The organism is Rhodococcus sp. G6(2025), from assembly GCF_058628105.1.
Genome location: NZ_CP179750.1, coordinates 1,526,383 through 1,641,725, shown reverse-complemented (window position 1 = coordinate 1,641,725; position 115,343 = coordinate 1,526,383). Strand labels below are relative to the sequence as shown.

The following is a 115,343-nucleotide window of genomic DNA, read 5'->3' as shown; positions in this document are numbered from 1 at the left end:
CTCGGCATTCCGGGCGGGGCGGTCCACGACGCGTCGAGAGGTGTTCCCGTCACCACGTTCTCGGCGGCGCTGCCGAGGTCGTTCATCTGAACCCGGTCGAACGGCTCCGCCCCGAAGGCCGTGCCCACCGTGGGGTAGGCGTCGAACACCAGGTTGATCTGCGTCGCGGACGCGAGAATCACGGCGAGAACCGCGAGGACCGAGACGACGGCGGCTTTCACCGTCCGGCCGGCGCGAATCCTCGGCACGAGCAGGACGATCGCGAAGAGCCCCAGACCGATCCACACGTAGATGGAGATCTCGATGGGGTCGGGGAACGGCCGGAGAACCTTCTCGACCATCACGTAGAGGACCACGGTGACGACCACCGACACGGCCAGGCAGATCGGAATCGCCTTCCTGCGGTACCAGGGGGCGCGGGCGGCGAGCAGCCACACGCCGCCGAGCGCACCGATCACCGTGAGGATCCAGGGCAGAGGCCCTGAGATCACGCTGAGGTCGCTGAGCCATTCCACGTCACGAAGCCTAGAGCGCGAACCCGCACTGCGTCGGCGACTCGGAGCGACCGGTAAAATTGCCGGGGTGACATTCATCAAGGTGTGCGGTCTGCGAGACGAGGCCTCCGTAGATCTGGCCGTGCGCCTCGGCGTCGACGCCGTGGGTTTCGTGTTCGCCGACAGCGTCCGCCGGATCTCCCCCGAGGACGCCGCGCCGCTGGTCCGCCGGGTCACCGGTCACACCGTCGCGGTGGGTGTGTTCAAGGGGAGTCCCGTGTCGGAGGTGATCGAGGTCGCCGCCGCGGCGGGTCTCGGGACCGTCCAGGTGCACGACCTGAAGTCCGCCGACGACGTCGCCCGGTTGCGGGAGGCGGGGCTCGGCGTGATCCGTGCCGTGGTCGCCGGTTACACGTCGGGCGATTTCGGCGCCGACCGAATCCTCGTCGACGGGGCGACCGCCGGGGCGGGCGTGCCCTGGGACTGGGCGAACCAGAGCCGGCCCGACGGCGAGTGGATCCTCGCCGGCGGACTTCATCCCGGCAACGTGCGGGCCGCCGTCGACGCGACCGGCGCGTGGGGCGTCGACGTGTCGAGCGGCGTCGAATCGTCGCGTGGAGTGAAGGATGCGGCGCTGATCGAGCAGTTCGTCGCCGCCGTCCGGTCCGGCGACTGAGTCAGCCCGGCATCCCGGCCACGGAATCTTCGACGTCCCACGACGCGAGCACCGTCCGGATGCCCACGACGAGCGCGAGCGGCTGGTCGATCATCACGTGATGTCCGGCGTCGGGGATTTCCACGACCACCGCGGTGGGCCCGAATCGACGGCGCATGTCGTCCATCATGGCGTCGGTGACGATGCCGTTCTCGGCGCGGAAGTACGCGATGCGGCAGCGTGGGTCGGATCCGCCGAGGTGGTTGCTGCCGTGGCGCGCGAAGAACGTGGAATCGAACTTCCACGACCAGCCGCCGTCCACCTCCTCCATCGAGTTCTCGGCGACGTGACGCAGGACCGCGGGCACCGCGGTGTCCTGCGGCGGGACGAACCGGAACCGCTCGAGCGCCTCGGCCCTGGACGGATAGACCTTCTTCGGACCGAAGGCACGCTGCTTGCGCGCTTCCTCCTCCTCCGGTGTGCGGGCGAGGACGGGCGAATCGATCAGCTGGACACCGGCCAGATCCTCGCCGAACAGCTGCGCTGCCACGTAGGACACCATGCCGCCCATGCTGTGCCCGACGAACACCGGCGCCCCCGAGATGCCCGCAGGCTTCGCCACCGCCAGGGCTTCCTCCGCCCACTGCTCCAGGCCGTACTCCGCGCGCCGGTCGCTGTCACCGTGCCCGGTCAGGTCGAGTGCGACGACGCGACGGCCCGTGGCCAGCATGGGTGCCACATGGTCCCACCACCGGCTGTGGGCGGCGCCGCCGTGCACGAGCACGATTCCCGGTGAGCCCGACGGCCCCCACGCACGGTAGTGGACCTGCGCCCCGGCGACGTCGACCCGGCCGGTGTCGACCGGCGACGCCAACGCCGTGGTGAACCAGTGGGGCGCGTTCGTCTGCACGTTGCTCATTCACCGAACATACCGACGACGCGCGGCCGTCCTCGCCCGCCCTACAGAAGGTCGAGCATAGCCGTGACCGCGCGTTCGACCACCGGGAACTTGTCCGGGGCCAGATCGTGGCGGGCTCCCTCGAGTTCGACGAGCGTCGTCGGTGCGGGGATCAGTTCGAGTGCCGACCGCATTTCGCCAGTGGTCGCGAACGGGTCCTTCGAACCGTGCACCACCACGGTTGGGGTGCGGAGACCGGGCAGGTGCTCGGTGCGGAGCTTCTCCGGCTTGGCCGGCGGATGCAGCGGGTACGACAGCAACAACAGGGCGTCGACGAGACCCCGTCGCTCCGAAGCGAGCATGGACGCCTGCCGCCCGCCGTACGAGTGCCCGCCTGCCCACACCGGCGCCGACACCAGCTCCCGCATCACGGCCACCGCGGCCGCGACGCCGTCCCGATCCTCCGCCGCCTTCGACGGATGCGGCGGACCCGACGCGCGGCGCTGACGGAACGGCAGATCGAACCGCAGGACGACGACGCCCCGCTCCACGAACCCGTCGGTCATGGCACGCAACAGCTTTGTGTCGCAGTCACTTCCCGCTCCATGCGTCAGAACCAGCCCCGCCACTGCGTCACCCGCGGGGCGGTGGAGATGTCCGCGCACACCGTCACGTTCCAGCAACTCGCTCATGCGGTTCACGGTAGTGGAATGTCGAGCTACTCCGGGGCGAGCAACTCCGCGAGTTCTTCGCACAGCTGGTTCGCGAGGTCGTTGGCGCGTGGCACGACGCCCATGCTCCAGTACCCGTGCAGCATGCCCGGCGAGATCCGGAGTCGCACCGGCACGCCGGCGGCCTCCAGCGCAGCGGCGTACGCGGGGGCGTGATCTCGGAGCGGATCGCATTCGGCCCCGCACACGATGGCGGGTGCCACCCCCGCCAGATCGCCCTCGATCGGCGAGACGCGGGGGTCCGACGACAGTCTGCGGTCGTCGAGGTAGCCGGCCCCCATGTCCTCGTTCGCCGGCATCCTGAGGAAATACCCGTCGGCGAGTTCGTCCATCGACGGGTAACGCTTCGCGAGATGCACCGGCACGTACAGCAGCAGTTGTGCCCGCAGAGGAAGTTCCGCGTCGCGGGCCGCCAAGGCCACCGACGCCGCGAGATTTGCACCCGCGCTGTCTCCGGCGACGGCAACTCGGGACGCGTCGCCGCCCAGCCGATCGATGGTGTCGTGGATCCAGTGGAGCGATGCCAGGCAGTCGTCGTAGCCCGCCGGGAACGGGTGTTCCGGTGCCAGCCGGTAGTCGACGGCCACGACGACGGAGCCGGTTCGGGCGCAGACGCGTCGAGCATGTGACTCGTGGGAGTCGAGGCCGCCCATCACCCAGCCGCCGCCGTGCAGGTACAGGACGGTCGGCAGAGTCGACTCCTCCGTGTCCGGCCGGTAGATCCGGGCGGGGATGCCGCCGGCAGGACCCGGGACGGTGACGTTCTCGACTTCTCGTACCTCGAGCAGTTCGGGTTCGAAGTAGAGGGCACGCATCTCCTCGATGCGCTTGCGGGCGCCTTCGATCGTCGTCTGCGGACCTGCGGCGGCGTCCCAGTCGTTCAGCTTGTCCAGCAGTACTGCCATGTCGGGGTCGAGCGTCATGAGTTCTCCTCGTGATGGGGAACCGCACCGAGGCGGTTCGGGGATCGATTACTTCTTGCCCAGGTCGGTGATCGCGACGCTGCCCGTCTCCGGGGCGGTCACCGCCGAGAGGCCGGCAACCAGCAGGCAGACGGAGCCGAACGCCGCCACCGGTATCCACCCGTGCGTGCCGGTTCCGAGCAGCGCATAGCCGATGCTCGGGGCGAAGCCCGCGAAAGCGAACCCGATCTGCGTCGAGATGGCGATGCCGGAGAACCGCACTCGGGTATCGAACATTTCCGCGAAGAAGGTCGGACCGACACCGCTGACACCGGATGCGGCGGCACCGAACAAGGCCGACACCGCGAAGATCAGGGGAACGGAACCGATGCTCATCGCCTCGAAGTAGAAGAAGAACGCGGCGATGGCGCCGACGATTCCGGCGAGATACACGGGCCGGCGGCCGATCCTGTCTCCCAGCATCGCCCAGAGTGGAATGGCGAACAGCTGCATGATGTTTGCGATGACGCCCGCCCACAGCAGGGTCTGCCGTTCGAGCCCGGCCTCACCGGTACCGTAGGCGAGCGCGAAGACCGTCATGATCGTGCCCGACACGGCGAAGAGCGAGCACGCGATCACCCGGAGCATCTGCAGCCGATAATTCTTGAACAGTTCGACGACGGGGATCTCGACCAGCTCGTTGTCGCGTTCCGCCTCCCGGAACACCGGTGTCTCCTCCATCGTCCGGCGGACGAACAGCGCGACGATCGTCAGGATTCCGCTGACGAGGAACGGGATTCGCCACCCCCACGTCATCAGCATGCCCTCGGGCAGCGCGGCGACGGGGATGAACACCAGGGTCGCGATGAGCTGCCCCGCCTGGGTGCCGCTCATCGTGAAGCTGGTGTAGAACGCCCTCGAACCCTCCGGCGAATGCTCGAGGGTCAGCGAATTGGCGCCACTCTGTTCGCCCGCCGCCGACGCACCCTGCATGAGCCGCAGGACCACCAGCAGGATCGGCGCCGCGACCCCGATGCTCCCGAACCCCGGCAGGCATCCGATGAGGAACGTCGAGACACCCATCAGGACCAGCGTGAAGACGAGCACACGCTTGCGTCCGATGCGGTCGCCGTAGTGGCCGAGCGCCACGGCCCCGATCGGGCGGGCGATGTATCCGACGCCGAATGTCGCCAGTGCCGCCAACGTGCCGGTCGCCGGACTCTCCGACGGAAAGAAGACCGTCGGGAAGATCAGGGCGGCCGCCGATCCGTAGATGAAGAAGTCGTAGTACTCGACGAGGCTGCCGAGGAAACTTGCGAAAGCCGCCTTACGCGGCTGCCGCACGGGCACACTCGCCGGGGTACCGACAGGCTGCTGCGGGTTCGGGCGCGCAGCAGAACCAGCTCGTACGCTCATGGGAGGACCTTTCGGACCGGAGTAGAGGTGATGACGTGCCGCGGATCACACCACCGCTGCGCCGACGACTCTGCCAAACCCCTTCATCACAGTCCAAGATCAACTTGGCATACTTTCGATAAGAACTACTTATCGACACCGTCGATCGTCGGCATGAGCTCCGCCGCGAGGGCGAGGACCGTCTCGAGCAGCGGTGTCAGGGGCCTGTCCGCCCACGCCAGCGCACCGCGGATTCGGTGGCGTCCGCCGTCCGTGGGCACGACGACGGCGTCGACGGCTCCGGTGCGATGGGAACTGACAGGAATGAGCGAGACCCCCACACCCGCCGCCACCAGCGCGGTCAGCGTCGTTCCGTCGGACGTTTCCTGCGCGATCTCCGGCGTGAACCCCGCGTCGTGGCATGCAGCCAGCACGTCCAGACGCAGAGTCGATCCCGACGCCGCGGGGTTGGTGACGAACGGATCGTCGCGCAGTTCGGACAGCGAGATCTCCGAGCGTTTCGCCAATCGGTGGTCGGCGTAGAGCAGCGCCCCCAGAGGCTCGACCGAGATCACTCTCGTCCGGATCTCGGGATGCGACAGGGCCGCCGAGACGAAACCGAGATCGAGCTTGCCGGAATAGATGTCGTCGAGGATCAGCCCGCTCGGTCTCGCCCCGTCGAGAACCAGCTCGAGCTTTGGATATCTCTTGCGCACGGTCCGGGCGAACAGGGGCAGCTTCGACTGTCCGTAGGCACCGCTGAATCCGACCCGCACACGGCCCTCCTCCGCGGGATTGCCCGCCGACGCCGACTGCTCGGCCCAGGCAACGGCTTTCATCGCGGATCGGCAGGGTTCGAGAAATTGCTCGCCCGCGGCGGTCAGCCGAATCGGTCTCGTACCGCGGTCGAACAGCTTCACTCCGAGATGCCTCTCCAGCTGCTGGATCTGCTGGCTGACCGCGGGCTGGGCTATGCGCAACGACTCGGCGGCCCGGCCGTAGTTCGACACCTCGGCTACGGCGAGGAACGCGCGCATCCAGCGGATCTCCATGCCCGCACCCTATGTGGTGTCGAAATACGACGGTTGATTGCGATTGGCTCTCGGTCTGTTTGCCGGGTTTCAGCGCGGGGTACCTTAACAACACAACCGCTGGGAGTAGCCAATGGACACCATGACTGTCATCTGGATCATCGTCGCGATCGTCGTCGTTCTCGCCCTGATCGCGCTGGCCGTTGCGGCATCGCGCAAGCGGAACCAGCGCCACCGTCAACAGGCCGACAGCATCCGCGCAAACGCGCAGGAGCAGACGTCCGTCGTCGAGAAGCGCGAGGCGATCGCGGAGGAAACTGCAGCCAACGCCAGAAGGGCTCAAGCAGAAGCCGAGGCCAAGGCGGCAGAGGCCAAGAGACTGCAGGTCGATGCGCAGACGCACCAGAATACGGCGACCACGTCGCGTGATGACCTGAAGCACGAGTGGCAGCGCGCCGACGAGCTCGATCCCGACGTCAAGAAGACGGACACGGCGACGAACGACGCCAGGGCCACCGACGCTCGAACCACGGGAGCGGGGCCCACGAACACTCGGGCCACCGACGCTCGCACCACGGGCGCAGGGCCTGCCAACGGTCGCCCCAGCGGCACGGACTCCACGAATACCCACGGAGCACACGCGAAGCCGACCGACACGTCGTCGACATAGCGTTCGAGTACGACACGTGCACCGGCCGGGCGCCGGTGCCCACACGGGAGGTCGGAAATGCGTATCGGACGGCTCGTGACGCTCATCGTGATCATCTGGCTGATCATCGGCGCCGTTGCCGTGTGGCAGCGCGGTTACTTCAAGGACACGACGGCCGATTGCGCCAGCGCCGGAACGATCGCGGTGACTGTGATCGCCGGCCCACTCAACTATGCGGGTGTGAACCCGAAGATCGATTGTGAAGTGCCGCAACCGAGTCAGTAGCTCCAGACCGTCAACCGAAAGAGGGAAGACCGTGATCGTTCTCGGGATCATCCTGCTCGTCATCGGCCTCGTCGCGGGGATTTCCATCCTCACGACGATCGGAATCATCCTTCTCGTCATCGGCCTCGTGCTACTACTGCTGGGCACGACGGGCCGCGCGGTCGGCGGGCGGAAGTATTGGTATTGACGCCGGAGCCCTTCTGTTGGACATGATCAATCATTGACATTATCAATGATTGATAGATAGGTTCCTTTCGAGTATGCACGCGTGCGCCGCACGCGTGCCGTCGAAAGGAACCTCGCATGTCTTCGGTTGCACTGGAACGGACCATCTTCGACGCCGATCACGATGCGTTCCGGGAAACGGTGCGCCGGTTCGCCGAACGTGACGTGGCCCCGCATCTTCGCGACTGGGCCGAGGCGGGACAGGTGGACCGGGACCTCTACCGTCAGGCCGGCAAGCTCGGGCTCCTCGGGATCAATGTCGAGGAACGATTCGCCGGCGGCGGAATCGACGACTTCCGTTTCAACGCCATCGCCATCGAGGAGCTCTGCCGCGTCGGGGCCCCCGCCGTGGTGATGGGCCTGGCCGGCATCAACGACCTCGTGACGCCGTACCTCGTCTCGCTGGCGAACGAGGAGCAGAAGCATCGGTTCCTGACCCCCTTGTGCACCGGCGAGAAGATCGGCGCCATCGCCATGACCGAGCCGGGCGCGGGTAGCGACCTGGCCGCGATCTCCACGACCGCCCTCCCCGACGGCGACGATCTGGTCCTCAACGGCACCAAAATCTTCATCAGCAACGGAATGCTCGCCGACTTCGTGATCGTCGTGGCCAAGACGGATCCGGTGGCGGGCAAGAAGGGCGTGAGCCTGCTGGTGGTCGAAGAGGGGATGGCCGGCTTCACCCGCAACGGGCCGCTGCACAAGGTCGGCCTGACCGCACAGGACACCGCCGAGTTGGTGTTCGACGACGTCCGCGTCCCCCGCGAGAACGTCCTGGGCGAGCTGAACGACGGCTTCGGCTACTTGCGCCACAACCTGCCCCAGGAACGCCTCAGCGTGGCCGTCACGTCCATGGCGTCGATGCGACGCACGTTCGACCAGGCCCTGACGTACAGCTGCGACCGCACGGCGTTCGGCCGGCGGGTGGCCGACTTCCAGGCCAACCGCTTCTACCTCGCGGAGCTCGCGACCGAGATCGAGATCGCGCAGTGCTTCACGGACCGCTGCATCCTCGACGCCGCCCACGGCACGCTCGACGAGGTGACCGCGGCCATGGCCAAATGGTGGATCACCGAGCTGCAGCAACGGGTGGTCCAGCGCGCGGTCCAACTCTACGGCGGGTACGGATACATGCGCGAGTACGACGTCGCCCAGGACTATCTCGACTGCCGCGGCGGGTCGATCTACGCCGGGACCACCGAGATCATGAAGGAAATCATCGGGCGCACGCTCACGCGTGCCTGATGGGTGCGGTTACCACAGAAGCGTTGGCGATCTCTTCCATTGACAAGTTCAATGATTAATGTTTAATTGTGATCCGCGCTACACACGCGATCCGCTCTGTTGTCCCACGCTTCGGCCAAGGAGTTTCGATGACGGTCACCGCCACTGCCGGCACCATGTCGGCCACCCAACGCAAGAAGGAAGTTCGCAGGGTGATCCTGTCGAGCTACCTGGGCAGCACCATCGAGTTCTACGACTTCCTGCTCTACGCCACGGCAGCGTCCCTCGTCTTCGGTCCGGTCTTCTTCGCCGATCTGGACCCCCTGGCCGCGAGCATCGCGTCGATGGGAACGTTCGCCGCCGGCTATGTCGCGCGCCCCCTGGGCGGAATCGTCTTCGGTCACTTCGGGGACACCGTCGGCCGCAAGGCCATGCTGCTGATTTCGATGACCGTCATGGGCATCGCCTCGTTCGCGATCGGACTCATTCCCCCACCGGAAATGATCGGCTCCTGGGCCGCGGTGATCCTCGTCCTTCTCCGGGTCTGCCAAGGACTCGCCGTCGGCGGCGAATGGGGTGGCGCAGCGCTGATGTCGCTCGAGCACGCCGAATCCGGCAAGCGCGGTTTCGCCGCGGCGTTCACCAACGCGGGCGCCCCCACCGGCGCACTGCTCGGCACGCTCGCGCTGGCGGCCGTGTCACTTCTCCCCGACGAGCAGTTCCTGACCTGGGGCTGGCGTATCCCGTTCCTGATCTCGGCGTTCATGCTGGCCCTCGGCCTGTTCATCCGGTCCAAGGTGTCGGAGAGCCCGCTGTTCACGGCGGCGCTGAAGGAATCCGCGAAGAAGGAAACCACCCCGCCCATCGTCACCATCCTGAAGCGGCCCCGCGCGGTCGTCGTGGCGTCGATGAGCTGCATCGCGAGCTTCGGAATGCAAACCGCGTTCACCACGTTCGCCATCACGTACGCCGTGTCGAGCGGCGCCGCGCGGTCCGACGCGCTGCTGGCGTTCTCCTTCTGCCAGTTCTGCGCGATCTTCCTGGTCCTCGGATCGGCGCGACTGTCCGACCGGATCGGCCGCCGCCCGGTCATGCTCGCGGGACTCGGCGCGATGATCCTCAGCGTCTACCCCCTCTTCTTGCTGCTCAGCACGGGACAGTTCCTGTTCATCGCGCTCGCCTTCGTCGGCTACACCATCTGCCACTCGGCCACCTACGGTCCGATGGCCGCGTTCATCTCCGAGCAGTTCGGCACCCGGGCGCGCTACACCGGTGCGTCGCTCGGATATCAGCTGGCCACCCTCATCGGTGCGGGATTCACCCCCGTCATCCTGGCGTCGCTGTTCGCGTCGTCCGGTAAATCGATCCTCCCGGTCGGGCTGTTCATCATCGCACTGTGCGTGGTCAGCGCCGTCTTCCTCGTCGCGACGAAGGAGAGCAAGGACAACGACCTGACCGCCGACACCCCGTCGGCGTGACACACCACCCCGCCACAAGCTCGAGAGTAGTTTCGAAGAGAACGAGGAGTCACCATGGACAACGAAGGCATCGGCTCGTGGCTCGAGCGCCGCATCACCATGACGCCGAAGAGCGAGGCGCTCGTCTTCGACGGTCAGGCCGTCACGTACGAGGAGATGGCACTGCGGACACGCCGACTCGCCCACGGCCTGCGCGCCCTCGGCGTCGAGAAGGGTGACTGTGTCGGCTTCTTCGGGTTCAACGACCCGGCGGCGCTCGAGGTGATGTTCGCTGCCGGGCTGCTCGGCGCCACGTATCTCCCGCTCAATGCACGCCTCACCGCGGAGGAAGCACGCTACGTGCTCGGCGATTCACGCTGCACCACAGTGATCTTCGGCGATCAGCAGGCCGACGTCGCGCAGGAGCTGGCGCAGTCGGACACCCCGGTCACCACCTGGATCGGCCTGGGCACCTCGTGGTCCACCCACACGTACGAGGGCTTGCGCGCCGGCCAGCCGGACACCTGCATCGACGAACAGGTGGGCCTCGACGACCTGTCCGTGCTGATGTACTCGTCGGGCACCACCGGCGCACCGAAAGGCGTCATGCTCAGCCACGGCAACATGCTGTGGAACGCACTGAACCAGCTTCTCGCCCAGGACATGACGTCGAAGGAACGCACACTGTCGGTGGCGCCGCTGTTCCACATCGGTGGGATCGGCGGCGCTGTCACGCCGACACTGCTCAACGGCGGCACCGTGGTGCTGCTGCGCAAGTTCGATGCCGGCGTCGTCCTCGACACGATCGAGAAGGAACGCATCACCACGTTCTTCGCCGTCCCCACGATGATCCAGGAACTCTGGCACCACCCCCGGTTCGCGGACGCCGACCTGTCCAGCCTGCGGGCCATCTGCGTCGCCGGGGCTCCGCTGCCCGAAGCATTGATCTCCCCGTGGCAGGACCGGAACGTCGCGATCACGCAGGCGTACGGCCTGACGGAGACCGCGCCGTCGGTGACCATGCTGTCGAGTGCGGACGTGCGCACCAAGATCGGTTCCGCCGGCAAGCGGACGTTCTTCACCGACGTCGACGTCGTACGCCCGGACGGGTCGAGCGCCGAACCGCACGAGATCGGCGAGATCGTCGCCAAGGGCCCGAACGTGATGCTCGGCTACCTGAATCAGCCCGAGGCGACCGCCCGCACCATCGTCGACGGCTGGCTGCACACCGGCGACGCCGGCTACTTCGACGACGAAGGCTTCCTCTTCATCTGCGACCGCTACAAGGACATGTACATCTCGGGCGGCGAGAACGTCTACCCCGCCGAGGTCGAGGCGGCGCTCCTGAAACTGGACGGCATCCGGGAGGCGGCGGTCATCGGCGTCCCCCACGAAAAGTGGGGTGAGACCGGCATGGCCTTCGTCGTCGCCGACGACGGCACGACACTCGACGAGGAGACGGTGCGCGCCCGGCTGCGAGAAAAGCTCGCAGGGTTCAAGATTCCCACGTTCATCCAGATCGCGGAGGCACTCCCCCGCACCGCCACCGGCAAGATCCGCAAACCCGACCTGCGCAAGCTTGCCGCTTCGCAGCCTGTGAGTACTTCTTAACGTCGGGCGGTTAACAAGTACTCACGAGCGTGCTTGCATTATGGAATGAAGCACATCGGGATCGTGTTGTTCGACGGCGTCGAGGAGTTGGACGCCGTCGGGCCGTGGGAGGTGCTGTCCGCGTGGACGCGCATGTACCCGGACGACGGATACGCCGCGTCCTGCCTCTCCGCGTCGGGCGGGAGTGTGCAGTGCGCCAAGGGCCTCGTCCTGGGCGCTCATCATTCCCATGCCGACGCGCCGCCCCTCGACGTGCTGCTCCATCCCGGCGGTCAGGGCACGCGGCCACAACTGCTCGACGACGCCCATCTCGACTGGGTGCGCCGCCAGCGCGCCGTCGTTCCGTTGATGACCAGCGTGTGCACGGGGTCCCTGGTCTACGCGAAAGCCGGCCTGCTGAAAGACAGGCCGGCTACGACGCATTGGGCCGCTTCGCCCCCTGTGAGTACTTGTTAACCACCCGCGGTTAATAAGTACTCACGGGCGCGTCAGCGCACCACGGACAGCGACACGCGGCTGGGGTAGCGCTCCCCTGTGTGCACGATCTGGTGGGCGACCACGAATTCGGATGATTCGTAGGCGGATTCGCCGGTGTTGAGGTTGCGGTCCCAACGGGGATGGTTGCTGGACGTCACGTGGACCCGGATCCGCTCGCCCGGCTGGAAGGTGACGGCCGTGGACCACAGGTCGATCGCGTACTCGTACACCTCCCCGGGCACGAGCAGGCTCGGTTCGGTGGACGTGTACGTCCCGGGGGTTCGGTAGGAGTCGCGGTAGCGGGCCCGCACCATGCCGTCGGTGAGTGTGATCGACGTGCCGTCCGCGGTCACCCGGCACAGTCGCACGACGAAATCGGTGTCGACCGCGCTGGACGACGCGAACAGTGTCGCGGACACCCGGCCGATCACCGTCAACGGCTCGGTGAGTGTCTCACCGGTGAAGACGAGGACGTCGTCGCGGGATTCGACGCGGCTCTGTTCCAGTGCGCCGGGCGCGAACGTTCCCGGCATCATCGTCGCCCCACCGACCGTCGGCACCGGATCCGCCGGGTCGTAGTCGTAGTCGACGCGCCCGTCGCTTTCCTCCGCTTGCGCGACGAGGGTTCCGCCGGGAGCGAGGAAGAGTTCGGCCGTCCGCGTGGGTTCCGGGAAGCGGTCGTACCTCCGCCACCGGTTCTCACCCATCACGAAGATCCGGACGCGGGGCATGGCGGGTTCCTCGTCGCCGAGCACCGACGCGTACCACTGCGCGTGAACCGACGACAGGTCCTGACCCGAGTCGAGCACCGCCTGGTTCGCGGGACTGCCGAACACGACCGAGCCACCGAGCCCGGAGAAGTTGGTGTGACTCCACGGGCCCACGATCAGGTACGGCGCGGGGGCCGCACCGGAATCACTGTGCGCCAGTTGGCCGAAGTACTGGTCGAGGGTGCTGTTCACGAAGATGTCGTACCACCCCCCGATGTGCAGCGAGGGGAGGTCGACGGCCCGGTCGCTCGCGCTGTCCCACAGGTCGCGGGTGGGGTGATCGATCGGGAATCCCAGCGATTCGACGATCGGCGACGCGAAGAACACCGGTGCGTCCACGGCCATGTCGCGGACGGGCAGGATGTCGAGGAACGTGTCCTCGGACATCGCCCGATCGATCCGCGCCCACGACTCCCATTCGCGTTCCGCGCGGGCGGGATCGGTCCGGGACAGTTTCGCGATCTCGGCCGGTCCGGCCGAATAGTGCCCCCACCCGAGCCGGGCACCGAGTTCCACCGCGCCGCCGCGCACGAGCCCACCGGACCGCGCATTGCCGCCAGCGGAGATGCCCGGGGCGATGCCGCGCAGGGCCGGCGGCTTCTCCTGGGCTGCACGCCACTGGGTTTCGGCGAAGTAGGACCGTCCCCACATGCCCACGGCGCCGGTCGAATACGACAGTTCGGCGGCCCACTGCACCGTGTCGTAACCGTCCGGACCTTCGTTCTCCGACGGCACGAACTCGCCGTCCGAGCCGAACCTGCCGCGGACGTCCTGCATGATCACGACGAATGCGGCGGCCGCGACGGTGGTGGGGTTGAGGTATCCCGAGTTCACGGACAGGTCGCGGCCGTACGGGGTGCGGGTGAGCAGAACCGGGAAGCGTCCGGATCCGTTCGGGCGGTACACGGTCGAGCGCAGAACCACCCCGTCCCGCATCGTTGCCTCGACGTCGTTCTCGATCAGTACATCGTGTTTCACAGGTTCGGTCACTTTCGACGGGAGTGCGGTCATTTGCCGAGGTCGGTGGTGCTGGTCCGGTAGGTTTCCCGGACCGTGAGCGTGGTGAGCGCGCTGACCAGGCAGCAGCACGCGGTGAACACGGCCACCGGGATCCAGCCGTTCGGTCCGGGCCGGACGAGAGCCGCGGCGATGGTGGGGGCGAATCCGGTGGCCACCAGCGCCAGCTGCCCGGAGATCGCCATGCCCGAATACCGGATGCGCGTCTCGAACATCTCGGCGTACAGCGCGGGACCGACGGCGTTGACGAGCGAGTAGCCGGCCACCATCACGATGCACGCCGTGATCAGGATCAGCGCCGTCGAACGCTGGCTGACCGCCCAGAAGAATCCGGAGATGGCGACGGCGCAGACGAGGTTGCCGGTGATGAAGATCGGCTTGCGTCCGATCCGATCGGCGAGGATCCCCGCCGCGGGCTGGGCCACGAGCGCGAGTGCGGCGGTGAGCACGGTCGCGCCGACCATGACGGTCCGGGACACGCCGGCCTCGTGGGTGCCCCACGACAGGGCGAAGGCACTGAAGATGGTGGAGACCACCGCGAACAGCCCACACCCCACGACCCGCAGCACACTCGGCCAGTGGTCGCGGAAGATCACCTTCGCCGGCATCTCCTTCGGCTCGTCGGTCGACACGGCCTCCTCGAACACCTCGCTCTCGGGCAGCATCCGGCGGATGACGAGCCCGGCGAGAGCGACGAAGATGCTGAGCAGGAACGGGATACGCCATCCCCAGCTGAGGAAGGCGTCCTCGGGCAGTCCGGAGAACACGAGGACGACCAGCGACGCCAGCAGCATTCCCGCGGCGGCACCGGTGTTCACCCAGCTCGCCGCAAGTGCCCGGCGATGGGCGGGTGCGTGTTCGAGCGCCAGGGACGCGGCTCCCGCCGACTCGCCTGCCGCCGACGCACCCTGGACGGCCCGCAGCAGCACCAGCAGGATCGGCGCCGCGACGCCGATCGCCCCGTACGTCGGCAGGCAGCCGATGAGCGAGGTGGCCACACCCATCATCACGAGCGTCACCACCAGCATCCGCTTACGCCCGAGCGTGTCTCCGAAGTGCCCGAAGACGAGGGCCGCGAGAGGCCGGACGACGTAACCGATCCCGATGGTCGCCATCGACACGATGGTCCCCCAGAACGAACCGAGATCCGGGAAGAACAGGGTGTTGAACGCGAGCGCGGAGAAGGACGCGTAGATGAAGAAGTCGTAGTACTCGAGGGTGCTGCCCACGAAGGAGGCCAGGGCTGCCCGGCGCGCGTGGGGCGACCGGACGCTCGTGTCGGCGCGTACGGCGCGGCCGTCGAATGTGGAAGTCATGTGGTTCCTACCTGAATGTGAAGGGCATCCGGGAGTTCGGAGGGGCCTCGAGGCGGGTGCGGCACCGGGGATCGGAGTCGTCCAGGTCACATCCGCGCCGCCGAGGGAGACTCTGCCAAAGAAACCGATCACCGTCCAAGAGCAGTATCGGCACCGATTGATAAGCGATCGTTATTGCTCGTCGGCGACGGTGTCCGGCGACGGCAGCACCTCGTCGGCGAGGTCGAGGACCGTCCGCACCACCGGCGATACGGGACGGTCCGACCAGGCCAGCGCGGCCCGGACTTCGTATCGGCCGGCATCGAGGGGAACGAGGACCACCCGATTGGGATACGTCTGGACGTCACCCGGCACGAGCGCCACACCGACCCCCGCCGCGACGAGGGCGGTCAGGACGATCCCGTCGGTGGTCTCCTGCACGATGTTCGGCGTGAACCCGACATCCCGGCACGCGGCGAGCAGATCGCGGCGGAGCGTGGATCCGGTGGCGGCGGGATTCGCGACGAACGTTTCGTCGCGTAGTTCCGCGAGGTCGATCGACTTCCGTTCGGCGAGTGGGTGATCGCTGGGGAGCAGTGCACTGAGGTACTCCACCGAGATCTGCCGCGTGAGCACATGGGGGTGGGACACCGCGTCCGAGACGATCCCGAGGTCGAGTTGCCCCTCCCAGATTTCGTCGAGGATCTGCCCACTGACCGTCGCCCCTTCGAGAACGAGATCGATCAGGGGATACCGACGGCGCACCGACCGTGCCAGAGAGGACAATTCGGTCTGCCCGTAGGCGCCGCTGAAACCGACGCGGACGCGACCCTCGACCGCCGGATCCGCGATCACCGCGGCATCGACGGCGCGGTCGATTCCGGCGAGCGCGTCCCTGCACGGCTGCAGGAAGCGCTCCCCCGCCGCGGTGAGCCGGACCGATCGCGTCGTGCGGTCGAACAATTTGACGCCGAGGCGTTTCTCGAGTTGCTGCACCTGCTGACTCACTGCGGGTTGCGCGATGTGCAGCACCTCGGCCGCCCGGCCGTAGTTGAGTTCTTCGGCGACCGCGACGAACGACTTCATCCAGCGGATCTCCACGACCGGTCAGTCCACCACGAACACCGTGAGACGCACCTCGCCGGGAAGGCGCTCGCCGGTGCCGACGAGGATCCGTGAGCGCAGCCACGACCACCGGCCCTCGGCGGCGGTGAGCCGCGGCGTGCAGCGGAAGTAGATGCGCTCGGGTGGCACGGCCTCGCCGTCGACCAGTCGGGCGATGTCTTCGGCGGTACCCGAGCGCAGCCCGAAGTTGGTGACGTAGATGCGGTCGCCGTCGTCGGTCTCGATGGCGTACTTGGCCTCGAGCTCGGTGAGCGTGGACGAGCTGAGCAGCTGGAAGTCCGCCCCGACCGGCAGCACGGTGCCCCGCAGCTCGGGGCCCTCGACCCGGCCACCGACGATGGGGATGATGCGACGTGTCCCTTCGGGCGTGGACCCGATCTCCACCGGCTCGGCCACCTCCACGACGAACGTGGCGAGGAACGACATGCCGGGCGGGGCCGGGGCGAGGAGCTCGGTCATCGCGCCCTACTCCACGAAGGTGGGAAAGGCGATGCTCTGCAACGTGTCCCGCATCTGATTGACGACCGTGTCGGGGATGCCCTCGAAGTAGCGTCCGTGCGCGGCGTCGACACGCGCCTTGGCGTCGTCGCGGAGCCGGCGCCCTTCCTCGGTGGCGGCGATCAGTTTGTTGCGGCGATCCGAGGGGTCGAGGGTACGCACGACGAGTCCGCGTTCCTCGAGTTCGTCGACCAGCCCCACGATCTGACTGGGGTCGAGACCCATGGTGGCGGCCACCCCGCGCTGGTTGACGCCCTCGGCCTGCTCACAGGCGAGAACCAGGACCGAGTAGGAGCGCACCCGCAGACCCGTGGGGACGAGGGCCTTGTTCACCGCGCCCAGCACCATTCCGCCGACGCGCGAGAGCAGGAACCCGATGTCGTCCGATAACGCCTGCGACTCTGCCATGCGACGACCCCCTTCTGATGATTGTCGGTAGAGTAGCAGACCTTAATCATTGACATTCTCAATCATCAATGATTACGTGTGATCCAGCGAACACGACCTTAGGAGAATCACGACATGGACCTCAGCAACAAAGTCGCCGTAGTCACCGGCAGCGGACAGGGCCTCGGACTGGCATACGCCAAGGACCTGGTGCGCCACGGCGCCGCGGTCGTGATCAACGACGTCAACCAGGCCACCGCCGACGCCGCCGTCGCCGAGATCACCGCCGCGGGCGGCCGGGCAGTCGCCGTCGTCGCCCCGGTCGGCAGCACCGAAACCGCCCAGAAGCTGGTCGCCGGCGCGATCGACGCATTCGGACGCCTCGACGTCATGGTCACCAATGCCGGCATCCTCCGCGACAAGGTGCTGTGGAAGATGACCGACGACGACTTCGACGCCGTGATCAACGTGCATCTGCGCGGCACCTTCACCTGCGTACGCGAAGCCGTCCTGAAGTTCCGCGAACAGGGCGACGGTGGTCGCATCATCTGCATCGGCTCCCCCGCCGGCCAGCGCGGCAACTTCGGGCAGACCAACTACTCGGGCGCCAAGTCCGGCATCGTCGGCATGGTCCGCACCTGGGCGATGGAACTGCAGCGCGCGGGCATCACCGCCAACGCCGTCTGCCCTGTCGCAGCGACGGCGATGACGGAGACCGTCCCGTTCCTGGCCCCCTACATCGAGGGCATGAAGAACGGCGAGCCGCTCCCCGACATCATCCGCCGCGAGGTGGGCCTGGGCACCCCCGAGGACGCCGCAGGCATCATCTCGTTCCTCGCGTCCGACGCGGCCGCCGAGATCACCGGCCAGGCGTTCGCCGTCGGCGGCGACCGCCTCGCGCTGTGGTCGCACCCCGACCTGACCGCGGTCGAGTACCACGACGGTGGCTGGTCGGCCGACGACATCGCGGCTCAGTGGAACGGCACGTTCGGCGACGCCGTCCAGTCCGTCGGCGAGGAATTCCCCGAGGAGCTGATGGCGAAGTGAGCCGCTACGAGTACGGCATCGACTTCGACAAGATCGACGCCATCGACATCCACACTCACGTCGAGATCGACGGCTGCGGGCACCGGTCGCTCGACGACGAACTGATGGCCGCCTCGGAGAAGTACTTCAAGTCCGGGGAGGAACGCACCCCGTCCATCGACGCGATCGCCGATCACTACCGCTCGCGCAACATGGCCGCGGTCGTGTTCACCGTCGACGCGGCCTCAGCCAGCGGACACGCCGCCAACTCGGTCGAGGAGATCGCCGAGGGCGCGGCCCGCCACAACGACGTCCTGATCCCGTTCGGATCCGTCGACCCCTGGCAGGGCAAGGCCGCCGTGCGGCGCGTGCACCGGCTCGTCGACGACTACGGCGTGAAGGGATTCAAGTTCCACCCGAGCATGCAGGGCTTCGAACCGAACGACCGGCAGTTCTACCCGCTCTACGAGGCGATCACCGAGGCCGGGGTCCCCGCCCTGTTCCACACCGGTCAGACCGGGATCGGCGCCGGGCTGCCCGGCGGCCACGGCATCAAACTGCGCTACTCCGACCCGATGCTGCTCGACGACGTCGCCGCCGACTTCCCCGACCTCACCGTGATCATGGCCCACCCGTCGGTGCCGTGGGTCGACTCGCAGATCTCCATCGCCACCCACAAGGCCAACGTCTTCATCGACCTGTCCGGGTGGTCGCCGAAGTACTTCCCGCCGCAGCTGGTCAAGGCCGCCAACAGCATGCTCCGCGGCAAGGTGCTGTTCGGCTCCGACTTCCCCGTCATCCAGGTCGACCGCTGGATGAAGGACTTCGAGAACCTCGACATCAAACCCGAGGTCGCGCCGCTGATCTTCAAGCAGAACGCGCTGCGCGTTCTCGGCATCAAGCACTGACCCGGCCCCACCGAACCACCAGGAGACTTATCATGACCACCGCAACCACCACCCGCGTCGCCACCCTCGCCGACCTCGCCGCACTCGAGGGCCAGCCGCTGGGCACCAGCTCGTGGATCGACATCCCCCAGCAGCGAATCAACACGTTCGCCGACGCCACCGACGACCACCAGTGGATCCACGTCGACCCCGAGCGCGCCAAGGCGGAGAGCCCGTTCGGCGGGCCCATCGCCCACGGCTACCTCACGTTGTCGCTGATCATCCCCATGTGGGACGAGGTACTGACCGTCGACAGCGTCACCATGGCCGTCAATTACGGTCTCAACAAGGTCCGATTCACCAACCCCGTACCCGCCGAGGGACGCGTCCGGCTGAACGCGACGCTGCAGTCCGTCGAGGAGCTGCCCAAGGGCGGCGTCCAGGTGACCGTCGCCGGGCAGATCGAACTCGAGGGCAGCGAGCGTCCCGCGGTAGTCGTCGAGGCCGTGTACCGCTTCTTCGAGTGACCCACCTGTGAGTACTTATTAACCGCCCGGGGTTAATAAGTACTCACGGGTGGCGAAGCCGCACTACTCGGGAGCCTGGTCGTCGGGCTCGACCTGTTCCGCCTGCTTCCGCTCGGACGCGTTGCCCGCGATTCCCTTCGCCTCGCGCTCGGCCACCAGCCGGTCTTCCATGTCGTCGACGAGGTCTGCGATCCGCTGGTGCTCGGGGAGGTGCTGATCGTGTCGATCCGAATTCGCCTTCATCACGCTCCTTCCGCTGTGTGCGACGGGCCGCAAATCCTGCGACTTCCGGACGCACAATTCGAACTGTACGCCGCGGGCCCGGCCGAAGCGGGCATTCACGGCGGCACGAACTGGACGCCCGTCTTTCGGGCATTTCGCACCGTCGGTGAAACCTGTTGCCGAACACCACCTTACGGACGTCAGGTTCGCCAATGTCGCACTGCGCAACCTCATTTCGCCTTCGACGCGGGTCCTCCACCGCTGCCGGCAGGCGATGAATTCGATGCACAATCGACACCGTCTTGCGAGTACCTGCAGCCGGCACCTCGTACTCTGGACCGGGTACCACCCGAAGGAGGACCGATATGCCAGCAGTCACCACACCTCATGTCTATGTTCATCGTGCCGGCGATCGGCTGAAAACCAAGATTTCCTGGTTGGATTCGAAGCACTCGTTCTCCTTCGGCCAGCACTACGACCCCGACAACACACACCACGGGCTGCTCCTCGTGAACAACGACGACACCGTGCTCCCCGGTCAGGGATTCGACACGCACCCGCACAAAGACATGGAGATCGTCACGTGGGTGCTGCGCGGCTCGCTCGTCCATCAGGATTCGATCGGCCACTCCGGCATCATCTATCCCGGCCTTGCGCAACGCATGAGCGCAGGCAAGGGCATCATGCATTCCGAGAAGAACGACAGCTGGCGCCTCGAGGGTGAGCAGCACCACGAGCCGGTGCATTTCGTCCAGATGTGGGTGGTACCCGACGAAGCCGGCCTCACTCCGAGCTACGAACAACTCGAGATCGAGGACGAGATCCTCAAGGGCGCGCTGATGCCCGTTGCGTCCGGAATGCCGGAATACAAAGATAATTCGGCGATCCGGATCCACAACAAGCACGCGGCCCTGCATGTCGCGCGACTCTTCCCCGGCGCATCGGTGACGCTTCCCGAAGCGCCGTTCCTCCACGTCTTCGTCGCCCGGGGCACCGCGGAGATGGAGGGTGTCGGCACCCTGTACGAGGGGGACGCCGTCCGGCTGAGCGCCTCCGGTGGCCAGCAGGTCACCTCGCACTCCGGCGCCGAGGTCCTCGTCTGGGAGATGCACGCCCGCCTCGGCGGGTGAGTTCCCAGCAAGTTCACAGCCGGACGGCACGCTGCGCGCAGGTTCGTGCGCCACGATCAGGTCACAGCCCGATCATGGAGAGGTACGCATAGTGAACAAGGACGTCGAGAAGAGCCGTCTGCGCATCAGCCGCCGCCGCGCACTGGCGGTCGGTGGAACGGTGAGCCTGGGTGGGCTCATCGCCGCCTGCACCGGGAACGGGAGCAGCAGCACGTCGGCGTCGGCCACGTCGACCGCAGCCGCATCCAGTGCCGCGACGAGCGCCGACACCGTGAGCGCCCTGCTCGACCAGGCACCGCGGTGCGTCCTGGCCGTCGAGGAGACGCAGGGACCGTACTGGTTCGACGTCGACTCCATCCGCAGCGACATCCGCGAGGACCGGCCGGGCACGAACCTGCAGCTCGCACTGCGGGTGCAGGACCTGACGAATTGTTCCGCGGACGGCTCCGCCGCGGTGGTGAGCAATGCCGTCGTCGAGATCTGGCACTGCGACGCGGGTGGGGTGTACTCCGGCTTCGAGTCGGGTTCCGAGGCCGCGGACCTCAGCGGCAACGGCGCCCCCGCAGGCGCGCCTCCGGCGGGCGGACCCGGTGGCGGCCAACCCCCGGCCGGTGCTCCCGGTGGCGCAGGTGGTCCCGGTGCGGGTGGTCCCGGCGGCGACATGTCCGGCGGTTCGGGTGAGACGTCCGACGGGTCCTACAGCGTCGGCGACAGCGAGGCCGCCACCACGGACGACGGCACCTACCTGCGCGGCGCCCAGACCACGGACGCGAACGGTGTCGCCCAGTTCACCACCATCTTCCCCGGTTGGTACATCAGCCGGACCACCCACATCCACCTGAAGGTGCACATCGACAAGAAGACGGTGCTCACCACCCAGCTGTTCTTCGACGAGGCCCTGCTCGACGAGGTGTACGCGACCGCGCCGTACTCCGATCACACCGGACGCGAGAACAACGTGAACAACTCCACCGACAGCATCTACGACGCCGCCGGCCTGCTGACCGTCGCCAAGCAGTCGGACGGCTACCTCGCGGCGATCAACCTCGGCATCGACGTCTGATCGATCCCCGGTCGTCTGTTTCGCCCTGAGCGCAGTGGTGGACCTCCCGGCGCGGAACGGTGTAAGGATGGAACGCATGACCACGGCTCAGCGCTCCGGCATCGACCTCACTCACCTCGACAACGACACCCGCGCCCAGGACGACCTCTTCGTCCACGTGAACGGCAAGTGGATCGACGACTACGAGATTCCCGCGGACCGGGCGATCGACGGCGCGTTCCGCACGCTGTACGACAAGGCCGAGGTAGACGTCCAGACCATCATCGAGGAGGCGGCGGACTCCGGCGCGGCGCCGGGGACCGACGCGCAGCGCATCGGTGACCTGTACGGCAGCTTCATGGACGCGGATGTCGTCGAGGCCGCGGGGCTCGCACCGATCGCGGGCGAGCTCGCCGACGTGGCCTCGGCCGCCGACCTCTCCGCGCTCGCCGCCGTCATCGGCCGCCAGCAGCGCACGGGGGTCGGCGGAGCCGTCGGCCACTACGTCGACACGGACGCCAAGAACTCCGAGCGTTACCTCGTCCACTTCAGCCAGTCGGGCATCGGCCTGCCCGACGAGTCGTACTACCGCCAGGACGACCACGCGGAGATCCGCGCGGCGTACGTGAAGCACATCGCGAAGATGTTCGCCCTCGCAGGCGTCGACTACGACGCGCAGCGCGTGTTCGACCTGGAAACCAAGATCGCGGCCGGTCATTGGGACGTCGTGAAGCGTCGCGACGCCGAGCTGAGCTACAACCTGCTCACCCTCGACCAGCTCCCCGCCGGGTTGGACTGGTCGTCGTGGATCGGCGCGCTCGGCGGCACGTCCGAGCAGTTCGCCGAGATCGTGGTCCGCCAGCCCGACTTCCTCACCACGCTGACCGAGCTGTGGACGTCCGAGGACATCGACGACTGGAAGGCGTGGGCGACGTGGAACGTCATCCGCTCCCGCGCCCCGTACCTCACGCAGGCCCTGGTCGACGAGAACTTCGCGTTCTACGGGAAGACGCTGACCGGTGCCGAAGAGATCCGTGAGCGCTGGAAGCGCGGCGTGTCCCTGGTGCAGGATCTGCTGGGCGAGGCCGTCGGCAAGCTGTACGTCGAACGCCACTTCCCGGCCGACGCGAAGGCCCGCATGCAGGAACTCGTCGCCAACCTGCAGGAGGCCTACCGGCGCAACATTTCCGACCTGGACTGGATGAGCCCCGAGACGCGGCAGGCGGCGCTCCGCAAGCTGGAGAAATTCACGCCCAAGATCGGCTACCCCGACAAGTGGCGCGACTACTCGGCCGTCACCATCTCCCGCGACGACCTGGTGGGCAACTACCGCAGCGGCTACGCGGCGGAGTACGACCGCGACCTCGCGAAGCTCGGCGGCCCCGTCGACCGGGACGAGTGGTTCATGACACCGCAGACGGTCAACGCCTACTACAACCCGGGCATGAACGAAATCGTTTTTCCCGCAGCCATTCTGCAGCCTCCGTTCTTCGACGCCGCCGCAGACGACGCCGCCAACTACGGCGGAATCGGTGCCGTCATCGGTCACGAGATCGGCCACGGCTTCGACGATCAGGGCGCCAAGTACGACGGCGACGGCAACATGGTCGACTGGTGGACCGACGACGACCGGACCGAGTTCGGCAAGCGCACGAAGGCGCTGATCGAGCAGTACAACGAATTCGAGCCGAAGGCGCTGCCCGGACACAGCGTGAACGGCGAGTTCACCATCGGTGAGAACATCGGCGACCTCGGTGGCCTGTCCATCGCCATCGCGGCGTACCGGATCGCCACGGAAGGGTCCGAGCCCGAGGTTCTCGACGGCCTCACCGGTATCCAGCGGGTGTTCTTCGGCTGGGCACAGGTGTGGCGCACCAAGGCCCGGGACGCCGAGGCGCTCCGCAGGCTGGCCGTCGATCCGCACTCGCCGCCGGAGTTCCGCTGCAACGGCGTGGTCCGCAACCTCGACACGTTCCACGACGCGTTCGACGTCCAGCCGGGTGACGCCCTGTATCTGGATCCGGAGGAGCGCGTCAAGATCTGGTAGCGACTACCGCAGACGGTTCCCCGTCGCCGCGGAGAAGAAGTACACCTCGCCGGGCTTCGGCTGCAGGTGCACCCTCTCCCCCGCGGCGACGGTGCGGGTGCGGTCCACCCGCACCACCACCTTCCCGGACGTCCCGGACGCGTACACGAAGGACTCCGCCCCGAGTTCCTCGAGCAGGTCGGCGTCGACGGTGTACGAGTCCTTGCGCCACGACCCCACCAGCACCCACGACTCCGGGCGCACCCCGACGATCACGGAGCCGTCCCCGATAGCCGAGTGCGGCACGGGAATTCGCAGGTCGCCCAGTTCGGCGACGCCGTCGCGGATCGGGGTGTCCATGAGATTCATCCCGGGCGAGCCGATGAAGCCGGCGACGAACGTGTTGACCGGGTCGTCGTAGAGATCGCGGGGCCGGGCCACCTGCTGGAGGCGCCCACCCTGCATGACCGCCACCCGGTCGCCCATCGTCATGGCCTCCACCTGGTCGTGGGTCACGTACACGGTGGTCGTGCCGAGCCGGCGCTGCAGGCCCGCGATCTGCGAGCGGGTGCTCACCCGCAGCTTGGCGTCGAGGTTGCTCAGCGGTTCGTCCATGCAGAACACCTTGGGGTGCCGCACGATGGCCCGGCCCATCGCGACCCGTTGACGTTGCCCGCCGGACAGTTTCGCCGGTTTGCGATCCAGCAGCGGTTCGAGTTCGAGCATCCGCGCCGCTTCCAGCACCCGTTCGGTGCGTTCCACCTTCCCGACGCCGGCGTTGCGGAGCGCGAAACCCATGTTGTCGGCGACGGTCATGTTCGGGTACAGCGCGTAACTCTGGAACACCATGGCCACGTCCCGCGCCCGGGGCGGCAGCGCGGTGACATCGGCGCCGCCGATCTCGATGCGGCCCGCCTCGACGGCTTCGAGGCCGGCCAGCATTCGCAGACTGGTCGACTTACCGCACCCGGACGGACCCACCAGGACGAGGAACTCGCCGTCCGCGATGTCGAGGTCCAGCCGATCGACCGCCGGTCGATCGGCTCCGGAATAACGGTGGGTGACACCTGCGAACTGCACGTGGGCCATGGATGTTCCTTCTCCTCCTACTGGGGCAGCTTGGGTGTGATCTGGCGGTCGATGATCTGCTGCAGTTGCGTCCCGACGCCGGCGAACGTCGCCGCCACGTCCGCATTCTGCAGCGCGATCTGCTCGAGTCCGGTGCCGATGATTTGGTCGCCGCCGGGCACGAACACCCGGGCGTAGTCCTGCGACCGGGTCTTCGCGAGCTGGTCGACGGCGGTGCGCGCGTTGGGGTTCGCGTCGAGGTACGCCTTCATGCTCGGGTCCTCGACAGCGGACTTGCGGACGGGCATGTATCCGACGTTCTGGGAGAAGTACGCGGTGTTCTCGCCGTTGGTCACGAAGTCGATGAACGTCAGCGCGTTCTTCTTCCGCTCGTCGGAGATCCGCGCCGGAATCGCGAGGCCCGCGCCACCGGTCGGGCAGCCCGACGCGCCCGACGCGGGGAGGAAGGCGGTGCCGAAGTCGAACGCGGCCGACTTGGTGATCCCCGACAGGTCGCCGGTCGAGGCGATGGTCGACGCGAGGATGCCGGCGCCGAACTCGTTGGCGATGTCGCTCGACACGGCCGCGTATTTCTTCGTGTGGATCATGTCCTTCAGGAACGTCCCCGCGGCGACTGTCTTCTCGTCGCCGAACTTCAGGTCCCACTGGTCCGAGTACGCCCCGCCGAACGTCCAGACCGGCCCCTCGAACGTCCAGCCCAGGTAGTTCTTGGCGTCGCCCCAGCCGTGGGCCAGCTTGCCGCCGCCCATCACCCGCTGCAGTTCGGGACCCCACTCGTCGAACTCCTGCCAGGTGGCGGGCCCCCGGTCGGGCAGTCCGGCCTGCGCCCACACCTGCTTGTTGTAGTAGAACAGCGGCGTCGACCGCGCATACGGAAGGGCGTAGTGCCTGCCCTCGAACAGGTAGTCGGCGAGCAGCGAGTCGACATAGTCGGAGGAGTCGACACCGACCTCGCCGAACAGTCCGTCGAGCGGCTCGATGGCCCCGGTCAGGGCGTAGTTGAACCACCAGACGTCCGACAGGACCACCACGTCGGGCAGTTCGCCGCCCGACAGGGCCGCGTTGAACTTCTGCGAGACCTCCTCGTAGTTCTTTCCGCCGTCGACGAGGTTCACGGTGAGGTCGGGGTATTTCGCCTGGAACCGGTTGATCAGTTCCCGTTCGACGTCCTGCGACTTGCCCGGGTGGTTGGACCAGAACGTGATGGTGTTCGCGTCGCCCGCCGCGCCGGACGTCGCCGACGAGCCCGACCCCGACCCGGCGCACGCGGACAGCGCGGCGCCGGCGGCCACCGCGCCCGCCAGCCCGAGGAATCCCCGACGGTTCATCCGATTCATGTCTCTCCTCGTTCTCCGCTATCCCTTGACCGCACCCGATGTGAGGCCCTTGATCATGCGCCGTTGCAGCACAAGGAAAACCACGAGAATCGGCAGCATCGTGAGTACCGTTCCCGCCATGACCGGACCCCAGTTGGTGAGCCCGTCGTTGTTCTGGAGTTGGGTCAACCCGATCGGCAGCGGCGCGACGGACGCGTCGTCGGCCATCAGGAACGGCCACAGGTATTCGTTCCACTCGGTGACGACGGTGATGATCGCGAACGCCACCATGGTGGGCCCGGACACCGGCAGGATCACCCGCCACAGCAGGCGGAAGTGGCCTGCGCCGTCCATCCGGGCGGCCTCGATGATCTCGGTGGGGATCGACAGGAAGTGGTTGCGCATCAGGAACGTTCCGAACGCGACCCCGGCGAGCGGAACGATGATGCCGTGAAAGCTGTTCCGCCAGCCCCATTCGGCGACGAGTGCGTAGTTGGAGATGACCGTGATCTGGTTGGGCACCATCAAGGCGGCGATGATGCCGAGGAACACGACGTTCTTACCCGGGAACCGCAGGAACACCAGTCCGTAGGCGCTGAACACGCCGAGTGCGAACTTCACGACGGCCAGCACCCCGGTGATGATCACGGAGTTGCGCAGGAACGTCCAGAACGGCACCGACGTGGTGGCCTCCGAGTAGTTCTCGGGATGGAAGGTGCCGGGCCACCAGGTGACCGGCAGGGTGTAGACGTCCGGGCGATCCTTGAAGGACGTCATCACGATCCAGTACAGCGGCAGGGCCACCATGACCAGCACCGCCACCATCGCGGCGTATCCCAGGGCCGTCACGAGCGCTTCCCGGCGGCGATGGTCACGGGCCGGGTCTGTCGCCACCGGCACCTCCGTGCTGCGCTGTTCGCGCAGTGTCTCCGCGGTCACCGGACCTCACCGCGATCCATGATCCGCACCTGGTAGACGGTGATCCCTAGCAGGACAAGGAACATGATCGTGGCCACGGTGGCGCCGTAGCCGGCACGGAAGTTGCGGAACGACTCGTTGTAGACCTGGTAGACCATCGTGGTGGTTCCGGTGCCGAGCGGACCGCCCCGGGTCATCACGTTGACGATGTCGAACACCTGAAGGGAGCCCAGCATCACCGTGATCGAGAGGAAGTAGGTGGTCGGACGCAACTGCGGCAGGATGACCCGGCGGAACGTCGTCCACCGGCCCGCCCCGTCGATCTCCGCGGCCTCGGTCAGCTCACGCCGCGTGCCCTGCAGTGCCGCAAGGTAGATCACGAACGTGTAGCCGAGGTTCTTCCACATGTAGGTGACCGTCACCATGAACAGCGCCCAGTGCGGGTCCTGATAGAAGTCGGGGACGGAGTCGATCCCGACACGGTGCAGCAGATCCTGGATCAACCCGAAACGGGGATCGAACACGAACTGGAACGCCACGCCGATCGCGGCTCCCGAGATGACGAACGGCGCGAAGATCGCCGAGCGGACGAGGTTGCGGCCGTGCAGGTTACGGTCCAGCAGCACGGCGAGCGCGAGACCGGCGATCATCGATCCCACCACGGTCGCGACGGTGAACACGACGGTGTTGCCGACGATCTGCCAGGTGTCGGTCCGGCTCCACCACTCGCGGTAGTTGTCCCATCCGACGAACGTGGCGACGGGGTCGGCGATGTTCCAGTCGAAGAACGACAGCCGGATGTTGTCGACCAGGGGCCGGTAGGTGAACAGTACGAGCAGAACCAGATTGGGACCCACCAGCGCCGCGAACAACGCATAGTCCCGCCACGGACGCCCGAGCAGTCCCTGCTTTCCCGGCGACGGCAGGGAACGTTGCGGACTCGATCTCACTGCGGCAGTCTGACGACCGATGACGAATAGCCGGTGAATTGCCGTAGCCCGCACATTGAACTGTGCGGGCTACGGGAAGAACGCGGTGGGAATCGGGGTCAGCGGTTCCAGTCGCCGAGACCGTCGGAGCCGCTCAGCACGCCGCCCGCGGTGTTCTGCACGACCACGGCGTCACCCTTCTTCGAGTTCTCGTAGAACCACTTGGCGTCCTCGGTACTCACGTTGAGGCAGCCGTGACTGACGTTGGTGTTGCCCTGGGCGTCCACCGACCACGGTGCGGCGTGGACGAAGATGCCGCTGTACGACATGCGGGTGGCGTACTCGACGTACGTGCGGTACCCCTCGGCCGAGTCGACCGGGACTCCGTACGTGGACGAGTCCATGTACATGTCGCGGAACTTGTCGCCGATGATGTACGTGCCGTTCGGCGTCTCGTGATCGGTCTTACCCATCGACGTCGGCATGGTCTTGACCACTTCGCCGTTCCGGGTGACGGTGATCTGCTTGGTGTTGTCGTCCGCGGTCGCCACCAGCGCGTCGCCGATGGTGAACGTGGAGTGCGCATCGCCGGCATCCACGGTGACCTCGGTGTTCGCGGGCCAGAACTCGGTGGGCTTCCAGCGCACCTGGCTGTCGTTGATCCAGTAGAAACCACCCTCGACGGGCTGGCTGGTGGTGACCTTGATGGCCCGCTCGGCGGCGGCGCGGTCGCCGATCGCCTCGTTGAAGCGGATGATCACCGGCTGCGCGACACCCACGACCTCGCCGGCGCCCGGGTTGAGGGACGGAGCCGAGAAGTTCGCGGGCGCGGGTGCCGGTTCGGGAAGCGGCAGCTGCGGCGCGCCGGGCAGCCCGGGAAGGGTGGGAAGACTCGGAATCTCCGGTCCACCGGGAAAGAGCGGTGCGGCCTGTGCGGCCCCGACCAGCGCAGTTCCCGAGACGACGGCCCCGGTCAGTGCGACGGCGACGCGCGAAGACCAGTGCTTGTTCCTGGAAAAACCGATTCCTGACTTGCCCATATGACCACTCTCGTTCGACGACGTGTGCAACGCGCGTCCCCGACGGACCTACCAATCGCGCACTGCCATTAACACACATCATCCGGCCGCGAGCAATTTGCCCGCAATCGTTGCCGCTCCGCGGCCTGCGGGGAGGTGGTGTCACCGAGTGGTCAAGAAGTGTTCACGATCAGGTCTCGGCGCGGGCGGCGGCGAGCATGCTTTCGATGGTGATCAGCTTGGTGCGCGTCCGGCCGGCCGCCTTGCCCCCGGCGCGTTCGGTCTTGTCGATCCGCTGCCAGCCCTGGTAGTCGACAGCGTCGGGCGCACGCTCGGCGATCAGGCGGTCGAGAGCCTCACGTTCGGCGGGCGCGTCGAGCCGACCGGCGGAGAAATCGTCGATCAGCATCTTGACCGTCTCCGCGGAGCAGTACTTGTTGGTGCCGATCACGCCCGTCGGCCCGCGCTTGATCCAGCCCGCCACGTACACGCCGGGCACCGGCGCGCCGGTCTCGGGATCGATCACCCGGCCGTTCTCGTTGGGGATGACGCCGCGCCGGTCGTCGAAGGGGATGCCGGGCACGGGTTGACCGCGGTAGCCGATCGAGCGCAACACCAGGCCGGTGTCCAGCGTGGAGGTGACGTCGGAGGGTTTGGCGCTGAGCCGTCCCGACGCGTCCGCGACCATCTCGTTCTTCGCGATGCGCACCGATTCGACGGTGTCGGTGCCGAGAATCTCCACGGGTGACGTCAGGAAACGCAGCACGATCCGCTTCTTCGCCGGATCGGCGGTGCGCCGGGCGAATTCCTCGACCTGCCGCACCTTGTGGCGCTGCGACGGCTCGGCCTCGTCGCCGTCGACGAACGCGCGGCTTGCCGGGTCGAGCACCGCTTCTTCCGGGTCGACCACGATGTCCACGTTCGGCATCAGCCCGAGCGCGAGGAGTTCGGGGTTGGTGTAGGCGGCCTGAGCGGGGCCGCGGCGGCCGAGAATGACGACCTCGCGGATGTTGCTCGCCCGCAGCGCCTCGAGGGCGTGGTCGGCGAGGTCCGTCTTCGCCAGGATCTCCGGATCGGTGACGAGGATGCGGGCCACGTCGAGTGCCACGTTGCCGTTGCCCACGATGACGGCCCGCTCCCCCGACAGGTCGAACGTGTGGTCGGCGTAGTCGGGGTGGCCGTTGTACCAGGCCACGAACTCGGTGGCGGCGTGGCTGCCGACCAGATCCTCGCCGGGAATGCCCAGCGTGCGGTCGCCTGCCGCGCCGACCGCGTAGATGACGGCGTGGTGGTGCGCGAGCAGTTCCTCGTGGCTCACGTCCCGGCCCACTTCCACGTTGAAGTGGCAGTGCACCGTGCGCTTGCCGACGACGGAGCGGAACTGGTCCGTGACGCCCTTGGTGCCCGGATGGTCCGGCGCGACACCGGCGCGCACCAGCCCGTACGGGGTCGGCAGGCGGTCGAAGATGTCGACCTCGACGCGCGGCTTCGCGGTCAGTTCCATCGCGGCGTAGCAGGCGGCCGGACCCGACCCGACGATCGCGACGTGGAGCGTGCCGAGGGCTGCGTCGATCTGCGGCAGCTTGAGCGGCTCGGGCCAGTCGGGGCCGATGGGGTGCTTGGTGTAGTACTGCGCGTTGATGTCGAGGTACGGCTCGTCGACCTCGTCGAGGTCGTTCTCCGCGTAGATCGCCTCCACCGGGCACTCCTCGACGCAGGCCCCGCAGTCGATGCAGGTGTCCGGGTCGATGTACAGCATTTCCGTGGTGGCGAACGGCTTCTCGTCCGGTGTGGGATGGATGCAGTTGACCGGACAGACATCGACGCACGATGCGTCGTTGCAGCACGGCTGCGTGATCACATAAGTCACGGTTCTCCCCTACCTGAGTACGCGCAGTCCGACGTCGGGATGTGACACCAGACTATAACGTGTTCCAATTTTGCGCGAGAACCGTGCGCGATGTCAGACCGCGTCGCCAGGCTCCACACGGAATCCGACCTTCACCGTGACCTGGTAGTGCGCGATGGCGCCGTTCTCGACGTGACCCCGGGTCTCGACGACCTCGAACCACTCGACGTTGCGCACGGTCTCGTTGGTCCGCGCGATGGCGTTCTCGACGGCCGCGTCGGTACTGTCGCTCGACGAACCGACGACCTCGACAACTCGGTACACGTGATCACTCATCGGGATTCCTTTCGTGGTTACTTGCCGTTCCGGACGATCGCCTGCGCCTCGACACCGAGCCGGGCCAGACGAAGATCACCGAGAGCCGTGAGGGAACTCCCGAGTCGGTTGGTGACGAAGCCCAGGGACAGTCCGCTGTCGAGGTCCGCGTAGGCACCGGACCCGCCGACGCCGTAGTGCCCGATCGCGTTCCGCGGTTGTTCCCGGGACGCGAGGATCGGCCGGTGGTAGCCGAGGGACCACTGCGGGCGGATCCCCAGGACGTAGTCGCGGTCGTGGGTCTGCACCTGCGACATCTGCGCGATGGTGGCCTTGCGCAGGAACCGGTGTCCGTCCAGCCTGCCCCCGTTGGCGATGGCGCCGTACATGCGCGCGAGCGCCCGCGCGCTGAACACGCCGTTCCAGCCGGGCATCACCGCGTCGTGCACAGCGGGGTTCCGGACCAGCACGTCGAATCCCTGGGGCATCGCCGCCTCGGCGAGGCCGCGGGTGGGGCCGACGAGCGAGAGCACGTTCGACGTGAGCTCCCAGTTGAGGCCGGCCGGGTTGATGTGCGGAAACAGCTTCGCGATCCGTGGACGGTGCTGTCCGGGAACCTGATACCAGAAGTCGTCGACGCCGAGCGGGCCCGCGATTTCGTCCTGCACGGCCTGGACGAACGGCTTCCCGGTGACGCGTGCGATCAGTTCGGCCACCAGCCACCCGTAGGTGACGGCGTGATACCCGGGACCGCGCAGCCTGCGCGGATCCGCCGGGGTGGCCGCGAGGGCCTGGACGACGGCGTCGTAGTCGAGGAGATCGAGCGGGCTTCGCATCAGGCCCCGGACCTTGTGCAGTCCGGCCCGGTGGGTGAGGAGTTCGCGAACCGTGATGTCGTCCTTGCCTGCCGCGCCGAACTCGGGCCAGTAGCGCGCGACGGGCGCGTCGTAGTCGATCAGCCTGCGCTCGGCGAGGCGGTGGACGACCGTGCTGGCCACACCCTTTCCCGTCGAGAACGACAGGGCGACGGTGTCGCGGTCCCATCGGCGGTCGCGGTCTGCCCAGCCCGCCCAGATGTCGAGGACTTTCTCACCCCGGAAGTACGCGGTGAGCGCCCCGCCGCCGTGCTGTGGTTGCCGGTACATCGCGAAAAACCGGTCGGCGAGCGGCAGGAACCGCGGATCGACGTGCAGCTCCGTCCGTGGCACGGACGCGGGCCGGGGAACTCGAACGCTGGTCGTCATCGACCACCTCCGATCTCGCTGCCGTATCTCCTACGGCAGTTGCGTCAACCCATTGTGACTACCGTCACCATACGACGCGGACCGGGGTGCCGTTCAGGGAAGCCGCCACACTGTTATGCCGTCGCTCAGACACGCTTGACCTGCAAGGAAATTGATCGCAAGCGACGGTCCAGCGGCGCACACCACGCCCTTGGCCGGATCCGCGACCAGCGCCTGCCCTCCCGGACCGCTCAGCACCAGCGCGGGACCGGCACTGTCGACCGTCCCGATGGCGACGCTCTGGGGCCCGACCGCCACCGCGGCGACTGCGCCACGACGTGCCTCGGCGGCACCGACACCCCCTCCCAGGCCGGCGCCGAGCGCCGCTCCCGCGTGGGCTGCGTCGGCGAACCCGACACCGTCCGTGCCGAACGCCGCCGAATTGCTGCTCGTATCGGCGTTGGCCCCGCACGCGGTGCGGTCGACGACCGTGGTGTCACCCCGGCCCGGTGGGGACACGCAGGACAGGGACACGGCCGACGCGGTCGCCGGCGCGATCATCAGGGTCCCGAGTGCCGTCGCGACGACACCGAGGACGAGTCCGGCAGTACCGACTGTCGTACGTTCCATGGCGACCTCACATTGTTCCCGACCCGACCGTCCCGAGCCTACGTGAGCGCCGGCTATTTGCGGTCTCGGTCCCGACTCGGTTGTACCCGCTTGGGTTCCCCCGGCATTTTGGGGTAATTGGGTGGGTACGGCAGATCGCCGAGACCGTTCGCGGCGTCCCGTTCGGCCATCTCCAGCAGCACGTCGAGCGATTGCGCCACGTCACCCATGGTCGCCATGGGATCGCCGCGCTTCGCGAGCAGCGCGGGCACGGTCGCGATGGTGAAGTCGTCGGGGTCGACGTCCACCAGTTCCTCCCAGGTGACCGGCGTCGACACGGTCGCGATCGGCGTCTTGCGGGCCGAGTAGGCGGACGCGATGGTCTTGTCCCTGGCGTTCTGGTTGAAGTCGAGGAAGATGCGTTCGCCGCGTTCCTCCTTCCACCAGGACGTGGTGGCCCGGTCGCCGCTGCGCCGCTCGATCTCCCGGGCGAGGGCGATGCCCGCGCGCCGCACCTCGATGAAATCCCAGCGCGGTTCGATGCGGAGATACACGTGCAGCCCGCGGCCGCCCGACGTCTTGGGGAAGCCGACGAGACCGAGTTCGTCCAGCAGCGGCCGGAGCACGTCCAGCGCGACCGCCCGGGCGTCGTCGAATCCGGTTCCCGGCTGCGGGTCCAGGTCGATGCGCAGTTCGTCGGGGTGATCGACGTCGGGGCACCGGACCGCCCACGGGTGGAACGTGATGTTGCCGAGGTTCGCCGCCCACACGATGTTCGCGGCACTGCGCACGCGGAGCACGTCCGCCTTGCGGCCGGACGGGAACGTGACCTCGCACGATTCCACGTGATCGGGCCGCTTCGCGGGAACCCGCTTCTGGTAGATCTCCTCGCCCTCGATCCCGTCGGGGAACCGTTGCAGATGCGTCGGCCGATCGACCAGGGCGGTCAGCAGCGCACCGTCGAGTGCCACGGTCCGGTAGTACTCCACCAGGTGCCGTTTCGTGCCGCCCTCGGCACCGAGTTTCGGGTAGTAGATCTTGTCGGGGTTCGACAGCCGCACGGCGACGCCGTCGACGTCGAGTTCTTCGGCAGGACTCGCCATCTAGGAACCTCCGGCCAGGACGTCGGCAAGGTCGTATCGCACCGGGACCTCCAATTGTTGGAACGTGCACTCGTCGGGCGTCCGGTCCGGGCGCCAGCGCAGGAACCGCGCGGCGTGCCGGAACCGGGCACCCTCCATCTGGTCGTACGCCACCTCGACGACGCGTTCGGGGCGCAGCGGCACCCAGGTTCGGTCGTTGCCGGACTGCCACCGCGTCGGCGCCCCGTCCGCGACGACGTCGTCGCCGACGCGCAGCTCGTCGAGTTCGGCGAGCAGTTCGATCCGCCGCGCCGCCGTGAACGCCGACGCACCGCCGACCATCGCCATCTGGTCGCCGTCATACAGTCCGAGCAGCATCGACCCGATCCCCGGCTGACTCTTGTGCGGCCGGTATCCGATGACGACGCAGTCGGCGGTGCGGGCGTGCTTCACCTTCACCATTTCCCGCTTGTTCGGCAGGTACGGGCCCACCAGCTTCTTCGCCACCACCCCGTCGAGGCCGGCCCCCTCGAACGCCTCGAACCACTCGGTGGCCGTCGCACTGGATTCGGTGGCGGCGGTGACGTGGCAGCTGGGTCCGCCGCCGACGGTGTCGACGAGCTGCGCGCGGCGTACCGAGAAGTCCTCGCGGGTGAGGTCGCGGTCGCCCAGGGCGAGCAGATCGAACGCGACGAACTGCGCCGGGGTCTTCTCGGACAGCATCGTCACCCGGCTCTCGGCCGGATGAATGCGCTCCGACAACGACTCCCAGTCGAGCCGGGTGCGGCCGTCGATGTTGCGCGGGACGACGAGTTCGCCGTCCACCACGCACCGCTGCGGCAGTTCGTCCTTCACCGCCCGGACGAGTTCGGGAAAGTACCTGGCCAGATCCTTTCCGCCGCGGGACCCGAGCACCACCTCGTCGCCGTCGCGGAAGACGAGGGTGCGGAAACCGTCCCATTTCGGTTCGTAGGACCAGGCGAGCCCGGACTCCGGTTGCGCCGGAACGGACGACGCAGCCTTCGCGAGCATCGGCTGTAACGGAGGCATCACGGGGAGATCCACCCGTCCATACTGTCACCACAATTGGCAAATCGGACGGCGATGTAATCAAATAATGCGCGACACGGCAATCGCGGTGGACACGATCGAGGTGGCACGGTCATCTCGGAGGAACGGGTGGCGGACGGTCACCTGACGGAGGGGTCAGACATGACAGGGTTAGTTCGGCGGGTGTGTACCGCAGTCGTCGCGTTGTCGGCGACGGCAGTTCTGGTGGCCGGGTGCGGTTCGGACACGACGCCCACCGCGGTGCCGGAGTCGGGTGCGTCCGCGGCCACCACGTCCAGCGAATCGACCACCGTGATCGACGGGCAGGAAGGCGAGGACGCCGGCGGCGACGTCGACTTCGAGGTCGCGATCGGTGAGTGCGTGAAGCTCGGCGGCACCGTCTCCGACGCCGAGATCGACAAGGCGGTGTGCGGCAGCGCCGATTCGAACTACAAGGTGATCGCCAAGGCCGCGAAGAACAGCCAGTGCATCAGCGACGCCGACTCGTACTACTACGAAACCCTCGGCGGCATCGAGCAGGGCGCGATCTGCCTCGACGTGGACTGGGTTATCGGCGGGTGCATGGATGTCGGCGGCGAGGATCCCGCGCGCATCGATTGCGGCGACACCACGGCCGTCGACGGTGTGAAGGTGACGGAGATCGTGCAGGGCGCCACGTCCGTGGACTCGTGCAGCACGTCGTCCAACGGATACGAATACTCCGAGCGCAAGTTCGTCGTCTGCGTCGACGAACTCTGACAGCAGGCGCCGGCCGGCTGCGGGCACTGCCCGCAGCCGGCCTCGCTCACAACCAGCCGCGGCGTTTGAAGATCGTGTACAGCCCGGCGCAGGTGAGCATCATCAGCGACAGGGCGAACGGATACCCACCGACCCAGTGCAGTTCGGGCATGTGGTCGAAGTTCATGCCGTAGACCGTCCCGATCAGGGTGGGCGCGAACAGGATCGCCGCCCATGCCGAAACCTTCTTGATCTCCTCGTTCTGCGCGTAGCTGGCCTGGGTCAGGTTGCGCATCTCCTCGTTCTGCTCCTGCGACACCAGGGTGGCGTTGACGGTGAGGATGTTCCCGAGCAGCTGACGGAAGCCGTCGGCCCGCTCCACGACGACCGTCGCGTGGTCGGTGACGTCACGCAGGTAACGCTGCAGTTCCCCGTCGGTGTTGTACTTCTCGAATCCCGCCGACAATCCGCGCAGCATACCGAGCAGCGGCCTTGTGGCCCTCTGGAATTCGATGACCTCGCGGGTGAGTTCGTAGATGCGCCGCGACACGCCCGGCGCTCCGCTGAACACCTCGGTCTCGATCTCGTCGATGTCGTTCTGCAGTCCGGCGACGACGGGCGCATACCCGTCGACCACGGCGTCGAGGATCGCGTAGAGGACGGCTTCGGGTCCGAGCCGGAGCAGGTCCGGGTTGCTCTCCATCCGCCGGCGGACCGCCGACAGGTCGGGGGATTCGCTGTGCCGGACCGTGAGCACGAACGTCGGACCGCAGAAGACGTGCAGCTCACCGAATTCGACGCGCTCGGTCTCGTCGCAGTAGCGCGCGGCGCGCAGGACCACGAACAGCGTCTTGCCGTAACGCTCCAGCTTGGGCCGCTGGTGGGCGACGATCGCGTCTTCGACGGCCAGCTCGTGCAGGTCGAATTGCTTTGCTGCCGCATACAACTGGGCGTCGTTCGGCCGGTACATCCCGATCCACGCCATCGACGACGCGTCCGGCAGGCTCGCGAGCGCCTCGGACAGGGTGGCCGGGGTGGCCGTCTTCCGGCCGTCGCGGTAGACGGCGCTGTTGACCACCGTTTCCTCGGCGGGCGTCGGTTCGACGGGCCGGCGGGTCACCGCGTGACCGGCGTCGGCGTCGGACAGACCGGCGGAACGGCTGGGGAGGAGGGAACGGATCGGGCGCAGCTGAGGCATGACACGGGGCCTTCGAGGGAAAGGGGGCAGCGCGGAACAGCGCTGAGGAACACGGACCGTGAAACCGCGCACCTACCGGTGGAACGGTTTCAGTTGGTACTCGGAGGTTGGCTTCTCATCGGATGCCACACCTCCTTGCTCTCTCGAAAAGGCAGTTCACGACCTCGGCGAACTGCAGACCGGAGGACACGATACCCCCGGCGACCGGCCACGACAACCTGGGATCCCCGCCGTGTCGGTCCCGGATCCGGCGCCCGCCGCGGCCGATACTGGGCGGGCAACGAATCACCACCGAGAGGCCCCCATGACCAGCTGGTCGGACAGACCGATCTGCGCGTTCGATCTGGAGACGACGGGGCCTGACCCCACCGACGCCCGCATCGTCTCCGCGTGCATCGCCGTCGTCGACGCTCACCACTTCGAGTCGCGAACGTGGCTGCTCGACCCGGAGGTTCCCATCCCGCAGGGCGCCTCGGACGTGCACGGAATCTCCACGGAGTACGCCCGGGCCAACGGGCAGGACTACGCCACCGGGTACGGCGAGATCCGCGAGGCTCTGCACGACGCGTGGACCCGCGACCATGCCGTCGTCGCGTTCAACGCCTCCTACGACCTGACCGTCATGCACACCGAGGGCCTGCGCCTCGGGCTGACCGAACTCGTCACCGGCATCGTGGTCGACCCGTACGTCATCGACCGCGAGATGGACCGGTACCGGAAGGGCAGGCGCACACTGGGCGCGGTGTGCGAGCACTACGGCATCGCCCTCGAGGACGCCCACGAGGCCGAGGCCGACGCGATCGCCGCCGCACACCTCGCCCGGACCCTCGCGCAGGAGTACCCGAATCTGCGGGCCCTCGACATCATGACGCATCAGGCCGGCTGGCACGCCGAACGGCAACGCGACTTCGCCGACTACCTCGTCCGGCAGGGCCGGGACGCATCGGACGTCAACGGCGAGTGGCCGATTCGCGGTCTCGCCGGGTTCCGCATCGCCTGATCCGATTCACGGCCGTTCGGAGAGCACGCGCGAGAGGATCGGCCCGATGACGGCGAGCGACTGCGGCTCGATCATCTCGTTGTGCCCGCAGTCCACGGGTTGCTCGTCGATCCGGCCGGTCACGAGCGGCCGCCACTCGTCCGCCGACCGGGCCCGGGTCGTGCCGTTCCCGTCGCGTGTGGCGGGGAAGATGAGCAGATCCCCGTCGTACACCCGGGGCACGAAGTGGTGGGCGAGCCACCTCGAACTCTCGTACCCGGCGGCGATGCGTTCGAGGTCGTGCCCTCGCACTCCGGTCTCGGTCCCGAACGATTCGTCGATCAACCGCGCGGCGTGCTCGTAGGTCATCTCACCGTCCCCCTCGGTCTGGAGTCCCAACCCGCGCAGGAGGTCCCGGATCTCGAGCCGGCCGACCAGCGGGTCCTCGCCGCCCACGGGGTAGCTGTCCATGACGGCGAGTGTGGCGACCTCTTCGCCGGCTGCCTGCAGTTCGACGGCCATGGCGTGCGCGATGACCCCGCCGAGCGACCAGCCGAGCAGGTCGTACGGGCCGGTGGGCTGGATGGCCTGCATTTCCTCGATGTAGCGGTGGGCCAGTTGCTCGATCGTCCGGTAGTCGCCGTCATCGCTGATCGTGGGCAGCTGCAGTCCGTACGCCGGCCGGTCGGGAGGGAGATACCGCACCAGACCGGCGTACCCCCAGGACAGGCCGATGCCCGGATGGACGCAGAACAACGGTCGCCCGATTCCGTGCGCACGCAGCGGAATCACCACGGCGAGTGCCTCTTCCATACCGGCGCTCCGATGCGGCAGGTCGAGGCGGCGGGCGATCCCCGCCGGTGTCGGGTCGAGGAACATCCACTGCAGCGGAACCCTCCGGTCCAGCGCGGCCTGCAGTGCGCTGACGATCCTGGTGGCGAGGAGCGAATTTCCACCGAGATCGAAGAAGCTGTCCGCGGTGCCCACCCGGTCCACCCCGAGAACCTCCGCGAAGGCGTCCACGACGATGCGCTCGTTTTCCGTGGCCGGTGCCCGGAACGCCGCACCGGTCGAACCGAACTCCGGGGCGGGCAACGCCTTCCGGTCGAGCTTGCCCACCGGGGTCATCGGAATCCGATCGAGTACCACCACCGCGGACGGCACCATGTGGGCGGGCAGTCGCTCGGACGCGTAGGTGCGCAGTCCCGCGGGCTCCACCTCCTGCCCGTCCTGAGCCCGCACGTACGAGGCGAGCACGGTGTCACCGGACGGGCCGGTGTGACCGACGCTGGCAGCGAAGGCAACCGCCGGGTGACGGGCGAGCACGGCGTCGATCTCGCCGAGTTCGATGCGGAATCCACGGACCTTGACCTGGAAGTCGCTGCGCCCGATGTACTCGAGTGCGCTCGCCGACTCACGCCAGCGCACCACGTCACCGGTCCGATACATCCGGCACCCCGGTTCCCCGAAGTTACAGGCCACGAAGCGTTCCGAGGTGAGCGCCGCCCGGTTGTGGTACCCCCGTGCCATACCCGGTCCGGCGATATACAACTCGCCGGGCACACCGACCGGGACCGGCTGCAGCCGCTCGTCGAGGACCAGGAACGCGAATCCCCGGGCGGGTGCCCCGATGTTCACGCTCTCGCCGGGACGCATCGGGGCGCTGACGCTCGCCTGGATCGTGGTCTCCGTGGGCCCGTACCCGCTGTGCAGGCTCCGCCCCGGCGCCCACCGCGCCACCACCTCCGGCGGGCACGCCTCGCCCACCAGGTCCAGGACCCGGAGCGAATCGAGTCCGTCGTTGTCGAGGGCCGCCAGTGCGGTCGGCGTGATGGTCGCATGAGTCACCTGCTCGCGACGGAACAGATCCGCCAGTTCGCTGCCCCCGACGATGGCAGGCGGCACGATCACGACGCGCGCCGACGCGCCGAACGCCATCATCAGCTCGAACACCGAGGCATCGAAACTCGGGGACGCCAACTGCGAGACCCGGGACTCGCGGGTGACCTCGAACCGTTGGTGCGTCTCCGCGGTGAAATCGGCCATACCCCGGTGGGTGACGGTGACGCCCTTCGGCCTTCCGGTCGACCCCGACGTGTAGATGAGATAGGCCGGGTGAGCGAGGTGCAACGGACTCGTCCGATCCGCGTCGGTGATCGGTGCCGACGACACGGCCGACGCCTGCGCGGCGAAGTCCTCGTCGTCGAGGATCAGCCACGGAACGGTGTCGGGCAGGGTGCTCCGGCGACTTCTCACGGTGACGCCGAGCACAGCCCGGCAATCGGTGAGCATGTAGTCGATGCGGTCGCGCGGGTAGGTGGGGTCGACGGGCACGAACGCCGCGCCTGCCTTGGTGATCGACCAGATCGAGACCACCGACTCGATCGACCGGGGCATTCCGACTGCCACGAACGTCTCCGGTCCCACCCCGCGTCCGCGGAGAACCCGGGCCACCCGGTTGGACCACTCGTCGAGTTGGAGGTAGCTGACCCGGCGGTCCCCGAGGGACAGGGCCACCGAGTCCGGGGTGAGTGCGGCGGCGGCCGTCAGCAGATCGGGCCACAGCTCGGGGCGCACCTGCGGCTCGCCGCGGGCAGGCACCATCGCCCGCAACTCCACCGCGTCGAGGAGGGGGAGGTCGCCGATCGGCCGGTCCGGATTCTCGGTGACGGCGTCGAGGATGCGCACGAAGCGGCCGGCGAAGCCGCGGACCGTGTCGGGGTCGAAGAGATCGGTCGCGAAGTCGACGGCGCCGTTCATCCCGGCCGGCGCACCGTTCGCGTCGAACTCCTCCGCCAGGAGGAATTCGAGATCCACCTTGACCACGGCGAGCCCGGGATCGATTCCACGGACTTCCAGTCCCGGCAGCGTCAGCACCGGTCGCTCGTTGTTCTGGAATTCCAGCGAGACCTGGACGAGCGGCGCATACGCCGTCGATCGGGTCGGGCCGACCGCGTCCACCACCCGCTCGAACGGAACGTCGGCATGGGCGAAGGCTTCGAGGTCGACGTCGCGACAGTGCGCGGCCAGGGCCGTGAACGACTCGGCGGCGTCCACCTGTGTGCGCAGGGCGAGCGTGCCCACGAACATGCCCACCAGGTCGTCGAGTGCGGGGTCTCCCCGGCCGGCGATCGGGGTGCCGACCGCGACGTCGGGGGTTCCCCCGAGACGGCTGAGCAACACCGCCAGGGCGGCGTGCACGGTCATGAATTCGGTGGAGCCGAGACGTCGCGACAGTTCGCTGATGCGACGGTGCAGGTCGCTGTCGACGGAGAAGTGGATGCGCGCGCCGCGGAAGGACTGCTGGGACGGCCGATCCCGATCCGTGGGGAGTTCCAGAAGGTCGGGGGCGCCGGCGAGGGTGGTCGTCCAGTAGTCGAGTTGCCGCGAGATCAGCGACCGGGGGTCGTCGTCCGAACCCAGCGACTCCCGTTGCCACAGGGCGTAATCGGCGTACTGCACCGGCAGGGGTGGCCAGTGGGGTGCGCCGCCGACGACGCGGGCGCCGTACGCGGTCATCACGTCGCGCACCAGCGGGACCATCGAGAACCCGTCCGCCGAGATGTGATGCACCACCACGGCGAGTACGTGCTCGGTGTCGCTCAGCGAATACAGTCCGGCCCGCAGCGGGATCCGCACGGTGACATCGAAACCCGCCGAAACCAGCCGGGTCAGCTCCTCCCGCAGGCCGTGCTCGTCCGCGACGGGAACGGGGGTCAGAGTGGGCACCGCACCCTCGGCGGGCAGGATCTGCTGAACCGGCCAGTCCCCACGGACCGGGAACATCGTGCGCAGCGACTCGTGCCGGGCGACGACGTCGGTGAGTGCCGAGTTCAGCGATCCCACATCGAGGTCTCCGCTCAGTGACACCACGATCGGGATGTTGTAGGCAGCCGAGGTGGTGTCGAGCTGATTGACGAACCACATCCGCTGCTGCGCGTACGACAGCGGGATGTCCTCGGGACGGGTGCGGGCCGCGAGCACCGGACGTCCGGACGGCCCGGCGCCGGCGTGCTCGATCCGTGCCGCCAACGCGGCGACCGTGGGCGCCTCGAACAGATCTCGCACCCCACAGTCGGTGCCGAGCAGCGCGCGCAGCCGTGCCATCACCCGGGTGGCGCTCAGGGAGTTGCCACCGATGTCGAAGAAACCGGCGTCGGCGCCGACGCGCGCCAGTCCGAGTACCTCTGCGAAGACGACGGCCACCGCGTCCTCGATCGGACCGACCGGAACCCGGTCGTGCCCTGTCCCGGAGAGCAGGTCGGGTTCGGGCAGTGCCGTGCGGTCCAGCTTGCCGACGGCAGTCAGCGGAATGCGCTCCAGCACCGTGATGGAGGTGGGCACCATGTGGGACGGCAGGCGGTCCGCCAGGTGCCGGGTGAGTACGGCCGGGTCGAGGGAGCGACCCGACGCCGGAACGACGTACGACACCAGCAAGGTGTCTCCCGCGGGGCCGCGGTGCGCGAGAGTGGCGGCGAATCCGACGTCCGGCTCCGACATGAGGGTGGAGTCGATCTCGCCGAGTTCGATGCGGAAGCCGCGCACCTTCACCTGGAAGTCGGTGCGGCCCACGTACTCGATGCTGTGGTCTGCCGTCCACCGCACGATGTCGCCGGTGCGGTACATCCTCTCGCCGGGGCGGACGGGGTCGGCGACGAACCGTTCGGCGGTGAGTGCCGGTCGGCGGTGGTAGCCGCGGGCCAGGCCGGCGCCGGCAAGGTACAACTCGCCGGGAACTCCCACGGGGACCGGTTGCAGCCGGGAGTCGAGCACCAGTTCCGTCACCCCGCGGATCGGGCCGCCGATGGTGATCGGGTGCCCGGGGACCATCGGCTCGCTGATGTTGGACATGATCGTCGTCTCGGTCGGTCCATACGCGTTGTACAGCCGGCGGCCCGGCGCCCAGCGGGCGACCAGTTCGGGTGGGCAGGCCTCGCCGCCGAACACCAGGTCCGTGAGCTGCGCCAGCCCGGCCGGATCGAGTGACGCCAGCGCAGCGGTAGTGATGAATGCGTGGGTGACGCTCCGGTCGGCCAGCAGCCGCGCGAGTTCCTCGCCGCCGAACACGCTGGGCGGCGCGATCACCATCGTCGCGCCGGCACCGAAGGCCTGCAGGTACTCGAACAGCGACCCGTCGAAACTCGGTGTGGAGAAGTGCAGAGTCCGGGACTGCGGTGTCGCACCGAAACGTTCGAGCTGGTCGAGAGCGAAGTTGTCGAGTCCGCGATGGGTGACCACCACGCCCTTGGGCACACCCGTGGACCCCGACGTGTAGACGGCGTACACGGCGGTGTCCAGCGTGACCGGACCGCTCCGGTCGGCGTCGGTCACGGGTGCCCCCGCGCGCTCGGCGCACTCGGTCGCGAAGCCGGGTTCGTCCAGGGCCAGCCAGTGCGCGGTGCCCGGGAGCCGGCCTCGGTGTTCGGATGTGGTCACGCCGAGAGTGACTCCGGAATCGACGAGCATGTGAGTGATGCGCTCGTCGGGGTAGTTCGGATCGATCGGCACGAACGCCGCACCGGTCTTCGCCACCGCCCACACCGACAGAATGGAGTCGAGGGACCGCGGTATCCCGATGGCCACGAACGTCTCCGGGCCCGCCCCACGGGCGATGAGTGCGCGCGCCAGGCGATTCGACCGCTCGTCCAAATCGCCGTAGCTCACGTCGCCGTCCTCGGAGGACAGTGCGATCGCGCCCGGATCGACCGCGGCCCCCTCGTCGAGGATCTGCGGCAGCGTGAGGGTCGACCCGCCCGGACGGCCGCGGACCGGCACCAGGTCGGCGCGCTCCCGGTCGGTCAGCAGCGACAGCGCGGCCAGCGGCTGGTCCGGACGAGCGCACGCGTCGAGTACATGCAGCACGCGTCCGGCGATGTCGTCGATGGTGTCCGTGTCGAAGACGTCCGGGAGGTACTCGAATTTCAGGCGCAGACGAGCGTCGACGGATGCCACGAGACTCAGCGGATAATGGGCCGCATCGCGCGCATCCACTCCGGTGACGCGCATTCCGGCGATGTCGGTCTCGGTGGAGAGCCCGGCGCGGTCGACGGGGTACGACTCGAACACCGTCAGCGTGTCGAATCCGACCTCCGGCCCGGCTGCACTCTGAATCTCGGCCAACCCGAGGTAGTGGTGATCCAGCAATGCCGCCTGCTCGGCCTGCACGCGCTCGAGCAGAGCACCCACCGTGTCGTCGGGGCGCAGCCTGACCCGGACGGGCAGGGTGTTGATGAACAGTCCGACCATCGTCTCGATGCCGGCCAGTTCGGGAGGCCGCCCCGAAACGGTGGCACCGAACAGCACGTCGTCGCGGGCGGTCAACGTACCCAGCACAATCCCCCACGCGACCTGCACGAGCGTGTTGACCGTCAGGCCACGCGACCGCGCGACATCACGCAGGCGTGTGGTGTGGTCCTCGTCCAGGTCGAAGACGAACTCGTCGGACATCGTGGACAGCCGCCGTCCCGGATCCGAGCGGGCCAGCAACGTCGGTCCGTCCACCCCGGCGAGGGCCCGAGCCCACACCTCCCGGGAGGCGCCGTGATCTCGGCGGCTCATCCACGCCAGGTAGTCGCGGTACCCGCGGACGCGGGGCAGCGGCGACGGGTCCCCGTCGGTGGCGTAGAGCGTCAGCAATTCCCGGACCAGCAACGGCATCGACCAGCCGTCGAGGAGGATGTGGTGGTTGGTCGACACCAGCCGGTAGCGGTTCGGCGCGGTCGCGATCAGCATGAACCGGATCAGCGGGGCACGTGTCAGGTCGAACGGGCGGACCCTGTCCTCGGCCAGCAGTCGCGCAACCTCGGCAGCCGCGGCGTCCTCGTCCAGAGCCGTGAGTGGGACGTCGCGCCAGGGCGCCTCCACCCGTCGCCGGATCACGTGGACGGCGTTGCCCTCGGCGTCGTGCCGGAAGCAGGCGCGCAGATTCGCGTGCCGGTTCAGCAGGGCATCGGCCGCGCGGCGCAGTCGATGCGGATCCACGGTGCCCTCGAGTTCGAGGCTCACCTGCACCAGGTAGACATCGAGGGAGTCGTCGGCGAGTTCGGAGTGAAAGAGCATGCCGGACTGCAGGGGCGACAGCGGCCACACGTCCGTCAGGTCCGGACAGACGTGTTCGAGGTCCTCGATCGCATCCTGCCGCAGTTCGACGAGATCGAGATCCGACGGTGTGAACCCGCCGCCACCCGACTCCGCATGCGCGCCGAGAGCAGCGAGTGCCTGCACCCACAGCTGCGCGAGTTCCTCGACCTCCTCTCGGGTGAGGACGCCCGGCGGGTACGTCCACGTGGAGTTCAGCTGGGGGCCGTCGCCCGAGTCGACGGTCATCGCGTTGACGTCGACGACGGCCGCGACGGGCACCGCCGACTTCTCGCGCAGTCCGGGTTCCTCGACCGGCACCCACCCCTCGTCGGTCGCCGTGGCGGTCGGGCCCATCCTGCCGAGATAGTTGAAGCTGACCTGAGGCATCGGCAGCGGCGAAAGAACCTGCGCCGTCTCGTCGTTCAGATACCGGAGAAGTCCGAAACCGATGCCGTGGTCGGGAACGGCGAGGAGTTGCTCCTTCACGGTCTTCACCGCGGCCCCCGCGGACGGGCCTGCGGCGAACGCGTCGTCGAGGTCGACCCCGCTCAGATCGAGTCGCACCGGGAAGATCGTCGTGAACCAGCCGATCGTGCGCGCGAGATCAGCGCCCGGCGCCAACTGCTCCTCGCGACCGTGTCCCTCGAGACTGACCAGCGCGCCGGACAGTTCGATCCCGCGTCGTCGCCGCCAACTCGTCAGCGCCATGGTCAGCGCCGTCAGCAGCGCATCTCCCACACTGCCGTGGAAGGCCCGCGGCACGGTCGTCAGGAGCGTCTCGGTCAACGGGGCAGGAACCCGGACCACGATGTCCGCGGCCGTCTCGGCGGTGTCCGACGCGGTCACCGGGCGCGACCCCAGCAGCGGGTCGGGCGCGTGCAGCATTCCCCGCCACAGTTCGACCTCGGCGGTGCGCTGGGGTTCACGCGCGGCGTCGGCGAGTGCGTGCGCCCACCGGCGCATCGACGTCCCCGGTGGCTCCAGCGCCGGTGCCGCGCCGGACTGCAGTTGCGCGCACGCCGCCGCGAGGTCGGGGATCAGGATCCGCCAGGACACACCGTCCGTCGCCAGATGATGGACGACGAGCAGCACGCGACCCGGGTGTTCGGCCCCGTCCAGCCAGACCGCCTGCATCATGACGCCCGATTCCGGGTCGAGCCGGTCGAGGGCACCGTCCAGTTCGGCGCCGACATCGTCCATCCGCCCCCGGCGGAGAACGGTCGCCGCCCGCACCGACCCTTCGGCCTGCACCTCCATCGACCAGCCCTCTTCGGTGCGGGACGTGCGGTACAGCCGGGCCCGCAACAGGTCGTGCCGATCCAGCACGGCCTGCAGAGCTTCCGTCAGGGTGCGTTCGTCCACCGTGGCGGGCAGCGTGAACAGTGCGGACTGCGAGAAGCGGCGGAAATCCCCACCCCGGGCGAGCATCCACCGCACGATCGGGGTCAGCGGAATCTCGCCGATCCCGCCTCCCGGCAATTCGTCGAGAACAGCGGTCTCGTCGTCCGTCCCGGCCGCCGCGGCCAGCCCGGCAACGGTTTTCCGTTCGAACACCTCGCGCGGCGAGATCAGTATCCCGGCGCCCTTGGCGCGAGTGACCAGTTGGATGGACATGATCGAATCCCCGCCGAGGGTGAAGAACGAGTCGTCGACCCCCACCGAGTCGAGGCCGAGGACCTCCGCGAACAGGTCGGCGAGGATCCGTTCGGTCTCGGTGACCGGGCTGCGGCCCGCGGTCACCCGCTGCCCGAAGTCCGGTTCGGGCAGGGCTTTCCGATCGAGTTTGCCGTTCACCGTCCGCGGCAACTCGTCGAGAACCACCACCGCGGCCGGCACCATGTGCGACGCCAATCGCACCGCGGCCGCATCGATGATCGCGGCCGGGTCGATCGCCGCGCCGGTCTCCGGCACCACGTACCCCACCAACCGGTCCCCGCGGGCCGTCACGACCGACTGCGACACCCCCTCGCACGCGAGCAGCGCCGCTTCCACCTCACCGAGTTCGATCCGGTAGCCCTTCACCTGCACCTGGAGGTCGTTGCGGCCGAGGTACTCCAACTGGCCGTTCCCGTTCCACCTGCCCAGGTCGCCGGACCGGTACATCCGGGCGCCGGGAGTGAAGGGGTCGGCGACGAATCGGCCGGACGTGAGGGCGGCCCGGCCCAGGTAGCCGCGCGAAACCTGCGCACCCGAGACGTACATCTCGCCGACCACGCCCGGCGGCACCGGATAGAGTCGACCGTCGAGCACGTACACGCGCAGCCCGGGCAGTCCCCGGCCGATCACCGATGCGGACTCCTCCTCGACGAGGTCCCGGTCGATCGGCAGGTGGCTGACGTGCACGGACGTTTCCGTGATGCCGTACATGTTGACGAGGACGGGCGCGGCGTCGCCCCGGCGTGCGTACCAGCGCCGCAACTGGCCGAATTCGAGGGCCTCCCCGCCGAAGATCACGTATCGCAACGACAGGCCGGGACCACCGGCGAGGCGATCGGCCTCCGCCAATTGGTAGAAGGCGGTGGGGGTCTGATTCACGACCGTGACGGTTTCGCCGCGCAGGAGTTCGAGGAACTTCTCGGGTGAGCGCGCCGTGAAATAGTCCACCAGCACCAGCCGGCCACCGTGTGCGAGCGCTCCCCACATTTCCCACACCGAGAAGTCGAACGCGGCGGAATGGAACATGGTCCACACGTCGGCCGGTCCGAATCCGAACAGCGTCTGGGTGTTCGCCAGTAACGTGATCACGTTGCGGTGCGAGACCTGCACGCCCTTCGGCTGCCCGGTGGAACCGGACGTGTAGATCACGTACGCCACCGAGTCCAGGTGCAGTGGAGTACGACGGTCGTCGTCGGTCACCGGTAGCGCCGAGAACTGCTGCAGCGCAGTCACGCTTTCGGGGTCGTCCAGCACCACCACCGGGACCCCGGCGCCGCGGAAGGTCGCGGCGTCCGCAGTCGTGGTGAGCACACACTCCGGCCGGGCGTCGCCGAGCAGGAACACCAACCGCTCGGCAGGAGAGGCCACATCCACCGGAAGGTAACCGGCGCCCGACTTCACCACCGCGAGCAGCGCCACGACGAGGTCGACCGACCGCGTCATCGCCACCGCCACCAGCGTTTCCGCACCTACCCCCTGCGCCACGAGCAGTCGCGCGAGCCGGTTGGCCCGGTCGTCGAGTTCGCGGTATGTCATCGACGCGCCGTCGCAGCGCACCGCGACGGCATCGCCCGCGGATGCCACCATGCGATCGAACGCGTCCACGAGCGACAGCGGTGGGACGTCGGTCCCCGGCCGATGCGCGGCGGTGAGCACGAGTTCGCGTTCGGGCGCGTGCAGGATGTCGATGTCCCCGACGGGTGTGGCCGGGTCGGTGGTCACGGCCTCGATCACGCGCACGAAGCGCTCCGCGAAACTCTGTACCGACGCACGATCGAACACGTCGGTCGCGTAGCGGAGGCCGGCGCCGATCCCGGCCGGAACCCCCTGCTCGTCGACTCGCTCCACCAGGCTCAGCTGCAGATCGAACTTCGCGACGTTCAGATCGACGTCGAGCGACCGGGCGGTCAACCCGGGCAGTTCCAGGTGGGTGCGGGTGGCGTTCTGGAATTCGATCAACACCTGGAACAGGGGTGAGTGCGCGGTGGACCGCTCGGGTGCGAGTTCGTCCACCAGACGCTCGAAGGGAAGGTCTGCGTGCTCGAACGCGCCGAGGTCCGCCGACCGCACGTCGGTGAGCACGTCGGCGAACGACGATCCTGGTGCCACCGCTGTGCGGAGCACCAGCGTGTTGACGAACATTCCCACCACGTTGTCGAGTGCCGCGTGGCCCCGGCCCGCGATCGGGGTTCCCACCACCACGTCGTCCGATCCCGACACTCTCTCGAGCAGCACGGCCAGCGCGGCGTGCACCACCATGAACAGCGTCGAATTGTGCTGGCGTGCCAGCTCGGTCAGAGCTTTGTGGACGGAGGGCGGGATGTCGAACGGGACGACGTCTCCGAGGAGCGACCGCTGGAGGGGTCGTGGCCGATCCAGAGGCAGTGGCAGCACGTCCGGGATGCCCGACAACGTCCGCGCCCAATAGCCGAGTTGCCCGGACATCATCGAATCGGGCTGGTCTTCGGTGCCCAGAGCCGCTCGCTGCCACAGGCTGTAGTCGGCGTACTGCACGGGCAGCGGCGCCCAGCCGGGTGCCTGCTGCTGCGCGCGGGCGGTGTAGGCGAGCATCACGTCCCGCGCAAGAGGTGCCATCGAGAAGCCGTCGGCCGCGATGTGGTGCGCGACGAGGGCGAGAACGTGCCGTTCGGGAGTGAGTTCCCACAGTCGCACCCGGATCGGAAGGTCCTCGGTGACATCGAATCCCACGCCGAAGAATGCGGTGAGCGAGTCGTGAAGGGCCCCTTCGGCAACCGGGACCGGTTCGAGGTCAGGGGTCGCGAGCGCGGAATCGACGATCACCTGCCGGGGTCCGTCGGCGGAACCGGGAAACACGGTCCGCAGCGACTCGTGGCGGTCCATGACGTCGCCGAGTGCCGCTCGTAGCGCAGACAGGTCCACCGCGCCGTCCAAGTCGAGGGCGACCGGAATGTTGTAGGCCGGTGAGGAGGTGTCGAATTGGTTGATGAACCACATGCGCTGCTGCGCGAGGGAAAGGGGAATCCGCTCGGGCCGCGCCGTCGCGGTGAGTGGCGGGGAGGCGGAACTCGTCCTCACGTCCGAGTCGATCCGGACGGCCAGATCGGACACCACGGGTGCGTCGAACAGCGCCGCGACACCCAGAGTCGTGTCCAGTGCGCTGTTGATGCGTCCCACCGCCCGGGTGGCACTGAGCGAGTCTCCCCCGAGGTCGAAGAAGCTGTCGTCGGCCCCGACGCGATCGACATCGAGGACGGCGGCGAAGGCCGTGGCGATCGCTTCCTCCGCGGGTGTGGTGGGGGCGCGATATCCGATCGTGCGCGTGCCGAAGTCAGGTTTGGGCAGGGCTTTTCGATCGAGTTTGCCGTTCACCGTCACCGGCAACTCCGCCAGCACCACCACCACCGACGGCACCATGAACCCCGGCAACGCCACCGCAGCCGACTCCCGCACCACCCGCTCGTCCACCACCGCACCGGCCACCGGCACCACATACCCCGCCAGATAATCCCCCGACGACCCATCACCGCGCAGCACCACCACCGCCTGCGCCACATCCTCCCGGCGCAACAACACCGCCTCGATCTCCCCCAACTCGACCCGCTGACCCCGCAACTTCACCTGAAAATCCGTACGCCCCAAATACTCCAACACCCCACCCGGCAACCACCGAACCCGATCCCCCGTCCGATACAACCGCGAACCCTCCACCCCAGCACCGAACGGATTCGCCACGAACCGATCCGCCGTCAAATCCGGCCGCCCCTGATACCCCCGCGCCAACTGCACACCCCCGAGATACAACTCCCCCGCCACCCCCACCGGCACCACCCGCAACCGCCCGTCCAACACGTAGACCTGCGTATTCCACACCGGCACCCCGATCGGCACCACCGTCCGATCCGCCCCCGTGACCTCGTGGAACGTCACATCCACCGACGCCTCCGTCGGACCGTACAGATTGTGCAGCTCCGCCCCGCTCACCCCGCGCAGACGTGCCGCCGTTGCCGACGGCAACGCCTCACCGCTGGTGAACACCCGGCGCAACGCACCGCACCCCTCCACGTTCGCCCCCGCCAGGAACACCTCGAGCATCGACGGCACGAAATGCACGGTGGTGACCGACTCCTCGCGGATCACCCGTTCGAGATAACCCGGGTCACGGTGCCCATCCGGCTCCGCGATCACCAACCGCGCACCGACAATCAACGGCCAGAACAACTCCCACACCGACACATCGAACGTCACCGGCGTCTTCTGCAACACCACATCATCCGAGCCGAGCCCATACTCCCCCTGCATCCACAACAACCGATTCACCACACCCTCGTGCGGAACCGCCACCCCCTTCGGCCGACCCGTCGACCCCGACGTGAAGATCACATACGCCGGATCAGCAGGACGCAACGGCGCACGCCGCTCCCCATCCCCCACCGGAGAATCTGAGAACCCCGACACATCCAGGGTGTCGAGTTCCACCACCCGCACACCCGCAGGCACCACCACCCGATCCGAAGACGTCGCCAACACCAACACCGGATCCGCAATCCCCACCACAAAACCCACCCGCTCGGCAGGCTGATCCGGATCTATCGGCACATACGCCCCACCCGCCTTCACCACCGCGTAAATCCCCACCAGCAAATCCACCGAACGACGCACCGCCACACCCACCGACGACTCCGGACCCACCCCCGCCGCGATCAGGAACCGCGCCAGCCGATTCACCCGCGCATCGAACTCCCCATACGACAACACCACATCCCCACACACCACCGCCGGCACATCAGGCGTACGCGCCACCTGCGCGTCGAGCAGGTCGGCAAGGGTGGTGCGCGGCACCGGGTGACCCGTCGCATTCCACGAACCCACCACCAACGCCCGCTCACCCGGCCCCAGAACCTCCACATCACCGGCCGCGGTGTCCACGTCGCCGGCGATCGTCACCAGAATCCGGACGAGGCGGTCGGCGAGCGCTGCGGCATCGTCCCGGTCGACGGCTCCCGGCTGGTAGCGCAGACTCAATCGCAGCCGTGGTTCGAGGATCGACAGCAGAGTGAGCGGATAGTGCGTGGCGTCGCGGGCATCGAGACCGGTCACCCGCATGCCCCCGATGTCGGTGTTCTCGTCCAGTCCGGACGTGTCGATCGGGAACGACTCGAACACCGACAGCGTGTCGAACAGATTGCCCACACCCACCCGCGACTGAATCTCGCCGAGGCCGAGGTGATGGTGGTCGAGTAGGGACGTCTGCTCGTCCTGCAGGCGGACGAGTAGCCGCCCGACGCTCTCGTCCGGGTCCACCCGCACTCGCACGGGCACCGTGTTGATGAACAGTCCCAGCATGTTCTCGACACCGGACAGCTGCGGTGGACGACCGGACACGGTGGCACCGAAGACCACGTCGTCGCGGGAAAGTAACCGGGACAACAGCATCCCCCACGCCGCCTGGATCACCGTGTTCATAGTGACGCCGGCGCGCTCCGCCGCCGCCGCAAGTCCATCGAGCACCGGGGCGGGCAGTTCGACGTCGAGTTCGTGGGGCACACCGTAGAGCTCCGCGGACGCGTGGGGCGCCACCAGAGTCGGCTCCTCGACACCGTCGAGCGCTCGTTCCCAGGCCCGCGCCGACGCCTCCGCGTCCCGGGTCGCTACCCAGTCCAGATACGTGCGATACGAGGGCGGCTCCGCCAGCCCGACCGGGTTGCCTTCGGCGGCATAGCGAACCAGCAGTTCCCGCACCAGCAGCGGCATCGACCAGCCGTCCAGGATGATGTGATGATTCGTGACCGCCAGCACGAAGCGCTCCGGTGCGGTGTGGAACAGGGTCAGCCGGAGCAGCGGCGGCCGGGTGAGATCGAATCGGGCACTGCGGTCGTCGTCGAGCAGGCGCGCGAGTTCCGTGTCGGGGACCGACCCCTCGACGGTGAGATCCACCTCCCGCCACGGCACGTCCACCGCGTCGACCACCAGTTGCGCGGGCACCCCGTCGTCGTAGACGAACGCGGTCCGCAGGCTGGGGTGACGGGCCAGCAGTCCCGCCGCGGCGGCGCGCAGACGTCCGGCGTCGACCGCGCCCGCGAGGTCGATGCGCAGTTGCGCCGTGTAGACGTCCATCGACTCCGCGGCCAGGGACGCGTGGAACAGCAATCCCGATTGCAGCGGAGACAGCGACCACACGTCCCGCAGTCGCGGGAACCGCGCCTCCCAGCGCTCGATCTGCTGCTGGCCGGCCGATACCAGCGGAAGGTCGGACGGTGTCAGCCCGCCCGCATCCGGTCGTGACAAGTCCGCGGCAAGCCCGTCGAGGGCGCGGCACCACAGATCCGCGAACGCCGCGACCTCGGCCTCGTCGAGGACCCCGGCCGGAAAGGCGAACGACGCCCTCAACCGGGGTCCCTCGGGACCGTCGGCGACGACGGCGTCGATGTCGATCACGGACGCGACCGGCAGGTCGGGGTTGCGCGTGCCGCCGAGCGTGCTTTCCACCGGCAGCCAGTCCTCGGCCCCGTCCGTGGTGGTCACTCGACCGAGATAGTTGAAACTCACCTGCGGAGCGCGGAATCGGCGGAGGGCCTCCGACGTCTCGTCGCCCAGGTAGCGCAGCAGTCCGTAACCGATCCCGTGATCCGGGATCGCCAGCAACTGCTCCTTGACGGCCTTGACCGCTCGCCCTGCCGCGACACCGCCTGCCATCGCGTCGTCGACATCGATTCCGGTGAGGTTCAACCGCGCCGGATACACGGTGGTGAACCAGCCGACGGTGCGGGACAGGTCCGCGCCGGCGACGACCTGCTCCTCGCGGCCGTGGCCCTCGAGGGTGATCAGAGCGTCCGAGACGGACACGCCCCGATCCCGTCGCCAGGCGATCAGTGCCAGCGCGACGGCGGCGAGCAGTCCATCGCCCACACTCCCGTGGAACGCGGCCGGAAGCGTGGTGAGCAGTGCATCGGTCACCGCCGACGGCACGTCGACCGTGACGGTGCCGACGGTCGCGTCGACGTCGATCGCGGGATCCAGTGGCCGCGAACCGATCAGCGGGTCCGCGCCGTCCAGGATCTTCTCCCACGAGGCCAGTTCGCCGGCCCGGTGCCGCGCAGCGTCGGACAGGCCGTGCGACCAGCGCCGCATCGACGTTCCGACCGGCGGCAGTGCCGGTGTGAGATCGGCCTGGAGTTGGCTGCACGCCGACGCGAGATCCGCGACGAGGATGCGCCACGAGACACCGTCGACCACGAGGTGGTGCACCACCACGAGCAGTCGCCCGGCGCCGTCGGGGACGTCGAACCAGACCACCCGCACCATGCGGGCCGCGGCGGGGTCCAGGTGGTCGGCCGCAGCATCGAGTTCCATGGTCGCGAGTGCGGTGAAGCCGTCTCCCGCCACCGTGTCGACCGGAACCCGGCGGACCAGTGCGTCCGCCGGCACCGCGCCCGCAGGCAACACGTCCATGCCTTCTCGGGACACACCCGCGCGGAGCATGTCGTGCCGGTCCAGTAACGCGTCGACGGCGCGGACGAGGATCTCACGGGTGAGACCGGCGGGGGCCGCCAGCAGCAGTGCCTGCGTGAACCTGTCGAGCCGTCCGCCGCTGCGCTCGAACGTCCAGCGCGCGACGGGTGTCAGCGGCAGGGGGCCGATTCCGCCGCCCGGCAGCTCGTCGAGCGCCACCGCGCCGTCGCTGTCGAATCGCGCCGACGCGGCGAGACCGGCGACCGTCCGGTGGTCGAACACGTCTCGGGGAGCAAGGATCACACCGGCGGCTCGTGCGCGGGCCACCAACTGGATCGACATGATGCTGTCGCCGCCGAGGGCGAAGAACGAGTCGTCCACGCCCACCGAGTCCAGGCCGAGCACCTCCTCGAACAGTCCGGCGAGAAGCGCCTCGGTCTCGGTTTGCGGCGGCCGACTCTCGGAACCCGCGAAGTCGGGAGCCGGAAGCGCTGTGCGGTCGAGCTTTCCGTGCACCGTCAGCGGAAGCGATTCGAGCATCACGAGCGCCGCCGGCACCATGAACGACGCCAACCGGCCCCCGACGAAGTCGAGGACAGCCCTCGCATCGATCGTCGCACCCGGTTCAGGCACCAGGTAACCGATCAGCCGATCGCCGCCGTCCCCCTTCCATACGCCGGCGACCGCGTGGGCCACGGAGTCGTGGGCGAGCAACGCCGACTCGACCTCGCCGAGTTCGATCCGGAAGCCCCGGATCTTCACCTGGGAATCGGTGCGCCCGAGGTACTCCAACTGACCGTCGGGCAGCCAGCGCGCGCGGTCGCCGGTGCGATACATCCGGCTTCCCGGCGGGCCGAAGGGGTCGGCGACGAATCGTTCGGCGGTCAACGGGAACCGCCGGCGGTACCCGCGTGCGAGGGCGGGGCCTGCGAGATACAACTCCCCTGCGACACCGGCAGGCACCGGGTGCAGTCGCGCGTCCAGCACGACCTCGGCGAAACCGAGCGTGGGCGCGCCGATGGTGATCGGAGCGCCCGGTACCAGTTCGTCACTGATGCTCGACACGACGGTCGACTCGGTCGGCCCGTACGCGTCGAACATGCGACGGCCCGGCGCCCACCGTTCGACCAGTTCGGGCGGGCACGCCTCGCCGCCCGTCACCACACACTCGAGCGCGGTGATACCGTCGGGGTCGACCGACGCCAGCGCCGCCGGAGTGACGAAGCAGTGCGTGACCCGCTCGGATTCCAGCAACTGCGCCAATTCGGCACCGCCGTAGACGGCCGGCGGTGCGAGCACCATCGTGGCTGCCGCGCCGACCGCCAGCAGCAGTTCGAGAACGGACGCGTCGAAGCTCGGCGATGCGAAGTGCAGAGTCCTGGATTCGGGCGTGGTGCCGAACGTCGCCCTCTCCTGTGCAGCGAAGGAGGCGAGACCACGGTGCGTGGTGACCACACCCTTGGGCGTGCCGGTCGACCCCGAGGTGTAGATGAGGTAGGCGGGATTGTCGATCCGAATCGTCGCTGTCCGTTCGCCATCGGTGATCGCCGACGACGGATAGTGCGACAGTCGATCCTCCAAGCCCGGTTCATCCAGCACCAGCCACGGCACCGTGTTCGGAAGTGCGCCGCGCTGCGCCGACCCCGTCACACCCCACACGGCACCGGAGTCGGTGAGCATGAATTCGATCCGTGCTGCCGGATGGTCCGGATCCACCGGGAGGAACGCGGCCCCCGACTTGGCCACCGCCCAGACGGCCAGGACGGATTCGACGGACCGCGGCACACACACTGCGACGACGGATTCCGGGCCGACACCGTGCCCGATCAACATGCGGGCCAGCTGGTTCGATCGCCTGTCGAGGTCCCGGTAGCGCACGACGCGCCCGTCGAAGATCAGCGCAGTGGCCTCCGGATCGTTCGCGGCCGCCTCAGCCATCAGATCCGGCAGCGTCCGTGCTTCGACTGCCGCACCGCCCGTCACCGGGGTCAGTACGGCACGCTCCAGTGGTCCGAGAATGTCGATGTCTCCGACCCGGGCGCCGGGGTCGGCCGTGACTTCTTCGAGAATGCGCACGAGCCGTTCCGCGAGGCCGAGCACCGTGTCCTCGTCGAACAGATCGGTCGCGTAGCCCAGCGCCGCGGCGATGCCGGTCGGGTTGCCGTCGGCGTCGGCGTTCTCGGCCAGTGTCAACTGCAGATCGAAGTTGACGGTGTCGATCTCGAGGTCGATGTTCCGGACCTGCAGATCCGGCAACTCCAGCGTGGGGCGCTCGATGTCCTGGAACTCCAGCATCACCTGGAAGAGCGGCGCGTACGCCGTCACCCGGGAAGGACTCAGGACTTCCACCACCCGTTCGAACGGGACCTCCGCGTGGGTGAAGGCGCCCAGATCGGTTTCTCGAACGCCGGCCAGGAACTCGGAGAAGGTGGCGCCGCCGTCGACGTGGGTGCGCAGGACGAGGGTGTTGACGAACATGCCCACCACGTCGTCGAGTTCGCGTTCGCCGCGACCGGCGATCGGCGTCCCGATGGCGATGTCGTCCGCACCGCTCACCCGTGCAAGCATGATCGCCAACGCGGCATGCAACGTCATGAACACCGTCGTGGTGTGTTGCCGCGCCAGCCTGACCACACCGGCATGAACTTCCGGATCGATCACGAACTCGACGCGACCGCCGCGAAGTGACCGCACGGTGGGACGGGGACGGTCGGTGGGCAACTCCAGCACTTCGGGCAGATCCGACAGCGTGGTGGTCCAGTAGGTCAGCTGTCGTGAAATGGGTGAATTCTCATCGGATTCCGACCCCAGCCACTCGCGCTGCCACAGCGCGTAGTCGGCGTACTGCACCTCGAGCGGGGCCCAGTCCGGGGCCGACCCGCCTGCCCGGGACACGTACGCGTCGATGACGTCGCGCGCGAGGGGTGCCATCGAGAAGCCGTCGGCCGCGATGTGGTGCACCACCACCGCGAGCACGTGCACATCCTCGTCGAGCCTGAACAGCCGTGCGCGCAACGGCACCTGCGTCGTGACGTCGAATCCCGCGGACAGCACTCTCCGCGACTGGTCGCGAAGCTCGGATTCCCCCGAGACCGCGATCGGTTCGAGGTCGGGCACCGCGGTCGCCGCGGGGAGGATCACCTGGCGTGGCCCGTCGTCGGTGAGCGGGAAGAGGGTGCGCACGGCCTCGTGCCGTTCGACGACGTCGGCCACCGCCGCCTGGAGCGCATGCAGGTCGAGCCGCCCCTCGAGCCTCAACGCGAACGCGACGTTGTATGCGGACGAGGAGGTGTCGAACTGGTTGATGAACCACATTCGCTGCTGGGCGGGGGACACGGGGACTTCGGCGGTACCATCCCTCGGCTTCAGCGGTGGCCGGGCCTCCAACCCTTCCTGCGACTCGGCCAGCGCCGCCAGACCGGCCACGGTGGGGGCATCGAACACGTCGCGGATGCCGATCCGGTCTCCGACGGCCGCGTTGATCCGCGCGACCAACCTGGTGGCGATCAGAGAGTTTCCGCCGAGGGCGAAGAAGTCGTCGTTCACGCCTACCCGCGGGAGACCGAGCAGGTCGGCGCACACGGCGGCCACTATCCCCTCGATCGGGGATCGGGGAGCGACGAAAACCACCGCGGCGCTGCCGAAGTCAGGTTCGGGCAGAGCTTTTCGATCGAGTTTGCCGTTCACCGTCACCGGCAACTCCGCCAGCACCACCACCACCGACGGCACCATGAACCCCGGCAACACCACCGCAGCCGACTCCCGCACCACCCGCTCGTCCACCACCGCACCGGCCACCGGCACCACATACCCCGCCAGATAATCCCCCGACGACCCATCACCGCGCAGCACCACCACCGCCTGCGCCACATCCTCCCGGCGCAACAACACCGCCTCGATCTCCCCCAACTCGACCCGCTGACCCCGCAACTTCACCTGAAAATCCGTACGCCCCAAATACTCCAACACCCCACCCGGCAACCACCGAACCCGATCCCCCGTCCGATACAACCGCGAACCCTCCACCCCAGCACCGAACGGATTCGCCACGAACCGATCCGCCGTCAAATCCGGCCGCCCCTGATACCCCCGCGCCAACTGCACACCCCCGAGATACAACTCCCCCGCCACCCCCACCGGCACCACCCGCAACCGCCCGTCGAGCACGTAGACCTGCGTATTCCACACCGGCACCCCGATCGGCACCACCGTCCGATCCGCCCCCGTGACCTCGTGGAACGTCACATCCACCGACGCCTCCGTCGGACCGTACAGATTGTGCAGCTCCGCCCCGCTCACCCCGCGCAGACGTGCCGCCGTTGCCGACGGCAACGCCTCACCGCTGGTGAACACCCGGTGCAACGCACCGCACCCCTCCACGTTCGCCCCCGCCAGGAACACCTCGAGCATCGACGGCACGAAATGCACGGTGGTGACCGACTCCTCGCGGATCACCCGTTCGAGATAACCCGGGTCACGGTGCCCGTCCGGCTCCGCGATCACCAACCGCGCACCGACAATCAACGGCCAGAACAACTCCCACACCGACACATCGAACGTCACCGGCGTCTTCTGCAACACCACATCATCCGAGCCGAGCCCATACTCCCCCTGCATCCACAACAACCGATTCACCACACCCTCGTGCGGAACCGCCACCCCCTTCGGCCGACCCGTCGACCCCGACGTGAAGATCACATACGCCGGATCAGCAGGACGCAACGGCGCACGCCGCTCCCCATCCCCCACCGGAGAATCTGAGAACCCCGACACATCCAGGGTGTCGAGTTCCACCACCCGCACACCCGCAGGCACCACCACCCGATCCGAAGACGTCGCCAACACCAACACCGGATCCGCAATCCCCACCACAAAACCCACCCGCTCGGCAGGCTGATCCGGATCTATCGGCACATACGCCCCACCCGCCTTCACCACCGCGTAAATCCCCACCAGCAAATCCACCGAACGACGCACCGCCACACCCACCGACGACTCCGGACCCACCCCCGCCGCGATCAGGAACCGCGCCAGCCGATTCACCCGCGCATCGAACTCCCCATACGACAACACCACATCCCCACACACCACCGCCGGCACATCAGGCGTACGCGCCACCTGCGCGTCGAGCAGGTCGGCAAGGGTGGTGCGCGGCACCGGGTGACCCGTCGCATTCCACGAACCCACCACCAACGCCCGCTCACCCGGCCCCAGAACCTCCACATCACCGACCGGCGCATCCGGATCCGCAACCACTCCCGCCAGAATCCGGAGGAACCGTTCCCCGAATCCCGTGACCGTCTCCGGATCGAACACGTCCGACGCGAACGTGAACGACGCGTCGATGCCTGCTGCCGTCCCGGACGCGTCGTAGCGCTCCGCGAGCGTCAACTGCAGATCGAACTTGGACACACCGGTTTCGACATCGAGGATCTCCACCGTAAGTCCCGGCAGGTCGAGGTGCGCCGGGGCGGTGTTCTGGAACTCCAGGAGAACCTGGAACAGCGGTGAGTACGCGGTCGAGCGGGTCGGTGCGACCGCGTCCACCACGCTCTCGAACGGCACCTCCGCGTGACCGAACGCCGCCAGATCCGCCTCCCGCGCCCGGGACAGCACCTCGCCGAACGTCGCGGCGGACTCGACGGTCGTCCGTAGGACCAGAGTGTTGACGAGCATCCCCACCACGTCGTCGAGTGCTTCCTCGCCGCGCCCGGCGATCGGCGTCCCGATCGCGATGTCTCCGGAACCACTCAGCCGCGCCGCCAGCACCGCCAGCACCGCGTGCATCACCATGAACATCGTGGAATTGCGCTGCCGCGCGAGGAGCAGAAGCGCCCGATGCTGTTCCGCTGACACCGGGAACCGGACCATCCCACCCCGTAATGCTCTGTCCGCGGGCCTCGGTCGATCCAAGGGAAGATCCATCACGTCGGGGAGGCCGGACAGCGTCTGTTTCCAGTATTCCAACTGCGCCGACATCAGGCTGCCGGGATTCTCGTCACTGCCGAGGGCCGCCCTCTGCCACAGGCTGTAGTCGGCGTACTGCACGGGCAGCGGCGCCCAGCCGGGTGCCTGCTGCTGTACCCGCGCCGAGTACGCCACCATCAGGTCGTGCGCGAGTGGGGCCAGCGACGCTCCGTCCGCCGAAATGTGGTGCACCACCAGCATGAGGACGTGCTCGTCGTGGCGGGTCCGGAACAGGTCACCACGCACGGGCACCTCGGTGCTCACGTCGAAGCCCCGAGCGGTCGATTCGGCGATCCGCGCGCGCACCGCGTCCTCGTCGTCGCAGACCGTCGGATCCAGGTCCGGAATCACCTCCCCCGGTGGCAGGATCACTTGATGCGGTCCGTCCACTGACGCCGGATACACCGTGCGCAGCGATTCGTGTCGTTCGAGGACGTCCGCCACCGTGGCCCGGAGCGCCTCCACGTCGAGCGTTCCGGACAGTCGGAGCGCCATCGGAATGTTGTAGGCCGGTGACGAGGTGTCGTACTGATTGACGAACCACATACGTTGCTGGGCGAGCGATAGCGGGATCCGGTCGGGACGCGTCTGCGCCACCAGGTCCGGGCGGTCGGGGCGTCTCGCGTGAGTACCCTCGATCCGGTCCGCCAGTGCCTCCACCGTCGGTGCCTCGAACAGGGTCCGCACCACGAGGTCGACGCCGAGGGCGGCGTTGACCCGCGCCACCACTTTCGTCGCGACCAGTGAATTTCCGCCGAGGTCGAAGAAGCTGTCGTCGAGCCCGATTCGTTCCACACCCAGTACGTCGGCGAACACCCGCGCGACGGCCCGCTCCACCGGAGTGGCAGGTGCACGGAACTCGGCGGCCGTGGAGAGGAATTCCGGCGCCGGCAGTGCCGCACGATCGAGCTTCCCCACCGGTGTCATCGGGATCTCGTCCAGTACCACGATCGCCGCCGGCACCATGTACGTCGGCAATTGCTCTGCGGCATACTCGATCACCTCAGCAGTCGCGAGCTGTTGCCCGGCCGCAGGCACCACGTACGACACGAGCACCGTGTCGCCGGACGGTGCCGTTCGCGGCATCGTCACCGCGGTCCGCACGCGCGGATGGGTGTGGAGGACGGTGTCGATCTCCCCGAGCTCGATGCGGAAGCCACGTACCTTCACCTGGAAATCGCTGCGGCCCAAGTACTCCAGTGTGCTGTCGGTTCGCCACCGCACCACGTCCCCGGTTCGATACATCCGCTCGCCGGGGCCGCCGAAGGGGTTGGCCACGAACCGTTCGGCCGTCAACGCTGATTTGCCGTGATATCCGCGAGCGAGGCCGTCACCCGCGACGTACAGCTCTCCGGCGACGCCGGGCGGCACGGGTTGCAACCGCGCATCGAGGACGACCTCGTGGAATCCGCGGAGCGGACCGCCCACCGTGATGGCTCCGGTCGGTGACATCGGCGCACTGATGTTGGACATGACGGTGGCCTCGCTGGGCCCGTACGCGTTGCACAATCTGCGACCGGGCGCCCACCGCTCGACGAGTTCCGGCGGGCACGCCTCGCCGCCGAACACCACGTCCCCGAAGTCGGCGAGTCCGTCCGGTTCGACCGTTCCGAGCGCGGCAGTGGTGACGAATCCGTGAGTGACTCGCTCCGATTTCAGGAGCCGGGACAACTCGGTGCCGCCGTAGACCGTGGGCGGCACGATCACCATGGTTGCCGCGGCGGCGAACACGTGCAGGTACTCGGAGACGGACGCGTCGAAACTCGGTGTGGAGAAGTGCAGAATCCGGGATGCCTGCGTCGCTCCGAATCGTGAGTGCTGCTCGGCTGCGAAGGTGTCCAGGCCACCGTGTGTGACCACGACGCCTTTGGGCCTGCCGGTGGAACCGGACGTGTAGATCACGTAGGACGGGTTCTCCACGCGGAGGGGCCGTGCCCGCTCGGCATCGGTCACGACGGATACCGGCTGCGTTGCGCAGAGGGTCCGGAATTCTTCGTCGTCGAGCACGAGCCACGCAATCGCGTCCGGGAGCCGGGAACGGACGGCGGACACCGTCACGCCCAGGGCGGCACCCGAATCGCCCAGCATGTGCTCGATCCGTTCGGCCGGGTAGTTCGGGTCCACCGGCACGTAGGCCGCGCCCGATTTGGCCACCGCCAGCATCGACAGAACCGACTCGATCGAGCGAGTCATGCCCAGTGCGACGAAGTTCTCCGGCCCGATGCCGCGTTCGGCGAGGACGCGTGCCAACTGGTTCGAGCGCTCGTCCACTTCGCGGTACGTCATCTCGATACCGTCATACGAGAGTGCGACACCGGTGGGGTTGGATTGTGCTGCCGCGGAGAATAATTCGGGCAGTGTGCGGCCAGGTTGCCCCGGCCCGCCGGACACCGGAACGAGGGTGGCCCGTTCGGTATCGGACAGGACGTCGAGGTCGCCGACGACGAGTCCGGGGTCGCCGGCGGTCGTCTCCAGGATTCGGCGGAACCGTTCGCCGAGGCGACGGACCGTGCCGGGGTCGAACAGATCGGTGGCGAACCCGAGGGTCGCCGTGATGCCGGACGGGATGCCGTCGGCGTCGAAGGTCTCGGTCGCGGTCACCCGGAGGTCGAGTCGGCCGATCCCGGACGTCTCCGGATCGTCACTGCACTCGAGCAGGACCTGGACGATCGGCGAGTACGCGGGCGAATCGCCGAGGGCGAGCGTCCGGACCACCCGTTCGAATGGGACGTCGCGGTGCTCGAACGCCTCCCGGTCGATGTCGCGGACGTGGCCGAGGAGACGCGTGAAGGACGTGTCCGGTTCGACGCGGGTACGGAGCGCCACGAGGTTCCGGTCGTGGTCCACCGTGGTCGTGGTTCCGATCACTACATCCGAGACGCCCGACAGCCTGCTCAGCAGCGCGGTGAACGCTGCGTGCAGAACCGAGAACGCGGTGGTGTCGTGTTCGTGCGCGAGGGCCAGCACCGCGGCATGCGCTTCCGCGCCGATCGGAATTTCTACGCGGTCTTCCCGCCCGGATTGCGCGACGGGCCGCGGCCGATCGGACGGCAGGTTCAGCACTTCGGGGATCCCCGCCAGCTGATCCGTCCAGTACTCGAGTTGATGCGCCTCGCGGCGTCGTCGCTCGCCGTCGCGGGCCGTGACCTCGTGAATCGTCGCGACCCGGGCCTGCGGGTCGGCCGAGATGAACTCTTCCAGCAGTTCGACGAAGTGCCGGTGGTGCAGGCGCAGCGCCACGTCCTCGTATCGGTTCGGGTTGGCCCGGAAATCGACGAAGATCTCGGCCGGTGTCCCGCTCGGGTACACGTTGACCAGGAGATCTTCCACCGGACCCGACGTGACGATGTGGTATTCGCCGACCAGTGGACCCAGCTGCACGTTCTGGTGGAACAGCATGACGTTGACCATCGGTCCGTGGAGATCGGCGCCGCTGCCCGCGCCCACGTCGCGGCGGATGTCCTCGACACTGCACCGCTGATGCCGCAACGCGCCCATCAGCTCTCGCCTGACCCGTGACACGAGGTCCGCGACCGTCTCGTCCTCGTCGACCGTGATCGGCAGCGGCGCGACGCTGACCATCATGCCGCCGGAGTTGCGCAGCACCGACGTGGTCCGGCCGGACATCGGAACATTCACGAGGACATCGGTTTTCACCGTGATTCGCGACAGGTAGCAGGCGAAGGCGGCGATGATCGTGACTGCCGCGGTGGCGTTTGCCTGACTGTCGGCGCCGTGGATACCGGACACGGCCGCCTCGGACAGCAGGGCACTCTCGACCTTGCTCCTGGCGAGTGCGGGGGCGGGCGCGTCGGCCAGAGTCGATCCGTCGACGGCCTCGACTCGCTTCGCCCAGTACTCCCGATCCGCCTCGAAGCGGTCGGACGACCGGTAGCGGGCATCGACGTCGTACAGCTCGTGCAGGGTCGCGGCGCGACTCGGATCCGGTTCGCGGCCGGCCACCGAGGCCGAGTACCGGTGCGCGATGCGGTTGATCAGCGTCATGGCGCCGTATCCGTCGAGCGCGACGTGGTGAATGCGGCTGTACCACAGGTAATGCGACTCTCCGACGCAGAGAATCGAGGTCTCGAACAGTCGATCCACATCGAGATCGAGGGGGGCCTGGTAGTCCCGGTCCATCCATTCGTGCGCGGCAGCGACCGGGTCGTCCTGACCGCGAAAGTCGATGAAGGCGATGGACGTGTCGGTGGCGTGGTCCACGTACTGCATCGGTCGGCCGTCGACCTCGACGACCTTGAGGAACGGCGACTGGAATTCGCGGGCCACCGCGATGGTCTCCCGGCGCAGCAGGTCGATGTCGAGGTCGCCGTGCAGTTCCACATAGTGCGCTACCGAGATCGGCACCGCGGGGTCGAGTTGCTGCGCGAACCAGGTGGCACGCTGCGCCGCGGACAGGGGGAACGGCTCCCCTTCGGAATCGTGTGTTGCCGGCTTCCGCGTGTCGACGGGCTTCACGGCGGTTCCTCCCCATAAGGTATCCCCGACCGCTCACAGCGTGACCGCGTCCGTATCCTGGCTCGCGAATGCGGGAGGCGGTAGCTTTTCGCCGTCCCCCAGAAAACTCGTTCGCCGTCCACAGGGCGCACAGACCCCATCGTTGCACAGCGGCACGGCTCCGTTCAGCGGATTCGGTCGTCGCGGCGCCGGGTGCGACCGGCCTCGAGATACCCCGACAACACCGGACCGATGACGGCGAGGGACTGCGGCTCGATCATGTCGTTGTGCCCGCAGTCCACCCGGTGCTCCACGATTCGACCGGTCACCAGCGGCCGCCACTCGTCCGCCGACCGGGAGCGCGTGGTGCCGTCGTCGTCGCCGGTCGCGGGGAAGATCAGCAGCTCGCCATCGTAGACCTGCGGCTCGAACCGGTGGACCAGATTTCGCGAATTCTCGTATCCGGCGTTGATCCGCGCGAGGTGTTCTCCGCGTAGCCCGGAGTCACTGCCCCACGATTCGTTCAGCAGTTGCGCCGCGCGTTCGTACGTGAGCTCGCCGTCGGTGGCGACGACGAGCCCCAGGCCGCGGAGCAGATCCCGCATGTCGAGCTTCCCGAACAGCGGATCCTCGCCGTTGTCGGGATAGCTGTCCATGACCGTGAGGGTGGCGACGTCGTCGCCTGCACGCTGGAGTTCGACGGCCATCGCGTGGGCGATGACCCCGCCCAGCGACCAGCCGAGCAGGTCGTACGGTCCCTCCGGCTGAATGGCCTTCATCTCCTCGACGTACCGGTGCGCGAGTTGTTCGATCGACTGGTAGTCGCCGTCCCCGCTGATCGTGGGCAACTGCAGTCCGAACGCACGGCGGTCGGCGGGCAGATACCGGACGAGACCCGCATACCCCCAGGAGAGCCCGATTCCCGGGTGGACACAGAACAGCGGTCGTCCGGTGCCCTCCGTGCGCAGCGGAATGACCACCCCCAGCGCCTCCGTCACCCCGCTCTCGGCCGACGGCACTGCGATCCTGCGGGCGAGGCCGGCCGGGGTGGGATCGAGGAACATCCATTGCAGCGGGATCTTCCGATCGAGCCTCTCCTGCAGGGCGGCGATCACCTTCGTCGCAAGCAGGGAGTTGCCGCTTCTCTCGAAGAAGTTGTCCTCGGCCCCCACCCGGTCGAGCCCGAGCACCTCGGCGAAGACGTCCACGACCGCCGCCTCGAGGTCGTTCGCCGGCAACCGGAAGGCGGCGCCCGACAGGAACTCGGGTGCGGGCAGTGCGGCGCGATCCAGCTTGCCCACCGGCGTCAGCGGAATCTGTTCGAGGACGACGATCGCGGCGGGCACCATGTGGGCCGGCAGACGCTCCCCGACGAGACGGGTGAGTTCCGCGGTGTCGACGTCCGCACCGCCGATCGGCCGGACATACGAGACGAGCAGCGGTTCCCCGGCAGGCCCGGCACGGCCGATGGTGACGGCGAACCCGACGTCGGGATGATCGGTGAGTACGGCGTCGATCTCGCCGGGTTCGATGCGGAACCCGCGGATCTTCACCTGGAAATCGCTGCGCCCGACGTACTCGAGGGTGCCGTCCCGGCGCCACCGCACCACGTCTCCCGTGCGGTACATCCGCTCGCCCGGGGCACCCCAGGGGGCGGCCACGAAACGGGACGCCGTCAGATCGGGCCGACGGTGATACCCGGACGCCAGAGCGCGTCCCGACACGTACAGCTCACCGACGACACCGACCGGCACCGGGCGCAGCCGCGAATCCAGCACGACCTCGGAGACGCCGCGGGTGGGTGCGCCGAGCGTGATCGGCTCGCCCGGCACCAGCGCGTCGCTGATGTTCGACATGATCGTCGTCTCGGTCGGCCCGTAGGCGTTGAACATCCGGCGGCCGGGCGCCCACCGGGCGACGAGTTCGGGTGGACAGGCTTCACCGGCCACGACCAGCATCCGCAGCGACTCGAAGCCGAGGGGGTCCATCGACGCCAGTGCGGTCGGGGTGACGAATCCGTGGGACACCCGCTCATTGCTCAGCAGTGCGGCCAGTTCGGTGCCGCCGTAGATCGTCGGTGGGGCGATCACCAGCGTCGCGCCCGCGCAGAATGCCATGACCAGTTCGAACACGGACGCGTCGAAACTCGGCGACGCGAAGTGCAGCACCCGGGCGCCGGGTGTGACGGCGAGGCGGTCGCGCTCCTCCGCGGCGAGGTTCGCCAGGCCGCGGTGTGTGACGGCCACTCCCTTGGGGACGCCCGTGGATCCGGACGTGTAGATGAGGTACGCGGGATGTGCCTCGTGCAGCGGTACCGTCCGGTCCGCGTCGATGACGGGGGCAGGCGACTGCAGCCGGATCCGTTCCTCGTCTTCGGCGTCGTCGAGCACGATCCAGTTCACGGTGCCGGGCAGCCGATCTCGGTGTGCCCGCAGGGTCACCCCGGACACCGCCCCGGAATCGGTGAGCATGTGCTCGATGCGGTCGAGTGGATACCCGGGGTCGACCGGCAGGAACGCGGCGCCCGTCCGAGCGACGGCCCACACCGACAGCACCGATTCGATCGAGCGCGGCAGGCTCAGCGCGACGGTGGTTCCCGGTCCCGCACCGTCCTCGATCAGGCGGCGCGCCAGCCGGTTCGACGCCTCGTCGAGTTCGCGGTAGCTGATCGTCCGGCCCCGGTAGGACACCGCGTCGGCGCCCCGGTCTCGTTCGACGGCGGCCGACAGCAGTTCCGGCAGCAGGACATTCGGGGCGTCGGGTGCGCCGCGCGCCGGGGTGAGCGCCGCGACTTCGTCGGTGCCGAGGATCTCGATGTCGCCGACCGGAACACCGGGTTCCGCGGTGACGGTGCCGAGGATGCGCACGAACCGTTCCGCGAACCCGCGCACCGTGTCGGCATCGAACAGGTCGGTCGCGTAGTCGATCGCACCCACCATGCCCGCCGGGGTGCCGTCGGCGGCGAACCGCTCGTCGAGGATCACCTCGAGGTCCACCTTCACGACGGCGAGGTCGGGATCGAGCCCCTCGACGGTCAGCCCCGGCAACCGCAGAGCGGGATTCTCGGTGTTCTGGAATTCGAGGGACACCTGGAACAGCGGCGAGTGGGCGGTCGACCGCACCGGTCCGACGGCGTCCACCACCCGTTCGAAGGGCAGGTCGGCGTGCGCGAAGGCGCCGAGATCGGCGTCGCGGACCCGCGCGAGCAGGTCACGGAACGGCTGTCCCGCCTCCACCGGGGTGCGCAGGGCCAGCGTGCCGACGAACATGCCGACGAGGTTGTCGAGTGCCGCCTCGCCGCGGCCGGCGATCGGGGTGCCGATCGCCACGTCCCCGGTGCCGCCGAGCCGGCCGAGCAGCACAGCGAGTGCAGCGTGCACGATCATGAACTCGGTGGACCGGTGCTCCCGCGCCGCCGTCCGGATCCGCTCGTGCAGGCCGGGCTCGATCGCGAAGCGCACCCGCTCGCCGCGGAACGACTGCTGTGCGGGACGCCGACGGTCGGCGGGCAGTTCGAGGAGTTCGGGCAGCCCGGCCAGCGCCGACTCCCAGTAGGCCAGTTGCCGCGAGACCAGCGACCCGGGGTCGTCCTCCGAACCCAGCAGCCTGCGTTGCCACAGTGTGTAGTCGGCGTACTGGACCGGCAGCGGCGTCCATCCGGGAGCGCGACCGTGGACGCGGGATTCGTACGCGATCATCACATCCCGCACCAGCGGTGCCATGGAGAAGCCGTCGGCGGAGATGTGGTGGACCACGACGGCGAGCACGTGGTCCGTCGGGTCGAGGGAGAACAGGGCGACGCGTAGCGGAACGGCTTGGGCGACGTCGAAGCCGGCCGTCACGAGCCGGGTGAGCTCCTCCCGGAGCCGACCGTCGTCCGCGACCGCGGTCGGCGCGAGCATCGGCGCGGTAGGCGCGAGGATCTCCTGGACGGGTTCGCCGTCGCGGAGCGGGAAGCGGGTGCGCAACGACTCGTGCCGGGTCACGACGTCCGTGACGGCGGCGGTCAGCGCATCCACGTCGAGGTCGCCGATGAGCCGCACCACCATCGGGATGTTGTAGGCGGGCGAACTCGTGTCGAACTGGTTGATGAACCACATGCGTTGCTGGGCGTAGGACAGCGGGATGCGGTCGGGCCGGTCCCCGGCGGTGAGGGCGGGACGGCCGGACGGACCCGCTCCCGCGTGCTCGATACGCGCGGCGAACGCCTCGACCGTGGGCGCCTCGAACAACGCCCGCACGCCGATGTCGGTGTCGAGTGCGGCGCGCAGGCGGGCCACCGCGCGGGTCGCGCTCAGTGAGTTGCCGCCGAGGTCGAAGAATCCCGCGTCCGCGCTCACCCGGTCGAGTCCGAGGACCTCCGCGAAGACCTCGGCCACCGTCTCCTGGACCGGATCGGCGGGTGCCCGGTATTCGCGCGTGCCGACGTCGAATTCGGGTGCGGGCAGGGCTTTGCGGTCGAACTTGCCGACGGCGTTCAGCGGGATCTCGTCCAGCACCGTGATCGAGGACGGAACCATGTGGGCGGGCAGTCTGCTCGTGAGACGGCGGGTGATCGTCTCGGTATCGAGGGCACGTTCGGGCGCGGGCACCACGTACGACGCGAGGAGCGTGTCCCCGGCCGGACCGCGGTAGGCGACCGTGACCGCGAACCGGACGTCGGGGTCGGCCGTGAGAGTGGTGTCGATCTCGCCGAGTTCGATGCGGAACCCGCGCACCTTCACCTGGAAGTCGCTGCGGCCGAGGTACTCGATGGTGTGCTCGGCAGTCCAGCGCACGATGTCGCCGGTGCGGTACATCCGTTGCCCGGGCTCGGCGGGATCGGCGACGAACCGTTCCGCCGTCACCCCGGGGCGCCGGTGGTAACCGCGCGCCAATCCCGCACCGGCGAGGTACAACTCCCCCGGAACCCCGACCGGAACCGGCCGCAACCGGGAATCCAGCACCAACTCCGTGACACCGCGAATCGGTCCACCGATGGTGATCCGCTCCCCCGGCCTCAGCGGATCGCTGATGTTGGACATGACCGTGGTCTCGGTCGGCCCGTACCCGTTGTACAACCGGCGTCCCGGTGCCCACCGGGACACGAGTTCGGGTGGGCAGGCCTCGCCGCCGACCACGACGTCGGTGAAATGATCCAGCCCCGCCGGGTCGAGAGACGCGAGGGCCGCCGTGGTGACGAACGCGTGTGTGACGTGCCGGTCCCGGATCAGCTGGGCGAGTTCGTCGCCGCCGAAGACGGTGGTCGGCGCGATCACCATCATCGCCGCCGCACCGAACGCCTGCAGATATTCGAATACGGATCCGTCGAAGCTCGGTGTCGAGAAGTGCAGCGTCCGGGACTCGGAATCCGCTCCGAAGCGGGCGAGTTGGTCGCGCGCGAAATTGTCGAAACCGCGGTGCGTCACGGTCACGCCCTTCGGCCTGCCGGTGGACCCCGACGTGTAGACGAGATACGCGGCCGTGTCGAGGGTGACCGGTGCCGTGCGGTCGCCGTCGTCGACCGATTCCGCGGATGCGGCCGCGCACTCGGCGGCGAACGCGGGGTCGTCGAGAACGAGCCAGCCGATGTTCTCGGGCAGACGGGCGCGATGCTCGGACGTCGTCAACCCGAGTGCGCAGTCCGAGTCGGTGAGCATGTGCGTGATGCGCTCGCCCGGATAGTTCGGGTCGACGGGCACGAACACGGCCCCGGTCCTGGCCACCGCCCAGACGCACAGCACCGACTCGATCGAGCGTGGAATACCCACGGCCACCGACTTTTCCGGCCCGAGTCCGCGGGCGATCAGAGCACGCGCGAGCCGGTTGGACCGCTCGTCCAGCTCCCGGTACGACACCTCGACGTCGCCGGACGACAGGGCGACCGCATCGGGGTCGACCGCGGCGGCGTCCGTGAAGATCTGCGGGAGCGTGCGGACGGAGCCGGCGGGACCACCGCGGACCGGTACCAGTTCCGCGCGTTCCCGCTCGGTGAGCAGCGACAGCCGGGCCAGCGGCACGTCGGGTCCGGTGCAGGCGTCGAGCACCCGCACCACCCGCTCGGCGATGTCCTCGATCGCGCCGGCGGCGAACAGGCCGGGCACGTACTCGAATTTCAGGTGCAGGCTCGCCGCCGCCGACGCGACGAGACTCAGCGGGTAGTGGGCGGCGTCGCGGGCATCCACACCGGTCACGCGGAGTCCGGCGATATCGGTGTCTTCCGACAGCCCGGCCCGGTCCACCGGATACGACTCGAACACGGTGAGGGTGTCGAACCCGACGCCGGGACCCGCGGCGTCCTGGATCTCGGCGAGACCCGTGTAGTGGTGATCGAGCATCGCCGCCTGCTCGGCCTGCACCCGCTCCAGCAACGCGCCGAGCGTCTCCTCCGGATGCAGAGTGACGCGCACCGGAACGGTGTTGATGAACAGCCCGACCATCGTCTCGATGCCGGAGAGTTCCGGCGGCCGGCCGGAGACGGTGGCGCCGAACACGACGTCGTCGCGTCCGGTGAGCATCGCCAGCACGATGCCCCATGCCGTCTGCAGAATGCTGTTGAGGGTGAGCCCGCGCGCCCGCGCGGAGTCGCGCAGCCGGTCGGTCCGGTCCTCGTCGAGGTCGAACACCCACTCCCGCGACACGGTCGACAGCTGCCGAGCCCGGTCGGCGGGGACCAGCAGCGTCGGTTCCTCGACCCCCGCGAGGGCGTCCGCCCAGGCCCGCGCGGACAGCTCGGTGTCGCGCCCGCTCATCCACACCAGGTAGTCGCGGTAGTCCCGCACGCGGGGCAGCGGCGAGGGGTCGGCGTCCGTGGGGTACAGCGTGAGCAGTTCCCGGATCATCAGCGGCATCGACCAGCCGTCGAGCAGGATGTGGTGGTTCGTCGACACCAGTCGGCAGCGGCCGCCGGCCGTTCGCACCAGCAGGAACCGGATCAGCGGCGCGGTGGCCATGTCGAACGGGGTGGTCCGGTCGGCGGCCAGCAGTCGCTCGACCTCGGCGGCCGCCGCGTCCTCGTCCAGTGCGCTCAGGTCGATCTCCCGCCAGGGCACGGCGACCCGGCCCGAGACCACCTGCACGGCCCCGCCCTCGGCGTCGTGACAGAACGCGCTGCGCAGGTTCGGGTGACGGTCGAGGAGTGCGGCGGCGGCCCGGCGCAGTCGTGCGGCGTCGACGTCGCCGCCGAGGTCGAGAATCAGCTGGACGAGGTAGGCGTCCACCGATTCGTCGGCCAGTTCGGCGTGGAACAGCATGCCCGCCTGCAACGGCGACAGCGGCCAGACATCGGTCATCGCCGGGTAGCGGCGCTCGAGGTCGTCGATCGCGCTCTGGCCGAGCCGGACGAGGTTCAGGTCGGACGGGGTGAATCCGCCACCACCGGACCGGGCGTGCTCGGTGAGGGCCTCGAGCGCGCCGACCCACAGGCTCGCGAGTTCGCCGACGTCGTCGGCGGCGATCACCCCGACGGGGAACGACCACGTGGCGGTGAGGGCGGGACCGGCGGCGGTGTCGGTGGTCCTGGCGTTCACGTCGACGACGGCCGCCGCGGGCAGCCCGGAGTGCGCGGCGGCGGCGAGGCCCGCGTCGGCGACCGGCGTCCAGTCGCCGTCCGGCGCGGAACCCGAACCGAGCCTGCCGAGGTAGTTGAAACTCACCTGCGCGCCCGGCAGGGCCGCGAGTTCGGGAGCCGTCTCGGCGTCGAGGTAACGGAGCAGCCCGAACCCGATGCCGTGGTCGGGGATCGACTGCAACCGCTCCTTCACCGTCTTGACCGCGGCCCCGGCGGCGGGGCCGGCCGCGAACGCGTCGTCGATGTCCACACCACTCAGGTCGAGGCCCACCGGGACGATCGTGGTGAACCAGCCGACGGTGCGGGCGAGATCGGCGCCCGGAACCACCTGCTCCTCACGCCCGTGCCCTTCGAGATTCACCAGCGCGCCGGACGACTCGATCCCGCGCGCCCGGCGCCAGCGGACGAGCGCCAACGCCAGCGCCGTCAGCAGTCCGTCGCCGACACTCCCGTGGAAGGCCTGGGGAAGCGTCGTCAGCAGCGCCTCCGTCACCTCGACGGGAACCCGGACCTCGACGTCGGAGGTCTGGACGTCGCTTGCGGTGAGGGGCCGCGACCCGAGCGGTGGGTCGGGGGTGTCGAGCATCCGCCGCCACAGGTCGAGTTCGGCTGTGCGAGAGGGCTCCTGCGCCACATCGGTGAGGGCGTGCGCCCACCGGCGCATCGACGTGCCGGTGCCGGGCAGGATGGGCGGCTCACCCGACAGCACCTGAGCGCAGGCGAGGGCGAGGTCGGGGACGAGGATCCGCCACGACACCCCGTCGACCACCACGTGATGGGCGACGATCAGCAGCCGTCCCGCGGCGGCCGGTGTCGCGCTGCTCGCGAACCAGACCGCCTGCACCATCACACCCGACTCCGGGTCGAGCCGGCCCACGGCGGCGTCCAGTTCGCGGGACGCGGCCTCGGTGAACGAGTCGGCGGCGTCGAGCGGCACCGTGCGCACCACCGCGGTCGCCCGCACCCAGCCGGGCGGCGCGACCGCCATCGCCGCACCGCGCTCGGCCCGGTCACTCCGGTACAGCCGGGCGCGCAGCATGTCGTGCCGGTCCAGGACGGCCTGCATCGCCGCCGTCAGCGTGTCCTCGTCCAGTGCGGCGGGGGTGGTGAACAGCGCAGCCTGGGAGTACCGGCGGAAATCGCCGTCCCTGCCCAGCATCCAGTGCACGATCGGGGTGAGGGGGAATTCGCCGACGCCGCCGCCGGGCAGCTCCTCCAGCGTGACCGCCTGCTCTCCCGCGGTCGCGACCTCCGCGAGCGCGGCAACCGTCTTGCGTTCGAACACGTCCCGCGGGGTGATCACCACCCCGGACGCCTTCGCCCGGGTGACGAGCTGAATCGACATGATGGAGTCGCCGCCGACCGCGAAGAACGAATCGTCGACGCCCACCGATTCGAGGCCGAGCACCTCGGCGAACAGAGCGGCAAGGATCCGCTCCGTTTCCGTCGCCGGTGCGCGGCCGAGCGACACCTGCCGTCCGAAGTCCGGTTCGGGCAGCGCCCTGCGGTCGAGTTTGCCGTTCACGGTGAGGGGCAGGACGTCGAGCACCACCACGACCGCGGGCACCATGTGCGCCGCCAGCCGGCCGGCGACCGCGTCGACGATTGCGGCCGGATCCAGCACCCGGCCCGCCTCGGGCACCACGTAGCCCACCAGTCGTTCGCGCCGCGCCAGCACCACCGACTGCGCCACACCGTCGCAGGCGAGCAGCGCCGACTCCACCTCGCCGAGCTCGATGCGGAAGCCCTTGACCTGAACCTGGAAGTCGTTGCGGCCCAGATATTCCAGCTGACCGTCCGCGTTCCATCGGCCGAGGTCGCCGGACCGGTACATCCGCGAACCGGGTGTGTGCGGGTCGGCCACGAACCGGGTCGACGTGAGCGCGAACCGGCCGAGATAGCCCCGGGTCACCTGCGCGCCCGACACGTAGAGTTCCCCGACCACTCCCGGCGGCACCGGGTGCAGTCGGGAGTCGAGCACGTACACGCGCAGTCCGGGCAGTGCCCGGCCGATCACGGAGGCCGACGCGGACGCGGCGAGTTCCACGTCCAGCGGCAGGTGACTGACGTGCACGGTGGTTTCCGTGATGCCGTACATGTTCACCAGCGCCGGGGCGGTGTCGTCGTGTCGCGCGTACCAGCGGGTGAGCTGCCCCAGGTCGAGGGCCTCGCCGCCGAATACCACGACGCGGAGGGACAGTTCGGTGGCGCCGGCGACCCGGTCCGCCTCGGCGAGTTGGTAGAAGGCGGTGGGGGTCTGATTCAGGACGGTGACGTTCTCGTCCCGCAGCAGTCGCAGGAACATGTCGGGTGAGCGGGTCGTGAAGTAGTCGACCACCACCAGCCGGCCGCCGTGGAGCAGCGCACCCCACAGTTCCCAGACGGAGAAGTCGAACGCCGCCGAGTGGAACATGGTCCACACGTCGGAGGCATCGAACCGGAACAGCGGTTGCGTGTTCGCGAACAGGGTGACGACGTTGCGGTGCGCCACCTGAACGCCTTTCGGCTGCCCCGTCGAGCCGGACGTGTAGATGACGTACGCCACCGAGTCCGGGCGCAGCGGCCCGGTCCGGTGGCCGTCGGTGACCGGCAGCGGCGACGTACGGTCGAGTTCGGCCACCGTCTCCGCACTGTCCACGAGCAGGAGCGGGACCCCGCTCGCCCGGACCGCGTCGGATTCGGCCTCGGTGGTCAGCACACACACCGGCCGGGCGTCGGCGAACACGAACGCGAGCCGCTCCGCCGGGTACGTCACATCCACGGGCACATAGCCGGCACCCGACTTCACCACCGCGAGCAGCGCCACCACCAGCTCCACCGACCGCGCGGCGGCGACGGCCACCAGGGTCTCGGGGCCGGCGCCCCGCGCGATCAGCAACCGCGCCAGGCGATTCGCCCGGGTGTCCAGCTCGTCGTAGGTGAGCGAGACCCCTTCGCACACGACGGCCGTCGCGTGGCGGGATCGCTGCGCGGCCCGCTCGAAGAGGTCCACCAGGGTCGCGTCCGGGGCCGGGGACTCGGCGAACGCCGGCAGCACCCGGTCCCGCTCCGCGGTGTCCAGGATCTCGATGTCGCCCACGGGAAGTTCCGTGGCCGCGGCGACCGACTCGAGCACCCGAAGGAACCGTTCCCCGAATCGGACCACGGTGTCGCGATCGAGCACGTCCGTCGCGAACCGCAGTCCGGCACTGAGTCCGGCGGGCGCGCCGTCACTGTCGATCTGCTCGGCGAGACTCAGTTCCAGGTCGAACTTCGCGACGCCCAAGTCCACGCCGAGCGAATCGACGGTGAGTCCGGGCAGTTCGAGGTGGGTGCCCTCCGCGTTCCGGAACTCGATGAGCACCTGGAACAGTGGGGTGTGCGACGTGGATCGTTCGGGGGCGAGATGGTCGACCAGCCGCTCGAACGGGATGTCCGCGTGCTCGAACGCACCGAGGTCCGCCGCCCGCACCGCGGTCAGTACTTGACCGAACGACGCCCGCGGATCCACCACCGTCCGCAGGACGAGCGTGTTCACGAACATGCCCACCACGTCGTCGAGCACCGCCTGCCCGCGACCGGCGACGGGCGTTCCCATCGTGACGTCGTCCGTGCCCGACAGCCGGGACAGCAGGACGGCGAATGCCGCGTGAACCGCCATGAACAGTGTCGAATTATGTTGTGCTGCGATCGTGTTCAACGCACGGTGCAGCCGGGCAGGCACGTCGAACTCGACGACGTCCCCGCGGTAGGACCGCTGGACGGGGCGCGGCCGGTCTACCGGGATCTGCAGCACCTCGGGCGAACCGGACAGGGTGTCCGTCCAGTAGCCCAGTTGCCTCGACAGCACCGAGTCCGGATCGTCCACCGCACCGAGGAAGTCCCGCTGCCACACGCTGTAGTCGGCGTACTGCACCGGCAGCGGGGTCCAGCCAGGCGTCTCCCCCACGGTCCGGGCGGTGTACGCGAGCATGACGTCGCGGGCCAGCGGCATCATGGAGAACCCGTCGGCGGCGATGTGGTGCACGACGATGGCGAGGACGTGCTGCTCGGGTTCCATCTCGAACAGCCGTGCGCGGAAAGGGATCTCGTCGCTCACGTCGAAACCGGCGCCGACCAGGGCTGCGAGGGCGTCCCGCAGTGCGCGGTCACCGGCGGCGGCCACCGGATCGAGGCGGGGGGTGGCCCGCCCGGCATCGACGATCACCTGGTGCGGTCCGTCGACCGACCCGGGAAACACGGTGCGGAGCGATTCGTGCCGCGCGACGACGTCGCCGACCGCCGCGAGCAGGGCGGCGTGATCGAGGACCCCGGTCAGTCGCAGGGCGATCGGAATGTTGTAGGCGGGCGACGACGTGTCGAACTGGTTGACGAACCACATGCGTTGCTGCGCCAGCGACAACGGGATCCGGTCGGGGCGCTGTCGTGCGGCGAGCGCCACCGACGGGGTGGCCGCCGTCACCGCCGAGTCGATCCGGACCGCCAGATCGGCGACGACCGGCGCGTCGAACAGTGCGGCCACGCCGATCCCGGCGTCGAGGGCGGAGTTGATGCGCGCGACCGCCCGGGTGGCGCTGAGCGAGTCGCCGCCCAATTCGAAGAAGCTGTCGTCCGCACCGACGCGCAGGGCGCCGAGCACGTCGGCGAACACCTGCGCGACAGCCTCCTCGACCGGAGTGGTGGGCGCCCGGTACCCGATGGTCGCCGACGTGAATTCCGGTGCGGGCAGAGCCTTCCGGTCGAGCTTGCCGACGGGGGTCAGGGGAATCTCGTCGAGGACGACCACCGCGGCGGGCACCATGTACTTGGGCAGGATCCGGCCCGCGAACGCGAGCACGTCCGGCGCCGCCACCTCCTCGCCGTCGTGCGGCAGCACGTACGACACCAGCGCCGTGTCCCCCAGCGGGCCCGGCCTGCCGAGGGTCGCGGCGAAGTCGAGGTGCGGGTGGGTGGTGAGAACGGAATCGATCTCGCCCAGTTCGACGCGCTGACCGCGGATCTTCACCTGGAAGTCGCTGCGCCCGAGGTATTCGAGGGTGTGGTCGCGGGACCAGCGCACGACGTCGCCCGTGCGGTACATCCGGCCGCCGCCGTAGGGGTCGGCGACGAACCGCTCCGCGGTGAGCGCGGGCCGCCGGTGGTACCCGCGGGCCAGCGCCGGTCCCGCGATGTACAACTCGCCGGGCACCCCGGCCGGAACGGGCTGCAGCCGCGCATCGAGGACCGACAGCGCGATGCCACGGACAGGCCCCCCGATGGTGACCGGCTCGCCCGGTCTCATCGGCCGGCTGAACGTGGTGAGGATGGTGGCCTCGGTGGGGCCGTACCCGTTGAACATCGCCCGATCCGCACCCCACGCGGCGACCAGTTCGTCGCCGACGGCGTCGCCGGCCACGACGAGCGCCTCGAGGTGCTCGATGCCGTCGCGCTCCACGGTGGCCAGGACGGCCGGGGTGATGCAGGCGTGGGTGACGCGTTCGCGGCGCAGCAGCGCCGCCAGTTCCGCCCCGCCGTAGACGTCGGGGGGAGCGATCACGAGCGTCGCCCCGGCGGCACAGGACTGGACGAGTTCGAGTATCGCCACGTCGAAACTGGGTGAACAGATGTGCAGGCACCGGGAGTCGGGTGAGACGGTGTAGTGCTCGGTCTGCTCGGTGAGCAGGTTCGCCAGACCGCGGTGGGTGACGACGACGCCCTTCGGCCTGCCGGTGGACCCGGACGTGTAGATCGCGTACGCGGCGTGGTCGACGTCGAGCACCGACCGGCGGTCCAGGTCGGTGACGCGGACCGGCGATGCGGCCGCCCACGTGCGGTCGAAGGCCGGTTCGTCCAGCACCAGCCACGGCACGGAACCGGGCAATCGGTGTCGGTGAGCGGACGTCGTCACACCCAGTGCCGCACCGGAATCGGCCAGCATATGTTCGATGCGATCGGCGGGATAGTTCGGGTCGACGGGCACGAACGCCGCGCCCGCCTTCGCGACCGCCCACACCGCCAGCACCGATTCCCGTGATCGGGGTAGCCCGAGCGCCACGAACCTCTCCGGCCCGGCACCGCGTTCGATGAGGACGCGGGCCAGCGCGCTCGACCGCTCGTCGAGCTCGCGGTAGCTCGTCTCGCGTCCGTCGAAGACGAGCGCGGGCACCTCCGGCCGGTTCCCGGCCGAGGCGGTGAGGATCTCGGGCAGGGTCTTCGGCGGCCCGGCGGGGGCCCCGGACACCGCGGTGTACTCCTGGAGTTCGGCCTCCGACAGCAGGGTGAGGTGGGCGATGGGTGTGTCGATGTCCGACAGCATGATCTGCACGACGCGCGCGACGCGGGCCGCCACCGACTCCGCGAACTCGCTCCGGAAGACGTTCGGCTGGTATCGCAGTCGCAGGTGCAGTCCGGTGTCGACGTGCGCCATCAGGGTGAACGGATAGTGGGTGGAGTCGATCCCCTCGATCCCGGCGACGTGCATGCCGTCGATGTCGGTGTCTTCCGACAATCCCATGCGGTCCACCGGATAGGACTCGAACACGGTCAGCGTGTCGAAGGCAGCACCTTCCCCGACGGCGCGCTGAATCTCCGTGAGGCCCACGTAGTGGTGATCGAGCAGGGCAGACTGTTCACGCTGGAAACGCTGCAGCAGTTCCGCGAGCGTCTCCTCGCGGCGCAGGCGCAGCCGGACGGGCACCGTGTTGATGAACAGCCCGACCATCGACTCGATGCCGGCGACTCCCGGTGGGCGGCCGGACACCGTGGCTCCGAAAACCACGTCCTCGCGCGTGCCGAGTGTGGTCAGCACCAGCCCCCACGCCACCTGGACGAGGGTGTTCATGGTCAGTCCGTGTTCCCGCGCGAGGGCCTCGAGCGCCCGGGTCTTCTCCTCGCCCACGTCGAGGCGCACGTCCTCGGGTTCGGCGAAGCTCTGCTCGCCGCGCGCCGCGGGGGCCACGAATGTCGGCCCGTCCGAGCCGGCGAGGGCGGATACCCAGGCGGCCGTGGAGCGTTCGTGGTCCTGCCTGCCGATCCACTGCAGGTAGTCGCGGTAGGACGTGACGTGGGGAAGGGCCGTCGTGTCGCCGTCCGTGGCGTAGAGGATCAGCAGGTCCTTGATCACCAGGGGCGTCGACCATCCGTCGAGAAGGATGTGGTGATGGGTCACGACCAGCCGGTACCGGTCGGGTGCGGTGCGCAGCAACGTGAATCGGAGCAGCGGCGCCTCGGACATCTCGAACGGGACGGCGCGGTCTGCCGCGACGAGTGCCTCCGCCTCCGCGGCGATCCGGGTGTCGTCGAGATCCGACAGGTCGACGTCGGTCCACGGCGCGGTCGCCCCGGCGAGCACCACCTGGACCGGTCCGCCACCGGTCTCCGCGAACGCCACCCGGAGGTTCGCGTGCCGGTCGAGCAGGCCCTGTGCGGCGCGGCGGAGCCTGGCGGAGTCGACGGTGCCGCGCAGGTCGAAGACCAGCTGCACCTGATACGCGTCGAGGCGATGCTCGGACAGCTGCGCGTGGAACAGCAGACCGGCCTGCAGCGGTGACAGCGGCCAGACGTCGGCGAGGTCCGGGTAGGTGCTCTCGAACCGGTCGATGTCTGCCTGCCCGACGGACACCAGATCGAGATCGGACGGCGTCAGCCCCCCTGCGCCCGGGCGGCTCGCGTGCTCGGCCAGGGCGGTGAGTCCCCGAACCCACAGTGCGGACAGCTCTTCCACGTCCTCGGCGGCCAGCACACCGGTGGGGTACGACCACGTCGCCGTGAGTACCGCTGCGCCGTCCCGGACGGTGGTGGCAGCGTTGACGTCCACGACCCAGGCGGCGGGCATGTCGTAGTTCTGGGTTCCGCCGAGGTCCCCGCTGCCCGCGACGGGTAGCCAGGGCACGTCGCCCCCGCTCGTCGCCACCCGGCCGAGGTAGTTGAAACTCATCTGCGGTGGCCGGAATCGGCGCAGTGCCTCCGAGCCGACCGGATCCAGGTATCGCAGGATCCCGTACCCGATGCCGTGATCGGGGATTGCGAGGAGTTGTTCCTTGATCGCCTTGATCGCGGACCCGGCCGCGTCGTCGCCGGCGAGGGCGGCGTCGATGCCGATGCCGGTGAGGTCGAGTCGCGCCGGGAACAGTGTGGTGAACCACCCGACGGTGCGGGACAGGTCGGCGCCGGGCACGACGTGGTCTTCGCGGCCGTGACCCTCGAGGTTGATCAGTACGTCGGCCATCTCGACCCCGCGGTGCCGCCGCCACCGAATCATTGCCAGTGTGAGCGCGGTGAGGAGGCCGTCGCCGACGGTGCCGTGGAACGCGGCCGGCAGTGTGGTGAGGAGAGCCTCGGTGACGGGTGCGGGCACGTCGACGGTGACGCGGCCCGTCGTGGCATCGACGTCGACGGCCGAATCCAGCGGCCGGAAGCCGAGGAGCGGGTCGGGGCCGTCCAGGATCGACTGCCACCGCCCCGCTTCGGTGCGACGGGCCGACGCGGCATCGGTGAGTCCGTGCGACCACCGCCGCATCGACGTCCCCACGGCAGGCAGCGCGGCAGGCAGACCCTCGGCGGCGCGAGTGTGGGCCGCCGCCAGATCCGCGATCAGGATCCGCCACGACACGCCGTCGACCACGAGATGATGCGCGACCAGCAGCAACCGCCCCTGCCCGCCGGGACCGTCGAACCAGAGCACCTGCACCATGCTGGCCGAGGCCGGGTCCAGGCGGTCCGCCGCCGCGTTCAGTTCCGCTCTCGCCACCGCATCGAAGTCGCCGGCGTCGAACGACGTCACGGGCACGTGATGGATCAGCGCATCGGCGGGCACCGATCCGGTCGGCAGCACCGTCATGGCCCACTGCCCCGACTCGTCGACGGCGAGCCGCGCGCGGAGCATGTCGTGACGGTCCAGCACGGCGTCGACGGCGGCGGCGAGATCGCTACGGGTGAGCCGGGGCGGCGCGGTGACCAGCACGGCCTGGGAGAACCGGTCCAGCCGGCCGCCGCTTCGTCCCAGCATCCACGCGACGACGGGTGTCAGCGGAACCGGGCCGACGCCACCGCCGGGCAGTTCCTCCAGCACCACGGCATCCGCGCGCTCGTAGTGGGCCACCTCGGCGAGACCGGCGACGGTCCTGCGCTCGAACACGTCCCGCGGGGAGAGGATCAGACCCGCTGCCTTCGCGCGGGCCACCAGCTGGATCGACATGATGCTGTCGCCGCCCAGCGCGAAGAACGAATCGTCCACACCCACCGACCCGAGTCCCAGCACATCGCGGAACAGGCCGGCCAGCAGCGCCTCGGTCTCGGTACGGGGCGGACGACTGTCGGTGACGACGACACCGAAGTCCGGTTCCGGCAGCGCCTTCCGGTCGAGCTTGCCGTGGACCGTCACCGGGAGCGCCGCGATCACCACGACAACGGCGGGCACCATGTACGACGCGAGGCGCGTGCCCGCGAACTGCAGCACTTCGCCCGGATCGATGTCCGCTCCGGGTTCGGGGACCACGTATCCGATCAGCCGGTCGCCCGAGCGTTCGTCGCGGCGCACGTCGGCGATCGCCGCCGCCACGTCGCCGTGCGCGAGCAGCGCCGACTCGACCTCGCCCAGCTCGATCCGGAATCCGCGGATCTTCACCTGGAAGTCGGTGCGCCCGAGGTAGTCGAGTTGCCCGTCCGTCGTCCAGCGCACGAGGTCGCCGGTCCGGTACATCCGGCTGCCCGGCGGCCCGAAGGGGTTGGCCACGAAGCGTTCCGCGGTGAGCGGGTATCGGCCGTGATAGCCGCGCGCGAGCGCCGGGCCCGCGAGGTACAGCTCCCCCGCGACCCCCGCCGGTACGGGATGCAGCCGCTGATCGAGGACCGCCTCGGTGAACCCGAGCGTCGGCGCGCCGATCGTGACCGGTTCGCCCGGCGCCAGCGGGGTGCTGATGCTCGACACGACCGTCGACTCGGTCGGACCGTACGCGTCGAACATGGCCCGGCCCGGTGCCCAGCGGGCCACCAGTTCCGGCGGGCACGTTTCGCCGCCGGTCACCACGCACTGCACGCTCTCCAGACCGGCGGGATCGACCGAGGCGAGCGCCGCCGGGGTGACGAAGCAGTGCGTGACCCGCTCGCGCAGCAGCAGTTCCGCCAGCTCGTCGCCGCCGTAGACGGACGGGGACGCGATGACCATCGTCGCGCCCGGCCCAACCGCCAGCATCAGCTCCAGCACGGAGGCGTCGAAGCTCGGCGACGCGAAGTGCAGGGTCCGGGACGCCGCGGACGTGCCGAACGTGCTCTGCTCCGTCGCAGCGAAATTCGCCAGACCGCGGTGCGTGGTCACCACACCTTTCGGCCTGCCCGTCGATCCCGACGTGTAGATGACGTACGCGGGGTGGTCCACGTGCAACGGTGACGTCCGGTCGGTGTCGGTCACCGCCGCCGCCGGGAGCAGCGCCAGCTCGGCCTCGGTCCCGGGGTCGCCCGGCACCAGCCACGGGATCGACGCGGGAAGGGCTGACTGCAGCGCGGCCGTGGTGAGACCGGCGACGGCGCCCGAGTCGCCGAGCATGTACTCGATGCGCTCGGCCGGATGGTTCGGGTCGACCGGCAGGAACGCGGCCCCGGTCTTGGCCACCGACCAGACGGCCAGCACGGATTCGATCGACCGCGGCAGTGCCAGAGCCACCACTTGTTCCGGGCCGACGCCGCGCTCGATCAGGAGCCGGGCGAGCCTGTTCGACCATTCGTCGAGGTCCCGGTAGGACACGTGACGTCCTTCGAAGGACAGCGCCGCGGCGGCCGGGTCCCTGGCCGTGGCGGCCGTCAGCAACTGCGGCAACGTCCGAGCGGCCACGCCGGGGCCTCCGCTCGCGGACGTCAGCGCGGCCCGCTCGCCGCCGCCGAGGACGTCGACGTCGCCGACCGGGGCGTCCGGCGATTCGGTGACGGCGCTCAGGATCCGGACCAGGCGCTCGGCGAACGCGGCCACCGTGTCCGTGTCGAAGATGTCGGTGGCATACCCCAGCGCCGCACTGATCCCCGCGGGATGACCGTCGGCGTCGAGGTTCTCCCTCAGCGTCAGCTGGAGGTCGAAATTGATCGTGTCGAACGCGAGGTCGAGGGGTTCGACATGGAGGCCCGGCAGTTCCAACTCGGGGCGCTCGGTGTTCTGGAATTCGAGCATCACCTGGAACAGCGGTGAGTACGACGTCGAACGGGAGGGCCGCAGGCTCTCCACGACGCGTTCGAACGGGACGTCCGCGTGCGTGAACGCCCCGAGATCGGCCTCGCGGACCTGCGCGAGCAGCTCGGCGAACGTGCGGGCGCCGTCGATGGGGGTACGGAGCACGAGGGTGTTCACGAACATCCCGACCAGGTCGTCGAGCTCGGCCTCGCCGCGGCCCGCGATGGGGGTGCCCACGGCGATGTCGTCCGACGCACTCAGCCGCGACAGCAGGACGGCCAGCGCGGAGTGCAGGGCCATGAACACGGTCGATCCGTGCCTGCGTGCGAGTTGCACGACGTTCCGGTGGAGATCCGGGTCGATGTCGAATTCGATACGACCCGCGCCCAGGGTGCGGGCGGCCGGGCGGGGCCGGTCCGTCGGCAGTTCCAGTACATCCGGAAGGTCGGCCAGCGTCGCGGTCCAGAAGTCGAGCTGGCGGGCGAGAGGCGAACCGTCTGCGTCTTCGTTGCCGAGCCAGTCTCGTTGCCACAGTGTGTAGTCGGCGTACTGCACGGGAAGCGGGGTCCAGTCGGGCGCGGCGCCGCGGCACCGGGCGGTGTACGCCGACAGGACGTCGCGGGCGAGCGGAACCATCGAGAAACCGTCCGCCGCGATGTGATGCACGACCACGGCCAGCACGTGCTCGTGCTCGTTCACCCCGAACAGCCGGGCCCGCACCGGCGCCTCCGTCGTCACGTCGAACCCGGCGGAGAGCAGGCGGTGGAGTTCCGCGCCGAGGTCCGCCGACCCGACGGCGTGCGGTGTGAGTGCGGGCGCCACCTTCTCTGCCGGGAGGATCACCTGCCGCGGACCGCTGTCGGTGAGAGGGAAGACGGTGCGGAGGGACTCGTGGCGCTCGACGACGTCGGCGACGGCCTCCTCCAGCGCCTGCGCGTCGAGGGTGCCGGCGAGGCGGAGCGCGATCGCGACGTTGTACGCCGCACTGGCCGTGTCGAACTGGTTGATGAACCACATCCGCTGCTGTGCGAGTGAGACGGGGACCTCCCGCGACGGGTCCCGTGGGGCCGGCGGCGGCCGGGATTCCAGGTTGGAGTCCCCGGCCTCGGCGCGGGCGGCCAATCCGGCGACGGTCGGGGCGTCGAACACGTCCCGCACGCCCAGCCGGTCGCCGACGGCAGCGTTGACGCGCGCGACGAGCCGGGTCGCGGTCAGCGAGTTCCCGCCGAGTGCGAAGAAGCTGTCGTTCGCCCCCACCCGGACGCTGCCGAGCAGATCGGCGAACACGGCGGCGACGATCTCCTCCACCGGATTGCGTGGGGCGACGAAACCCACCGTCGACGTGCCGAAGTCCGCTTCGGGAAGGGCTTTCCGGTCGAGTTTGCCGTTGACCGTCAGGGGCAGGGCGTCGATCACCACGACCGCGGCCGGCACCATGTACGACGGAACGCTCGCCCCGACCGCGTCGAGAACCGCCGCCGCGTCGACATCCGCACCCGTCTCCGGGACCACGTAACCCATCAGCCGGTCACCGTCCCGGTCGTCGCCGCGCACCACGACCACCGACTGCGCGACCCCGGGGCACGCGGCCAGGGCCGCCTCCACTTCGCCGAGTTCCACCCGGAATCCGCGCAGCTGCACCTGGAAGTCGCTGCGCCCCACGTACTCGAGCCGGCCGCCCGCACCCCACTTCACGACGTCGCCCGAGCGGTACATGCGCGCCCCCGCCCGGTGGTGGTCGAACGGGTCGGCGACGAAACGCGTCGCGGTCAAACCCTGCCTGCCGATGTAGCCGCGGGTCACCTGGTCGCCGGACACGTACAGTTCGCCCACCACCCCGGGCGGTACCGGATGCAGCCGGCCGTCGAGGACGTAGACCCGCAGACCGGGGAGTCCGCCGCCGATCACCGAGCCCGGCACGGACGCCGCCAGCGCTCGGTCGAGGGCGAGGAAGCTGACGTGCACCGTGGTCTCGGTGATGCCGTACATGTTCACCAGCACGGGGGCCCGGTCGTCGTGCCGGGTGTACCACCGCTCCAGTTGCCCGACGTCGAGGGCTTCGCCGCCGAAGATCACGTGCCGCAACGACAATGGCGCCTGATCGGTGTCCTCGACGGCGTTCGCCGCGCGATCGGCCTCCGTCAGCTGGTAGAACGCCGTCGGGGTCTGGTTCAGCACCGTCACCCGTTCCCGGCGCAGCAGTTCGAGGAACGTGTCCGGCGATCGTGCGGTGAAGTAGTCGACCAGCACCAGCCGGCCACCGTGGACGAGCGCACCCCACAGTTCCCAGACGGAGAAGTCGAAAGCGTACGAGTGGAACAGCGTCCACACGTCGGACGAGTCGAATCCGAACAGTTCCCGGGTGTTGGCGAGCAGCGTGACGACGCACCGGTGCGACACCTGGACGCCTTTGGGTCGCCCGGTGGACCCCGACGTGAAGATGACGTACGCGACGGCGTCGGCCCGCAGCGGCCGCAACCGGTCCGAGTCGGTGACCGGCAGCCCGGACAGTTCGGCCACCGCACCGGCCGTCGCCGGATCGTCGATCGCCACCACCGGGATTCCGGCCGGTGCCAGCGACGCGAATTCGGCGCTCACCACGGCGCAGACGGGTCGCGCGTCCTCGAACATCGCTGCCACCCGCTCGGCGGGATAGCTGGTGTCGACCGGCACGTACCCGCCACCGGCGGCGAGCACCGCCAGCAACGTCACCACGAGGGCAGGTGTGCGATCCACCATCACCGCGACCAGCGACTCGGTTCCCACCCCCTCGGCGATCAGCAACCGGGCCAACCGGTTCGCCTGCTCGTCCAGTTCGCCGTAGGTCAGCGTCGCGTCACCGCACACGACCGCGGTGGCGTCCGGGGTCGACGCGGCCACCCGCGCGAACAACTCGACCACGGTCTGCGCGTCGGCGGTGACGCCCTCGTGGTTCCATCGGTCCAGCACCAGGTCGCGCTCGACCGCACCGAGAACCGGGATGTCCCCCACCACCGCCGCCGGGTCGTCGACCACCGCCCGCAGCACCCGGACGAAGCGTTCCCCGAACCCCTCCACCGATGTCCGGTCGAACACATCCGTCGCATAGAGGAAGGCAGCGGACATTCCGGCGGCGGTGCCCTTCTCGTCGTGATGTTCGGCGAGCGACAGCTGGAGGTCGAATTTGGCGACCCCCGGGTCGACGTCGACCGCCTCGACTGTCAGGCCCGGCAGTTCGAGGTGGGCGCGCACGGTGTTCTGGAATTCGAGCAGTACCTGGAACAGCGGCGAGTGGGACGTCGACCGGCCTGGTGCCAGCTCGTCGACGACGCTCTCGAAGGGAACGTCCGTGTGCCCGAACGCGCCCAGATCCGTGTCGCGGGCCCGGGCCAGCACGTCGGTGAACACCTCACCCGGCTCCACCGGAGTCCGCAGCACCAGCGTGTTGACGAACATCCCGACCAGGTCGTCCAGCGCCGCCTCACCGCGACCCGCGATCGGGGTGCCGATGGCGACGTCACCCGACCCGGACATCCTCGACAGCAGTACGGCCAGCGCCGCGTGCATCACCATGAACAGGGTTGCGTGGTGCTCGCGCGCGAGGAGGAGCAGTTGCCGGTGCAGGCCCGCGTCGATCGCGAACGCCGCGGTCGCTCCCTCGAGTGAGCGGGCGGGCGGCCTGTTCCGGTCGAGCGGCAGGGCGCTGACCTCCGGCAGTTCTGCGAGCACACCGCGCCAGTACTGCAGTTGCCGGGACATGAGGCTGTCCGCGTCCTCGGCACTGCCGAGAAGGCGACGCTGCCACACGCTGAAGTCGGCGTACTGCACGGGCAGCGGCTCCCAGCTCGGCGGCGTCCCGGACCGGCGCGAGGAGTACGCGACCATCAGGTCGCGGGCCAGCGGCGCGAGCGACGCCCCGTCGGCGGCGATGTGATGCACCACGATCACCAGCACGTGTTCGTCGGGGCCGGTCCACAACAGCGCCGCCCGCAGCGGGACCTTCGCGCTCACGTCGAATCCGCCCGCGAGGAGGGTCGCGATCCTCTCGTACAGCGACTCGTCGCCGTCGACGTGCGGGGTGAGGTCCGGGACGACGTCCGCGGTGTCGACCACCACCTGGTAGGGCCCGTCCGTCGACGCGGGATACACGGTGCGCAGCGACTCGTGCCGCTCGATCACGTCGCCGACCGCTTCCCGCAGCGTGTCCGCGTCCAGAGGTCCGGTGAGGCGCACGGCCATCGGGATGTTGTACGCCACCGACGACGTGTCGAACTGGTTGATGAACCACATCCGTTGCTGCGCCAGCGACAACGGGATCCGGTCGGGCCGCTCCCCGACGACCAGGGGCGGTCGGTCCACGAGTTCGGTCCCCGCACGCCGAACGTACGCGGCCAGCAGTTCGGCGGTGGGCGCCTCGAACAACGCCCGCACACCCACGTCCGATCCGAGCGCCGCGTTGACGCGCGCGATCACCCGCGTCGCCACGAGAGAATTGCCGCCGAGGTCGAAGAAGCTGTCGTCGACACTGATCCGTTCGACGCCGAGGACCTCGGTGAAGACCTCGGCGATCGACTCCTCGACCGGGTCGGTTGGCGCCTTGAACTCGGCGGCCGCGGACAGGAACCGCGGTTCCGGCAGCGCCGCGCGGTCCAGCTTCCCGACCGGGGTCAGCGGGATCTCGTCGAGCACCACGACGACCGAGGGAACCATGTACGCCGGCAACCGGTTCCGCACCTGCCGCAGCAGTTCCGTCGTCTCGATCGGCCTGCCCGGAGCCGGGACGACGTACGAGACCAGGACGGTGTCCCCGGTCGGTCCCGGCCTGCCGATGGTGACGGCCAGTCGCACGTCCGGATGCGTCTGCAGCATCGCGTCGATCTCGCCGAGCTCGATGCGGAAGCCCCGCACCTTCACCTGGAAGTCGCTGCGGCGCAGGTACTCGAGGGTGTGGTCGGGCCGCCACCGCACCACGTCACCGGTGCGGTACATCCGGCCCCGGCCGTACGGGTCGGCGACGAACCGCGCCGCGGTGAGACCGGGACGGCGGTGATAGCCCCGCGCCACACTGGCACCGGCGATGTACAGCTCACCGGGTACCCCGACGGGTACCGGATGGAGCCGGGCGTCGAGTACCACTTCCTCGGTACCTCTGATCGGACCGCCGAGTGTGATGGGGTCACCCGGGGTCATCGGTGCGCTGATGTTCGCCATGACGGTCGTTTCGGTGGGACCGTACGCGTTGTGCAGCCTGCGGTCCGGCGCCCACCGGGCCACCAGTTCGGGCGGGCAGACCTCACCGCCCACGACCACGTCGAGGAAGTCGCCCAGCGAATCCGGCGGGATCGTGCCCAGCGCAGCCGTGGTGACGAAGCCGTGCGTGACACGTTCCGACCGCAGGAGGTCGGCCAGTTCCGAGCCGCCGTACGCGGACGGCGGCACGACCACCATCGTGGCACCCACCCCGAACGCCTGCAGGTATTCGAACACGGACGCGTCGAAACTCGGCGTCGAGAAGTGCAGCGTCCGGGACGATCTCGTGGCGCCGAAACGTTCCTGCTGGTCGGCCGCGAAGTTGTCGAGCCCGCGGTGCGTGACGGTGACGCCCTTCGGCTGCCCCGTCGAGCCGGACGTGTAGATCAGGTACGCGGAATTGTCGAGGTGCAGGGGCCGGATGCGGTCGGAGTCGGTCACCGGACAGTCGGAGCGGGCGGCGCAGTCGGCCTGGAAGTCCGGGTCGTCGAGCACGCACCAGGGAATCGAATCGTGTAAGCGTCCCCGCAGCGACTCCTCCGTCAAGCCCAGCACCGCACCGGAATCGGCGAGCATGTAGTCGATTCGGTCGGGCGGGTAATTCGGGTCCACCGGAACGAACGCCGCCCCGGCCTTGGCGACGGCCCACACGGACGCCACCGACCGGAACGAACGCGGCAGTGCCAGCGCGACGAACGATTCCGGCCCCACCCCGCGGTCGATCAGCATGCGCGCGACCTGCGTCGACCACCGGTCCAGCTCGCGGTACGACAACTCCTCGCCCTGCCGCGACAGGGCCGTCGCCGCCGGATCCAGTGCGGCGGCGTCCGCGAAGAGGTCGGGCAGGGTGCGCTCGGACCGGCCCGGTCGTCCTCGTACCGGTGTCAGCGCGGAACGTTCGTCTGCGGAGAGGATCTCGATGTCACCGACCGGAACCACCGGATCGGCCGCCATCGCGTCGAGGATGCGGAGGTACCGCTCGGCGGCCACCCGAATCGTGTGGGCGTCGAACAGGTCGGCGGCGAAACCGAATTCGACGGCGACACCCGCCGGATCGCCCGACTCGTCGGCCGCTTCGGTCACGGTCACGCACAGGTCGAGGCCGGAGACGGCAGAACCCGGGGAGCCGGGCGCGCGGGTGTCGAGCAGCACCTGGAAGATCGGTGCGTACGCGTCCGACACCGACACATCGAGTTCCCGCACCAGACGATCGAACGGAACACCGGTGTGCGCCGTCGCCTCGGTGGCGACGTCCCGGACGTGCGACAGATAGTCGCGGCACGACTCCTCGCTCGCGTACCGCGACCGCACCACCACGACGTCCGTGCGATCGCCCACGTCCACAGCCGTTCCGACGGCGATGTCGCTGCTACCCGTCACCCGGCCCAGCAGGATCGACAGGGCCGTCAGGAACACCGTGCGGCCGGTGGTGCCTGCGGCGTCGGCCAGTGCGGCCACGCGGCGGTGCAACTCCCTCGGCACCACCACGGTGACCCGATCGCTCGCCTGCGACAACCTCGCGGGCCGCCGATGATCGGTAGGCAACGGCAGGAGGTCGGGCAACCCGTCCAGCTGCCGGCGCCAGTAATCGATTTCCGCCGCCTCGCGCAGAAGTCGTTCGCCGGTGCGGGAACTGGTCTCGTGGATGCTGCCCACCCGGGACGCCGGGTCTGCGGTGGCCAGTTCCTCGAGCAGTTCGACGAACTGACGATGGTGTTCCCGCAGTTCCGCGTCCTCGTAGCGGCTGGGGTTCGCACGGAAGTCCACGAAGATCCGGGTGGGAGTGCCGCTCTGATACACGTTGATCAGCAGGTCCTCGACCGGACCCGACGTGACGATGTGGAAATCGCCGAGGAGCGAACCCAGCGCGACCTCCTGGCGGAACAACATGACGTTCACCATCGGCCCGTACAGTGCCGTCGTCGCGGTGTCGCCGGCGTCGCGGCGGATGTCGTCGAGGCTGCACCGCTGGTGTCGCAGTGCGGCGACCAGCTCACGCTGCACCTTCTCGATCAGTTCCGCGACGGTGTCGTCGGCCCGGACACTGACGGGCATCGGTGCCACGTTGACGAGCATGCCCCCGGAATTGCGCAGCACCGCCGTGGTGCGGGCCGACACCGGAATGGTCACCAGCACATCGGTCCTGCCGGTACGTCGCGACAGGTAGCACGCCGCGGCCGCGATGATGGTCGCCGCCGACAGGCTGTCGCGGGAATCGAGAACGGCCACGACGTCGTCCGAGAGGACAGCGCTCTCCACCGTGCTGGTGGCCGACACCTGCCCCGCCGTCCGCGCCAGTGTGGTGCCCTCGAGCCCGGCGACCCGCCCCGCCCAGTACTCCCGATCGGTCACGAACCGCTCGGAGGCGCGGTACCGGCTGTCGATGTCGTACAACTGCCGCAGGCTCACCGCCCGGTTCGGATCCGGTTCGCGGCCCGCGACTTTCGCGGAGTACCGGTGTGCGATGCGGCGCAGCATCGTCATGGCCCCATAGCCGTCGAGAGCAACGTGGTGAATCCTGCTGTACCACAGGAAGTGTGTGTCACCGGTCTGCAGGATCGACGTCTCGACCAGCCGGTCGGCGCTCAGATCGAGCGGCGTGACGTAGTCACGTTCCATCCATGCGTGCGCCGCCGCCACCGGGTCCTCGTCCGCGCGGAAGTCGACGTACGCGATCGACGTGTCCGTCCGATGGTCCACGTACTGCAGCGGCCGCCCGTCGACGTCGTACACCTTGAGGAAGGGCGATTCGAATTCGCGGGCCGCTTCCACCGTCTCCTGCCGGAGCAGGTCGATGTCGAGGACACCGTGGAACTCGACGTACTGGGCGATGGAGATCGGGACCAGCGGTTCGAGTTGCTGCGCGAACCACGTGGCCCGCTGGGCCGCCGAGAGCGGAATCGGTTCGCCGCCGTCCGGAACACGGAGGTCCGCGGGGCGGCGCGTTTCTCCCGCCCCCGGAACGGGTCCTTCACCTTGTCCAGGGCACACTCGAACTCGACCTCGCCCCGCCCTACCAGGACGGACGCACTGTTTCGAGTATCCGCCCCTCGGACGCGCCGGGTCCAGGGCACTGCGGGACAAAAGCCGCCAATGGATACTGGGCCCCATGACCGAGCGCGTCGACACACCCGGCATCGATCCCGCGGACTTCCGCGTCCACGTCGTGGCGCAGGCCATCCGGCTGTTCTCCGAGAACGGGTACGAGGCGACGACCGTCGAGCAGATCGCGTCCGCGGCGGGCGTGTCCCGGCGGACGTTCTTCCGCCAGTTCCGCTCCAAGGAGGACGTGATCTTCGCCGATCACGAATCGCTGTTGCAGCAGGCAGGCGATTATCTGTCCACGGATTCCGACGACCCGTGGGCGGCGGTCTGCAGGACGGCAGGCCTGGTCTTCGACAGGTTTCGCGAGAACCGGGAGCTGTCGGCTCGCCGGTACCAGGTGGTGCAGCGGGTGCCCGCCCTGCGCGACCGGGAGATCGTCACCGGTTTTCGCTACGAGCGGTTGTTCGTGGACTACCTGCGCGGCGTCGTACCCACCGAGCCGGCCCTGAAGGTCATCGGATTCGCGGCCGCTGTCACCGCGTGCCACAACTTCCTGCTTCGGAACATGATCAAGGGCGACCCCGACGCCACCGCCGAGGAACTCGAGCGGGCCCTCCTCGACGTGCGCCGGACGTTCGGCGTCGCTCCGGGGGCATCGACGCAGGAACAGGACGCCGTGCTGGTGGTGTCGTACCCGCCGGGAACGCCGGTGGACGAGATCACCGGGCGTATCCAGGCCCAGCTGTCCCGGCGCCGGGGCTGAGGCGGCCGGGTGACGACAACCACCCTTGACTGGCACTCAGTGCCGTGGTTGACTGCACTGTAGTGGCAGTAGTTTGCCGACCACGAACATTGCGGCCCGCCTGAACGACAATGACCCTGGCACGGAGTGCCTATTCAGACTCGGTGCCGTCGAGACTCAGCAAGGAGCGCCCCATGGCCGGAAATCCGGACTTCGATCTGTTCAAGCTCGGTGAAGAGCACGACGAACTGCGGTCCGCGATCCGCGCGCTCTCCGAGAAGGAGATCGCCCCCTACGCGAAGCAGGTCGACGAGGACGCACGCTTCCCCGAAGAGGCCCGCGTCGCCCTCGTGAACTCCGGGTTCAACGCCATCCACGTCCCCGAGGAATACGACGGCCAGGGCGCCGACTCCGTCGCCACCTGCATCGTCATCGAAGAGGTCGCCCGCGTCTGCGGCTCCTCCTCCCTGATCCCCGCCGTCAACAAGCTCGGCACCATGGGCCTCATCCTCAACGGGTCCGAAGAACTCAAGCAGCAGGTCCTGCCGCAGCTCGCGTCCGGCGAGGCCATGGCGTCCTACGCACTGTCCGAGCGTGAGGCCGGTTCGGACGCCGCCAGCATGCGCACCCGCGCCAAGGCGGACGGCGACGACTGGATCCTCAACGGCTCCAAGTGCTGGATCACCAACGGTGGCAAGTCCAGCTGGTACACCGTCATGGCCGTCACCGACGCCGACAAGGGCGCCAACGGCATCTCCGCGTTCATGGTCCACGAGAACGACGAAGGCTTCGTCGTCGGACCGAAGGAGAAGAAGCTCGGCATCAAGGGTTCGCCCACCGCGGAGCTCTACTTCGAGAACTGCAAGATCCCCGGCGACCGCATCATCGGCGAGCCCGGCACCGGTTTCAAGACGGCGCTGCAGACCCTCGACCACACCCGTCCCACCATCGGCGCGCAGGCCGTCGGCCTCGCGCAGGGTGCCCTCGACGCCGCTCTCGCCTACACCAAGGACCGCAAGCAGTTCGGCAAGTCGATCAGCGACTTCCAGGCCGTGCAGTTCATGCTCGCCGACATGGCGATGAAGGTCGAGGCCGCCCGCCTCATGGTCTACACCTCCGCGGCCCGCGCCGAGCGCGGCGAGAAGAACCTCGGTTTCATCTCCGCTGCCGCCAAGTGCTTCGCCTCCGACGTCGCGATGGAGGTCACCACCGACGCCGTCCAGCTGTTCGGTGGCGCCGGCTACACCACCGACTTCCCTGTCGAGCGGATGATGCGTGATGCGAAGATCACTCAGATCTACGAAGGCACGAACCAGATCCAGCGCGTCGTGATGTCGCGTGCACTGTTGAAGTAGGCGGCTACGCCGCCCGTGCGCCTTTTTGGTAGCTCCCGCTACCAAAAAGGCGCACGGCTACGTGAGGAGAATTTGTGGAACTAGTAGGCGTGATCGGCGGCGGCACCATGGGTGCCGGCATCGCCGAGGTATGTATCAAGGCCGGTAGCTCGGTTCTCATCCTCGAGACCAAGCCGGAATTCGCCGAGGCCGCGCAGGCCCGGATCGAGAAGTCCCTGGCTCGCGGGGTCAAGGCGGGCAAGCTCGACCAGGACGCCGCGGATGCCGCGCTCGCCCGCGTGCGGGTCACCCTCGACATCGAGGAGTTCGCGGACCGCGACCTCGTGATCGAGGCGGCACCGGAGATCGAGGCGCTCAAGGTCGACATCTTCCAGAAGCTCGACAAGATCGTGAAGCCGTCGGGCATCTTGGCGTCCAACACGTCGTCCATCCCGCTGATCAAGATGGCCAACGCCACGCAGCGTCCCGGGCAGGTCGTGGGCGTCCACTTCTTCAACCCGGTGCCGGTGATGCCGCTGGTCGAGATCGTGGTCAGCCTGGTCACGTCGGAGGAGACCGTCCTCGCGGTCACCGACTACGCGAAGAACACGCTGCGCAAGAAGACGGTGCGGGCCGGTGACCGCGCGGGCTTCATCGTGAACGCGCTGCTCATCCCGTACCTCACGTCGGCGGTCCGGATGCTCGAGTCGGGTTACGCGACCGCCGAGGACATCGACGAGGCCATGAAGGGCGGCTGCGGCTACCCGATGGGCCCGCTGACGCTGATCGACACCGTCGGCCTCGACATCACCCTCGCCGCGGCGGAGTCGCTGTACGCGGAATTCGCCGAGCCGCACTACGCTCCCCCGACGCTGCTCAAGCGCAAGGTGGACGCCGGACAGCTCGGCAAGAAGAGCGGTAAGGGCTTCTACGACTACAGCTAGTCACGCCCGTCCGGAAGCCCGTCGCGTCGTCGCGGCGGGCTTTCGCCGTTCTTGACCGCAAATCCCATGTAGGAGATGGCCGTGCTCCGGATCTGCCCGAAGTCGAGCCGGCGACTCAACTCCCCGTAGCTGAGCCGTGTTCCGCCCGCCCGGGCGAGGTCGAGGAGCCGGAGAGGATTCTTCGACCGCGGCCCGAGCCCGACGATCTCGCCGAGCCGCAGACCGTGCCGCTCCATGATCGGTGCCAGTTCCGCCGGACGGATACACATCGACCAGTCGTGGATGGGGGTGTCGAACATCCGGGTCATCCGCCACTCCTGCATGATCTTGATCGCGACGAGCTTGCTGGCGAATGTGCGGTTGATGGTGTCGAACAGGTACAGGCCGCCGGGTTTCAGCGCACGGGACGTTTCGGCGATCACTCCGTCGAGATCCGACACGTGCTCGAGGACGTCGCAGCAGTAGACGACGTCGAACGCGGCATCCGGCACCGGCAACTGTTCGCCCGACCCGATGCGGTACTCGATGTCGAGGGCCGAGTCGGCGGCGTGACGCCGTGCGGTGTCGACCGACACCGGGGACGGATCGATGCCCGTCACCCGGAAACCGATGCGGGTGAACTCCTCCGCGAGGAACCCGCCGCCCGACCCGATGTCGAGGGCGCGGAGTCCGCGATGGTCACGACCGACCGTCTCGCCGAGCACCTTACGGAAGTAGGCGAATCGTCCCGGCGTCAGGCTTCCGTGCAGCAGGTTGAGTGGGTTGTCCTCCTCCCACCACGACTCCCCCACACGGTTGTAGACGTCGTTGTCGATGACCAAGCGGACCACCCCTTCTCTGCCGACGGCACAGCGACGACCTCCAGCCTTCTCCTGCGCGTCGGTCACTTCAAGGCCGGTGCCCTTACGCGATGCTCAGGGGATGACATTCAGGATCTCGCACGTGTGCCTGCTGCTGGGCGGGTTCGTCGCGGGAATTGCGTTGACGTCCACCACGTCCAGTGAGTTCGCGTTCGTGGTCGACGGCAACCGCCTGGGCGCGCTGTATGTCGGTCCGGCCGCAGGCGCCTTCCTCGCCGCGATCGTCGCCGTCCTGGTGGCAGCGCTGGTTCGTGCCCGCCGAATCCTGTCGACGCTGTCGTTCGCCGGCCTGGCGCTGCTGGGTGTCGCTCCGGTGACGGGGCCGTGGGACCTCGAGATGTACCTCGGCGGAGCCGGTGCGGGCCTGCTCCTCGGCGGTCTCGTCGGACTGTGCGCCACCGCCGACCGGGCATGGTTGCAGACCGCACTCGCGGCGGGGGTGCTCACCGGGCTCCTCCTCGCCGGCCCGATCGACCACTTCCGGACGTCTTTTCCCCGGCGCTACGCGGACTACCTTCCGGAACCCTTGTTCGAGCCGGTGACGCTGGCCCTCCTCGCGCTCACGGCCGTGGTTCTGGCCGTCACGCTCGCGTCCGGCGACCTCGGTGAGCGGACGGAGGTCGCGGTGAGCGGGCGCGCCCTCGTCACCGGGATCGTTCTGCCGCTGATCGGGCTGGTGCTGTACTGGTGGTTCGTTCGTCGTGTCTGGAATGTGGGCGCCGACGGTGCGATGCAGGGCCGGTGGATGTTCGGACTCGTCCTCGTCGTGGTGGTGATCGCCGCCTCGCTGTGGTTGGAGGGCCGCACCGGGATCGTGTTGCTTGCCGCTATGGCGTTCGTCGCCGCGGGGGACATCGGCGTGGCGGCGTTCCCGGACTCCTGGCCGTGGCTGCTGGTGCCGGCGACGCTCGCGCTGACGGGTGCCGTGCTCGGGAGGCGTTTCCCTCACCCGGTGTCCGGCATCGCGGCACTCGCAGTCGTGGCCGCGTCGGCGCTGTTCGAGCACCCACCGTGGGACAACCTGCACGTCGGTGCGACGTGGCTTCTCCTTCCTCTCGCGGCCTCGTACACGGTCGCGTCGAGTCTGCCGTCGAGCGAATCGGTCACCGCGATGTCGCTGGCGGCCCCGGCCGCGCTGGCCGTCCCGCTGATCGCCGACTACGGGTGGACGGCGTACACGCCGCTCGTCGGATCCGAGAGCGCGCCGGGGCCGGACTCGTGGGCGTGGACATCGACCGGACTGTCGGTGGTTGCCGTGGTCGCGTGCGGACTCGCCGCCGCCTACCTCGGAAAACGCGCCTCCTAAGCCTCATTGCACGATACATACGTTGTGCACCATGCATACGCTGTGTATGGTGCACAAATTGTGTTTCGCTCAGTTGAGGAGATTCGTGTGGACAGTCCGATGCCCGCCGTCCGACCGGGCGGCCTCGTCGCCGTGCTGGCCTTCACCGGCATCGTCGCCGCGCTCATGCAGACCCTCGTGGTGCCGCTGATCGGCGACCTCCCCCGACTGCTCGACACGACCGCCTCCAACGCGTCCTGGGTGATCACCGCGACGCTGCTCGCCGGCGCCGTGGCGACACCGGTCACCGGACGTCTCGGCGACCTGTACGGCAAGCGGCGGATGATGCTGATCTGCACGGTGCCGCTCGTCCTGGGCTCGGTGGTCTGTGCGCTCGCGACGTCCCTGGCCCCGATGGTGATCGGCCGAGGGCTGCAGGGCATCGGTGTGGGCATGATTCCGCTGGGAATCAGCGCACTGCGGGACCTGCTGCCGCCCGAGCGCCTGCACTCCTCCATCGCCTTGATGAGCTCGTCCATGGGCATCGGCGGCGCCCTCGGTCTGCCGCTCGCCGCAACGGTCGCGGAGAATGCGAGCTGGCGCGTGCTGTTCTGGGGCGCCGCCGGGCTCAGCGCGCTGATCGCCGTGCTGCTCTGGTTCTTCGTGCCTGCCACGCCCGTCCACGGGCCCAAGGCCCGCTTCGATCCCATCGGGGCAGTCGGACTGGGTGTCGGACTGGTGTCCCTGCTGCTGGCGGTGTCCAAGGGCGCCGACTGGGGCTGGGCGAGCAGCACCACCCTCGGTCTGTTCGCGACCACGGTCATCGCGTTGACGGCCTGGGGCTGGTGGGAACTCCGCACACCCGAACCGCTGGTCGACCTGCGGGTGATCGCCGGCCGTCAGGTGCTGCTGACCAACGCCGCGTCCGTCGTCGTCGGCTTCGCCATGTACGCCCAGTCCCTGATCGTTCCGCAGCTCCTGCAGTTGCCGGCGTCGACGGGATACGGCCTGGGACAGTCGATGCTGGCCATGGGCCTGTGGATGGCCCCCTCGGGTCTGATGATGATGGCGGTCTCCCCCTTCGGCGCCAAGCTGTCGTCCACCCGCGGACCGAAGGTCACCCTGCTCGTCGGAAGCCTCGTCATCGCGCTCGGCTACGGATCGTCGATGTTCCTGATGGGGTCGACGTGGGGCCTGGTCGTGGTGACCTGCATCTGCGGCTCGGGTGTCGGTCTGGCTTACGGCGCAATGCCCGCCCTGGTGATGAGCGCCGTGCCGCAGTCCGCGACCGCCTCCGCCAACAGCGTCAATTCTCTGATGCGCTCGGTCGGTACCGCGGTGTCCGCGGCCGTCGTCGGAGTGGTCCTCGCCCAGATGAGCGTCCAGGTCGCCGGCCACACCCTGCCCACCGAGGGCGGCTTCCGAACCGGCCTGTTGATCGGTTGCGGTGTCGCACTCGTCGCCGCGGCCATCACGCTGGTCATTCCCACCCGTCGCGCCAACCTCACGGCGCCGGACTCGATTCCCGAACCGCTTGCGCCGTCGAAGGTGTAGAACCTTGCCGGTTGCCTACTTGTGGAGGGCGTACCCCGCCACCGGGTTGCCGTTGATGTAGACGGTGCCCTCGTAGGTGCCGTCGGGCCTCGGGGTGATCCGGTCGGTCAGGAAGGGAAGCCCGGAGGGGCTGTAGTCGGTGACGAGGGAACCGCCCGCTTCCGGGGTGGTCATGCCGAAGATGTACGGAAAGAACACCCCGAAGTTGTCCATGACCCACCCGGGCCCGAACGTCTTGCCCTTCCAGATCAGGTCGCCACCGAGAACGTTGGTGGTGCCGAGGTATGTCCCGGCAGGCAACGGGACCGGCATCGGCGCGGGTAGCGGCGGCGGCATGGGGGCCGGCACCGGGTCTGCCGCGGCCGTCCCCGCGGCGAAGAAAGACAGGCCGGCCACCGCGACGGCCCCGACTGCGACCTTGCGCATGATGTCCATGAGTTCTCCGTATATCGAGGTGCGTGGCGGAAAGTGTCGCACGGACAGGGCCGTCACAGGGAGAGTGTGAAGAAGATGCTGTTCGGATCGTTGCCGTAGTCCCCGAACGGGGGACATTCGGTGAAGCCGTGCTCGGTGTACAGACGCCTCGCCGGGGCGAAGAAATCCTCGACGCCGGTCTCGAGGCTGAGCCGGACGTACCCGCGTGCCCGCGCCTCGTCGACGAGGTGCGCGAGGAGCCGGGTGGCCACACCCCGCCCGCGCGCCTCCGCGGCAGTCCGCATCGACTTGATCTCGCCTTCGGCCGGCGAGAGCTCACGCAGAGCCACGGTTCCCAGCACGGTCTCCTCGCCCCACAGCGTCCACACGGTGACCGACGGGTCCCGCAAACCGGGCAGATCGAGGGCGTGAACACTGTCGGGCGGCGACGTCGCACGCATGTCCGCCAGGTGCTCGGCCAGAAGACCGTGCACGGCCTCGCGGGACAGGTCGTCGACTTCGATGTACACGTGCTCGAGTATGCCGAAGCCGGCGCGAGAAATCGCAACGAGCACCCCGCTGCCTGGACGGCGGCGCACCATGGGGAGATGACCGAGACAGTGCTGCGCCTGAGCACCCGCCAGGGACGGTGGGTGGTCACCGCCACCGTTCTCGGCTCGAGCCTCGCGCTACTTGACGGCACGGTGGTGAACATCGCCCTGCCGCACATCGGCGAGGACCTCGGGTCGGATGTCGCGGGAATGCAGTGGGTCTTGAGCGGCTACACCCTCGCCCTGGCGTCGCTGATCCTGCTGGGCGGGGCGCTCGGGGATCGCTGGGGCAGGCGCCGCGTCTTCGTCTGGGGGACGGTCTGGTTCGCGGCGGCGTCACTGTTGTGCGGCATCGCACCCGACATCACGATGCTCGTGATCGCGCGGATCCTGCAGGGTGTCGGGGCCGCGATGCTGACCCCCGGCAGCCTCGCGCTGATCTCGGCGTCGATCCACGAAGACGACCGGGGCGCCGCGATCGGACTGTGGTCGGGCCTCGGCGGGGTGGCCGGGGCGATCGGACCGCTACTGGGTGGCTGGCTGGTGGAGGTGGCCGGCTGGCGGTCGGTGTTCCTGCTCAATCTTCCGCTCGCCGCCGTCGTCGTGTGGGCATCGATGCGGCACGTCCCCGAGAGCCGCGACCCGCATCCGCCCGATCATCTCGACGTGCTCGGGTCGGCGTGCGCAGTGATCGGCCTCGGCGCGCTCACCTACGGTCTGATCGAGATGAACCTGATCGCCGGGGTGGTCGGGACAGTCGCGCTGATCGCGTTCATCGTGGTGGAACGGCGCTCACCGAACGCGCTGGTGCCGCCGAGCCTGTTCGCGTCGCGCATGTTCGTGGCGGCGAACCTGGTGACGCTCGCCGTGTACGCCGCACTCGGCGGCGTCTTCTTCCTGCTGGTCCTGCAGTTGCAGTTGGTGGCCGGATACTCGCCGATCGAAGCCGGAGTCGCCACCATCCCGATCACGCTGGCGATGCTGGCGTTCTCCTCCCGCGCCGGCAGCTACGCCCAGACCCACGGCCCCAGGTTGCCGATGACCGTCGGGCCCGCACTCGCAGCGGTCGGCCTGCTGTTGATGACCCGGATCGGGCCGGGTGCGAACTATTGGACGGTCGTGCTCCCCGGCGTCGTCGTCTTCGGCCTCGGACTGTCCGCCATGGTTGCGCCGCTGACCGCCGCCGTGCTCGGGTCCGTCCCGGTGGACCAGTCCGGCATCGCCTCCGGAGTGAACAACGCCGTCGCGCGCACCAGCCAGCTACTGGCGGTGGCCGCGCTCCCCGGGATCGCCGGGATCGACGCCGAAAGCATGATCGACCCCACCAGCTTCTCGCACGGCTTCCGCATCGCGATGTACATCTGCATCGCACTGCTCCTGGTCGGGGCGACCATCGCCGCAGCCCTGATCCGGGCGCCCGCCCCGCCCGCTCCCACCCCGCTTGGTCCCGTCCCGGATTCGGTTGCATGCAAACCACATTGCGACGTCACCGGTCCGGCAGTGCAACCGGCAATCGCCCGGTCGAGCCCTACTCCACCGAAGCGATGACGTGTAGCGCTGCCCCGTGTTCGCGCACCTCGTCGTGGAGGGCCTCCATCTTGACGTCGAGATTGCGGGCCACGTCGGCAGCATCCTTCAACTCGTCCAGCAGCGCGGCCGGGACCGCCTTGTCGTACTTGTAGAAGATCTTGTGCTCGAGGCTTGCCCAGAAATCCATGGCCACCGTACGGATCTGGATCTCCACCCGCACCGATTCGACGCGGTCGGACATGAACACCGGAACCTCGACGATCAGATGCAGGCTCCGGTATCCGTTGGGTTTGGGTTCGGCGATGTAATCCTTGACCTCGATGAGGGTGATGTCCTGCTGGCCCGTCAACAGGTCGCTGATCCGGTACGCGTCCTGAATGAAGCTGCAGGTGATCCGGATTCCGGCGATGTCGTGGATGTTGTCGCGGATGGAGTCGAGAGTGAGCGGAATACCTTTGCGGGCAGCCTTGCCCAGCACGCTGTCGGCCGACTTCAGCCTCGACTTCACGTGCTCGATCGGGGTGTACTCGTGAATGTAGGTGAACTCGTCCTTCAAGATGTTGATCTTGGTCATCATCTCGTCGATGCCGAATTTGTACGACATCAGGAATCGGGTGAGATCCCGTCCCCCGTCGGAGCTTCGGAGACTCAGCAGTCCGGTCACGTCATCGGCCGTTCGCTGCTCCACACGTCACCCCCACCATTGCCTCGTGCATCGCCGACGGAGTGGGTGCAGGCGGCAGCGGTGCGGCGCCGACAGCCGAGAACGCCTGGAGCATGTAGCCCATGAGACGACGCCAGGCATCAGGGGCCGCGGCGCCCGTCGCCTCGACCACCCCCGCGTTCGCCATCAGAAGCAACACCAGGTCCTGGGAGGAGAAGTCCGCGCGCAGCCGACCCGTCTCCTTGGCGCGTTCGATCAGCCGCTCGAAGCCGCGGTAGGCCTCGGCCCGCTTCGCCTCGAATTCGCTTGCGGTGGGGAACGTCATGGTGAGCACGTGAGTGAAGCCGCGATCCTCCGCCTGCATGGCGCACACCCGCTCGACGTAGGCGCAGAAACCGTTCCACGGATCGGGGTCGGCCGCGGCCTCGTCGATGGCGTCGACGTAGGCGCTCATCTTGTCGGCGAAGACATCGGTGATCAGATCCTCCCTGGTGGGGAAACGGCGATACAACGTCGCGATGCCGACCCCGGCTCGCCGGGCGACCTCGGCCATGGAGGCCGTCAACCCTTGCTCGGCGAACACCTCCTGCGCCGCATCGACGACGCGCGAGCGGTTGCGCTCGGCGTCGGTGCGCAACGCCTGCCTGCACGCATCCCGTGCCTCTTTCGACCCCGGCTTCACCATGAACTCGATGCTACCTGAAGTGGAAAGCACACTCCGTTTATCGTGTCAGCCCACGCCCGGCGTTCTGGACGACCGCGCCCGATACCTCGAGGCGGCACCCGCGATCAGCAATCGAGTCGCACCCTTTCGTATCCTGGTCGGGTGGCGATTTCCGGTACCGATCCCGCGAGCGTCCGGGTCGACAGCTGGACCTGGGCGATCCGGCTGTTCAAGACACGCTCCGCGGCGGCGGCCGCCTGCAGGTCGGGGCACGTGCGGGTCAACGGCACCACCGCCAAACCGGCGCAGGCGGTCAAGGCCGGTGACGAGGTCCGCATTCGCGCGGCGGGTGTCGAACGCATCGTCGAGGTCGTCCGGCCGATCACCAAACGGGTCGGCGCGGTGGTGGCGGTCGAGTGCTACACCGACAACACACCGCCGCCCCCACCGCGCGAAGTCCTCGCGTCGATACCGCAGCGCGACCGCGGCGCCGGCAGGCCCACCAAACGCGAACGCCGCGAGATGGACCGGTTGCGCGGGTTGTGACCGCTCAGGCCGGGGTGTGGCTGAGGATGCGCAGGGCGTCCGGCACCGCCTCGATGGTGACCGGCAGCGGGCCGACCCGGTCGCCGTCCGCGTAGGCCGTGATGCCGTCGCACTGCAGTCGCACCGTCCGTGAACGGTAGGTCTGTACATCGGGGAGATCCACGTGTGTGCCCTTGTAGACCCGGGGGAACAAGCGGACCAGCCTCGACCGGCGACCGTAGTCGACGACCGTGACGTCGAGCAGGCCGTCGGTCTTGTCGGCACCCGGGCAGATCTGCATGCCGCCGCCGTAGGAGCGTCCGTTGCCCACCGCCACGAGGGTGGCGTCCACCTGGAACGTCTCCTCGTCCAGTTCGATGGTGTAGTGCAGCGGGCGGAGCTGCGTCAGTTCGGCGAGCATCGCGAGGTTGTACCGCATCGGACCCTTCGGCCAGGACATCCGGTTGGCGCGGTCCGTGACGAGCGAGTCGAATCCGCTCGCGACGATGGTGCCCGCCCACACCACCGCGCCGTCTGTGAGCGTGATCCTGGCGAGGTCGGACTCCTGCACCTCCCCGTCGGCGATCACGTCGGCCGCGGCGACGGGATCGCCGACGGGGATACCGAATTCGCGCGCGTGGTCGTTGCCGGTGCCGGCCGGGATCAGTCCGACCGGTGTCCCGGACTGCGCCGCCGCCTGCAACCCGATGCTGATGGCGCCGTCCCCGCCGACGACGACGAGCGCGTCGGTGCCGTCGTCGATCGCCCGGCGGGCCAGCATGCGCGCGTGATCGGCGTCCGTCCCGATGATCTCGGTGACGGCGACCCCGCGCTCACGCAGGCGGGCCACCCCCTTGCGGCCGGCGACGGGTGCGTGACCGTGCCCGGCGAGGGGGTTGACGAGGACGGTGACCTTCTCGATCACCTGCTGGGTGCTCACGGAATCAGCTTGCCGGGGTTGAGGATTCCCGCCGGGTCGACCGTGTCCTTGACCGCCCGCAGGATCGCGACGCCCAGGTCGCCGATCTCGTCCCGCATCCACGGGCGGTGGTCGACCCCGACCGCGTGGTGGTGCGTGATGGTGCCGCCGGCGGCGACGATCGCATCCCCGGCGGCGGCCTTGGCCTTCCGCCACTGTTCGATCGGGTCGTCCGCCTGCGCGGACACGACAGTGAAGTACAGCGAGGCGCCGGTCGGGTACGTGTGCGAGATGTGACAGAGGACGAGCGGCGGGGTGCCCTGCCCGGACAGCGACTCCGTCAGCGCGGTGGTCACGGCCGTGCGGAGCGCAGCGAGGTTGCCCCAGGTGGTCGCGGTTTCCAGCGTCTCACACAGCGCTCCGGCGTCGAGCAGCGAGTCGCGCAGGTACGGCGCGTCGAAACGGCCGTGCTCCCAGCCGTTTCCGGGTCCCTCGCCCAGGGACGTGCCGCCGTGCGCCACCAGGACGGCACGTGCCTCCGCCGTCCGCTCCGCGGTGTGCTCGGCCGTGCCCTCGAACGTCGTGATCGCCAGGCAGCCGCCGGTGACGGTCTCCTCACCGATCTTGTCGGTGGTCGCGAGGTTCACCGCCGTCTCCGCCTCGTCGGACAGTCGCAACACGGTCGGGACCGCACCTTCCTGCCGCAGCGCCCGCAGAGCCGCCGCGCCCGTCTCGAAGTCGGGGAAACTCCACCCTTCCCGGACGGTGGTGTCGGGGATCGCGTGCACCCGCACCCGCACCCGGGTGATGACACCGAGCGTGCCCTCCGACCCGACGAACAGTTCGCCGAGGTCCGGACCCGCCGCGGAGGCCGGGGCGCGCCCCGTGTCGAGGGTCCCGGTGGGGGTCACCACCCGCAGTCCCTGCACCATGTCCTCGAACCGCCCGTACCCCGCGGACGCCTGCCCCGACGACCGGGTGGCCGCGAAGCCGCCGATGGTCGCGAACATGAAGCTCTGCGGGAAGTGCCCGAGCGAGAAGCCGTGCGCGCCGAGCAGTTCCTCGGCCAGCGGACCCGTCACACCCGCTCCCAGCGTCGCGATGCCGGAGTCGGTGTCGAGGTCGACGAGCGCGTCGAACCGGCGCAGGTCCAGCGAGACGACGGCGTCGAATCGGTCGCGCACGGGGTCGAGCCCGCCGACCACGCTCGTTCCGCCACCGAACGGCACCACGGCGATGCCGTGGTCGGCGCAGTATCGGAGCACGTCGGCGACCTCGTCGTCCGTGCCGGGAGTGACCACGGCGTCGGGTGCGTTCTGCGGTTCCGTGCTGCGGCGGCGCAGCAGGTCGAGCGTGCTCTTGCCGCCGGAACGCAGCAGCCGGTCGGAGTGCGCGGTGCTGCAGAACTGTTCTCCGACGATGTCCGCGAGCGCGGCGACCTGCTGGTCGGACAGTGCGCTCGGAGCCAGAACGACGTCGTCGGCCGCCCGGTCGGAGGGCTCCCTGATCGTGACGCCGAGGGCCTGCTGCAGCAGTCCCTTGATGCCGTCCGAGAGGACCTTGTGCTTTTCCGGCGCGCCCCAGGCGTCCCACTGCATCGGGGGTGCCGTCAGGACGGCGTGATCTTCCGATCGCTCATTGCTCATGCGTTATAGTGTTACATATCATGTAAGAGTGTAACTAGCCCTTTCAGCGACCGCCCCGCTCCCGCCACACCTGACGGATGGGCCGCAACACCAACCCCATCTGCTTCCGCGTCTTCCCCCGCGTCACCAGAACACCCGTGATCGCCACGATCCAGACCGGGTACTGCACGAGCCAGGCCACCCGGAACGCGTCGAACGAGTACCCGCCCATCGCGTCGAGAATGAGACCCATCGCCTGGATGACCAGCAACGACGCCAGGAAGCCGCCGATGTTGACCATTCCCTGCGCCGTTCCCATGCTGGTGCTGGGATTGAACATGCGGGCGTAGTCGAAGCCGATCATGGAACCGGGGCCGCCCACCGAGATCACCATCACCAGCACGATCAGCAACCACATCGGCGCCGGACCCGACAGCGACAGGACGACGGTCCAGATCGCCGCGTTGCTGATCATGATGGCCAGCACCAGATAGGAGCGGCGCATCGGGAAGCGGCCGCTGAGGATGCCGATGATCGGCCCGGCCACGATCGCCGAGATCACCGACAGCGTCAGCAGCGAACCGGCCTCCGCCGGCGACAACCCCTGCGCCGACCTCAGGTACGGCACACCCCACAGCAGGGCGAACGTGGTCATCGAGAACTGCGTGCCCATGTGCGTGAAGAACCCGAGCCGGGTGCCGGGGCGGCCCCACACGGCGCGGATCTGTCTACCCACCTCCCGCAGTCCGGCGGGCGCGGCCACCACCTCCAGACCGGGAGGCGCATTGCGGATGACGGAGACGGCGAGCACGAACGACAGCAAACCGAGCGACGCCGCGCTGCCGTACGCGAAACTCCAGCCCGGCCCGTTCAGCAACAGCATCAACGGCAGCGCCGACAGGATCTGACCGATCTGACCGAAGATTCCGGTCAGCTGCGACACGAGCGGGACCCGCCGCGGCGCGAACCACTGCGGCACCAGGCGCAGCACGGAGATGAACGTCATCGCGTCGCCGACGCCGACGAGAACGCGCGCGGCGACCGCCAGCGGCAGCGATTCGGTGAGCGCGAGGAGCATCTGCGCCGAGGCCATGATGAGGGCGCCCGCGGAAATCATGATCCGCGACCCGTACCGGTCGAGGAGCACACCGGCCGGGATCTGCATCCCCGCGTACACCACGATCTGGAGTACGACGAACCCCGACAACACACTCGGACTGATCGAAAATCGTTCCGTCGCCGCGAGGCCCGACACACCGAACGAGGTTCGGTGCAGGACGGCGACGATATAAGCGACAACCCCGACGCCCCACACCAACCACACTCTGCTCATCGCAGATCAAACTACCCCCCAGCAGGCATTACCCGCTGAGTGAAGTCACTCGCGACCCAGCGACACCCAGGTCGGATCGGCCGTGCGCTCGCCGACGGTGAGATCCGCGAGCAGGTCCAGACGCGCGATCTGCCCCTCGGTCAGCGTGAGTGCGAGCGCGCCGGCGTTCTCCGTGACGCGCGCCGCGAACCGGGTGCCGGGAATCGACACGGACGGCAACCCGAATTCGCGGCCCTTCGCGTCCAGCCACGCCAGCGACACCTGGGCGGGCGTCGCGTCGAGCTCGGCAGCGACCTCGCGGACGACGTCGAGCACCTTGAGGTTCGCGGGCAGCGCATCGTCGCCGAAACGCGGGAACCGGCGGCGCAGATCCTTGTCGCCCAGCGTGGCCGGGTCGTACGTTCCGGTGAGGAAGCCGCGGCCCACCGGGGAGTACGGCACGAAGCCGATGCCCAGTTCGGCCGCCGCGGGAACCACGTGCTTCTCGACGTCGCGACTCCAGATGCTCCACTCGCTCTGGATCGCGGCGATCGGGTGCACCTGTGACGCGCGACGCAGTTCGTCGCCGGTCGCCTCCGACAGTCCGATGTTGCGGACCTTGCCTGCCTTCACCTGTTCCGCGATCGCGCCGACGGTGTCCTCGATGGGCACCTCGGGGTCGACACGGTGCAGGTAGTACAGATCGACGGTGTCGACGCCGAGCCGGGACAGCGATTCGTCGAGGGCCTGCGCCACGTAGTCGGGCTTGCCGTTGATGCTGCGCCGGCCGTTCGCGATGTTGCCGACGAGACCGAACTTGGTGGCCAGCTGCACCTCGTCGCGGCGTTCCTTCAGCACCGTGCCCACCGCGATCTCACTCGCGCCGTCTCCGTACACGTTGGCCGTGTCGATGAACGTCACTCCGATGTCGATGGCGTGGTGGAGGGTCGCGAGCGCCTCCGCGGCATCGACGGGGCCGTACACGGGGGCGACGGACATGGCGCCGTAGCCCTGCGCGCTGACGGTGAGGCCTTCGGACAACTGCACGGTGGGGATGTTGGTCATGCGCCCCATCCTTCCCGAGCACCCCGACAGGTGCATCGTTTGGAATCGCGCTGATCGTGACCCGGCTGCCTCTACCCTGAAGGCATGGCATTCGACTGGTTCGAACTCGCCCGCATCGCCCACCGCGAGTTCGGTGCACGGGTCGCCGCGATCACCGACTGGTCGGCGCCGACCCCGGACCGCGAATGGGACGTCACCCAGCTGGTGCGGCACGTCATCGAGGAACAGCAGTGGGTTCCCCCACTACTTGCCGGGAAGACGGTCGGCGAAGCGACCCCGGACATCGAGCCGCTGCACGGCGACATGCGCTCGGAATGGCAGCGGTATTCGGACGCGGCCATCCACGCGTGGTCGTCGACCGACCCGCAGACGAAGGTCCACCTGTCCTACGGGACGGTGCCACTCGAGCCGTATCTGCGGCAGCAGATCGCCGACGTCACCATCCACGCATGGGACCTCGCCAAGGCCACCGGATCCGACGACACACTCGACCCGCAACTCGTCGCCGGCGTCTGGTCGGATCTCGACGGCCAACGCGAGATGCTCTCCGAGAGCGGACTGTTCGCCGACCCCGTCGACCTTCCGGACGACGCGCCGCTGCAGGACCGCCTGATCGCCCTGACCGGTCGCGATCCCCGGCAACGCATTTAACCAACCGCCGCCGAGGGTCCCGCCTACGCTGGGACACATGAGTACCCCGGATCCCAAACCCCGCAGCCGCGATGTCACCGACGGACTGGAGAAGACCGCAGCGCGCGGAATGCTCCGTGCGGTGGGCATGGGCGACGACGACTGGGGGAAATCCCAGATCGGCGTGGCGTCGTCCTGGAACGAGATCACCCCCTGCAACCTGTCGCTCGACCGGCTCGCGAAGGCCGTCAAGGACGGCGTCCACGCCGCAGGCGGATATCCCCTCGAGTTCGGCACCATCTCCGTGTCCGACGGCATCTCGATGGGACACGAGGGCATGCACTTCTCCCTCGTCTCCCGTGAGGTGATCGCCGACAGCGTGGAAACGGTGATGCAGGCCGAACGCCTCGACGGGTCGGTGCTGCTCGCCGGTTGCGACAAGTCCCTGCCCGGCATGCTGATGGCCGCGGCCCGTCTCGACCTCGCGAGCGTGTTCCTCTACGCCGGTTCGATCCTGCCGGGTGTCGCCAAACTGTCCGACGGCACCGAACGCGACGTCACCATCATCGACGCGTTCGAGGCAGTCGGCGCCTGTTCACGCGGACTGATGAGCCGTGAGGACGTCGACGCCATCGAACGTGCCATCTGTCCCGGCGAGGGCGCGTGCGGCGGAATGTACACCGCGAACACGATGGCCAGCGCCGCCGAGGCGCTCGGCATGTCACTGCCCGGCAGCGCCTCCCCGCCCGCCACCGACCGTCGTCGCGACGGATTCGCGAGGCGCAGCGGTGAAGCCGTCGTCGAACTGCTCCGCCGCGGCATCACCGCCAGGGACATCCTCACCAAGGAGGCGTTCGAGAACGCCATCGCCGTGGTCATGGCCTTCGGCGGTTCCACCAACGCCGTCCTGCACCTGCTGGCGATCGCGAGCGAAGCGGATGTGGAACTCACCCTCGACGACTTCTCCCGCGTCGGCGCCCGCGTCCCGCACCTCGCGGACGTCAAACCGTTCGGCAAGCACGTGATGAAGGACGTCGACCACATCGGTGGCGTCCCCGTCATCATGAAGGCCCTGCTCGACGCCGGGATGCTGCACGGCGACTGCCTCACCGTCACCGGCAAGACCATGGCCGAGAACCTGTCGGCAATCGCCCCTCCCGACCCGGACGGCAAGGTGCTCCGCGCGATGAGTTCGCCCATCCACCCGACCGGCGGGATCACGATCCTCAAGGGGTCCCTCGCCCCGGGCGGCGCGGTGGTGAAGTCGGCCGGGTTCGACTCCGACGTCTTCACCGGCACCGCCCGCGTCTTCGAACGGGAACGGGCCGCGATGGACGCCCTCGAGGACGGCACCATCACGAACGGCGACGTCGTGGTCATCCGCTACGAGGGTCCCAAGGGCGGACCCGGCATGCGCGAGATGCTCGCGATCACCGGCGCGATCAAGGGTGCCGGACTGGGCAAGGACGTCCTCCTGCTCACCGACGGCCGATTCTCCGGCGGCACCACCGGCCTGTGCGTCGGCCACGTGGCACCGGAGGCCGTCGACGGTGGTCCCATCGCGTTCGTCCGCGACGGCGACCAAATCCGGCTGGACGTCGGGACGGGCACCCTCGAACTGCTCGTCGACGAAGAGGAACTCGCCGGCCGCAAGAACGGGTGGGAGCCGCTGCCCCCGCGCTACACCCGCGGGGTCCTGGCCAAGTACACGAAGCTGGTCGGTTCCGCGTCGGGCGGCGCCGTCTGCGGGTAGGCGCTTCGCGCCCGTGCGCCTTTCTGGTTGTCCTGGCTACCAAAAAGGCGCACGGGCCCGGAGGGCCTAGATGGGCCGGAACCCGGCGCCGGGACCGCCGCTCGCGTTCATGTCGGCGATGATCGAGTTGAGGTTGGTGCCGATCTCCGGGCCGATGCACGGTGCCGCGAGGTAGGCGTTGACCATGGCCACCAGGGTGGTGCCGACGACCATCGGTGCGCCCGAGTCACCCTCGATCACGCAGGCCTGGGTCCACGTCTCCCCTGTCTGCATGAGGTCGCCGTAGACGATGCCGCAGGTGTTGCCCGTGGTGCGGCCTTCTTTGCACGCCACCTGCGGGAAGGCTGCCGGTGCGCCGATGTGGGTGATGGTGACGCCGCCGACCCGGTTGACCGGGACGACCTCCGCCGGGTCGAACTGGATCACCGCGTAGTCGAGAGCGGGATTGGAGACGACGAACTCTCCGACGATGCCGCTGTCCTGACTGGCTTCGGGCACCACGTAGGAGCCCGGTTCACCGCAGTGACCCGCCGTCAGGCCGACAAGCCTGCCCGCGTTGTCGTGTCCGATGGTGGTGAGTGAGCAGACGAGTTCGTCGTTCACCACGATCCCCGAACCGCCCCCCAAGACGGCGGCCGGAGCTGCTGTCGCGGACCCCGCCGCAACGAATCCCAGAATTCCCGCTGTCGCCGCAACAACCGCCGCGAATCGTTTCAACATTTTTCGAACCTTCCCGGATGAGCCCCGACGGCCGCGTGTCTCCCCATAAGAATCCCACCCCACGCAAGACCTGTGGGGGGAATGCCGATGTAGAGACCGCGACCGTTACTCACCCGGACGCTACTCGACGGCGCCGAGTGCCTCCAGTGCCTTGCGGGCGTCCTCGAGTTGCCGGCTCAGCTCGTCCACCCGGGCCGCCGCGAGGTTGCGTGCCGCCACGATGATCGACTCGACGGCCTCGATCGCCGTCTCCTCGCCGAGTTCCCGGACGGCGCGTTCGACGGCGTCCGGAGAGACGGGGACGGCCTTGCCGGGGCGCTTGGCGCCGTGCGCGACGGTGACGCTCCAGTCGTTGTCGGCGCCGGCGTGGATGGTGACACTGACCCCCGCGGGCACTTTCTTGCTGGTGCGTTTGGCCGGTGCCGCGGCGGGTTTCGGGACCGCGGCAGCGGCGGGCGCAGGCGTCGCGACGGTCTTGGCGGCGGGTGCCTTGGGGGCTGCAGTCTTGGGGGCGGGGGGCGGGCCGGGTTCGATCTCCTGGTGCACGACCGGTGTCGCGCGGGCGGCGGGTGCGGGCGCAGGCTTGGGTGCCGGAATTCGTCTCATCAGAAGCTCCTCCGCTTCGAAGGGGAGCTCGTCGTCGACGCCCTTGGGTCGGATCAAGAGCGTATTGCCTTGCACCGAGATAACTTTCGCCGAGGCTCCGGCCTCGAGCCCGAGGCTGGGCATCGCCTCGCGCAGATACACGGTGGCCCGCTTACCTTCCGCGATCGCGGCAGCGAGGGTCTCGAGATTCTCCGCGGTCAGGTGATCCGGTGCGGCGGCACCGGAACGTCTACGGGGCGGCATGCGCTGTCCTTTCTGGTCTGTCTCCTGGTTACGCTCGTGAGCACCGCAACTCTCGCACACCCCACCGACGGTTCCGCATCGGACGGGCTCGCACAGTGGCAGATTGAGAGGGCGGACGCACCGGCGATCGTGCGGGCGGATCGAACGTAATGAGAGGAACGACGTGACCTCGGAAGCACCGGAGAACGGCGACGAGACCGCAACGACGACGCAGATCTCACCGAGCCTGCTCCGCGACGTCCAGGCCGATCTCGAGGAGTCGCTTCTGGGCGGGCCCCGCCGCTACACGCGGGCCGAGATCGCCGACTTCGCGGGGGTGTCCCTCGAACGGGCCGACCGCCTGTGGGTGTCGATGGGTTTCGCGGTCGACACCGATCCGGACGGCGTCATGTTCACCGAGGGGGACGCCGCCGCGTTGCGCACGATCGCGTCGCTCGTCGGTCAGGGGATCATCTCGCCGGAACGCGAGGTGGCGGCGGCTCGTGCTCTCGGCCAGTCGATGTCGCGGCTCGCCGAATGGCAGGTCTCGTTGATCAGCACCCACATCGTCGATCAGCTCGCGGGGTCCGCGGGCAGCGACGAGCAGGCCATCCGGGAGCAGGTGCGCGAACTCACCGCCGAGATCCTTCCAGCGGTCGAGTCGTTGCAGGCGTACGTGTGGCGCAGGCACATCGCCTCGACCACCGGTCGCAATGTCGGGAACCCCGGCGAGGAGGTCGCGAGCCGGAAACTGGTGGTCGGCTTTGCGGACATCGTCGGGTACACGTCGCTGACCCGTCAGCTCGGTGCCCGGGAACTGAGCGACCTTCTGGAACGATTCGAGTCGGCGTCGACGTCGGTCATCGGCCGGCATCAGGGGTGGGTGGTGAAGACGGTCGGCGACGAGGTGATGTTCGCCGTCGAGTCGCCGGCCGATGCGGCGGAGATCGCCCTGCAGCTGCAGGAGAAGGTTTTGCCGGACGAGGCGGACCCCGAACTGCGGGTAGGACTCGCGATGGGTCCGGTGCTCGTCCGGTTCGGCGACCTCTACGGCTCCGTCGTCAACACCGCGGCGCGACTCACCGGTTCGGCGCGTCCCGGCACGGTGCTGATCGACGAGGCGCTCGCCCACGAACTCGCCGACGCTCCCGGTTACTACCTCAAGCAGCTACGTCCACGACGCGTTCGAGGGATTCGACGACTCGAACAGTTCGTGCTGCGTCGAGACCGGGACGCCTAGCGACCGTCAGCTTCCGAAGGGAAGGGTTCCGGGCGGGATGGAGTATCCGCTGCTGCCGGCGGCGACGCCGCCCCAAGCACCGAGGAGCCAGTTGAGTGCATCAGTGATCATCGAGAAACCTTCCCACACCATTCATTCGATACGCGCGGCATCCGGTGCCGCGCGCACGTGCCACGGTAATGACGACGCGCGGAGCTGTCGACGTCACAACGCCTGAGCAGGCGGTATCTCGAGGAGCGTCGGCTTCGCGGGACCCGCGGCGACCTGGGCGGCGCGTGCGGCGAGGAAGTCGTCGACGATCTGCTCACAGGCGGTCCGTCCCAGCGGGGTCAGGGTCGCGAGCCGGGTGAAGACGAGCGGTCCGATGAGTTGGGCGAGAGCGAGGTCGTAGTCGAATTCGCCGAGGCGTTCGGTCGCCTCCCGTGTGCCGAAGACCTGGTCGAATGCCGCCCGGTACTGCTCGACGATGGTCTGCCTCAGCGTCCGCAGTTCCGGTTTGTCCGACTCGACAGCGGTCGCGCTCGAGTAGTCGTCCAGCGCGGGGCCCATGCCGAGCCAGCACATGGCCGTCACGTTCATGGGGGCACTCTCGATGAGTTTCGCCTGACTGACCATCAGCTCGACCAGCCGGTCGCGGAGGTCGCCGTCGGCGGGCACGGTCGGCGCGGGTGGGAGCAGCCGCCCGAACGCCGCGGCGACCAGTTCGGTGCCGTTGCCGAAATGCCGGTAGAGCGTGGCCCGGGCCACGTTCGCCAGCTTGGTGACGGCGTCGATCGTCACGGCGTCGGTGCCACCCCTCGCGAGAAGAGTTGTCGCGGCGTCGAGAAGTCTCGCGCGAGAGCGCTGCCTGCGGGGATCCTGCTCGGTCATCTGCACCGCCCGTTCCTGCCACTGCCGCACCTCTTGTGAACTACCAGTCTACCAACGATACTGACAGTCTCGTTACTTCCACGGAGGGATTACATCGTGCGCTCTCGGGACTCCGCACCACCGCAGGACACCGAACAGAGCAACACCACCGGCTGGACCCTTCGGCAGATCTGGATGCTGACCGTCGCGTGCTGCGCGGTCGCACTCGTCGTTGCGGCGATGGCCGCACTGAACACCGCCCTGCCCGACCTCGCCCGCGACACCGGCGCCAGCCAGAGCCAGCTCACCTGGATCGTCGACGGCTACACCCTCACCCTCGCCGCACTCCTGCTTCCCGCCGGCGCACTCGGCGACCGCTACGGCCGCCGCGGCCTCCTCATGTTCGGACTGCTGATCTTCGGCCTGGGTGCCGCCATTCCGATCCTGAACGACAGCCCGGAGTGGATCATCGGGTCCCGCGCGGTCGCCGGCATCGGCGCGGCCTTCGTGATGCCGGCGACGCTGTCGCTGCTCACCGCCGGTTTTCCACTGTCCCAGCGCGGCCGGGCCGTCGGCATCTGGTCGGGTGTCGCCGGGTCGGGCGCGATCGCCGGACTGCTGGTCTCGGGACTGCTGCTCGAACAGTGGTCGTGGAAGGCGATCTTCGTGAGCCTCGCCGTGGTGTCCGGCGTCCTCTTCCTCACCGGATTCACCATCGCCTCCTCACGCCAGACCGACCAGGCGCCGCTCGACCTTCCCGGCACCGTGACGATCGCGGCGGCGGTGGGCCTGTTCGTGCTCGGCACGATCGAGGCGCCGCACCGCGGCTGGCTGGACCCTGCCGTCGTCGGGCTCATGGCGGGTGGCGTCGCCGCCGCGGTGGCGTTCGCGCTCGTCGAGTTGCGCCGCGAGCATCCGCTCCTCGACGTCCGGCTCTTCGCCAACCGCGCCTTCGGGTCGGGGTCGATGTCGTTGCTGATGCAGTTCCTCGCCATCCTCGGGCTCTTCTTCTTCGCGGTGCAGTACCTGCAACTGGTGCTGAGCTACTCGCCGCTGGAGTCGGCGCTCGCGCTCGCCCCCATCGCGGTACCCGTGATGATGCTGTCCGCGGGGATGCCGTTCGTCCTCCCCTATGTCGGCCTCCGCCCGCTGCTGTCCGTCGGCGCCGCGATTCTCGGTGTCGGAATCCTGCTGATGGTCCGGCTCGACGAGTACTCGAGTTACCCCCAGGTGGCTCTGCCGCTGGTCGTGGCCGCGTTCGGCATCGGCCTGTGCACGGCACCCGCCACCACCGCAATCGTGCAGAACACTCCCGATGAGAAACAGGGAGTGGCGTCCGCGGTCAACGACACGGCACGCGAGATCGGGGCGGCGATCGGCGTCGCACTGGCAGGCAGCATCTTGGCCGCGGGGTACGGCAGGCACGTCCAGCCGGCCGTCGACGCCGTCCCCGACGTCGCGAAGGAGCCCGTGTCGAGTTCCCTGGCCGCCGCGCTGCACGTCGCCC

Annotated in this window: 65 protein-coding genes (2 of these 65 only partly in view); 27 read left to right on the top strand and 38 right to left on the bottom strand. The window is 68.6% G+C overall.

The genetic code is table 11. From position 1 onward, the window contains the following. On the bottom strand, window positions 1–515 hold the beginning of the coding sequence (locus tag ACLIVD_RS07565) for an alpha/beta hydrolase (protein WP_491932199.1). The gene continues 790 nt to the left of window position 1, outside the view; 515 of the gene's 1,305 nt are visible here — the first part of the coding sequence; the start codon lies at window positions 513–515; the stop codon falls past the left edge of the window. 67 nt (window positions 516–582) lie between these two features. Here ACLIVD_RS07565 and ACLIVD_RS07560 point away from each other — a divergent pair, with 67 nt between their 5' ends. Further along, on the top strand, window positions 583–1,170 hold the full coding sequence (locus ACLIVD_RS07560; RefSeq protein WP_491932198.1) for a phosphoribosylanthranilate isomerase: 588 nt from the start codon (window positions 583–585) through the stop codon (window positions 1,168–1,170). 1 nt (window position 1,171) lies between these two features. Here the strand turns inward: ACLIVD_RS07560 and ACLIVD_RS07555 are convergent, their stop codons facing one another. The 5 genes from ACLIVD_RS07555 to ACLIVD_RS07535 form a co-directional block, all read right to left on the bottom strand. Further along, a complete protein-coding gene (locus tag ACLIVD_RS07555) occupies window positions 1,172–2,068 on the bottom strand; it encodes an alpha/beta fold hydrolase (RefSeq protein WP_280784572.1) in 897 nt (298 codons plus the stop codon). Between the two features lie 41 nt (window positions 2,069–2,109). Then, a complete protein-coding gene (locus tag ACLIVD_RS07550; RefSeq protein ID WP_491932197.1) occupies window positions 2,110–2,739 on the bottom strand; it encodes an alpha/beta hydrolase family protein in 630 nt (209 codons plus the stop codon). A 26-nt stretch (window positions 2,740–2,765) separates the two neighbouring features. Continuing rightward, window positions 2,766–3,701, bottom strand: a complete 936-nt coding sequence (locus tag ACLIVD_RS07545; protein WP_280784574.1) for an alpha/beta hydrolase — start codon at window positions 3,699–3,701, stop codon at window positions 2,766–2,768. 48 nt (window positions 3,702–3,749) lie between these two features. After that, complete coding sequence (locus tag ACLIVD_RS07540; RefSeq protein ID WP_283330845.1) at window positions 3,750–5,096, bottom strand: MFS transporter; 1,347 nt, start codon at window positions 5,094–5,096, stop codon at window positions 3,750–3,752. A gap of 125 nt (window positions 5,097–5,221) precedes the next feature. Further along, complete coding sequence (locus ACLIVD_RS07535) at window positions 5,222–6,127, bottom strand: LysR family transcriptional regulator (protein WP_283330844.1); 906 nt, start codon at window positions 6,125–6,127, stop codon at window positions 5,222–5,224. Between the two features lie 112 nt (window positions 6,128–6,239). Here ACLIVD_RS07535 and ACLIVD_RS07530 point away from each other — a divergent pair, with 112 nt between their 5' ends. The 7 genes from ACLIVD_RS07530 (at window position 6,240) to ACLIVD_RS07500 (ending at window position 12,013) form a co-directional block, all read left to right on the top strand. Then, a complete protein-coding gene (locus tag ACLIVD_RS07530) occupies window positions 6,240–6,776 on the top strand; it encodes a hypothetical protein (protein WP_280784578.1) in 537 nt (178 codons plus the stop codon). A 57-nt stretch (window positions 6,777–6,833) separates the two neighbouring features. Then, window positions 6,834–7,040, top strand: a complete 207-nt coding sequence (locus ACLIVD_RS07525) for a hypothetical protein (RefSeq protein WP_005571421.1) — start codon at window positions 6,834–6,836, stop codon at window positions 7,038–7,040. Window positions 7,041–7,071: 31 nt separating this feature from the next. Further along, window positions 7,072–7,227, top strand: coding sequence for a DUF6131 family protein (locus tag ACLIVD_RS07520; RefSeq protein ID WP_005263616.1), 156 nt, complete (start codon window positions 7,072–7,074; stop codon window positions 7,225–7,227). A 116-nt stretch (window positions 7,228–7,343) separates the two neighbouring features. Beyond that, complete coding sequence (couH, locus tag ACLIVD_RS07515; RefSeq protein WP_283330843.1) at window positions 7,344–8,510, top strand: dihydro-p-hydroxycinnamoy-CoA dehydrogenase; 1,167 nt, start codon at window positions 7,344–7,346, stop codon at window positions 8,508–8,510. A gap of 128 nt (window positions 8,511–8,638) precedes the next feature. Beyond that, window positions 8,639–9,967 (top strand): p-hydroxycinnamate MFS transporter, encoded by a 1,329-nt coding sequence (gene couT, locus ACLIVD_RS07510; protein WP_105421153.1) that lies wholly within the window; start codon window positions 8,639–8,641, stop codon window positions 9,965–9,967. 54 nt (window positions 9,968–10,021) lie between these two features. Continuing rightward, a complete protein-coding gene (gene couL / locus ACLIVD_RS07505; protein ID WP_491932196.1) occupies window positions 10,022–11,557 on the top strand; it encodes a p-hydroxycinnamoyl-CoA synthetase in 1,536 nt (511 codons plus the stop codon). Between the two features lie 45 nt (window positions 11,558–11,602). Then, on the top strand, window positions 11,603–12,013 hold the full coding sequence (locus ACLIVD_RS07500) for a DJ-1/PfpI family protein (RefSeq protein ID WP_283351587.1): 411 nt from the start codon (window positions 11,603–11,605) through the stop codon (window positions 12,011–12,013). A gap of 32 nt (window positions 12,014–12,045) precedes the next feature. Here ACLIVD_RS07500 and ACLIVD_RS07495 read toward each other — a convergent pair whose 3' ends face one another. From ACLIVD_RS07495 to couR, 5 genes are all read right to left on the bottom strand, one after another. Beyond that, window positions 12,046–13,815: a CocE/NonD family hydrolase gene (locus ACLIVD_RS07495; protein ID WP_491932195.1), complete on the bottom strand. Its 1,770-nt coding sequence runs from the start codon at window positions 13,813–13,815 to the stop codon at window positions 12,046–12,048. Beyond that, complete coding sequence (locus tag ACLIVD_RS07490) at window positions 13,812–15,137, bottom strand: MFS transporter (RefSeq protein ID WP_283351585.1); 1,326 nt, start codon at window positions 15,135–15,137, stop codon at window positions 13,812–13,814. Before ACLIVD_RS07490 ends, ACLIVD_RS07495 begins: the two co-directional genes overlap by 4 nt. A gap of 171 nt (window positions 15,138–15,308) precedes the next feature. Beyond that, entirely contained in the window at window positions 15,309–16,217 is a 909-nt protein-coding gene (locus ACLIVD_RS07485) for a LysR family transcriptional regulator (RefSeq protein ID WP_283330838.1), read from the bottom strand. 6 nt (window positions 16,218–16,223) lie between these two features. Next, the gene (locus ACLIVD_RS07480) at window positions 16,224–16,700 is read right to left on the bottom strand and encodes a DUF3237 domain-containing protein (protein WP_283330837.1); all 477 of its coding nucleotides are present in this window, start codon (window positions 16,698–16,700) and stop codon (window positions 16,224–16,226) included. Window positions 16,701–16,706: 6 nt separating this feature from the next. Then, window positions 16,707–17,147 (bottom strand): MarR family transcriptional repressor CouR, encoded by a 441-nt coding sequence (gene couR / locus ACLIVD_RS07475; RefSeq protein ID WP_009478157.1) that lies wholly within the window; start codon window positions 17,145–17,147, stop codon window positions 16,707–16,709. 114 nt (window positions 17,148–17,261) lie between these two features. Here couR and couN point away from each other — a divergent pair, with 114 nt between their 5' ends. Genes couN through couM form a run of 3 tightly spaced genes read left to right on the top strand, consistent with a single transcriptional unit; the run spans window position 17,262 to window position 19,566 of the window. Then, window positions 17,262–18,173, top strand: a complete 912-nt coding sequence (gene couN, locus ACLIVD_RS07470) for a 4-hydroxyphenyl-beta-hydroxyacyl-CoA dehydrogenase (protein WP_283330836.1) — start codon at window positions 17,262–17,264, stop codon at window positions 18,171–18,173. Then, a complete protein-coding gene (couO, locus tag ACLIVD_RS07465; protein WP_172649992.1) occupies window positions 18,170–19,060 on the top strand; it encodes a 4-hydroxyphenyl-beta-ketoacyl-CoA hydrolase in 891 nt (296 codons plus the stop codon). Before couN ends, couO begins: the two co-directional genes overlap by 4 nt. A gap of 32 nt (window positions 19,061–19,092) precedes the next feature. Beyond that, window positions 19,093–19,566 (top strand): p-hydroxycinnamoyl-CoA hydratase, encoded by a 474-nt coding sequence (gene couM, locus ACLIVD_RS07460; RefSeq protein ID WP_283330835.1) that lies wholly within the window; start codon window positions 19,093–19,095, stop codon window positions 19,564–19,566. 63 nt (window positions 19,567–19,629) lie between these two features. Here couM and ACLIVD_RS07455 read toward each other — a convergent pair whose 3' ends face one another. Further along, the gene (locus tag ACLIVD_RS07455) at window positions 19,630–19,809 is read right to left on the bottom strand and encodes a hypothetical protein (protein WP_005243850.1); all 180 of its coding nucleotides are present in this window, start codon (window positions 19,807–19,809) and stop codon (window positions 19,630–19,632) included. 344 nt (window positions 19,810–20,153) lie between these two features. On the opposite strand from ACLIVD_RS07455, the gene ACLIVD_RS07450 reads away from it, so the two are divergent. The 3 genes from ACLIVD_RS07450 to ACLIVD_RS07440 all read left to right on the top strand — a co-directional run bounded on the left by ACLIVD_RS07450 (window position 20,154) and on the right by ACLIVD_RS07440 (window position 24,007). Then, window positions 20,154–20,918 carry a pirin family protein gene (locus tag ACLIVD_RS07450; RefSeq protein WP_491932194.1) on the top strand — a complete coding sequence of 255 codons (765 nt, stop codon included), beginning with the start codon at window positions 20,154–20,156 and terminating at the stop codon, window positions 20,916–20,918. A gap of 91 nt (window positions 20,919–21,009) precedes the next feature. Then, window positions 21,010–21,981: an intradiol ring-cleavage dioxygenase gene (locus tag ACLIVD_RS07445; RefSeq protein WP_283330833.1), complete on the top strand. Its 972-nt coding sequence runs from the start codon at window positions 21,010–21,012 to the stop codon at window positions 21,979–21,981. A 76-nt stretch (window positions 21,982–22,057) separates the two neighbouring features. Beyond that, window positions 22,058–24,007, top strand: coding sequence for a M13 family metallopeptidase (locus ACLIVD_RS07440; RefSeq protein WP_280784591.1), 1,950 nt, complete (start codon window positions 22,058–22,060; stop codon window positions 24,005–24,007). Window positions 24,008–24,010: 3 nt separating this feature from the next. Here ACLIVD_RS07440 and ACLIVD_RS07435 read toward each other — a convergent pair whose 3' ends face one another. The 11 genes from ACLIVD_RS07435 to ACLIVD_RS07385 all read right to left on the bottom strand — a co-directional run bounded on the left by ACLIVD_RS07435 (window position 24,011) and on the right by ACLIVD_RS07385 (window position 35,400). Continuing rightward, the gene (locus tag ACLIVD_RS07435; RefSeq protein WP_283330832.1) at window positions 24,011–25,075 is read right to left on the bottom strand and encodes an ABC transporter ATP-binding protein; all 1,065 of its coding nucleotides are present in this window, start codon (window positions 25,073–25,075) and stop codon (window positions 24,011–24,013) included. A gap of 17 nt (window positions 25,076–25,092) precedes the next feature. After that, window positions 25,093–26,412 carry an ABC transporter substrate-binding protein gene (locus ACLIVD_RS07430; protein ID WP_283330831.1) on the bottom strand — a complete coding sequence of 440 codons (1,320 nt, stop codon included), beginning with the start codon at window positions 26,410–26,412 and terminating at the stop codon, window positions 25,093–25,095. A gap of 18 nt (window positions 26,413–26,430) precedes the next feature. Next, window positions 26,431–27,285 carry a carbohydrate ABC transporter permease gene (locus tag ACLIVD_RS07425; RefSeq protein WP_411194619.1) on the bottom strand — a complete coding sequence of 285 codons (855 nt, stop codon included), beginning with the start codon at window positions 27,283–27,285 and terminating at the stop codon, window positions 26,431–26,433. Between the two features lie 41 nt (window positions 27,286–27,326). After that, window positions 27,327–28,259 carry a carbohydrate ABC transporter permease gene (locus tag ACLIVD_RS07420; RefSeq protein WP_283330829.1) on the bottom strand — a complete coding sequence of 311 codons (933 nt, stop codon included), beginning with the start codon at window positions 28,257–28,259 and terminating at the stop codon, window positions 27,327–27,329. 98 nt (window positions 28,260–28,357) lie between these two features. Then, window positions 28,358–29,278 carry a L,D-transpeptidase gene (locus tag ACLIVD_RS07415; RefSeq protein WP_280784596.1) on the bottom strand — a complete coding sequence of 307 codons (921 nt, stop codon included), beginning with the start codon at window positions 29,276–29,278 and terminating at the stop codon, window positions 28,358–28,360. A 169-nt stretch (window positions 29,279–29,447) separates the two neighbouring features. Beyond that, window positions 29,448–31,127 (bottom strand): FAD-dependent oxidoreductase, encoded by a 1,680-nt coding sequence (locus ACLIVD_RS07410; protein WP_283330828.1) that lies wholly within the window; start codon window positions 31,125–31,127, stop codon window positions 29,448–29,450. Window positions 31,128–31,220: 93 nt separating this feature from the next. Beyond that, window positions 31,221–31,442 carry a dodecin gene (locus ACLIVD_RS07405; RefSeq protein ID WP_280784598.1) on the bottom strand — a complete coding sequence of 74 codons (222 nt, stop codon included), beginning with the start codon at window positions 31,440–31,442 and terminating at the stop codon, window positions 31,221–31,223. Window positions 31,443–31,459: 17 nt separating this feature from the next. Then, window positions 31,460–32,665, bottom strand: coding sequence for a serine hydrolase domain-containing protein (locus ACLIVD_RS07400; RefSeq protein WP_283330827.1), 1,206 nt, complete (start codon window positions 32,663–32,665; stop codon window positions 31,460–31,462). A gap of 93 nt (window positions 32,666–32,758) precedes the next feature. Further along, entirely contained in the window at window positions 32,759–33,274 is a 516-nt protein-coding gene (locus ACLIVD_RS07395) for a DUF6764 family protein (RefSeq protein WP_105421188.1), read from the bottom strand. A gap of 53 nt (window positions 33,275–33,327) precedes the next feature. Next, complete coding sequence (ligD, locus tag ACLIVD_RS07390) at window positions 33,328–34,356, bottom strand: non-homologous end-joining DNA ligase (protein WP_283330826.1); 1,029 nt, start codon at window positions 34,354–34,356, stop codon at window positions 33,328–33,330. Next, window positions 34,357–35,400 (bottom strand): ATP-dependent DNA ligase, encoded by a 1,044-nt coding sequence (locus ACLIVD_RS07385; RefSeq protein ID WP_283330825.1) that lies wholly within the window; start codon window positions 35,398–35,400, stop codon window positions 34,357–34,359. Window positions 35,401–35,547: 147 nt separating this feature from the next. Here ACLIVD_RS07385 and lppU point away from each other — a divergent pair, with 147 nt between their 5' ends. Beyond that, window positions 35,548–36,144 carry an LppU family putative lipoprotein gene (gene lppU, locus ACLIVD_RS07380; protein ID WP_283330824.1) on the top strand — a complete coding sequence of 199 codons (597 nt, stop codon included), beginning with the start codon at window positions 35,548–35,550 and terminating at the stop codon, window positions 36,142–36,144. 46 nt (window positions 36,145–36,190) lie between these two features. On the opposite strand, the gene ACLIVD_RS07375 is transcribed toward lppU, so the two are convergent. Then, complete coding sequence (locus ACLIVD_RS07375; RefSeq protein ID WP_283330823.1) at window positions 36,191–37,321, bottom strand: magnesium and cobalt transport protein CorA; 1,131 nt, start codon at window positions 37,319–37,321, stop codon at window positions 36,191–36,193. A 304-nt stretch (window positions 37,322–37,625) separates the two neighbouring features. On the opposite strand from ACLIVD_RS07375, the gene ACLIVD_RS07370 reads away from it, so the two are divergent. Further along, entirely contained in the window at window positions 37,626–38,321 is a 696-nt protein-coding gene (locus ACLIVD_RS07370) for a 3'-5' exonuclease (RefSeq protein ID WP_283330822.1), read from the top strand. Window positions 38,322–38,327: 6 nt separating this feature from the next. On the opposite strand, the gene ACLIVD_RS07365 is transcribed toward ACLIVD_RS07370, so the two are convergent. After that, window positions 38,328–64,910, bottom strand: a complete 26,583-nt coding sequence (locus tag ACLIVD_RS07365) for a non-ribosomal peptide synthase/polyketide synthase (RefSeq protein WP_491932193.1) — start codon at window positions 64,908–64,910, stop codon at window positions 38,328–38,330. A 164-nt stretch (window positions 64,911–65,074) separates the two neighbouring features. Next, window positions 65,075–91,774 (bottom strand): non-ribosomal peptide synthase/polyketide synthase, encoded by a 26,700-nt coding sequence (locus tag ACLIVD_RS07360; protein ID WP_491932192.1) that lies wholly within the window; start codon window positions 91,772–91,774, stop codon window positions 65,075–65,077. A gap of 118 nt (window positions 91,775–91,892) precedes the next feature. Between ACLIVD_RS07360 and ACLIVD_RS07355 the strand changes: the two genes are divergently transcribed. From ACLIVD_RS07355 to ACLIVD_RS07345, 3 genes are all read left to right on the top strand, one after another. Then, window positions 91,893–92,591 carry a TetR family transcriptional regulator gene (locus tag ACLIVD_RS07355; protein ID WP_283351573.1) on the top strand — a complete coding sequence of 233 codons (699 nt, stop codon included), beginning with the start codon at window positions 91,893–91,895 and terminating at the stop codon, window positions 92,589–92,591. A 173-nt stretch (window positions 92,592–92,764) separates the two neighbouring features. After that, complete coding sequence (locus ACLIVD_RS07350) at window positions 92,765–93,925, top strand: acyl-CoA dehydrogenase (protein ID WP_009478133.1); 1,161 nt, start codon at window positions 92,765–92,767, stop codon at window positions 93,923–93,925. A 74-nt stretch (window positions 93,926–93,999) separates the two neighbouring features. After that, window positions 94,000–94,848, top strand: a complete 849-nt coding sequence (locus ACLIVD_RS07345; protein ID WP_105422728.1) for a 3-hydroxybutyryl-CoA dehydrogenase — start codon at window positions 94,000–94,002, stop codon at window positions 94,846–94,848. Here the strand turns inward: ACLIVD_RS07345 and ubiG are convergent. Next, entirely contained in the window at window positions 94,845–95,678 is an 834-nt protein-coding gene (gene ubiG / locus ACLIVD_RS07340; RefSeq protein WP_477953438.1) for a bifunctional 2-polyprenyl-6-hydroxyphenol methylase/3-demethylubiquinol 3-O-methyltransferase UbiG, read from the bottom strand. The two genes, ACLIVD_RS07345 and ubiG, sit on opposite strands and share 4 nt — an antisense overlap. A gap of 91 nt (window positions 95,679–95,769) precedes the next feature. On the opposite strand from ubiG, the gene ACLIVD_RS07335 reads away from it, so the two are divergent. After that, window positions 95,770–97,014, top strand: a complete 1,245-nt coding sequence (locus ACLIVD_RS07335; protein WP_491932191.1) for a hypothetical protein — start codon at window positions 95,770–95,772, stop codon at window positions 97,012–97,014. Window positions 97,015–97,101: 87 nt separating this feature from the next. Further along, window positions 97,102–98,547, top strand: coding sequence for an MFS transporter (locus ACLIVD_RS07330; protein ID WP_317570977.1), 1,446 nt, complete (start codon window positions 97,102–97,104; stop codon window positions 98,545–98,547). 15 nt (window positions 98,548–98,562) lie between these two features. Here the strand turns inward: ACLIVD_RS07330 and ACLIVD_RS07325 are convergent, their stop codons facing one another. Beyond that, window positions 98,563–98,982, bottom strand: a complete 420-nt coding sequence (locus ACLIVD_RS07325) for a hypothetical protein (protein ID WP_317570976.1) — start codon at window positions 98,980–98,982, stop codon at window positions 98,563–98,565. A gap of 53 nt (window positions 98,983–99,035) precedes the next feature. Then, window positions 99,036–99,563, bottom strand: coding sequence for a GNAT family N-acetyltransferase (locus ACLIVD_RS07320; RefSeq protein ID WP_283351568.1), 528 nt, complete (start codon window positions 99,561–99,563; stop codon window positions 99,036–99,038). Window positions 99,564–99,569: 6 nt separating this feature from the next. Between ACLIVD_RS07320 and ACLIVD_RS07315 the strand changes: the two genes are divergently transcribed. Next, on the top strand, window positions 99,570–101,060 hold the full coding sequence (locus ACLIVD_RS07315; RefSeq protein ID WP_317570975.1) for an MFS transporter: 1,491 nt from the start codon (window positions 99,570–99,572) through the stop codon (window positions 101,058–101,060). Here ACLIVD_RS07315 and ACLIVD_RS07310 read toward each other — a convergent pair. Together ACLIVD_RS07310 and ACLIVD_RS07305 are read right to left on the bottom strand one after the other, a co-directional pair. Next, the gene (locus tag ACLIVD_RS07310; protein WP_005255930.1) at window positions 101,041–101,730 is read right to left on the bottom strand and encodes a GTP pyrophosphokinase; all 690 of its coding nucleotides are present in this window, start codon (window positions 101,728–101,730) and stop codon (window positions 101,041–101,043) included. The two genes, ACLIVD_RS07315 and ACLIVD_RS07310, sit on opposite strands and share 20 nt — an antisense overlap. Next, the gene (locus ACLIVD_RS07305) at window positions 101,708–102,391 is read right to left on the bottom strand and encodes a TetR/AcrR family transcriptional regulator (RefSeq protein ID WP_283330813.1); all 684 of its coding nucleotides are present in this window, start codon (window positions 102,389–102,391) and stop codon (window positions 101,708–101,710) included. Before ACLIVD_RS07305 ends, ACLIVD_RS07310 begins: the two co-directional genes overlap by 23 nt. A gap of 141 nt (window positions 102,392–102,532) precedes the next feature. On the opposite strand from ACLIVD_RS07305, the gene ACLIVD_RS07300 reads away from it, so the two are divergent. Next, on the top strand, window positions 102,533–102,916 hold the full coding sequence (locus ACLIVD_RS07300; protein WP_280778509.1) for an RNA-binding S4 domain-containing protein: 384 nt from the start codon (window positions 102,533–102,535) through the stop codon (window positions 102,914–102,916). A 4-nt stretch (window positions 102,917–102,920) separates the two neighbouring features. Here ACLIVD_RS07300 and ACLIVD_RS07295 read toward each other — a convergent pair whose 3' ends face one another. From ACLIVD_RS07295 to ACLIVD_RS07280, 4 genes are all read right to left on the bottom strand, one after another. Continuing rightward, on the bottom strand, window positions 102,921–103,835 hold the full coding sequence (locus ACLIVD_RS07295) for a diacylglycerol kinase (protein ID WP_280778510.1): 915 nt from the start codon (window positions 103,833–103,835) through the stop codon (window positions 102,921–102,923). Continuing rightward, the gene (locus ACLIVD_RS07290) at window positions 103,832–105,412 is read right to left on the bottom strand and encodes an FAD-binding oxidoreductase (RefSeq protein ID WP_317570982.1); all 1,581 of its coding nucleotides are present in this window, start codon (window positions 105,410–105,412) and stop codon (window positions 103,832–103,834) included. The genes ACLIVD_RS07295 and ACLIVD_RS07290 overlap by 4 nt, the downstream gene beginning before the upstream one ends. A gap of 91 nt (window positions 105,413–105,503) precedes the next feature. Then, window positions 105,504–106,772: an MFS transporter gene (locus ACLIVD_RS07285; protein ID WP_317570974.1), complete on the bottom strand. Its 1,269-nt coding sequence runs from the start codon at window positions 106,770–106,772 to the stop codon at window positions 105,504–105,506. A 45-nt stretch (window positions 106,773–106,817) separates the two neighbouring features. Beyond that, entirely contained in the window at window positions 106,818–107,816 is a 999-nt protein-coding gene (locus ACLIVD_RS07280; protein WP_105414220.1) for an aldo/keto reductase, read from the bottom strand. Between the two features lie 84 nt (window positions 107,817–107,900). On the opposite strand from ACLIVD_RS07280, the gene ACLIVD_RS07275 reads away from it, so the two are divergent. Both ACLIVD_RS07275 and ilvD read left to right on the top strand, forming a co-directional pair. Continuing rightward, window positions 107,901–108,467 carry a TIGR03086 family metal-binding protein gene (locus ACLIVD_RS07275; protein ID WP_283330810.1) on the top strand — a complete coding sequence of 189 codons (567 nt, stop codon included), beginning with the start codon at window positions 107,901–107,903 and terminating at the stop codon, window positions 108,465–108,467. A 37-nt stretch (window positions 108,468–108,504) separates the two neighbouring features. Further along, a complete protein-coding gene (ilvD, locus tag ACLIVD_RS07270; protein WP_065489475.1) occupies window positions 108,505–110,199 on the top strand; it encodes a dihydroxy-acid dehydratase in 1,695 nt (564 codons plus the stop codon). Window positions 110,200–110,265: 66 nt separating this feature from the next. On the opposite strand, the gene ACLIVD_RS07265 is transcribed toward ilvD, so the two are convergent. Next, window positions 110,266–110,919 carry a S1 family peptidase gene (locus ACLIVD_RS07265; RefSeq protein ID WP_283330809.1) on the bottom strand — a complete coding sequence of 218 codons (654 nt, stop codon included), beginning with the start codon at window positions 110,917–110,919 and terminating at the stop codon, window positions 110,266–110,268. A 120-nt stretch (window positions 110,920–111,039) separates the two neighbouring features. Continuing rightward, entirely contained in the window at window positions 111,040–111,768 is a 729-nt protein-coding gene (locus tag ACLIVD_RS07260; RefSeq protein WP_283330808.1) for a DUF6319 family protein, read from the bottom strand. Window positions 111,769–111,931: 163 nt separating this feature from the next. On the opposite strand from ACLIVD_RS07260, the gene ACLIVD_RS07255 reads away from it, so the two are divergent. Beyond that, entirely contained in the window at window positions 111,932–112,987 is a 1,056-nt protein-coding gene (locus tag ACLIVD_RS07255; RefSeq protein ID WP_280778518.1) for an adenylate/guanylate cyclase domain-containing protein, read from the top strand. Window positions 112,988–113,191: 204 nt separating this feature from the next. On the opposite strand, the gene ACLIVD_RS07250 is transcribed toward ACLIVD_RS07255, so the two are convergent. Then, on the bottom strand, window positions 113,192–113,863 hold the full coding sequence (locus ACLIVD_RS07250) for a TetR/AcrR family transcriptional regulator (protein ID WP_491932189.1): 672 nt from the start codon (window positions 113,861–113,863) through the stop codon (window positions 113,192–113,194). Between the two features lie 90 nt (window positions 113,864–113,953). On the opposite strand from ACLIVD_RS07250, the gene ACLIVD_RS07245 reads away from it, so the two are divergent. Next, window positions 113,954–115,343: the 5' portion of an MFS transporter gene (locus ACLIVD_RS07245; RefSeq protein ID WP_283330805.1), read on the top strand. It continues 194 nt past the right edge of the window; the window shows 1,390 of its 1,584 coding nt (coding positions 1–1,390); it begins with the start codon at window positions 113,954–113,956; the stop codon falls past the right edge of the window.

Excerpts from the sequence above, each read along its gene's own strand:
- ACLIVD_RS07555 (WP_280784572.1), bottom strand. The coding sequence starts at position 2,068 with ATGAGCAACGTGCAGACGAACGCGCCCCACTGGTTCACCACGGCGTTG.
- ACLIVD_RS07550 (WP_491932197.1), bottom strand. The coding sequence starts at position 2,739 with ATGAGCGAGTTGCTGGAACGTGACGGTGTGCGCGGACATCTCCACCGC.
- ACLIVD_RS07545 (WP_280784574.1), bottom strand. The coding sequence starts at position 3,701 with ATGACGCTCGACCCCGACATGGCAGTACTGCTGGACAAGCTGAACGAC.
- ACLIVD_RS07540 (WP_283330845.1), bottom strand. The coding sequence starts at position 5,096 with ATGAGCGTACGAGCTGGTTCTGCTGCGCGCCCGAACCCGCAGCAGCCT.
- ACLIVD_RS07535 (WP_283330844.1), bottom strand. The coding sequence starts at position 6,127 with ATGGAGATCCGCTGGATGCGCGCGTTCCTCGCCGTAGCCGAGGTGTCG.
- ACLIVD_RS07530 (WP_280784578.1), top strand. The coding sequence starts at position 6,240 with ATGGACACCATGACTGTCATCTGGATCATCGTCGCGATCGTCGTCGTT.
- ACLIVD_RS07525 (WP_005571421.1), top strand. The coding sequence starts at position 6,834 with ATGCGTATCGGACGGCTCGTGACGCTCATCGTGATCATCTGGCTGATC.
- couH (WP_283330843.1), top strand. The coding sequence starts at position 7,344 with ATGTCTTCGGTTGCACTGGAACGGACCATCTTCGACGCCGATCACGAT.
- couT (WP_105421153.1), top strand. The coding sequence starts at position 8,639 with ATGACGGTCACCGCCACTGCCGGCACCATGTCGGCCACCCAACGCAAG.
- couL (WP_491932196.1), top strand. The coding sequence starts at position 10,022 with ATGGACAACGAAGGCATCGGCTCGTGGCTCGAGCGCCGCATCACCATG.
- ACLIVD_RS07500 (WP_283351587.1), top strand. The coding sequence starts at position 11,603 with ATGAAGCACATCGGGATCGTGTTGTTCGACGGCGTCGAGGAGTTGGAC.
- ACLIVD_RS07495 (WP_491932195.1), bottom strand. The coding sequence starts at position 13,815 with ATGACCGCACTCCCGTCGAAAGTGACCGAACCTGTGAAACACGATGTA.
- ACLIVD_RS07490 (WP_283351585.1), bottom strand. The coding sequence starts at position 15,137 with ATGACTTCCACATTCGACGGCCGCGCCGTACGCGCCGACACGAGCGTC.
- ACLIVD_RS07480 (WP_283330837.1), bottom strand. The coding sequence starts at position 16,700 with ATGACCGAGCTCCTCGCCCCGGCCCCGCCCGGCATGTCGTTCCTCGCC.
- couR (WP_009478157.1), bottom strand. The coding sequence starts at position 17,147 with ATGGCAGAGTCGCAGGCGTTATCGGACGACATCGGGTTCCTGCTCTCG.
- couN (WP_283330836.1), top strand. The coding sequence starts at position 17,262 with ATGGACCTCAGCAACAAAGTCGCCGTAGTCACCGGCAGCGGACAGGGC.
- couM (WP_283330835.1), top strand. The coding sequence starts at position 19,093 with ATGACCACCGCAACCACCACCCGCGTCGCCACCCTCGCCGACCTCGCC.
- ACLIVD_RS07455 (WP_005243850.1), bottom strand. The coding sequence starts at position 19,809 with ATGAAGGCGAATTCGGATCGACACGATCAGCACCTCCCCGAGCACCAG.
- ACLIVD_RS07450 (WP_491932194.1), top strand. The coding sequence starts at position 20,154 with ATGCCAGCAGTCACCACACCTCATGTCTATGTTCATCGTGCCGGCGAT.
- ACLIVD_RS07440 (WP_280784591.1), top strand. The coding sequence starts at position 22,058 with ATGACCACGGCTCAGCGCTCCGGCATCGACCTCACTCACCTCGACAAC.
- ACLIVD_RS07435 (WP_283330832.1), bottom strand. The coding sequence starts at position 25,075 with ATGGCCCACGTGCAGTTCGCAGGTGTCACCCACCGTTATTCCGGAGCC.
- ACLIVD_RS07430 (WP_283330831.1), bottom strand. The coding sequence starts at position 26,412 with ATGAATCGGATGAACCGTCGGGGATTCCTCGGGCTGGCGGGCGCGGTG.
- ACLIVD_RS07415 (WP_280784596.1), bottom strand. The coding sequence starts at position 29,278 with ATGGGCAAGTCAGGAATCGGTTTTTCCAGGAACAAGCACTGGTCTTCG.
- ACLIVD_RS07405 (WP_280784598.1), bottom strand. The coding sequence starts at position 31,442 with ATGAGTGATCACGTGTACCGAGTTGTCGAGGTCGTCGGTTCGTCGAGC.
- ACLIVD_RS07400 (WP_283330827.1), bottom strand. The coding sequence starts at position 32,665 with ATGACGACCAGCGTTCGAGTTCCCCGGCCCGCGTCCGTGCCACGGACG.
- ACLIVD_RS07395 (WP_105421188.1), bottom strand. The coding sequence starts at position 33,274 with ATGGAACGTACGACAGTCGGTACTGCCGGACTCGTCCTCGGTGTCGTC.
- ligD (WP_283330826.1), bottom strand. The coding sequence starts at position 34,356 with ATGGCGAGTCCTGCCGAAGAACTCGACGTCGACGGCGTCGCCGTGCGG.
- lppU (WP_283330824.1), top strand. The coding sequence starts at position 35,548 with ATGACAGGGTTAGTTCGGCGGGTGTGTACCGCAGTCGTCGCGTTGTCG.
- ACLIVD_RS07375 (WP_283330823.1), bottom strand. The coding sequence starts at position 37,321 with ATGCCTCAGCTGCGCCCGATCCGTTCCCTCCTCCCCAGCCGTTCCGCC.
- ACLIVD_RS07370 (WP_283330822.1), top strand. The coding sequence starts at position 37,626 with ATGACCAGCTGGTCGGACAGACCGATCTGCGCGTTCGATCTGGAGACG.
- ACLIVD_RS07355 (WP_283351573.1), top strand. The coding sequence starts at position 91,893 with ATGACCGAGCGCGTCGACACACCCGGCATCGATCCCGCGGACTTCCGC.
- ACLIVD_RS07350 (WP_009478133.1), top strand. The coding sequence starts at position 92,765 with ATGGCCGGAAATCCGGACTTCGATCTGTTCAAGCTCGGTGAAGAGCAC.
- ACLIVD_RS07335 (WP_491932191.1), top strand. The coding sequence starts at position 95,770 with ATGACATTCAGGATCTCGCACGTGTGCCTGCTGCTGGGCGGGTTCGTC.
- ACLIVD_RS07325 (WP_317570976.1), bottom strand. The coding sequence starts at position 98,982 with ATGGACATCATGCGCAAGGTCGCAGTCGGGGCCGTCGCGGTGGCCGGC.
- ACLIVD_RS07320 (WP_283351568.1), bottom strand. The coding sequence starts at position 99,563 with ATGGTGCGCCGCCGTCCAGGCAGCGGGGTGCTCGTTGCGATTTCTCGC.
- ACLIVD_RS07315 (WP_317570975.1), top strand. The coding sequence starts at position 99,570 with ATGACCGAGACAGTGCTGCGCCTGAGCACCCGCCAGGGACGGTGGGTG.
- ACLIVD_RS07305 (WP_283330813.1), bottom strand. The coding sequence starts at position 102,391 with ATGGTGAAGCCGGGGTCGAAAGAGGCACGGGATGCGTGCAGGCAGGCG.
- ACLIVD_RS07290 (WP_317570982.1), bottom strand. The coding sequence starts at position 105,412 with ATGCAGTGGGACGCCTGGGGCGCGCCGGAAAAGCACAAGGTCCTCTCG.
- ACLIVD_RS07285 (WP_317570974.1), bottom strand. The coding sequence starts at position 106,772 with ATGAGCAGAGTGTGGTTGGTGTGGGGCGTCGGGGTTGTCGCTTATATC.
- ACLIVD_RS07280 (WP_105414220.1), bottom strand. The coding sequence starts at position 107,816 with ATGACCAACATCCCCACCGTGCAGTTGTCCGAAGGCCTCACCGTCAGC.
- ACLIVD_RS07275 (WP_283330810.1), top strand. The coding sequence starts at position 107,901 with ATGGCATTCGACTGGTTCGAACTCGCCCGCATCGCCCACCGCGAGTTC.
- ilvD (WP_065489475.1), top strand. The coding sequence starts at position 108,505 with ATGAGTACCCCGGATCCCAAACCCCGCAGCCGCGATGTCACCGACGGA.
- ACLIVD_RS07265 (WP_283330809.1), bottom strand. The coding sequence starts at position 110,919 with ATGTTGAAACGATTCGCGGCGGTTGTTGCGGCGACAGCGGGAATTCTG.
- ACLIVD_RS07260 (WP_283330808.1), bottom strand. The coding sequence starts at position 111,768 with ATGCCGCCCCGTAGACGTTCCGGTGCCGCCGCACCGGATCACCTGACC.